General features: G+C 59.2%; 103 protein-coding genes and 4 tRNA genes (1 of these 107 only partly in view). 64 read left to right on the top strand and 43 right to left on the bottom strand.

Annotated features, from left to right (window positions below):
* Positions 1 to 136: 136 nt before the first annotated feature.
* The 5 genes from ABRP88_RS03610 to ABRP88_RS03630 all read right to left on the bottom strand — a co-directional run bounded on the left by ABRP88_RS03610 (position 137) and on the right by ABRP88_RS03630 (position 4839).
* A tRNA-Arg gene (locus ABRP88_RS03610) sits at positions 137 to 210 on the bottom strand.
* 53 nt (positions 211 to 263) lie between these two features.
* The gene (locus ABRP88_RS03615; protein ID WP_349836199.1) at positions 264 to 1820 is read right to left on the bottom strand and encodes an alpha/beta fold hydrolase; all 1557 of its coding nucleotides are present in this window, start codon (positions 1818 to 1820) and stop codon (positions 264 to 266) included.
* Between the two features lie 111 nt (positions 1821 to 1931).
* Entirely contained in the window at positions 1932 to 2552 is a 621-nt protein-coding gene (locus tag ABRP88_RS03620) for a LutC/YkgG family protein (protein WP_284769862.1), read from the bottom strand.
* Positions 2549 to 4054, bottom strand: coding sequence for a lactate utilization protein B (locus ABRP88_RS03625; protein WP_284784698.1), 1506 nt, complete (start codon positions 4052 to 4054; stop codon positions 2549 to 2551). Before ABRP88_RS03625 ends, ABRP88_RS03620 begins: the two co-directional genes overlap by 4 nt.
* Entirely contained in the window at positions 4054 to 4839 is a 786-nt protein-coding gene (locus tag ABRP88_RS03630) for a (Fe-S)-binding protein (protein WP_023026328.1), read from the bottom strand. The genes ABRP88_RS03625 and ABRP88_RS03630 overlap by 1 nt, the downstream gene beginning before the upstream one ends.
* Positions 4840 to 5063: 224 nt before the next feature.
* Between ABRP88_RS03630 and argS the strand changes: the two genes are divergently transcribed.
* The 4 genes from argS (at position 5064) to thrB (ending at position 10529) form a co-directional block, all read left to right on the top strand.
* Positions 5064 to 6716 (top strand): arginine--tRNA ligase, encoded by a 1653-nt coding sequence (gene argS, locus ABRP88_RS03635; RefSeq protein WP_284769860.1) that lies wholly within the window; start codon positions 5064 to 5066, stop codon positions 6714 to 6716.
* Positions 6717 to 8054 (top strand): diaminopimelate decarboxylase, encoded by a 1338-nt coding sequence (lysA, locus tag ABRP88_RS03640; protein WP_349836201.1) that lies wholly within the window; start codon positions 6717 to 6719, stop codon positions 8052 to 8054.
* Between the two features lie 178 nt (positions 8055 to 8232).
* Positions 8233 to 9576 carry a homoserine dehydrogenase gene (locus ABRP88_RS03645; RefSeq protein WP_284782551.1) on the top strand — a complete coding sequence of 448 codons (1344 nt, stop codon included), beginning with the start codon at positions 8233 to 8235 and terminating at the stop codon, positions 9574 to 9576.
* A gap of 23 nt (positions 9577 to 9599) precedes the next feature.
* Positions 9600 to 10529, top strand: a complete 930-nt coding sequence (gene thrB / locus ABRP88_RS03650; RefSeq protein WP_284852162.1) for a homoserine kinase — start codon at positions 9600 to 9602, stop codon at positions 10527 to 10529.
* Here thrB and ABRP88_RS03655 read toward each other — a convergent pair.
* From ABRP88_RS03655 to ABRP88_RS03670, 4 genes are all read right to left on the bottom strand, one after another.
* Positions 10516 to 11175 (bottom strand): helix-turn-helix transcriptional regulator, encoded by a 660-nt coding sequence (locus ABRP88_RS03655; protein ID WP_284796325.1) that lies wholly within the window; start codon positions 11173 to 11175, stop codon positions 10516 to 10518. The genes thrB and ABRP88_RS03655 overlap by 14 nt on opposite strands.
* A 4-nt stretch (positions 11176 to 11179) precedes the next feature.
* Complete coding sequence (locus tag ABRP88_RS03660; RefSeq protein ID WP_349836202.1) at positions 11180 to 13036, bottom strand: ATP-binding cassette domain-containing protein; 1857 nt, start codon at positions 13034 to 13036, stop codon at positions 11180 to 11182.
* Positions 13037 to 13039: 3 nt separating this feature from the next.
* On the bottom strand, positions 13040 to 13801 hold the full coding sequence (modA, locus tag ABRP88_RS03665; RefSeq protein WP_349836203.1) for a molybdate ABC transporter substrate-binding protein: 762 nt from the start codon (positions 13799 to 13801) through the stop codon (positions 13040 to 13042).
* Between the two features lie 84 nt (positions 13802 to 13885).
* The gene (locus ABRP88_RS03670) at positions 13886 to 14146 is read right to left on the bottom strand and encodes a DUF2249 domain-containing protein (RefSeq protein ID WP_349836204.1); all 261 of its coding nucleotides are present in this window, start codon (positions 14144 to 14146) and stop codon (positions 13886 to 13888) included.
* 69 nt (positions 14147 to 14215) lie between these two features.
* On the opposite strand from ABRP88_RS03670, the gene ABRP88_RS03675 reads away from it, so the two are divergent.
* The 3 genes from ABRP88_RS03675 to ABRP88_RS03685 are packed head-to-tail and all read left to right on the top strand — an operon-like array spanning position 14216 to position 17861.
* Positions 14216 to 15289, top strand: coding sequence for a DUF8744 domain-containing protein (locus tag ABRP88_RS03675; protein ID WP_349836205.1), 1074 nt, complete (start codon positions 14216 to 14218; stop codon positions 15287 to 15289).
* Positions 15279 to 16478: a beta-carotene 15,15'-monooxygenase gene (locus ABRP88_RS03680; RefSeq protein WP_349836207.1), complete on the top strand. Its 1200-nt coding sequence runs from the start codon at positions 15279 to 15281 to the stop codon at positions 16476 to 16478. The genes ABRP88_RS03675 and ABRP88_RS03680 overlap by 11 nt, the downstream gene beginning before the upstream one ends.
* Complete coding sequence (locus ABRP88_RS03685; protein WP_349836208.1) at positions 16479 to 17861, top strand: multicopper oxidase domain-containing protein; 1383 nt, start codon at positions 16479 to 16481, stop codon at positions 17859 to 17861. It abuts the gene before it with no gap.
* A gap of 289 nt (positions 17862 to 18150) precedes the next feature.
* Here ABRP88_RS03685 and narI read toward each other — a convergent pair whose 3' ends face one another.
* The 5 genes from narI to ABRP88_RS03710 are packed head-to-tail and all read right to left on the bottom strand — an operon-like array spanning position 18151 to position 26450.
* Positions 18151 to 18930, bottom strand: coding sequence for a respiratory nitrate reductase subunit gamma (gene narI / locus ABRP88_RS03690; RefSeq protein ID WP_005280178.1), 780 nt, complete (start codon positions 18928 to 18930; stop codon positions 18151 to 18153).
* 10 nt (positions 18931 to 18940) lie between these two features.
* A complete protein-coding gene (gene narJ / locus ABRP88_RS03695) occupies positions 18941 to 19768 on the bottom strand; it encodes a nitrate reductase molybdenum cofactor assembly chaperone (protein WP_349836209.1) in 828 nt (275 codons plus the stop codon).
* A gap of 8 nt (positions 19769 to 19776) precedes the next feature.
* Entirely contained in the window at positions 19777 to 21369 is a 1593-nt protein-coding gene (narH, locus tag ABRP88_RS03700; protein WP_349836210.1) for a nitrate reductase subunit beta, read from the bottom strand.
* A complete protein-coding gene (locus ABRP88_RS03705) occupies positions 21369 to 25106 on the bottom strand; it encodes a nitrate reductase subunit alpha (protein WP_349836211.1) in 3738 nt (1245 codons plus the stop codon). The genes narH and ABRP88_RS03705 overlap by 1 nt, the downstream gene beginning before the upstream one ends.
* An 18-nt stretch (positions 25107 to 25124) precedes the next feature.
* A complete protein-coding gene (locus ABRP88_RS03710) occupies positions 25125 to 26450 on the bottom strand; it encodes a nitrate/nitrite transporter (protein ID WP_284769848.1) in 1326 nt (441 codons plus the stop codon).
* Positions 26451 to 26678: 228 nt separating this feature from the next.
* On the opposite strand from ABRP88_RS03710, the gene ABRP88_RS03715 reads away from it, so the two are divergent.
* Positions 26679 to 27158 carry a molybdopterin-binding protein gene (locus ABRP88_RS03715; RefSeq protein ID WP_284850273.1) on the top strand — a complete coding sequence of 160 codons (480 nt, stop codon included), beginning with the start codon at positions 26679 to 26681 and terminating at the stop codon, positions 27156 to 27158.
* A gap of 53 nt (positions 27159 to 27211) precedes the next feature.
* On the opposite strand, the gene mobA is transcribed toward ABRP88_RS03715, so the two are convergent.
* From mobA to ABRP88_RS03740, 5 genes are all read right to left on the bottom strand, one after another.
* Positions 27212 to 27787, bottom strand: a complete 576-nt coding sequence (gene mobA / locus ABRP88_RS03720) for a molybdenum cofactor guanylyltransferase (RefSeq protein ID WP_349836214.1) — start codon at positions 27785 to 27787, stop codon at positions 27212 to 27214.
* Positions 27787 to 28266, bottom strand: coding sequence for a cyclic pyranopterin monophosphate synthase MoaC (gene moaC / locus ABRP88_RS03725; RefSeq protein ID WP_005280185.1), 480 nt, complete (start codon positions 28264 to 28266; stop codon positions 27787 to 27789). The genes mobA and moaC overlap by 1 nt, the downstream gene beginning before the upstream one ends.
* A 15-nt stretch (positions 28267 to 28281) precedes the next feature.
* Complete coding sequence (locus ABRP88_RS03730) at positions 28282 to 29481, bottom strand: molybdopterin molybdotransferase MoeA (protein WP_349836216.1); 1200 nt, start codon at positions 29479 to 29481, stop codon at positions 28282 to 28284.
* An 11-nt stretch (positions 29482 to 29492) separates the two neighbouring features.
* Positions 29493 to 30608 carry a GTP 3',8-cyclase MoaA gene (gene moaA / locus ABRP88_RS03735; protein WP_349836218.1) on the bottom strand — a complete coding sequence of 372 codons (1116 nt, stop codon included), beginning with the start codon at positions 30606 to 30608 and terminating at the stop codon, positions 29493 to 29495.
* A gap of 61 nt (positions 30609 to 30669) precedes the next feature.
* On the bottom strand, positions 30670 to 32457 hold the full coding sequence (locus ABRP88_RS03740) for a long-chain fatty-acid--CoA ligase (RefSeq protein WP_284769842.1): 1788 nt from the start codon (positions 32455 to 32457) through the stop codon (positions 30670 to 30672).
* Between the two features lie 375 nt (positions 32458 to 32832).
* On the opposite strand from ABRP88_RS03740, the gene rho reads away from it, so the two are divergent.
* The 25 genes from rho (at position 32833) to ABRP88_RS03865 (ending at position 55138) form a co-directional block, all read left to right on the top strand.
* Entirely contained in the window at positions 32833 to 34686 is a 1854-nt protein-coding gene (gene rho, locus ABRP88_RS03745; protein WP_349836219.1) for a transcription termination factor Rho, read from the top strand.
* Complete coding sequence (gene prfA, locus ABRP88_RS03750) at positions 34679 to 35755, top strand: peptide chain release factor 1 (RefSeq protein ID WP_284769840.1); 1077 nt, start codon at positions 34679 to 34681, stop codon at positions 35753 to 35755. Before rho ends, prfA begins: the two co-directional genes overlap by 8 nt.
* Positions 35756 to 35764: 9 nt before the next feature.
* Entirely contained in the window at positions 35765 to 36598 is an 834-nt protein-coding gene (gene prmC, locus ABRP88_RS03755; protein WP_349836222.1) for a peptide chain release factor N(5)-glutamine methyltransferase, read from the top strand.
* Between the two features lie 32 nt (positions 36599 to 36630).
* A complete protein-coding gene (locus ABRP88_RS03760; RefSeq protein ID WP_349836223.1) occupies positions 36631 to 37299 on the top strand; it encodes an L-threonylcarbamoyladenylate synthase in 669 nt (222 codons plus the stop codon).
* Between the two features lie 14 nt (positions 37300 to 37313).
* Positions 37314 to 38489, top strand: coding sequence for an MraY family glycosyltransferase (locus ABRP88_RS03765; protein WP_349836225.1), 1176 nt, complete (start codon positions 37314 to 37316; stop codon positions 38487 to 38489).
* A gap of 10 nt (positions 38490 to 38499) precedes the next feature.
* Complete coding sequence (locus ABRP88_RS03770; RefSeq protein ID WP_349836226.1) at positions 38500 to 38931, top strand: Cg1360 family ATP-synthase-associated protein; 432 nt, start codon at positions 38500 to 38502, stop codon at positions 38929 to 38931.
* Between the two features lie 445 nt (positions 38932 to 39376).
* The gene (gene atpB, locus ABRP88_RS03775; RefSeq protein ID WP_023026356.1) at positions 39377 to 40177 is read left to right on the top strand and encodes a F0F1 ATP synthase subunit A; all 801 of its coding nucleotides are present in this window, start codon (positions 39377 to 39379) and stop codon (positions 40175 to 40177) included.
* 105 nt (positions 40178 to 40282) lie between these two features.
* A complete protein-coding gene (locus ABRP88_RS03780; RefSeq protein ID WP_005280196.1) occupies positions 40283 to 40522 on the top strand; it encodes an ATP synthase F0 subunit C in 240 nt (79 codons plus the stop codon).
* A 43-nt stretch (positions 40523 to 40565) separates the two neighbouring features.
* Positions 40566 to 41135, top strand: a complete 570-nt coding sequence (locus ABRP88_RS03785; RefSeq protein ID WP_296089559.1) for a F0F1 ATP synthase subunit B — start codon at positions 40566 to 40568, stop codon at positions 41133 to 41135.
* 6 nt (positions 41136 to 41141) lie between these two features.
* Positions 41142 to 41957: a F0F1 ATP synthase subunit delta gene (locus ABRP88_RS03790; RefSeq protein ID WP_296089561.1), complete on the top strand. Its 816-nt coding sequence runs from the start codon at positions 41142 to 41144 to the stop codon at positions 41955 to 41957.
* Positions 41958 to 42017: 60 nt separating this feature from the next.
* Positions 42018 to 43658, top strand: a complete 1641-nt coding sequence (gene atpA / locus ABRP88_RS03795; RefSeq protein ID WP_284782613.1) for a F0F1 ATP synthase subunit alpha — start codon at positions 42018 to 42020, stop codon at positions 43656 to 43658.
* Between the two features lie 50 nt (positions 43659 to 43708).
* Positions 43709 to 44698 (top strand): F0F1 ATP synthase subunit gamma, encoded by a 990-nt coding sequence (locus ABRP88_RS03800; protein WP_284782567.1) that lies wholly within the window; start codon positions 43709 to 43711, stop codon positions 44696 to 44698.
* 3 nt (positions 44699 to 44701) lie between these two features.
* The gene (gene atpD / locus ABRP88_RS03805; protein WP_005280201.1) at positions 44702 to 46147 is read left to right on the top strand and encodes a F0F1 ATP synthase subunit beta; all 1446 of its coding nucleotides are present in this window, start codon (positions 44702 to 44704) and stop codon (positions 46145 to 46147) included.
* A 10-nt stretch (positions 46148 to 46157) separates the two neighbouring features.
* Positions 46158 to 46532, top strand: a complete 375-nt coding sequence (locus tag ABRP88_RS03810; RefSeq protein WP_023026361.1) for a F0F1 ATP synthase subunit epsilon — start codon at positions 46158 to 46160, stop codon at positions 46530 to 46532.
* Between the two features lie 183 nt (positions 46533 to 46715).
* Positions 46716 to 47195: a DUF2550 domain-containing protein gene (locus ABRP88_RS03815; RefSeq protein ID WP_284796330.1), complete on the top strand. Its 480-nt coding sequence runs from the start codon at positions 46716 to 46718 to the stop codon at positions 47193 to 47195.
* 21 nt (positions 47196 to 47216) lie between these two features.
* Positions 47217 to 47909 carry an endonuclease NucS gene (gene nucS / locus ABRP88_RS03820; RefSeq protein ID WP_284632021.1) on the top strand — a complete coding sequence of 231 codons (693 nt, stop codon included), beginning with the start codon at positions 47217 to 47219 and terminating at the stop codon, positions 47907 to 47909.
* Complete coding sequence (locus ABRP88_RS03825; RefSeq protein ID WP_284852151.1) at positions 47909 to 48193, top strand: Rv1322 family protein; 285 nt, start codon at positions 47909 to 47911, stop codon at positions 48191 to 48193. The genes nucS and ABRP88_RS03825 overlap by 1 nt, the downstream gene beginning before the upstream one ends.
* 10 nt (positions 48194 to 48203) lie before the next feature.
* Positions 48204 to 48512 carry a thiamine-binding protein gene (locus ABRP88_RS03830; RefSeq protein ID WP_284784719.1) on the top strand — a complete coding sequence of 103 codons (309 nt, stop codon included), beginning with the start codon at positions 48204 to 48206 and terminating at the stop codon, positions 48510 to 48512.
* Positions 48512 to 49438 carry a tetratricopeptide repeat protein gene (locus tag ABRP88_RS03835; RefSeq protein ID WP_349836231.1) on the top strand — a complete coding sequence of 309 codons (927 nt, stop codon included), beginning with the start codon at positions 48512 to 48514 and terminating at the stop codon, positions 49436 to 49438. Before ABRP88_RS03830 ends, ABRP88_RS03835 begins: the two co-directional genes overlap by 1 nt.
* A 50-nt stretch (positions 49439 to 49488) precedes the next feature.
* Complete coding sequence (locus tag ABRP88_RS03840) at positions 49489 to 50307, top strand: ABC transporter ATP-binding protein (RefSeq protein WP_349836232.1); 819 nt, start codon at positions 49489 to 49491, stop codon at positions 50305 to 50307.
* Positions 50307 to 51134: an NUDIX hydrolase gene (locus tag ABRP88_RS03845; RefSeq protein ID WP_284796332.1), complete on the top strand. Its 828-nt coding sequence runs from the start codon at positions 50307 to 50309 to the stop codon at positions 51132 to 51134. The genes ABRP88_RS03840 and ABRP88_RS03845 overlap by 1 nt, the downstream gene beginning before the upstream one ends.
* On the top strand, positions 51131 to 52264 hold the full coding sequence (locus tag ABRP88_RS03850) for a THUMP-like domain-containing protein (protein ID WP_349836234.1): 1134 nt from the start codon (positions 51131 to 51133) through the stop codon (positions 52262 to 52264). Before ABRP88_RS03845 ends, ABRP88_RS03850 begins: the two co-directional genes overlap by 4 nt.
* Positions 52265 to 52290: 26 nt before the next feature.
* Positions 52291 to 53073, top strand: a complete 783-nt coding sequence (locus ABRP88_RS03855; protein ID WP_284782573.1) for an electron transfer flavoprotein subunit beta/FixA family protein — start codon at positions 52291 to 52293, stop codon at positions 53071 to 53073.
* 8 nt (positions 53074 to 53081) lie between these two features.
* Positions 53082 to 54023 (top strand): electron transfer flavoprotein subunit alpha/FixB family protein, encoded by a 942-nt coding sequence (locus ABRP88_RS03860; protein ID WP_349836235.1) that lies wholly within the window; start codon positions 53082 to 53084, stop codon positions 54021 to 54023.
* Complete coding sequence (locus ABRP88_RS03865; RefSeq protein WP_349836237.1) at positions 54023 to 55138, top strand: cysteine desulfurase family protein; 1116 nt, start codon at positions 54023 to 54025, stop codon at positions 55136 to 55138. Before ABRP88_RS03860 ends, ABRP88_RS03865 begins: the two co-directional genes overlap by 1 nt.
* Here ABRP88_RS03865 and ABRP88_RS03870 read toward each other — a convergent pair.
* Positions 55135 to 56127: an HNH endonuclease signature motif containing protein gene (locus tag ABRP88_RS03870; RefSeq protein ID WP_349836239.1), complete on the bottom strand. Its 993-nt coding sequence runs from the start codon at positions 56125 to 56127 to the stop codon at positions 55135 to 55137. The two genes, ABRP88_RS03865 and ABRP88_RS03870, sit on opposite strands and share 4 nt — an antisense overlap.
* Positions 56128 to 56518: 391 nt before the next feature.
* Here ABRP88_RS03870 and ABRP88_RS03875 point away from each other — a divergent pair, with 391 nt between their 5' ends.
* Positions 56519 to 57682, top strand: a complete 1164-nt coding sequence (locus ABRP88_RS03875) for a glycoside hydrolase family 25 protein (protein WP_284769823.1) — start codon at positions 56519 to 56521, stop codon at positions 57680 to 57682.
* On the opposite strand, the gene ABRP88_RS03880 is transcribed toward ABRP88_RS03875, so the two are convergent.
* Positions 57663 to 58499 carry a spermidine synthase gene (locus ABRP88_RS03880; RefSeq protein ID WP_349836240.1) on the bottom strand — a complete coding sequence of 279 codons (837 nt, stop codon included), beginning with the start codon at positions 58497 to 58499 and terminating at the stop codon, positions 57663 to 57665. The two genes, ABRP88_RS03875 and ABRP88_RS03880, sit on opposite strands and share 20 nt — an antisense overlap.
* Before the next feature lie 96 nt (positions 58500 to 58595).
* Here ABRP88_RS03880 and mnmA point away from each other — a divergent pair, with 96 nt between their 5' ends.
* Both mnmA and ABRP88_RS03890 read left to right on the top strand, forming a co-directional pair.
* Positions 58596 to 59681, top strand: coding sequence for a tRNA 2-thiouridine(34) synthase MnmA (mnmA, locus tag ABRP88_RS03885; protein ID WP_349836241.1), 1086 nt, complete (start codon positions 58596 to 58598; stop codon positions 59679 to 59681).
* On the top strand, positions 59682 to 60602 hold the full coding sequence (locus tag ABRP88_RS03890; RefSeq protein WP_349836243.1) for a uroporphyrinogen decarboxylase/cobalamine-independent methonine synthase family protein: 921 nt from the start codon (positions 59682 to 59684) through the stop codon (positions 60600 to 60602).
* Here ABRP88_RS03890 and ABRP88_RS03895 read toward each other — a convergent pair.
* From ABRP88_RS03895 to ABRP88_RS03915, 5 genes are all read right to left on the bottom strand, one after another.
* Positions 60599 to 61729 carry a DUF8462 domain-containing protein gene (locus ABRP88_RS03895; RefSeq protein WP_349836246.1) on the bottom strand — a complete coding sequence of 377 codons (1131 nt, stop codon included), beginning with the start codon at positions 61727 to 61729 and terminating at the stop codon, positions 60599 to 60601. The genes ABRP88_RS03890 and ABRP88_RS03895 overlap by 4 nt on opposite strands.
* 104 nt (positions 61730 to 61833) lie before the next feature.
* Positions 61834 to 62094, bottom strand: coding sequence for a hypothetical protein (locus ABRP88_RS03900; protein WP_284853532.1), 261 nt, complete (start codon positions 62092 to 62094; stop codon positions 61834 to 61836).
* A gap of 9 nt (positions 62095 to 62103) precedes the next feature.
* The gene (locus ABRP88_RS03905; protein WP_349836248.1) at positions 62104 to 63093 is read right to left on the bottom strand and encodes a serine hydrolase domain-containing protein; all 990 of its coding nucleotides are present in this window, start codon (positions 63091 to 63093) and stop codon (positions 62104 to 62106) included.
* Complete coding sequence (locus ABRP88_RS03910) at positions 63093 to 63590, bottom strand: ArsR/SmtB family transcription factor (protein ID WP_349836250.1); 498 nt, start codon at positions 63588 to 63590, stop codon at positions 63093 to 63095. The genes ABRP88_RS03905 and ABRP88_RS03910 overlap by 1 nt, the downstream gene beginning before the upstream one ends.
* A gap of 46 nt (positions 63591 to 63636) precedes the next feature.
* Positions 63637 to 64308, bottom strand: a complete 672-nt coding sequence (locus ABRP88_RS03915) for a 3'-5' exonuclease (RefSeq protein WP_349836251.1) — start codon at positions 64306 to 64308, stop codon at positions 63637 to 63639.
* 45 nt (positions 64309 to 64353) lie between these two features.
* Here ABRP88_RS03915 and ligA point away from each other — a divergent pair, with 45 nt between their 5' ends.
* Positions 64354 to 66423, top strand: coding sequence for an NAD-dependent DNA ligase LigA (ligA, locus tag ABRP88_RS03920; protein WP_502879849.1), 2070 nt, complete (start codon positions 64354 to 64356; stop codon positions 66421 to 66423).
* 16 nt (positions 66424 to 66439) lie between these two features.
* Here the strand turns inward: ligA and ABRP88_RS03925 are convergent, their stop codons facing one another.
* The gene (locus ABRP88_RS03925) at positions 66440 to 67102 is read right to left on the bottom strand and encodes an ACT domain-containing protein (protein ID WP_284782592.1); all 663 of its coding nucleotides are present in this window, start codon (positions 67100 to 67102) and stop codon (positions 66440 to 66442) included.
* 199 nt (positions 67103 to 67301) lie between these two features.
* Here ABRP88_RS03925 and gatC point away from each other — a divergent pair, with 199 nt between their 5' ends.
* The 3 genes from gatC (at position 67302) to ABRP88_RS03940 (ending at position 69706) form a co-directional block, all read left to right on the top strand.
* Entirely contained in the window at positions 67302 to 67598 is a 297-nt protein-coding gene (gatC, locus tag ABRP88_RS03930; RefSeq protein ID WP_005280231.1) for an Asp-tRNA(Asn)/Glu-tRNA(Gln) amidotransferase subunit GatC, read from the top strand.
* Positions 67599 to 69086 (top strand): Asp-tRNA(Asn)/Glu-tRNA(Gln) amidotransferase subunit GatA, encoded by a 1488-nt coding sequence (gene gatA / locus ABRP88_RS03935; protein ID WP_284853538.1) that lies wholly within the window; start codon positions 67599 to 67601, stop codon positions 69084 to 69086. It abuts the gene before it with no gap.
* A 104-nt stretch (positions 69087 to 69190) separates the two neighbouring features.
* Positions 69191 to 69706, top strand: coding sequence for an META domain-containing protein (locus tag ABRP88_RS03940; protein WP_349836257.1), 516 nt, complete (start codon positions 69191 to 69193; stop codon positions 69704 to 69706).
* A 77-nt stretch (positions 69707 to 69783) separates the two neighbouring features.
* On the opposite strand, the gene ABRP88_RS03945 is transcribed toward ABRP88_RS03940, so the two are convergent.
* Positions 69784 to 70107, bottom strand: a complete 324-nt coding sequence (locus ABRP88_RS03945) for a membrane protein (RefSeq protein WP_005282483.1) — start codon at positions 70105 to 70107, stop codon at positions 69784 to 69786.
* Between the two features lie 47 nt (positions 70108 to 70154).
* Between ABRP88_RS03945 and ABRP88_RS03950 the strand changes: the two genes are divergently transcribed.
* The 3 genes from ABRP88_RS03950 (at position 70155) to ABRP88_RS03960 (ending at position 73624) form a co-directional block, all read left to right on the top strand.
* Positions 70155 to 71531 (top strand): DHA2 family efflux MFS transporter permease subunit, encoded by a 1377-nt coding sequence (locus ABRP88_RS03950; RefSeq protein WP_284796342.1) that lies wholly within the window; start codon positions 70155 to 70157, stop codon positions 71529 to 71531.
* Between the two features lie 24 nt (positions 71532 to 71555).
* Positions 71556 to 72587 (top strand): ATP-dependent 6-phosphofructokinase, encoded by a 1032-nt coding sequence (locus tag ABRP88_RS03955; RefSeq protein ID WP_284609250.1) that lies wholly within the window; start codon positions 71556 to 71558, stop codon positions 72585 to 72587.
* Between the two features lie 71 nt (positions 72588 to 72658).
* Entirely contained in the window at positions 72659 to 73624 is a 966-nt protein-coding gene (locus ABRP88_RS03960; RefSeq protein ID WP_349836260.1) for a bile acid:sodium symporter family protein, read from the top strand.
* Here ABRP88_RS03960 and ABRP88_RS03965 read toward each other — a convergent pair.
* Positions 73621 to 74406 carry a DUF4261 domain-containing protein gene (locus tag ABRP88_RS03965; protein ID WP_284771548.1) on the bottom strand — a complete coding sequence of 262 codons (786 nt, stop codon included), beginning with the start codon at positions 74404 to 74406 and terminating at the stop codon, positions 73621 to 73623. The genes ABRP88_RS03960 and ABRP88_RS03965 overlap by 4 nt on opposite strands.
* Before the next feature lie 57 nt (positions 74407 to 74463).
* Between ABRP88_RS03965 and gatB the strand changes: the two genes are divergently transcribed.
* The 3 genes from gatB (at position 74464) to ABRP88_RS03980 (ending at position 78785) form a co-directional block, all read left to right on the top strand.
* Positions 74464 to 75969: an Asp-tRNA(Asn)/Glu-tRNA(Gln) amidotransferase subunit GatB gene (gatB, locus tag ABRP88_RS03970; protein WP_284769809.1), complete on the top strand. Its 1506-nt coding sequence runs from the start codon at positions 74464 to 74466 to the stop codon at positions 75967 to 75969.
* A gap of 128 nt (positions 75970 to 76097) precedes the next feature.
* Positions 76098 to 77150 carry an NAD(P)-dependent alcohol dehydrogenase gene (locus ABRP88_RS03975; protein WP_349836262.1) on the top strand — a complete coding sequence of 351 codons (1053 nt, stop codon included), beginning with the start codon at positions 76098 to 76100 and terminating at the stop codon, positions 77148 to 77150.
* A gap of 204 nt (positions 77151 to 77354) precedes the next feature.
* Positions 77355 to 78785 carry a YkvI family membrane protein gene (locus tag ABRP88_RS03980; RefSeq protein WP_349836264.1) on the top strand — a complete coding sequence of 477 codons (1431 nt, stop codon included), beginning with the start codon at positions 77355 to 77357 and terminating at the stop codon, positions 78783 to 78785.
* 111 nt (positions 78786 to 78896) lie between these two features.
* Here ABRP88_RS03980 and ABRP88_RS03985 read toward each other — a convergent pair whose 3' ends face one another.
* The gene (locus ABRP88_RS03985) at positions 78897 to 79622 is read right to left on the bottom strand and encodes a LysE/ArgO family amino acid transporter (RefSeq protein WP_349836266.1); all 726 of its coding nucleotides are present in this window, start codon (positions 79620 to 79622) and stop codon (positions 78897 to 78899) included.
* Positions 79623 to 79691: 69 nt separating this feature from the next.
* Here ABRP88_RS03985 and ABRP88_RS03990 point away from each other — a divergent pair, with 69 nt between their 5' ends.
* A complete protein-coding gene (locus tag ABRP88_RS03990; RefSeq protein WP_284782918.1) occupies positions 79692 to 80564 on the top strand; it encodes an ArgP/LysG family DNA-binding transcriptional regulator in 873 nt (290 codons plus the stop codon).
* Here ABRP88_RS03990 and ABRP88_RS03995 read toward each other — a convergent pair.
* Complete coding sequence (locus ABRP88_RS03995; protein WP_284782920.1) at positions 80533 to 81630, bottom strand: glutathione S-transferase family protein; 1098 nt, start codon at positions 81628 to 81630, stop codon at positions 80533 to 80535. The two genes, ABRP88_RS03990 and ABRP88_RS03995, sit on opposite strands and share 32 nt — an antisense overlap.
* 193 nt (positions 81631 to 81823) lie before the next feature.
* Here ABRP88_RS03995 and ABRP88_RS04000 point away from each other — a divergent pair, with 193 nt between their 5' ends.
* From ABRP88_RS04000 to ABRP88_RS04010, 3 genes are all read left to right on the top strand, one after another.
* A complete protein-coding gene (locus ABRP88_RS04000) occupies positions 81824 to 82714 on the top strand; it encodes a DoxX family membrane protein (protein ID WP_296088463.1) in 891 nt (296 codons plus the stop codon).
* A 133-nt stretch (positions 82715 to 82847) separates the two neighbouring features.
* Entirely contained in the window at positions 82848 to 83318 is a 471-nt protein-coding gene (locus tag ABRP88_RS04005; RefSeq protein ID WP_349836268.1) for a cb-type cytochrome C oxidase subunit IV, read from the top strand.
* The gene (locus ABRP88_RS04010; RefSeq protein ID WP_284770550.1) at positions 83308 to 83619 is read left to right on the top strand and encodes a transcriptional regulator; all 312 of its coding nucleotides are present in this window, start codon (positions 83308 to 83310) and stop codon (positions 83617 to 83619) included. Before ABRP88_RS04005 ends, ABRP88_RS04010 begins: the two co-directional genes overlap by 11 nt.
* Here ABRP88_RS04010 and ilvD read toward each other — a convergent pair.
* On the bottom strand, positions 83616 to 85469 hold the full coding sequence (gene ilvD / locus ABRP88_RS04015; RefSeq protein WP_284770549.1) for a dihydroxy-acid dehydratase: 1854 nt from the start codon (positions 85467 to 85469) through the stop codon (positions 83616 to 83618). The genes ABRP88_RS04010 and ilvD overlap by 4 nt on opposite strands.
* A gap of 51 nt (positions 85470 to 85520) precedes the next feature.
* Entirely contained in the window at positions 85521 to 86063 is a 543-nt protein-coding gene (locus tag ABRP88_RS04020) for a PH domain-containing protein (protein ID WP_284770548.1), read from the bottom strand.
* 302 nt (positions 86064 to 86365) lie between these two features.
* On the opposite strand from ABRP88_RS04020, the gene ABRP88_RS04025 reads away from it, so the two are divergent.
* From ABRP88_RS04025 to ABRP88_RS04065, 9 genes are all read left to right on the top strand, one after another.
* Positions 86366 to 88216, top strand: a complete 1851-nt coding sequence (locus tag ABRP88_RS04025) for an acetolactate synthase large subunit (RefSeq protein ID WP_284782929.1) — start codon at positions 86366 to 86368, stop codon at positions 88214 to 88216.
* A 3-nt stretch (positions 88217 to 88219) separates the two neighbouring features.
* On the top strand, positions 88220 to 88735 hold the full coding sequence (gene ilvN, locus ABRP88_RS04030) for an acetolactate synthase small subunit (protein WP_284770546.1): 516 nt from the start codon (positions 88220 to 88222) through the stop codon (positions 88733 to 88735).
* Positions 88736 to 88837: 102 nt separating this feature from the next.
* Positions 88838 to 89851, top strand: a complete 1014-nt coding sequence (gene ilvC / locus ABRP88_RS04035; RefSeq protein ID WP_349836273.1) for a ketol-acid reductoisomerase — start codon at positions 88838 to 88840, stop codon at positions 89849 to 89851.
* 127 nt (positions 89852 to 89978) lie between these two features.
* Positions 89979 to 91769 carry a GmrSD restriction endonuclease domain-containing protein gene (locus ABRP88_RS04040; protein ID WP_349836275.1) on the top strand — a complete coding sequence of 597 codons (1791 nt, stop codon included), beginning with the start codon at positions 89979 to 89981 and terminating at the stop codon, positions 91767 to 91769.
* On the top strand, positions 91753 to 92664 hold the full coding sequence (locus ABRP88_RS04045) for a hypothetical protein (RefSeq protein WP_237801087.1): 912 nt from the start codon (positions 91753 to 91755) through the stop codon (positions 92662 to 92664). Before ABRP88_RS04040 ends, ABRP88_RS04045 begins: the two co-directional genes overlap by 17 nt.
* Positions 92665 to 92728: 64 nt before the next feature.
* Positions 92729 to 94315: a phosphoglycerate dehydrogenase gene (serA, locus tag ABRP88_RS04050; RefSeq protein ID WP_284782941.1), complete on the top strand. Its 1587-nt coding sequence runs from the start codon at positions 92729 to 92731 to the stop codon at positions 94313 to 94315.
* 135 nt (positions 94316 to 94450) lie between these two features.
* Positions 94451 to 95470: a 3-isopropylmalate dehydrogenase gene (locus ABRP88_RS04055; RefSeq protein WP_284770541.1), complete on the top strand. Its 1020-nt coding sequence runs from the start codon at positions 94451 to 94453 to the stop codon at positions 95468 to 95470.
* Positions 95471 to 95585: 115 nt separating this feature from the next.
* The gene (locus ABRP88_RS04060) at positions 95586 to 96398 is read left to right on the top strand and encodes a fumarylacetoacetate hydrolase family protein (protein ID WP_284784993.1); all 813 of its coding nucleotides are present in this window, start codon (positions 95586 to 95588) and stop codon (positions 96396 to 96398) included.
* A 106-nt stretch (positions 96399 to 96504) separates the two neighbouring features.
* On the top strand, positions 96505 to 97023 hold the full coding sequence (locus tag ABRP88_RS04065; RefSeq protein WP_410756180.1) for a class I SAM-dependent methyltransferase: 519 nt from the start codon (positions 96505 to 96507) through the stop codon (positions 97021 to 97023).
* A gap of 10 nt (positions 97024 to 97033) precedes the next feature.
* Here the strand turns inward: ABRP88_RS04065 and ABRP88_RS04070 are convergent, their stop codons facing one another.
* Positions 97034 to 98137: an isochorismate synthase gene (locus ABRP88_RS04070; RefSeq protein WP_284770538.1), complete on the bottom strand. Its 1104-nt coding sequence runs from the start codon at positions 98135 to 98137 to the stop codon at positions 97034 to 97036.
* Positions 98138 to 98246: 109 nt separating this feature from the next.
* On the opposite strand from ABRP88_RS04070, the gene ABRP88_RS04075 reads away from it, so the two are divergent.
* On the top strand, positions 98247 to 99353 hold the full coding sequence (locus ABRP88_RS04075) for a CE1 family esterase (RefSeq protein ID WP_349836279.1): 1107 nt from the start codon (positions 98247 to 98249) through the stop codon (positions 99351 to 99353).
* 24 nt (positions 99354 to 99377) lie between these two features.
* On the opposite strand, the gene ABRP88_RS04080 is transcribed toward ABRP88_RS04075, so the two are convergent.
* The 7 genes from ABRP88_RS04080 to ABRP88_RS04110 are packed head-to-tail and all read right to left on the bottom strand — an operon-like array spanning position 99378 to position 109014.
* Positions 99378 to 100925, bottom strand: coding sequence for a choice-of-anchor M domain-containing protein (locus ABRP88_RS04080; protein ID WP_349836280.1), 1548 nt, complete (start codon positions 100923 to 100925; stop codon positions 99378 to 99380).
* Complete coding sequence (locus ABRP88_RS04085; protein ID WP_349836283.1) at positions 100922 to 101842, bottom strand: anchored repeat-type ABC transporter permease subunit; 921 nt, start codon at positions 101840 to 101842, stop codon at positions 100922 to 100924. Before ABRP88_RS04085 ends, ABRP88_RS04080 begins: the two co-directional genes overlap by 4 nt.
* Positions 101839 to 102573 (bottom strand): anchored repeat-type ABC transporter ATP-binding subunit, encoded by a 735-nt coding sequence (locus ABRP88_RS04090; protein WP_349836285.1) that lies wholly within the window; start codon positions 102571 to 102573, stop codon positions 101839 to 101841. The genes ABRP88_RS04085 and ABRP88_RS04090 overlap by 4 nt, the downstream gene beginning before the upstream one ends.
* Positions 102560 to 103450 carry a choice-of-anchor M domain-containing protein gene (locus ABRP88_RS04095; RefSeq protein ID WP_349836288.1) on the bottom strand — a complete coding sequence of 297 codons (891 nt, stop codon included), beginning with the start codon at positions 103448 to 103450 and terminating at the stop codon, positions 102560 to 102562. The genes ABRP88_RS04090 and ABRP88_RS04095 overlap by 14 nt, the downstream gene beginning before the upstream one ends.
* Entirely contained in the window at positions 103443 to 104948 is a 1506-nt protein-coding gene (locus ABRP88_RS04100; RefSeq protein ID WP_349836290.1) for an anchored repeat ABC transporter, substrate-binding protein, read from the bottom strand. The genes ABRP88_RS04095 and ABRP88_RS04100 overlap by 8 nt, the downstream gene beginning before the upstream one ends.
* Positions 104948 to 106540 carry a choice-of-anchor M domain-containing protein gene (locus ABRP88_RS04105; protein ID WP_349836292.1) on the bottom strand — a complete coding sequence of 531 codons (1593 nt, stop codon included), beginning with the start codon at positions 106538 to 106540 and terminating at the stop codon, positions 104948 to 104950. The genes ABRP88_RS04100 and ABRP88_RS04105 overlap by 1 nt, the downstream gene beginning before the upstream one ends.
* A gap of 56 nt (positions 106541 to 106596) precedes the next feature.
* Positions 106597 to 109014, bottom strand: coding sequence for a choice-of-anchor M domain-containing protein (locus ABRP88_RS04110; RefSeq protein WP_349836293.1), 2418 nt, complete (start codon positions 109012 to 109014; stop codon positions 106597 to 106599).
* Positions 109015 to 109247: 233 nt separating this feature from the next.
* Between ABRP88_RS04110 and gltX the strand changes: the two genes are divergently transcribed.
* The 4 genes from gltX to ABRP88_RS04130 all read left to right on the top strand — a co-directional run bounded on the left by gltX (position 109248) and on the right by ABRP88_RS04130 (position 111450).
* A complete protein-coding gene (gene gltX, locus ABRP88_RS04115; RefSeq protein WP_349836294.1) occupies positions 109248 to 110741 on the top strand; it encodes a glutamate--tRNA ligase in 1494 nt (497 codons plus the stop codon).
* Between the two features lie 227 nt (positions 110742 to 110968).
* Positions 110969 to 111040, top strand: a tRNA-Gln gene (locus ABRP88_RS04120).
* Positions 111041 to 111078: 38 nt separating this feature from the next.
* Positions 111079 to 111151: transfer RNA gene (locus ABRP88_RS04125), tRNA-Glu, on the top strand.
* 226 nt (positions 111152 to 111377) lie between these two features.
* A tRNA-Glu gene (locus ABRP88_RS04130) sits at positions 111378 to 111450 on the top strand.
* Between the two features lie 327 nt (positions 111451 to 111777).
* On the opposite strand, the gene ABRP88_RS04135 is transcribed toward ABRP88_RS04130, so the two are convergent.
* Both ABRP88_RS04135 and ABRP88_RS04140 read right to left on the bottom strand, forming a co-directional pair.
* Positions 111778 to 113967 carry a YhgE/Pip domain-containing protein gene (locus ABRP88_RS04135; RefSeq protein ID WP_284782968.1) on the bottom strand — a complete coding sequence of 730 codons (2190 nt, stop codon included), beginning with the start codon at positions 113965 to 113967 and terminating at the stop codon, positions 111778 to 111780.
* Positions 113964 to 114423, bottom strand: partial view of a YhgE/Pip domain-containing protein gene (locus ABRP88_RS04140; protein ID WP_349836296.1) — the 3' portion only. Its footprint extends 2213 nt past the window's final position; 460 of the gene's 2673 nt are visible here — the last part of the coding sequence; its start codon lies beyond the right edge, outside the window; the stop codon is at positions 113964 to 113966. The genes ABRP88_RS04135 and ABRP88_RS04140 overlap by 4 nt, the downstream gene beginning before the upstream one ends.

The raw sequence follows: 114423 nt of genomic DNA on the forward strand, positions 1-114423 counted from the left end.
AGCCGAAAAAATGGCCGAACTGCTAAGCTATGCCACCGAAATCTAAAATCGTGTTTCCACGACCACTAGAATCCGCCAAAATGGCACGCATAGCGAAACCCCCTCGCTGGCAAAAGCGAGGGGGCTAAAAATATTGTGTCCCCGACAGGGATCGAACCTGCGACCTTCGGTACCGGAAACCGATGCTCTAATCCGCTGAGCTACGGAGACATCGCTGGGAAAATTCCCAACGATGTGATTCTAGCGCATCGCCCGCCTGGGAACTAAATCAGGCCCGGTGCGTCAGAGGTGGTTACCTCACCGGTGCGCAGATAGTGCACGCCAATCTCATCGACGGCCTTATTCCCCAGCGCAAAGTGCCCGTGGCCGGGGCCGTGGACGGTGACGACGCGCGATTGCATGGGCTGGGAGAGTGCCTCGTGGTACTGGTACGGGGTCTGCGGATCGCCCGTGCCTTGGATTTGCAGGGGCTTGGTGGCAAGGTGCGAGCCATCGAGTGGGGCACCGCCGGTAACGGGTCCGCGTCCGCCACACCCGGCGCCAGATCCGTACATGGAATTAACCAGGGAGAAAATATCGCCGGTGACAAAGTTCGACCACAGGTAGGTGGGGAAGAGCCACGGGTTACCAGCGACGGTGTTCTCGTTGCAGACGATGAGGTTTTGCATATTCATCATCTGGATAGTTTGCTGTTGCACCGCGCGGGCAAGCTCCGGATCATCGACGACCTCGAGAGGCTTACTGCCGTTTAAGTACTTGGCAAACTCATCCCAGTGCGCGGGCATGGGAACGACCTCGCGGGTCTTGCCTAAGGTCACAGAGGCGCGCTGATCTGCCTGTGGGGTAAGCGCCTTGTCGGCGAGGAACTCCGCCTGCACGCGCAGCTCACCCGTGGCGGTCATGATATCCGCGCCCGGCTGACCGGCGAACTCGATCCCGGGTGGAAGGTCACCGATTTTCGCATCCGGTGGCAAGACTGTGGGGCGGGCGCCGGCTTCCATGGCGACCTTCTGCGACCACTTTTCATAGACCTGGAGTGCAGTAGTGCCCAAATGGTAGGTGGCGTCATTATCCGCGATGAACTGGAAAAGATCGTGCAGCGCATTTTCATACCCTTGTTGCTGCGAGGTGAAGATGCCGTTCCATGCCAGCTGCGGGCTCATGCCGGAATCGAGCAGCACCTTGCCGGTGTGCTGCGGATACTGGGTGGCGTAGGCGGAGCCAAGATAGGTGCCGTAGGAAATGCCGGCGATGTCGATGACCTCCTCACCCAGCGCTTGGCGCACCTTCTCCCAGTCTTGGGCGGTATTTGAGGTGGTCAAAGAGTTGGTATAGCCAGGGGTATTCTGCTCGCAGGCATCGCGGGTGGCCTTGCCGATCTGCGTAGTGGCCTCGATGGGATTGAAATTCGGGGTGGCGGCGCAGTCTACCGGGGTGGAACCGGGCAGCCCGCGCGGTTGGACGCCGATCAGATCCCATTCGTTGCGAATTTCTTCGGGCCATTCGACGGCATCGTTGCCAGCCCAAGAATAGGCGTCACCGCCAGGGCCACCTGGGTTGGTAAAGAGCGCGCCACGGCGTGCGTCTGGTTGTGCCGCAGGTACGCGGACAAAACCAACGCTAATGGTTCCGGCCTCGGGGTTATCGTAGTAGGTAGGTACCTCTATCCGGCCGCACTCGGCGCCATCCAGATTGACCTGTGCGGGGCAATCCTCCCAGGTGATTTCTGGATCCGCCGCGGCGGCGGTGGGGGCTGCCACGCCCAGTGCGAGGGCGCTAGCGCAGACTACGGTAGAAATTTTTCGAGAAAAAGAAAGCATAAGCTAAAGCTCCGACTCCTATAACGTTCGTCAGAGTTAGCTTATGCTTCTTTCAGGTTCGTGGCAGTAATTGCCACGCGGCGGGTGCCCTAACTCGGCACCCTAGCCTCGTTACTTCACAATAATCACGATGAGATCGCGCGGGCCGTGCACACCCTCAACGCGCGAGAGCTCGATATCGGAGGTCGCGGAAGGGCCAGAAATCCACGTTGCGGGCTTATCTGGGTTCATCCGGGAAATGACCTCAGTGATGCCGTAGACAACCTCGTCGCGGCGGACGATACAGATGTGACGGTCCGGTACCAGCGTCAAGGCGCGGCGGCCGCAGCGGGAATCGGACTGCAATACGATGGTGCCGGTCTGCGCGGAAGACACAAGGGACTCGGTGACGACGGCATCGGCATCGTCAAGCTCGCGCGGATCCGCTTCCTCGTCGTCCGGGCGGGCCGGAAGGCCATCAAAAAGATCGGCATTCATGCCCGGGGCGTAGCGGATGTCCTTACAGTTGCGATCGTTGACGATGGAATCCAGCGTCTTTTTGAGATCGCTTTCCTCCGTGACGTGGACTTCCGCCTTGTAATCCTCGAGGCGATCGACCAGCATCTCGCGCAGTTCATCATCATTCAGCGTGCCTTCGCGCTGGTATTCGCGGGGCACATCGACGTGATCTGGCAGCCCAGCCTGCTTCTGTGCCGAGCGAATGCGGTTTAGGATGTCTTGCTTTGCGCTCACTTGGAGGCCTCCTTACGGGCATTGGACAGCAGCTCTTTGCCTTCTTCGGAGTCGAACCATTGGCGGAAGGATTTCTTTGGCGGAATCGCGGTATCGCGGCCATCGGACCAACCGGACATGAACAGCGGCAGCGACTCGATGGTGCCGTTGAATCCGCCCATCACGCGGCCAAGTGCCACGAGGTGGGTGACCTTATCCCACATCTTCGGGTTGTCCCAGAGCAGCTGCACCGTCTTGAACAGCTTTGGCTCGATCGGCGAGGCAGCATGGGTGACCTTCTGGTGGCGGTTTTCTAAGATGACATCAGAAAGCGGAATCTTCACCGGGCACACGTCGTCGCAGCGCCCGCACAGCGAGCAGGCGTACGGCAAGCTAGCCGATGGATCGTTGTGGTCCTTCATGCCAGTTAGCTGCGGGGTCAGGGAGATACCGATGGGGCCCGGGTACACGGAGCCGTAGGCGTGTCCGCCGGCGCGCTCGTACACGGGGCAGACATTGAGGCAGGCCGAGCAACGGATGCACTTCAGTGCTTGGTGGCCAACGGGCGAAGACAACGCTGCGGTGCGCCCATTATCCAGCAAGACGATGTGGAAGTTCTGCGGGCCATCGCCCTCTGTCACACCGGACCACATGGAGGTATACGGGTTCATGCGCTCCGCGGTGGAGGAACGGGGGAGCAGCTGCAGGAAGACTTCCAGGTCCTGGAAGGTAGGCACGAGCTTTTCGATGCCCATGACGGTAATCAGTGTTTCCGGCAATGTCAGGCACATGCGGCCATTGCCCTCGGATTCCACGACGTTGACGGTGCCGGTTTCTGCCACGCCGAAGTTGGCGCCGGAAATGGCGACCTTGGCCTTCATGAACTGTTGGCGCAGGAACTGTCGGGATGCCTCGGCCAACTCGGCGGGCTCGGCCTTCAGCGAGTCATCGGTATTGGGCATCTTATCGACAAAAATATCGCGAATTTCCGCGCGGTTGCGGTGAATTGCGGGCACCAGAATGTGCGATGGCATATCGTCACCAAGCTGGACGATGAGCTCTGCCAAGTCGGTTTCCTGGGCGTGGATTCCGGCCTCTTCGAGGTGCTCGTTTAAGCCGATTTCTTGGGTAGCCATGGATTTCACCTTGACCACGTCGGTTTCACCCGTTTCGCGGATGAGACCTTCAATGATCTCGTTGGCTTCCTTGGCATCGCGGGCCCAGTGGACGATGCCGCCGCGGTCAGACACTGCCTTTTCAAATTGCTCGAGCAATTCCGGCATGCGGGCGGTGACGTCCTCTTTGAGGGCAGACCCGGCGTTGCGGAGCTGCTGCCAGTCATCTACTTCCTGCACGGTGTTGGCGCGCTTTTGGCGGATGGTGGTGGTCGCGTGCTGCAGGTTGTGACGCTGGGTAGCGTTATTCAGCCCGACGTGCGCGAGCGGGACGAAGGCCTTGCTGCCACGCAGGTTGCCGTAGCCTTCAGGGGCGCGTGGTGGGGTGGTGTCGAGGAAAGAGGTCATTAGAGCATCGTCTCCTTGGAGTAAGCGGCGGAGTCTGGCTGCCACGGGTGTTCCTTCGTGGAGGCCAAAATCTCTGCCATGTGTAGGGCGCGAATGCCGGAGCGCTGGCGGTGCAGGGCGCCGCCGATATTCATCAGGCAGGAGGAGTCACCGGCGGTCACGTACTCAGCCTTGGTGTCTTTAATGTGGCGAGTCTTATCGGAGACCATGGCCTGGGAGACCTCCGCATTCTTCAGGGCGAATGTGCCGCCGAAGCCGCAGCACTCTTCGCTATTGGCTAGCGGTGCCAAGTCGATGCCCTCGACTTCTTGCAGAAGCTTGTAGGGGCGGTCTTCCAGCTTGAGGAAGCGCAGGCCGTGGCAAGCGGAGTGGTAGGTCACGCGGTGTGGGAAGAAAGCGCCGACGTTGGTCACGCCTTCAATATCGACCAAAAATTCGGTGAGATCGTAGGTCTTTTGTGCGGTCTTTTGCGCGCCATCGACATCGGCGGACGTGCCGAAGCGGTCAGCAATGCTTTCGTGGCGGTCGCGAACCGCTGCCACGCAGGAACCGGAGGCTGCCACGACGTAGTCAATGGAAGGATCTGCGAAGGCATCCGCATAAGAGCGGATCATCCCCAGCGTTTCCTTTTGGTAACCGGTGTTGATGTGCATCTGGCCGCAGCAGGTTTGCTCCTCCGGAAGGACAACTTCGTGACCTAACCGTGAGAGAACCAATGCCGTCGCCTTTTGGACGTCCGGGAAAAGGGTGTCACCAATGCAAGTAGAAAAAAGCGCAATGCGCATACGGTGCTCCTTATTAGTTTTTAAGTCATGGAGGTGTAACTAACCCTACACATTCATCACGTGAAATGTAGTGTGAATCACGTTCTACCAGCATATATTTTGTAATATATATCGCAATATAGGTTTGCCTAAGAGGTCTAGAAAATGAGTAAATTTTGCCCTCTGAAATGTTAGCCAGTGCTTCTTTTCGCACGTGTCGGGGCAGTGAACTAGACTCTTGCCACATGACTCCAGCTGATTTGGCCACCTTAGTTAAAGAATCCGCCACCGAGGTCATGGCAGAACATGACCTAGACGCGTCCGTATTGCCGGAATCTGTCACGGTAGAGCGACCCCGCAACCCAGAACACGGTGACTACGCCACCAACCTTGCACTGCAGGTGGCCAAGAAGGCCGGCGCGAATCCGCGCGAATTTGGTGGCTGGTTAGCACAAAAATTGGCCCAGCACGATGCTATCGCGGAGGCCGATATTGCCGGTCCTGGCTTTATTAATATCCGCTTGGCCGCCGCTGCCCAGGGCGAGATTGTTGCCCAGATTCTGCAGGCAGGCGCGGACTACGGTTCCAATGATTCCTTTGCGGGCAAGAAGATTAACCTGGAATTCGTATCTGCCAATCCCACCGGCCCGATTCACTTGGGCGGTACGCGCTGGGCCGCGGTCGGCGATTCGCTGGGTAGGGTGCTCACGGCTTCCGGTGCAGAGGTCACCCGCGAGTACTACTTCAACGACCACGGCGGCCAGATTGACCGCTTCTCCCGCTCCCTTGTTGCTGCCGCAAAGGGCGAGCCCACGCCGGAGGACGGCTACGGCGGAGATTATATCCACGACATCGCAAACGCGGTTGTGGAAAAGAATCCAAGCGCGCTCGAGGGCGATGCTGCGCAGGTACAAGAGGCCTTCCGCGCCGATGGCGTGGAGATGATGTTTGCGCAGATTAAGCAGTCCCTGCATGAATTCGGCGTGGATTTTGATGTCTACTTCCACGAAAATTCGCTTTTTGAATCTGGGGCGGTAGACAAGGCGCTTGAGACCCTGAAGTCTGAAGGCCACCTCTATGAGGCGGACAATGCGTGGTGGCTAAAGTCCACCGATTATGGCGATTCTAAGGATCGCGTCGTGGTGAAATCGGACGGTAATGCGGCCTATATCGCCGGTGATATCGCCTATGTGGCCGATAAATTCGACCGCGGTCACGATCTCAATATCTACATGCTGGGCGCTGACCACCACGGTTATGTCCCGCGCCTGAAGGCTGCGGCAGCCGCCTTGGGCTATGACGCCGATGGCGTCGAAGTGCTCATTGGCCAGATGGTCAACCTGCTGCGCGATGGCAAGCCGGTGCGCATGTCCAAGCGCGCGGGCACCGTGATCACCATCGAGGATTTGGTTGCCGCCATCGGTGTTGATGCATCGCGGTATTCGCTGGTGCGCTCGTCGGTGGATCAGTCCATCGATATCGACTTGGGCCTGTGGGAGTCGCAGTCCTCGGATAATCCTGTCTACTACGTGCAATACGGCCATGCGCGGCTGTGCTCGATCGGGCGCAAGGCGGCGGAGTTGGGGGTTAGCTCCGAGGGTGCAGACCTCTCCCTGCTGGAGCATGAGCGCGAAGGCGACCTCATCCGCACCCTGGGCGAGTTCCCCGCAGTGGTGGCAGATGCCGCGGAACTGCGCGAGCCGCACCGCGTGGCGCGCTATGCCGAAGAGTTGGCTGGCGTATTCCACCGTTTCTATGACACCTGCCAGGTTCTGCCCAAGGCAGGGGAGGAAGAGCAGCCCATTCACAGCGCACGCCTCGCATTGGCAGAAGCATCCCGCGTCGTCCTGTCCAATGCCTTGACCATGGTGGGCGTGAGCGCACCGGAGAAGATGTAAATGACTGATTTCAATGAGCTTCCCGCCCACGTGTGGCCGCGGAATGCGAGCCGCCAGGAAGACGGCGTAGTAACCGTAGCGGAAGTCCCCTTGCCGGATTTGGCAGAGGAATTCCAGACCCCGCTGTACGTCTTCGATGAAGATGACTTCCGCTCGCGCTGCCAAGACATGGCCCGCGCCTTCGGTGGACCCGATCACGTGCACTATGCCTCCAAGGCATTCATTTCCAAAAAGGTAGTGCAGTGGGTCAATGAAGAAGGCCTGTGCCTCGATGCTGCCGCGCTCAATGAGCTAAAGATTGCGCTCGCCGCAGAGTTCCCGGCAGCGCGCATTACGGCGCACGGGAATAATAAAGACAAGGAATACCTGCGCCTGTGCGTGGATGCGGGCGTGGGCCACGTGGTCATCGATAATGAGCAGGAGCTCGAAGAGCTCAACCGCATCGCCGGCGAGGCAGGCGTGGTGCAGCCGGTAATGATTCGCGTCAAGCCGGGTGTGGATGCGCATACCCACGAATTCATTGCTACCTCGCACGAGGACCAGAAATTCGGTATTTCCCTGGCCACGGGCGCGGCTTTCGCCGCCGTGAAGTGCTGCCTTGAGGTGGATAACCTCCACTTGAGCGGCTTGCACTGCCATGTAGGCTCCCAGGTTTTCAATGCCGAGGGTTTTAAACTCGCCGCCGAGCGCGTGCTGGAGCTCTACCGCCAAATCCACACCGAGCTGGGCGTTGACTTGGCCGAGCTGGACTTGGGCGGTGGCTTTGGTATTCCATATATGCCCTATGAGGAAGCGCTGAATATTGACCGCGTGGCGCAGGACATGCTGCGGGCCGTGGACCAGACCGCGGAAGAACTCGACATTAAAGCACCGTTCCTCCTCGTGGAGCCGGGGCGCTCCTTGGTGGCCGGGTCTGCCGTGACCGTCTACCGCGTGGGTACGGTCAAGGACGTGGAAACCGGCAAGGCCGATTTGCCGGTGCGCCGGTATATCTCTATCGATGGGGGAATGTCCGATAACATTCGCCCCGCGCTCTATGGTTCCGAATACGATGTGCGCCTGGTAAACCGCTTTAGCGATGGCGAGATGGTGCCCTCGCGCATCGTGGGCTTCCACTGCGAATCCGGCGATATTCTGCTGGAGGAAGGCGAATTGCCCAATGATATTCAGCCGGGAGACTTGCTCGCCTTCGCTGCTACCGGTGGGTATCAGTACATGATGTCGTCCCGGTACAACGGCGCGGTGCGCCCAGCCGTGGTTGCCACGCGCGTGGGAAATACCAAGCCCATGCTGCGGCGCGAAACCATCGAGGATCTTTTGTCCTTGGAAGTGGATTAAGCCAGTACTACCCCCGCAACGCACGGGCTGCAATAGGCCCGTGCGGCGGGGGTTTTCTGTAACTAAACGAATATTATCCCCCGCATGTCGCAATATAGACAGCTCGTTCTGTATAGTGACCTGTAGCCGCATACAGCGGGAGACATTTTCCACCACTAAATCGACATGGAGACGGACTATGGATGCTTCAAACAGTGAGCTACAGCTACATTCGCGTACCGGCAAGGGTGAAGGCGAAACCGTTGGCATCGCGCTGCTTGGATTCGGCACCGTGGGCGCGGAAGTTTTCCGCCTCTTAGATGAAAATGCGGATGCCTTTGCTCATCGCATCGGTGGGCCAGCAGAGATCCGTGGCATCGCCATCCAGAACAAGAATAAGCTGCGCCCGGGCGTGCCCAGCGAATTGTTGACCGATGATGCCAAGGCCCTGATCTCCCGCGATGATATCGACTTGGTGGTGGAGGTCATCGGCGGGATCGATTTCCCGCGCGAGCTGGTGTTGACCGCGCTTAATTCCGGCAAGTCCGTGGTGACGGCGAATAAGGCGCTCGTTGCCGCGCACGCTGATGAATTGGCCGAGGCCGCCGAACGCTCCGGCGTTGACCTGTACTTTGAGGCCGCCGTTGCCGCCGCCATCCCCGTCGTGGGTATGCTGCGTCGCTCCCTGGCAGGCGACCAGATCGAGCGCATCTCCGGCATCGTCAACGGCACGACCAACTACATCTTGGATGCCATGGAATCCACCGGCGCCACCTATGACGAGGCCCTGGCAGAAGCTACCCGCCTGGGCTATGCCGAGGCGGATCCCACCGCGGACGTGGAGGGGCATGACGCGGCGTCCAAGGCCGCCATCATGGCCTCCATCGGTTTCCACACCCGCGTGAAGTTCGAGGACGTGCACTGCGAGGGAATTACCGATATCACGGCAGACGATATTGCCGCGGCAAATGATGCCGGCTATTCCATCAAGCTGCTGGCCATTTGTGAGCGCCTGCGCCGCGAGGATGGATCCGAAGTGGTCAACGCGCGCGTGCACCCGACCTTGGTGGCCAAGGAGCACCCGCTGGCTACCGTCAGCGAGTCCTATAACGCCATCTTCGTCGAGGCTGAGGCAGCCGGATCGCTCATGTTCTACGGCAATGGTGCTGGCGGCAACCCCACTGCTTCGGCCGTGCTTGGCGATGTTGTCGGTGCCGCCCGCAATATCGTCCACGGCGGCCGCGCGCCTGGCGAGAATACCTACGCTAACTTGCCGATTGCGGACTTCGGCGAGGTTGATACCCGTTTCCACATCGATATGGAAGTCCAGGACCGCGCTGGCGTCTTGGAGGCTATTTCCGCGCTTTTCGCACAGCATGGGGTATCCCTGCGCACCGTGCGCCAGGAAGACGGCGAGGACACCGCGCGCCTTATCGTGGTCACCCACGCTGCCAAGGAAGCGACCCTGGAAAACATCGTCTCCGCCTTGGGCGAGCTCGATGAGGTCAAGGCCGTTCACTCGGTCATCCGCCTGGGCAGCTAAACCGGTTCGATATATTAGTCACCATGAGCATCGAAGTTGAAGTCGGCACCAAAGCGATAGTCACCGTCCCCGCCTCCACGGCGAACCTGGGGCCGGGCTATGACACCCTGGGCATGTCACTGAGCATGTATGACACCGCCGAGGTGGAGGTCATTCCCTCCGGCCTTGAGGTGGAGATTTTTGGCGAGGGGGCAGAAGACCTCCCGCGCGATGGCTCGCACCTGATGGTTAAGGCCATCCGGTCCGCCCTATCTGCGGCCGAAGCTACGGTGCCGGGGCTGCGCGTGGTTTCGCATAATACGATTCCCCAATCGCGCGGCCTGGGTTCTTCGGCGTCTACAGCGGTCGCCGGCGTGGCCGCGGGCAATGCCTTGGCGGGCAGCCCGCTGACCCAAGATCAGCTCGTGCAATTGTCCTCGGCGTTTGAGGGCCACCCGGATAATGCCGCCGCCTCGGTACTGGGCAGTGCCGTGGTCTCGTGGACGACGGTTCCTGTCGATGGCCGATCCTTACCGGAATACAAGGCCGCTACCATCAACGTGCATCCCGATATTCGGGCGACCGCGCTGGTGCCGGATTCCCACGCCTCCACCCAGGCGGTGCGTCGCGTTCTGCCTTCGCACGTGACGCATTCCGATGCCGCCTTTAACGTCTCCCGCACCGCCGTCCAGGTAGCCGCATTGCAGAACTACCCGGAGTTACTGTGGGAAGGCACCCGCGACCGCTTACACCAGCCGTATCGCGCCGACGTGCTTCCCGTGACCGCGGAGTGGGTGAACCGCCTGCGCAACCGCGGGTACGCCGCCTATCTTTCCGGAGCGGGGCCAACGGTGATGGTGCTGCACACGGAGGACATCGACGAGAGTATTCTCGATGATGCCCGCGAGCAGGGCCTGCGCGTCTTCGATCTCAAGGTCGCGGGCCCGGTTCGCGTGGAAGTTACACAGGCTTAATCTCGATCTGGCACACTTCGGGGCGCTGCATCGGCGTTAAGGCGATGTCCGCGTCCGTACCGCTGGCTTCCTGCAAAAAGCCAGCGTGTATGGCGCAGACAAAGGGGCTCGGGGTGGTTCCGGAGGAGACGAACGGGCAGGCATTCAACTCGATTTCGGAAGGATCTGCGCCCTGCGAAGGATCAAAACCCATATCGCGCAGGGTGGCAAAAAGGGTATCGAGCGCCCCGCTGTGAATGTCCGCGCCCGTGGCGCGCGCCCATTGGCGTCCCAGCTCCCGGGCCTGTGGGGAAGAGAAATCATCGAGCTCTTCTTTGCCCGCGAGCATCGAGGTCAGCACGCTAATGAGGCTGACGTATTCGTCTGCGATGGCGCGGTTATCTGGCACGCGCGCCTGGAAAATCAGGGACGGGCGTCCGCGACCGGTGCTGTGCTCTGGAACGGCGGTGACGGCACCGACATGAATGAGCTCATCGATATGCCCGCGCGCGGTATTGACGTGCATGCCTAAATCTTTTGCTACCTCCGCCGCACGGGCTCCTCGCGGGTAGTGCTGGAGCTGCGTGAGCACCTCGCGCTGCTTAGGGGAAAGCTTGAGTGCTTCTGGGAAGAGTTCGGTGCTGGGGCGGGGGAGCGAATTAGGCATGCGATTAACTTCGTATCTCTGAGTGCTGATGAGGGGCTTGATTAACAGAAATCTTATCTTTAGCCACGCTATAGGATACGGTATCGTCCGTATCAATACCTAAAGCTACCTGCCTACTCACCGGCACAGTGATGGTGTGCCCGTCCATATCTAGGCTTAATCGAGCATCAGCCATGCTGGCAGCTTCTACCGCGATGACCTTGGTGGACCAGTGATTGACCTCGGTAGAGGCTTCAGCCGTAAGGTGCACGTCGCTGGGCCGAAACGTGACCGCCACCTTATCGCCGGCGCGGAGATCGGCGGGCCCGCCAGTGATGGTGGCACTCCCGCAGGTAACGACGGTCTCGGTAGCAGTCGCCTCTGTGACGGTGCCTTCCACGCGGTTGAGCCCTGCGATATTAGCCACAAAGCCGGTGGGTGGGACATCGAGGAGGTCTGCGGCAGGCCCGTGGGCGGTGACGCGGCCGGAATTCATGACCACCATGTCATCGGCAAGCCCGGCAATATCCAACGCATTGTGGGTCACCAGCAAAGTGGTGCGGTCATGGCGGGTAGCGCGCAGGAAGCGGCGCCACTTGCTGGCGGATTCCACGTCGATGGCCGCCAAGGGCTCATCCAGAATCAGGATGGTGGGCCGTGCGGCAAGCGCGCGGACGAGGGCCACTTGGGCGGCCTGGCCGCCAGAAAGGGCGGGCACGGGGACATCGCTAAGCTCCCGTAATCCTGCTGCCTCCAGTAATTTCGTGGCGCGGTGCTTATCGCGGGTGACCATCGCAATGGCCTGGTTGGCGGTGGCCCGTGGGGGCAGGCCGGGGCGCTGGGTAAGCAGGACGATCTCATCTGGGTCGGCGGTAATATCCGCGCCGGTCAGCCGCCCGGCGATGCGCCCCATGAGTGTGGTCTTGCCCGAGCCATTGGAACCGACGATGGCCGTGATCGCGCGCGGGGTAAATTCCGTGGTTTCCCCGTCCGCCGTGACGTTTAGGGTGGGGGCCTTTTCTGGGGACGTCAGGGCGCTGAGCTTCTCGTAGTCCATGCTGTGCAGCTCGCGGGCCTGCGCTTGGTAGGAACGCTGGAGGAGAGAGGGAAGCCCGGCGAGGGCGAGGCAGAGGATGGCCATCGCAATGAGGATGGCGGAAAGCACATAGGCACCATCGGTATCGACCTCGCGCTCCAGGTAAATACCGAGCGGCATCGTGCGGGTCACGCCCGGCTGGGAGCCCGCAAAGGTCAGCGTGGTACCGAACTCGCCGAGGGACCGGGCAAAGGCAAGGCCGGCGCCGGTGGCCAAGGCGGGGGCGATGGAGGGGATGGTGATTTTGCGCAGTACCTCCCAGCGGGAAAGGCCTACGCTGGCGGCAGAGGCCAAAATCTCTTGATCCAATTGGCGCAGGGCGGAATCGACCGCCACCACGACGAAGGGCAAGGCGACGAAGCACTGCGCGGCGATGACGCCGGGAAAAGCAAAAGCAAAGTGGAAATCTATGGCGTCAAGAAACGGGGCCAAGTAGCCCCTGCGGCCAATGGCGGCGGTCAGCGCCAAACCGCCCACCACGGGCGGCATTGCCAAGGGTAAATAGACCAAGAGGCGGACCACGTCGCTGCCTCGGCCGAGTTGTTGGACCCATAAGGCAAGGCCGGTCCCCAGCACCATCGCCAGCAGCATTGATTGGAATGCCGCGGTAAGGGACAGCTTGAGCATGTCCCAAATCTCCGGTTTGGCGAGGTATTCGCCGATGCGGTTCCACGGTACGCGCAGCCCCAGGGAGGCTACGGGAACGAGGATGACAACGACCGCGATGAGGCCGATAAGGCCGATAACGAGGGGAGATTTAAGGCGGATGGGCTGGGGAGGGGTCATTGATTAATCTGCTGGGTTAAAGCCGTACTCTTCCCAGGTCTTATCAAAGTCATCGGCCAGCAGGTCAAGGACCTTCTGTGCCTCTTCTGGGTGTGCAGCCTCGGCGGAAACGGCGCCCAGGATCTGGTTGGCAAACTTTGCGGCATCCGGGATCTCGATGACCTCTACGTCATCGCCAGCGGCCGCAGCGTCGGTGGAGTAGACCCAGCCGGCATTGGCCTCACCGGAGACAACCTTGCCCAGCACGTCAGCGACCTGCTGCTCCTGGGAGGCGGGCTTTACGTCCAGGTTGTTTTCCTCGATGATCTGGGAAGAGATATCGCCACATGGAACCTGCGGGTCACAGAGGACGAAGCGGTCCTCGTTCTGCAGATCCTCGATGGAGTGAATATTGCCCGGGTTGCCCTTCGGCACAACCATCACCATGACGTTGGTGGCAAGGACCTTCGGGTCCTTCACGGTGCCATCGCTGATGGCCTTGTCCATGGTCTTCTTGGACGCGGTAACCAGCAGGTCAGCGGGGGCGCCCTCGCTCAACTTGTTGACCAGGTCGGAAGAGCCGCCATTTTGGAATTCGAGGTCAACCGGAGTGTCGAGCTCGGAGGCGCGCTTTTCCAGCTCATCGTTGATGACGCGGGTGGACGATGCAGCCAAGAGGTTCAAGCTGGTCTCCTCTGAATCGGAGTTGGTGGAGGTATCGGGAGAGCAGGCAGAAAGCGCCAAACCGGTCGCGGCCACGGCGGCTGCGGCAAATTTCTTATTCATAGTGAATGCTCCTTGTTATGTAGGCAACAATGTACGAGAGATGGAGTTATCAGCACATAGCCTATCGATTGGCACGGAAATATACTATGAAATTCGCGTAAATTTGATGTGATAGTCGTTTTCCTCTTCCTTAAGGTAAGACAGCTCAAATTCCTCCGCGCGCTCTTCTACTTCCTTGAGTAGGGGGAGTGGGTTGTGCGGGGCGATGAGGATCATGGCTTGGCCCACGTTCAGGGTGCCCAGGGCGCCGTGGATGGCGCCGTGGCGCACGGCATGGGGGATTTCGGAGGCGTTGAGGGTAGGGATGGAGTTCTGCTGGGAGGCATCAGTGATGGGAAGTTCCATGGGAAGGTTCATCCTTTCGGAGGTGGGGTGAGGTTTTACCTTGCCACCAATATTAGTACGATTAAAACCGTGATAAATAATAGGCTCGCGCACCGCTTCTTCCTTGCTTGCGCGGGGCTGTCCTTGCTGGTTGGGCTCGCCGCGGGGGCATCCCTGCTCGGTGTGGGATTCTCGCCGGCAGCGTCTCTAGCTGCGGATCATGGCCCCTTGATGGTCTTTGGTTTTGTCGGCGGCGCTATCGGGCTGGAGCGCGCCGTCGCCGTGCGCACGCGGTGGGCCTGGGCAGGACCCATCTTCCACGTAGCCGGCTTCGTTGGCATCGTGGTCGGTCTGCCGCGGCAGGTCCCGGCGTTGTGTTTTGCCGCCGGCTTCATCGTGCTGGGGTTTATCTACGCCACCATTCACCGGCGCCAGCCCGCCCTGTCCATCATTGTGCAGGCCACCGGCGTCATCGGCGGGGTAGCGGCGGCACTGCTGTGGGCCATCGAGCCAGCGTTTTCTACCGCGATGCCGCTGTGCGTGCTCTACGTGGTAGCGACGATCATCGGCGAGCGCATGGAGCTGGCCCGCATCACCATGGCTGGCACGCAGGCGGAAAAGCGGATTACGCTGTGGGTTTTGGGGTTGGCGGCGCTCAGCGTGGTCTATATCCTCTCTCCGGCAGTGGGCTTTCGCGCGATGGGCGCGGCGCTTATCGGCGTTGCGATTTTTACCATGCGCGTGGATGTGGCGAAGAACCTAGTGCGCTCGCGCGGGCTGCCGCGCTATTCCGCCGCGTGCATGCTCGCCGGGTATTTTTGGTTGGCCCTCGGCGGCTATTTCTGGCTGCTCTATGGCGAAAGCTCCGGCTTTGCCTACGACGCCTCGGTGCACGCCATCTTTTTGGGCTTTGTCATGTCCATGATTTTCGCCCATGCCCCCATCATTATTACCTCTGTCATCCGCCGCCACTTGCCCTACCATCCGGTGCTGTTCCTCCCCGTGGCGGTCCTGCATGGCGGGCTGGCGCTGCGCATTCTTGCCGATGTCGCCCGCCACACCGTCGCCTACCAAGTAGGCGGGCTGACCACCCTCGCCGCCGTCTTGGTTTTCCTCGCCTGCGGCATTACTTTGACGGTGAAGGAGGCCCACCTTGCACATTAATGACATTTCCCTGGCCGCCCGCAGTCGCTGGCACATCGTGACCGCAGCCCTTATCGGCGCGTGGGTGCTTATCGGCATCGGCATCAACGTGGCGGGTCACCTGGGCGCGCCCGTGGTGTGGTGGGACCTCATCCACCCGCTGACCATCGGCGCGCTGACCACCGCCATCATCGTATTTTCCACCCACTTCACCGAGGCGCTTACCCGCACCGCCAATAACGGTTACCGGGGCGTTGGCGCGCGCGTGGTTCTCATCCAGGTGGGCCTTATCCTGCTGATTATCGATCGCGCGGGGTATGACTGGGGCCTGCTTGCCGATGCCGCCTCTCTCCTCATCATCGCCGCCCTTGCCTGGCAGCTCGTCTTTACCTACACGCGCTTGCGCGGATCGCTTTCTGGTTCGTTTGCGGCGACGGTGCCGTTTTATGCGGCCGCATCCATCTTCATGATTGCCTCTGTAATCCTCGTGATTTTAAGCGGCAATGGCGTAGGCAACTATTCCTTCCTGGTGGCAGCGCACTCGCGCGGCATGGTCTGGGGGTTTGCGTGGCTGACCATTGTGGGCACCATCGTGACGCTGCTTCCCACCTTGTCCGGCACCGCGATTTCGCCTACCGCGCGGATGCGGTGCACACGCGGGCTCATCGTCCACTGCACCGGGCTAATACTGACCATGGTTTGTGGCGCGGTGGGGTGGACGCGCGCGGCGGGCATCGCCCAGCTGCTTGTCGTGCTGGCCGCCATCATGATCATCCAACCGGTACTGGCCACCGTGCTGGGGCGCAACCCCCGGCTTACTACCGCATCGGTATCCGTTATCGCAGGACTGCTGTGGATGGTGGCCCTGTGCGCCGGCGATGCCGTCGCCGCAGCGTTTGGTGCCTACCCGCGCGTCATCACGCTGTTTTTGGTTCCGGCCTTCATCGGCGGCGGCATTTTGCAGCTGGTCACCGGCGTCTTGCACCACCTCTTGCCCACGCTGGTGGGAGGCGGTCCTGCCAAGGTGCACCACGGCCGGGATACCGCGGACCGCGCCGGTTTTGCCCGACTCGTCCTCATCAACCTCGGCGCCCTGCTGAGCCTTGTCAACGCCCTTTCTGCTGGGCTTATCCTCATGGGGATGGGCTTAGCATTAAACGTGCTTGCCGTGGGCCGCGCCGTCTACCAACAACAGAATCTGGAGAATTAAATGCTTAGTGTTTCTTCCCCACAGCCACAGGATAAGCCGCCGGAGTCCGGTAACTCCCAATGGGCCTCGTGGTTACTTATCGGTATCGCGCTGGCCGCGGTAATCGCGCTCGCCCTAGTCAATACCACCTCTAAGGACTCCCAGCCATCAAGCTCTGTTGCCGAAGGTGAAACCCACACCATTGACGTAGAAGTCGATGGTATGGCCTTCGTCCCCAACCACGTTGATATCGATCCCGGCACCCACTTGGTGGTTAACTTCACCAATACCGGGGACCAAGTCCACGATCTAAAGATTGGCGATGCCGAAACCGGCCGCGTCGATCCCGGCGATACCGTGCAGCTCGATGCCGGCGTCATCGAATCCAGCACCGAAGGCTATTGCACCATCGCCGGCCACCGCCTGCAGGGCATGACCTTTAACGTCAACGTGGGCGATTCCGCGCCAAGTACCGGCGGGCACGATCACCACCACGCCGTGGCAGGGGCATCCAACCCGCACGTTGATGTTCCGAGCGCCGCCGAACTTGGCGCCTCCCGCGAAGGTTTTAGCGCCCATGACGCCTCCCTGGCGCCGGCGGCTAATACCACCACGCACGAAGAAACCTGGTCGATGACCGAGGAAATCGTTGAGGTAGCCCCCGGAGTTAAGCAGATGCAATGGCTTTTTAATGGCCAGGCGCCAGGGCCGACGCTGCGCGGCAAGGTGGGCGATAAGTTCAAGATCACCATCAGGAACGAGGGCAGCATGGCCCATTCCATCGACTTCCACGCCGGTGAGGTCAACCCGGATGAAAACATGAAGTCCATCCAGCCCGGGGAAGAACTAACCTACGAATTCACCGCGAATCGCTCCGGCATTTGGATGTATCACTGCTCAACCGCCCCGATGTCCCTGCACATCGCCAACGGCATGGCCGGTAACGTCATCATCGATCCACCAGATCTCAAGGACGTAGATGCCGAGTACAACTTCATCGCCAACGATGTATTCCTCGGTGAGGAAAAGACCGGCGCCGATGCCCAGCGCGTGGCCGATGGCGACTTCGACCTCATGGCCTTTAATTACTACCCCAGCCAGTACGACGTCGACCCCATCAAGGCCAAGGTGGGCGATACCGTCCGGTTGTGGATCCTGAACGTGGGCCCCGATCAGCCGCTTAGCTTCCACGTGGTGGGCGAGCAATTCGATACTGCCTATAAGGAAGGTGCTTACCTCATCAAGGACGAGGATAAGACCGGCTCGCAAGCCCTCGACCTGCTCCCCGCACAAGGCGGGTTCGTGGAAATGACCTTCAACGAGCCTGGAACGTATTCCTTTGTCAACCACATCATGACTAACGCGGAAAAGGGACAGCACGGCAAGTTCGTCGTCACCGAATAAAGCGTTACCAACCCCACCCCGCCCTTTGCGCTCACCAGGGCACTGCAGAGAGGTAGCTCCACCTCTCCCCGTGAGCGCGAAGGGCGGGGTTCTTTGATCAGCACCTCCCTTAGCGGTCACCGGGTAAAAGTATCTATGGCCGCACCGCTTTCCCGGTGAGCGCGAAGGGCGCGTGGGGCGCATGGTGGGCGCATGGGTAGCGCCCGAGTAGATGCAGACATAAGGAAACCGCCGCGGGCCATCCAAATACCGGACAGCGCGCGGCGGTGAAAAGGACCGAGGAAACTACCTAGGCACCGTGGCCCGGGGTTTCTCCCTCCAGTTGCTTCCGGTTGGAGCGGATGGGCTCCCAGGCGGTATTGGAACGCATCGGGGTGGTGCGCTCATCGCGAGAGCGGTAGACCACGTAAGGGCGGGTGACGTAGCCGACCGGTGCCGAGAACGCGTGGACGAGGCGGGTAAAGGGCCACACGGCGATGATGGTGAATCCGCAGAGGACGTGGACCTTAAATTGCCACGGGGCACTGGCCATGAGGTCTGGCTGGATGTTGAAGATCAACAGCTGGCGCAGCCACGGGGAAATGGTTTCGCGGTAGTCGTACCCGCCGGTGCCGGCGAGGTCAAAAAGCTGCAGGGTAAAGGTGGCAAAGGAACCCGATACCAGTGCGAGGCCGAGCAGCGCGTACATGACCTTATCCGAGGTGGAGGTGGACAAAAATACGGAGCGGTTCTTTAGCCTGCGATACAGCAATCCGGCAAAGCCCAGCAGGACCGCCAGAGCGGCGATGGAGCCGGGGATGGTGGCGAGGAGGTGGTAGGCGTGATCGCTGATGCCAACGGCCTGGGTCCAAGACTTGGGGAATGCCAAGCCCATCAGGTGGCCGATGACGACGAAGACCATGCCCCAGTGGAAGAGCGGCGAGGATAAACGCAGCAGCTTGGATTCATAGATTTGGGAGGAGTGGGTGGTCCAGCCGAATTGGTCGGAACGCCAACGCCAGAAGATGCCCACGAAGAATGCCGCGATGGCTAACCACGGGAAGGCACCCCAGAGGAAGTTATCAAACATGATGTGGCTCCTAGACGAGGTCTGGTTGGGTAGTGGGGAAGGGTAGGTCGGCAATGCCGACCATCTCGGCGGGTGGGCCGGTGCGGATAAGATCGACGTACTTTTGCGCGGTATCAGAATCGACTTCCGGAAGAGCTTTGCACAGCGCGACGATCAAGCTGACATACGGCGAACGCTCGCGGGCGAGGGCCGCGCGCAGCACCTCGATTCCTTCGCGGTAGCTGGCCACCAATTCAACGGCGCGTTCGTGCGTTTCCCCCTCGCTCATGGCGAGGGCTTCGAGGACCATGCAGAGGTGATCGGGCAGCTCTGCATCCGAAATCTCGAAGCCGAGCGCTTCCAATTGCTGGCGGAAGGACAAAATGGCCATTCCGCGCTGGCGGGTATCGCCGACGGCGAAGTAGGACAGGTACAGCGCGCAGCGTCGGCGCTGGTCAAAGGTCTCGACGTAGTGTTCTTCCAAGCCGCGGGGGCCGATGCTGCGGGCCCATTCGGCGAAGTTGATGAAGTCGGTGGCGATGGCCAGCGGTAGGTCATCTACTTGGTCTTCGACCGCGGAGAGGCGGTCAAAGATATCTTCGCCGGGGTAATTCAGCAGCACGGACACGGCCATGGCGACGATTCGCCGCTGGTCTTCGGTGACCTCGACCGGCGTGACAAATTCATTGGGGACTTGACCTGTGTGGGTGCGCAGCGTCTTTTCGACGTCCTTGGCACCGCCCATGGAACCGATGCCAGCGGGTGTTCCGAATCCAGCCACGGGGGCATCGCCACCCTGCGGGGCCGATTGCCGCTGCAGGGATTCCTGGCGCTTGCGGAGTTTATCGAAGATATTCACGGCTTAACCTACTTCCGCGGCGGGAACATGGCATCGGGCCGGTCACCGCTCCAGGAGAGTAGCGAGACCTTGCCCTGTGGTTCGGCGCCGTGGGTGCAGGCTTCGGGTGCGCCCATGCCCAGGTCGTGGAAGACGTCTTCGGAGGCCTTGGCCGGGTCCACATCGCCGAACGGGTCCAAGTCGGTAATGCCGCGCGGGGATTCGGGCGAGGCGGTTGGGATGACGTAGCGGTCATCGTATTTAGCGATGGACAATAGGCGGTACATGCCTTCCATGTCCCTGCCCGTCATGCCTACTGCCCGGGCGATTTCCTCCTGCGGTTCGTTGCCCAGGTTGATATCGCGCATATACGAGCGCATGGCGACGAGCCTGCGCAGCGACTTTTCTACCGGGACGGTATCGCCGGCGGTAAACAGGCCCGCCAAGTATTCCAGCGGAATGCGCATATTCGATAGCGCCGAGAAAAGGATCTTGTGGTCCTCACCGTCGTTGCCGGTAGCGGTCACCTTGTCAACGATGGGGGACAGCGGCGGGATGTACCAGACCATCGGCAGCGTGCGGTACTCCGGGTGCAGCGGCAGAGCGACGCCGTACTTGAAGATGAGGTCGTAGATCGGCGACTGCTGCGCGGCATCGATCCAGGAGTGCGGGATGCCCTCAGCCTGGGCCGCGCGGACAACTTCAGGATCGTGGGGGTCGAGCATGATCGACTTTTGGGCCTCGAAAAGGTCCTGCTCATTTTCGGTAGAGGCGGCCTCGGCCACGCGGTCGGCATCGTAGAGGATGACGCCCAAGTAGCGCAGGCGTCCCACGCAGGTCTCGGAGCACACGGTGGGCTGTCCCACTTCGAGGCGCGGGTAGCACAGCGTGCACTTTTCGGCCTTGCCGGTCTTGTGGTTGAAGTAGACCTTCTTATACGGGCAGCCGGATACGCACATGCGCCAGCCGCGGCAGCGGTCTTGGTCCACCAGGACGATGCCGTCTTCGGTGCGCTTATACATCGCGCCAGAGGGGCAGGAGGACACGCAGGTCGGGTTCATGCAGTGCTCGCAAATACGCGGCAGGTAGAACATGAACGAGTCCTCGATTTCCTTCTTGACCTCGAGGTTCATGTTGTGGAGCACGGGGTCATCGTCAAGCGTGGCAGTAGAGCCACCCAGGTTATCGTCCCAGTTGGAGGACCATTCGATCTTGCCGATGTCCCGGCCGTCGATCTGAGAGACCGGTTTGGCGGTGGGCTGGGTCTTCTGTCCCGCCTCGGCGCCCATGAGGTCCTCGTACTGGTAGGTCCAGGGCTCGTAGTAATCCTGGATGGTGGGCAGGTTGGGGTTGTGGAAGAGGGTGGCTAGCTTTTTGAGGCGCCCGCCGGCCTTGGGCTTGATCTTGCCAGACGCCGTGCGCTCCCAGCCGCCCTTCCACTTTTCCTGGTCCTCCCAGGTGCGCGGGTAGCCGAGGCCGGGGCGGGTTTCGACGTTATTGAACCAGATGTACTCGGTGCCTTCGCGGTTGGTCCATGCCTGCTTACAGGTAACTGAACACGTGTGGCAACCAATGCACTTGTCCAGGTTCATGATCATGGAGATTTGGGCCATGACTTTCATTAGTAGGATACCTCCTGGGAACGGCGGCGTACGCGGGTGACTTCATCGCGGTTATTGCCGGTAGGGCCGATGTAGTTGAAGTGGTAGGTCAGCTGGCCATAGCCGCCAGCGATGTGCACCGGTTTGATGGAAATGCGGGTCAGCGAGTTGTGCGTGCCGCCGCGGCGGCCGGTGTGCTCGTTGATCGGCGTGCCCACCGTGCGCTCCTGTGCGTGGTTGCACAGCATGGTTCCCTCCGGAATGCGGTGGGAGACAATGGCGCGGGCGGAGACGACGCCGTTGCGGTTATATACTTCGACCCAGTCATTGTCCGTGACGCCGATTTTCTCGGCGTCCTTATTGGACATCCAGACCACCTGGCCACCGCGCGAGATGGAGAGCACGTGCAGGTTGTCGAAGTACTGCGAGTGGATGGACCACTTATTGTGCGTGGTCAAGTAACGCAGGGTGACCTCGGCCTCGCCCCGGTCATTGGTCAATTCCGTGCCCGGCGCGAATTCACCGTGCATGTGGACGTGATCGAGCGGCGGGCGGAAAATCGGCAGCGATTCGCCGTAATCCATGAACCAGTCGTGGTCGATGTAGTACTGCATGCGGCCGGTCAGCGTGTGCCAGGGCTTATCGAACTCGACGTTGATGGAAAAGGCGGTGTAGCGGCGCTTATTACGCTTATCGGCGGTCCACTCGGGAGAGGTGATGACCTCCTTCGGGCGTTCCTTGATGTCATCCCAGGTGATGCGTACGTCTTCATCGGGAGTGCCCAGTGGCGTCAGATCCTTGCCGGTGCGTGAGGACAGGAACTCAAAACCTTGCTTGGCTAGCTCACCGTTGGAGACACCAGACAGGTGCAAGATGGCGTCGATGACCTTGGTGTCCTTGGACAGATCCACCAGCTCGCCCATCGAGGTCTCCGTGGTGCCACAGATGAGCTCGAGCTCCTTGACCTGCTTTTCCACGTTGAACTTGGTGCCGTGCACGCCGGTGCCGGCCTTGGCGGGAAGCGGGCCTAAGTGCGCCCACTTTTCGTAGACCTTGGTGTAATCGCGCTCGACAACGTGCAGCTTTGGCATCGTGACCCCAGGGATAAGGCCCTGTTCTTCGGGGTCGGGGACGATGCCGTTGGGCATGCCAAGCTCGTCCGGGCTGTCGTGGTGGCTCGGCTGGGTAATGACATCGCGTTGCACGCCCAGCCACTTGGTGGCTTTATCAGAGAGGGCTGCGGCCAAGTCCCGGAAGACCTCGTAGTCCGAGCGGGCCTCCCACGGCGGGTTAATCGCCGCGTTAAACGAGTGCAGGTACGGGTGCATGTCAGTAGAGGACATGTCGTGCTTTTCGTACCAGGTTGCGGCCGGGAAGATGAGGTCCGAAACCAGCGTGGTGGAGGTATTGCGGAAGTCCGTGGTCATCATCAGATCCAACTTGCCCTCCGGTGCCTTATCCACCCACTCGATGCTGCGCGGGCGGTCTTCAGGGGCGAGTTCTTCCGCGGTAGCGTCCGAGTCGATGCCCAGCAGGTGGCGCAGGAAGAACTCGGTGCCCTTGGCGGACGAGCCGAGCAGGTTGGTGCGCCAGTTGAGCAGGATGCGCGGCCAGTTCTCCTCGGCAGACGGGTTGTCATAGGAGAACTCTAGGCGGCCGCTTTCTAGCTCTTGGACCACGTAGTCATTGATGTCCATGCCGGCCTCATCGGCTTCATCGGCAAGGAAGAGGGAGTTGCGGTTGAACTGTGGGTAGGCCGGCATCCAGCCGCGGCGCATGGATTCTGCCATGGTATCGGAGACCATCTTGTCCCCGATGGAACCGTGGCTAGCCAGCGGCGAGCCCAAGTGGGACGCGCGCGAATTATCGTAGCGGTACTGCTCTGTGGCGAAGTAGTAGAAGCCGGTGGAAATCATGTGGCGCGGCGGGCGCTGCCAGTCGGCGGCCATGGCCCACTGGGTCCAGCCGTTGATGGGGCGCAGCTTTTCCTGGCCCACGTAGTGTGCCCAACCGCCGCCATTGACGCCCTGGGTGCCGCACATGGAGGTTAGCGCCAAGAAGGTGCGGTAGATATTATCGGCGTGGAAGTAGTGGTTGACGCCCGCGCCCATGATGATCTGCGAGCGGCCCTTGGAATCCGCGGCGTTTTGTGCAAATTCGCGGCCGATGCGGATAGCGGTATCGGCAGCCACGCCCGTGAGCTCTTCCTGCCAGGCGGGGGTGCCGACCTCGCTGGCATCGTGGAAGTCCTTCGGCCAGCTACCCGGCAGGTGGAGATCCTCGCGGTCGACGCCGTAGTGGGCGAGCATGATGTCAAAGACGGTGGTAACCAGCTTGCCGTCGACCTCGCGGACGGGGACGCCGCGGTGGACGATGCCCGCGCCAATGGGCTTGTCGGTCCCCACGTCCTCTGGGTCGGTATCCAGGTCAAAGCGGGGGAAGAGCACCTCGGCGGTGTCAAAGCTATTGGTTTCTGCAATGGACATGACCGGATCGGCGTTATCCAGCGCCAGGTTCCACTTGGCGCTCTCGTTATCCCAGCGGTCTGCCACGGTGCCGCCTGGGTCAACGATGCGCCCGTCTTCTTCCATCACCAGGCCACGGTGGGTGGCGTTGGGGGAGGAGTTCAAGGTGGCATCGGCAAGCTGCGAGGCGGTAAGGAACTTGCCTGGGGTGTAGGTGCCGTCGCCGTGGTCTTCCAGGGATACCAGGAAGGGCGAGTCGGTGTATTTGCGCATGTAGTTCAGGAAGTACGGTTCCTGGCGGTCCACGTGGAAGGTCTTCAAGATGACGTGGCCCATGGCAAAGGCGAGCGCGGCATCCGTGCCTGGCTCGATGCGGGCCCACTCATCGGCGAACTTGGTGTTATCCGCAAAGTCGGGCGAGACCACGACGACCTTGGTGCCCTTGTAGCGCGATTCCACCATGAAGTGGGCGTCCGGGGTGCGGGTGACCGGGATATTCGAGCCCCACATCATGAGGTAGGAAGAGTTGTACCAGTCGCCGGATTCCGGGACGTCGGTCTGGTCGCCGAAGGTCTGCGGGGATGCCGGCGGCAGGTCGGCGTACCAGTCATAGAAGGAGAGCGCGACGCCGCCGATGGTCTGCAGGAAGCGCATGCCCGCGCCATAGGAAATCTGGGACATGGCCGGGATCACGGTAAAGCCGTTGATGCGGTCAGGACCGTATTTGCGGATGGTGTAGACGTGCGCGGCCGAGGCGATGTCGATGGCCTCTTCATATGAGATGCGGATAAGCCCGCCCTTGCCGCGCTGGGAGATATACGCCTTGCGCTTTTCGGGGTCCTCTTGGATGGCGCGCCAGGCCAGGACGGAATCGCCGTGCTTAGCCTTTTCCTCGCGGAACATATCTACCAGCACGCCGCGGGCATACGGGTAGCGCACGCGGGTAGGAGAGTAGGTGTACCAGGAAAAGGAGGCTCCACGCGGGCAGCCGCGGGGCTCGTATTCTGGCATGTCATTGCCGGTGGTGGGGTAATCCACCGCCTGGGATTCCCAGGTGATGACGCCGTCTTTGACGTAGACCTTCCACGAGCACGAACCGGTGCAGTTCACGCCGTGGGTGGAGCGCACCATCTTGTCGAAGGCCCAGCGGTTGCGGTAAAAGACATCTGCCTGGCGGCCGCCCTTTAAGAAAAGTTGCTGACCAGAATCGGTAGCTTCGCCTTTGCGCAGGTAGGCACCGAACTTAAAGAGCGGATTTGAAGAGCCCTTTTCGGGCGCGAAGTATGCAGTCATGGGGTTGAAAGCTCCTAATTATCCGGGGAATGGTGCATTGGGGCGGGCGTAGTAGATCCACACCAGCACGGTGGTGATGGCAAAGTACACGGCGCAGCCCCAGAAGAACGTCGGTGCAGACATCATGGAGAGCAAGACACCTGCGACAAACGGGCCGAAGGCGCCGATGGCACCGGTCCAACCGATAACGCCGCCTGCTTGGCGCTTGGGCAAAATCATGGGCATTTGCTTAAACGTGCCGGCGTTGCCCAAGCCCGTGAAGAAGAAGAAAATGAGCATGGTGCCCAGGAACCACCAGACCTCATCCGGCTCGTCCGGGGTGAGGAAGAAGGTGGCCACGACGGTAAAGATGGTCATGCCCAGGCAGCCAATGAAGGTCCAGATGGCGCCGCCGAACTTATCGCACAGTGGGCCCCACAGGGCGCGGACGAGCGCACCGATAAGTGGTCCGAGGAAGGCGTAGCTCGCGCCGGCGGGCAGGTTCTCGTAGGTGCCGGCAAATTCGGAGCCTTCGCCGAAGATCTGGTTAATAAGCAGCGCGGTTTGCGCGGCGAAGCCTGAAAATGCGCCGAAGGTCATGAAGTAGACGACGGTAAGAATCCAGGTGTTCTTATTGCCAAAGATGTCCATCTGCTGGCGGAAATTCGCCTTCACGGGAACATCCTTGAGCAGGGTCCATGCCAGGAATGCGCCGACGATGGCCCACGGCACCAAGAAGATGGCGGGGTTGTGGACAAAGATTTCGCCGTCATCGGTGCGCTGCGGGGCAACAAAACCTACACCCAACAGGGTAAAGCCCATGAGCCATGGGGCAACCAGCTGGATGAAGGAGATACCGAAGTTACCGATGCCGGCCTGGATACCCAGCGCGGTACCGGACAGGCGCTTGGGGAAGAAGTAGCCGGTCGAGGGCATGAAGCCGGAGAACACGCCGCCGCCGATGCCGGAGAGGAAGGCGAGGGTCATCAGCCACCAGTAAGGGGTGGAGGAGTCCTGCACCGCGAAGAACCAGCCCAGCATGGGGATGATAAACAGCAGCGAGGAGCTGAAGACGAGCTTGCGCGTGCCGAGGATCGGCGGCAGGAACATGAAGATGAGACGGAAGATACCGCACGCCAATCCGGGGATGGCTGTTAGCCAGTAGAGCTGGCTGCGGGTTAAGTCGAAACCAATCTGGTTCAACTGCGGGGCAATTGCCGATACGAGGTACCAAGTGGCAAAGCCAATGATAAGAACAAATGTGGAGATCCACAGCGTGCGCCAGGCAATTTTGGAATCCCAGTGGTCGGAATCTTCTGGATCCCAACCTTGGATGACTTTGCCTGAGGTATCAAGAGCGGTCATGATTTCCTCACAGGTAGTAGGTCGTTCAACTCCTTAATCTACCGGCGGCTATGCTCGAAAAGGTAAATAAAAACGGTAAAACCCGTATCTAATTACGGCATACAAATGTTGCGTAATTCTTGATCGATTCCGATGCCGCAGGTTAGCCCTATGCCCCAAGTGCGTTGGTGTCGAAAACGGAATGATGTGATATTAACCACACTCCACAGTGAGGAAGGAATGAGACTCATGTCCCAAAGAAAGGCACAGATAATCGTCAGCTCGGACCGCATTTTGGCCGGAGAAAAACCGAACCGCGCCGGGGAGAAAGCGGCAGAAATCCTCCGCGCCCACGACATCGATGTCGCACCACCCAACATCGTGCCGGAGGGCCTTAAGCCAGTCGACGACGCGCTGCGGACCGCCGTGGATACCGGCACCGATATCGTCGTGGTAATCGGCGGCACCGGCATCGGGGCGACGAACCTGACCCCAGAGGTCACCGAGCGCTATATCAAGGCCCGCCTCTACGGCCTGGAGACCCAGGTGCTCCTGCGCGGGCTCGAGTCCTCGCCCAAGGCGGGTCTGTCCCGCGGGATCATCGGCATGACCGACCACGGCGGCGGCAGCCTCATCATCAATTGCGCCTCGTCTACCGGCGCCGTGGCAGATGCTCTTGGGGTTATTGCGCCGCTGCTTGCCGATGTCTTCCGCTCCCGCGGCGAATAATTCTCCTCCTCACCGTCCCTTCGCGCTCACGGGGAGAGGGGAGTGTGGGTAGATTAGCCGTGCCGGTGAGCGCGAAGGGAGGGGTGCGGCGGAATAGACTGCAATTCGGCCGGGGTATCATAATCGCGCTCGGCGCCGGTGCCGGCAACCTCGACGAAATCGGCGCCGCGGATAAGCCTGCGCACGGAGACATTGCGGGTGGACTCCAGCGCACCTAGGCGCCCAAAGAGCGCAGCGGTATGCCACAGCGAACACAGGGGTTGTAAGTACCCGTCCGCGGCGCGGGTAATCGCGGCGCCGGCGGTGGGCGCGGCATGCAACGCTCCGTTCAGGTGGGGGAGCAGTTGCGGGGAATCGGGAGCATCCACCGCGAAGAGTGCCAGGCGATCGCACTGCGACAAAGCGCGCGCACCTGCCTCGATGCCGGCGACGGGGCCACCAAAAAGCGGCGACTCGCATACCTGCGGCAGGCCGAGGTAATGCGGGGAAATAACGATAGACGGCATGCCATAGGGAAGCTGGCGCAGCAGGCGGTCCACCAGGCGCAGGCCAAAGGCGCGCACCTGTGCCTTATCCGCCCCGCCCATGCGGCGCGATTGCCCGCCGGCCAGAATGATCGCGCCGTCCATTAAGCCTCCGGGAGGGTCCTAGACCAATCGCCGGAGCGCCCGCCCGACTTCGCCACGATGCCGCACCGGCGAATATACGCGGAGCGATCGACGCCCTTGACCATGTCAATGAGCGCTAAGGCAGCAACGTTGACCGCGGTCAGTGCCTCCATCTCCACGCCGGTGCGGTCGGCGGTGCGCACGGTGGCGGTGATCTTCACGTGGGCATCGGCAAGCTCGAGATCCACCGCGCAGCCATGCACGCCAATGGTGTGCGCGAGCGGCAGGAGCTCTGGGACCTTCTTCGCCGCGGAAATGCCGGCAATGCGCGCGACCGCCAGCACGTCACCCTTGGGTACGGTGCCCTCGCGCAGCGCGGTCATGACCTCCGGGGAACAGGCGACCTCGCCCTCGGCGGTGGCGGTGCGCACGGTCGGCTGCTTCTCGGTCACATCGACCATGTAGGCGGTGCCGGCGGAATTGAGGTGGGTAAACTCCATGAAAAATTCTCCTCTTTAATACAGATAGACGGTGGTCTCTTCGCCCGCGGCGGGGGCAGGTCCATCAATGATGCAATACCCATTCGTACCGGCCAGCGAGACCACCCGGTGGCTGCCACGGCTTAACGCGCCAGTAATCCTGGGCTTTCCCGCAAAGCTTACGGTCACAGGGACGATGATGGGGCGTGCGCTTGCCGATGGCAGCGAAACCTCCACCTTCGCACTCAGCTGCACGGTCTCCCGCGGGTGCGGCTGGCCCGATAAGGCGGCGATAAGCGGGCGTGCATAGAGCTGGAAACCGACGAAAGCCGCCACCGGATTGCCCGGCAGCGCAAGCACCGGAACACCCCGCCACCTGCCGATGCCCTGCGGCGCACCGGGCCGCTGGTGAACGTGCCCGAACCACGAATTATCGCCCGTGCCCAGCACTACGTGCACCACATCGAAAGCGCCGGCCGATACCCCGCCGGAGGTAATGATGAGGTCGTGGGATGCGCTGAGCTCATCGAGCAATCTGGATAACTCCGCAGGATCGTCGCCCACGTGCGAGTAGGACTCCGTGTGGGCGAGGGAGGCGAGCATCGGACCATTGGAATCCGGCAGGCGCCCTGGGGCAAGTTCATCCGGATAGGTGGATAGCTCATTGCCGGAAGAAATCACCGCGATGCGCGGGCGCCGGTAGGCCCGCACGGAATAGATGCCGGTGGATATAAGCGCCGCGATAACGGCGGCATTGGCGGTAGTGCCGGCAGTAGCAACGACGGTGCCGGGTTGTATATCTTCTCCAGCGGGGCGGATATGGGTTTTTGCAGGCGCGGCGGTGATGGTGACCTCGCGCGGCAACTCCGTGGGACCAGACGGGACGGTGGTGTTTTCTACTGGGACGACGATTAAGCCAGTGGCATCGCCCACCGGGGCCCCGGTCATGATGCGCACCGCCTGACCGACGGGAACTGCCTGGGGCGTAGCCCCGGCGGGGACATCGCCTGCTACCGGCAGCGTCCACGGGCCCGCGCCCGAAATATCTGCGACACGGACGAGGAAGCCATCCATAGCGGAATTGGCAAACGGCGGGACGGGAAAGCGCGCGGTCGCATCCTCCGCTAATACCCGTCCGCACAGCGCGGGGCCAACGGGTACGGACTCTGCGCGCGGTGCCGGCGCCAGCGCCAAAACCGCGGAAAGGTGCTCAGAAATGGAACGCGATGCGGACATAAATAATTAGATTAGCCGCCTATGGCAGACATGGGACGATCCGGCTGCAAAAAGCCCTCATCATCAATGCCATGGCCCGGTTTCTTCGTCCACATTTCCCCGGCCCACGCCTCCATTAATTCCTCGTCGCTGGCGCCAGAGCGCATGAGATCCCGCAACTGGGTTTCGGAATTGCCAAACAGGCAGTTGCGCACGGCACCATCGGTGGTAAGCCGGGTGCGGTCGCAGTCGCCGCAGAAGGGATGGGTTACGGAGGCGATGATGCCGAGCTTGCCGGCGGTGCCATCGGGGGCGATAACATCCCATAAAGCGGCCGGGGCTGATCCGCGTGGCTCGCGCGCCGGGCGCATGGAAAAGTGGCTTTGTAGCCGGTGCAAGATGTCATCTGCGGTGACCATGTCTTCGCGGCGCCACTTTTCCCGCGGTCCGAGCGGCATCTGCTCAATAAAGCGCAGCTGGGCGCCCTGGTGCAGCGCATAGTCCGCCAGCGGGACGATATCTGCTTCATTGACGCCGGGCATGACCACGGCATTGATCTTGACGGGATTCAATCCGGCATCGGCTGCGGCGGCGATGGCTTCGAGCACGTGGGCTAGCCGATCGCGCCGGGTGAGCGCGGCATAGCGCTGTGGATCGATGGTATCTAGCGAGATATTAATGCGGTCGAGGCCTGCTGCGGCAAGCTTTGCGGCGCGCTTTTCCAAGCCCAACCCATTAGTAGTCAGCGCCGTCGACGGCGCAATGCCTTCATCCGTGGTGAGTTCCTTGGTAGCGGCGATGATTTTTTCCAAGGATTTGCGCAGCAGCGGCTCGCCGCCGGTAAAGCGCACCTGGCAGATGCCGAGCTTTTCCACGCCGAGGCGGATAAGCCGGATGGTCTCTTCATCGGACAGCGTTTGCTGCGTGGGCATCCACTCTAAGCCTTCGGCTGGCATGCAGTACGTGCAGCGCAGGTTGCAGCGGTCCGTGAGGGACACACGCAGGTCGCGTGCCCTGCGGCCGTAGCGATCAACCAAGGCGCGGGTGCCGTCGCTTGCCGCGGCAGGTAAATCCTCCGGCGGCTGCGTCCGGCCCACGGTGGGCAGGGGCAGGGACACCGCTGAAGAAGAAGGCGTTGGTGAAGTCATTGCTGCCAGTCTAAGAGTGGGAAACAAGGTACACCAAGCGACAACGCAACCTGGCCGATGATTATTCCTCGTTTTCCCGGTTAAAATCGCTTTCGTTGATTTCGTCAAGGCGCTGGGCTTCACCTGGGCCCTTGAGGCGGATGATATTGTAATCGCCTTCCGCCAAGTGGGTGCGCAGATCCTTCTTATCAAACTTGCCCACTGAGGTCTTATCGATCGACTTTACGAAGGCCCAGTACTCCGGCAGCATCCAGCTAGGCAATTCCTTGCGCAGGCTCTGGCGCAATTTTTCGGCCGTTTCGATGGTGGGAGAGGCTTGTTCATCCAAGACGGTCACGGCGAGGGGGCGTTCCACCCACTGCTTATCTGGGTAGCCAATTACCGCGGCTTCCACCACATCTGAATTGGCCATGATGAGGTTTTCCAACTGCACCGAATAGATCCACTCGCCACCCGAGCGGATGACATCGCGGGCGCGGTCTTCCACGGTGAGGAAGCCGTCCTTCGTTACGGAGCCGACATCGCCTGTGCGCAACCAGCCGTCTGCGGTGAACTTGGATTCCGCGGCCTCGACCGGCTTGCCGCGGAACTCGGAAGCCACTTCACCCGGCTCAGCGGTGGGGGAATGATAATAAGAACCGGTCACGAGGTTGCCACGCACCTGGAGCTCACCGGCATTGCGGTCGGTCTTCGATACCACTTGGCCGTCATTGACCACGCGGTATTGCAGCGAGGCGGCGATCTTTCCCTGGGAGATGCGATAAGCCCAGCGGGTATCGCCGGACGCTCCCTGCGGCGGGCGGGCGACGCTGCCGACCGTTGAGGTTTCCACCATGCCCCAGACGTGCACGACGTCGACGCCGTAATGCTCCTCCCACATCTTGATAAGCTGCGGCGGCACAGGGGAGCCGCCGGCGAAAATTTCCGTCAGCGTCATGCGCTCTGGCGGATTGTGCATGTAGTGCACGAAGAGCTGGATCCAGATGGTGGGCACGCCGTGGGCCACGCGCGGCGACGTGGCTGCAATGACCTTGGCGAGGGTGGGGGCGGAGACATCGGCATCGGGAAGCACGAGCGGGGTGCCCGTCATGAAACACGTAAAGGGAACGCCCCAGCTCAGCACGTGGTAGATGGGAATGCAGCACAGGAAGGTCTCGCCGTGGGTAATGCACAGCGAATCCGAGGAACGCAGCTGCATGGCCTCGAGGTAAAGCGAGCGATGGGAATATAAAACACCCTTCGGTGCGCCGGTGGTGCCGGTGGAATAACACAATGCGGCGGCGGTGCGCTCATCGAGCTCGGGCCAATCGTAGATGGTAGAGCGGCCATCCAGCAGCGCCTCGTAGGAATAAAACTCGATGCCGCGCGGAAAATGGTGGGCAAAGCGCTGCGGCGATTGGGAACCGGTAAAAATCACCGAATGCACAGATGGCGCGCCGTTTAAAACCGTGCCCAACTGCGGGGCGAGCCGGGGATCGCACACGATGACGGAGACCTCGGCGTGGCTGATGATGTGGCGAATCTGGTCATTCATTAGCTGCTTATTCAGCGGGGTGAAAACCGCGCCCTTGCAGGCAGAGCCAAACATGACCTCGAGGTGCTCAGCGCAATTCCACATGAAGCTACCCACGCGCTGATCGCCGGTGATGCCAAGGTCATCGTGTAAAACATGGGCAAAGGCTGCTGCGCGTGCAGCGATATCGCGGAAGGTAACCTTTTCTGCGGGGCCAAACTCGGACCCGGTTCCCTCGCCGTGCCAAGTGGTAACAGTGGTATTGCCGTGCACTGACGCGCCGTATTCCAAAATGCGGGTTAAAGACAGGGGAATATCCATCATCGTGGAAAGCATGCTTCCACTGTAGCGGTGTCCAAGTACTCACCGCGAAGCGAATGCGCTATAATTGCCTTCGACTGATAGGAAAGCGGGAAAATCTTCCCAATCCTATGCAATCGGGCCCAGTGACAGGTCCCATCGTTATACATTGCCCACAGTCGTTTCTTGAATTCTTCCGCCCCCGCGTACGAGCTACAAGGGGGATTTCCCTTAAGGTAACCGGAAGAGGCCTCATGCTTATTGCCCCGGCAAGGCGCGTTAGCGCCTTGGCACGAGGGCGAAAAGATAAGAAAAATACACATCGGCTTCCAGTGCACCCGCCCAAGCTTCCCTGAAGTGGGGGAGGGCGGATCCCAACTATGGACCTGGTCAAGCAACGAAAGGATATCCGTGAGCGATACGGACAACACCGCGGCACAGGATCTCGCATCCCTGAAGCTGCCGGAATTGCGCAAAATGGCCGCCGAGCGCGGTCTTCGCGGCGTTTCAGCCCTGCGCAAAGGGGATCTCATTACCGCCATTAAGACCGGTCAGGTTCCCGCAAAGGCGAAGGCAAAAATAGAGCAGGCAGAAAAGGCAGAAAAGGCCGAGAAACCCGCGAAGGATGCGGCGTCTGCCAAGCAGAAAGATAAGCCGTCCAAGAAGGATGATCGCGGCGAGAGCGATAACGGCAAGTCCGGCGAGCAGCAGGACAACCGCGGCAAAGACCGCAAGGACAACGGCGACGACCAGCGCTATGAGTCGCGGTCGCAGGCCCGCCGCGCGCGCCGCAATCGCGCCCGCCGCCAGGAGCGCCAAGAGCAGGGCGACAATAACCGGGGTGATGCGCAGGAGCAGAACCAGAATCGCCACCAGGACCGCCGCGAGGACTCCCAGGATGGCTCCGATAACCAGGGGGACAAGCAGGGCGAGAAGAACGGCGATAATAATCACCGCAATAATCGCAATGACGATAATAATTTTGACCGCGGTAACCGCCGCGGCCGTCGCAACCGCCGGAATCGCCGGGGTGGCCGGGGCAATAATGATAACCACGGCGGCGGCAATGACCTGCAGGTACGCGAGGGCGATGAGCTGCAGGCTGTCGGCGGCATCTTGGATGTCGTAGACAATAACGTCTCATTCCTGCGCACCACTGGGTACCGCGCGGGCGATGCGGATGTCTTTGTTAATAAGAACATCGTGCGCCGTTTGGGTCTGCGCTCTGGCGATGCCATTACCGGTCAGGTCAAGGTGGCTGGGCCTACCCACACGCACGGCAATGGCCGCAACCGCCGCAAGTACAACCAGTTGGTGCAGGTCGATACCGTCAATGGGATCGATCCCGAAGAGGCAAAGCAGCGCCCGCACTTTAATAAGCTCACGCCGCTGTATCCCAATCAGCGCCTGCGCTTGGAAACGGACCCGAAGATCCTGACCACCCGCGTCATCGACCTGATTATGCCGATTGGTAAGGGTCAACGCGCGCTCATCGTCTCGCCGCCGAAGGCCGGTAAGACCACAATCTTGCAAAACATCGCGAATGCGATTGCTACCAATAACCCCGAGTGCTACCTCATGGTGGTGCTGGTGGATGAGCGCCCTGAAGAGGTCACGGACATGCAGCGCTCCGTGAAGGGTGAGGTCATTTCTTCTACCTTTGATCGCCCGCCATCAGAGCACACCTCCGTCTCCGAGCTGGCCATCGAGCGCGCAAAGCGCCTGGTGGAGCAGGGCAAGGATGTCGTGGTGCTGCTGGATTCCATCACCCGCTTGGGCCGCGCGTACAACAACTCCTCCCCGGCATCGGGCCGCATCCTGTCTGGTGGTGTGGATTCCAATGCGCTCTACCCACCAAAGCGCTTCTTGGGCGCTGCCCGCAATATTGAAGAGGGCGGTTCGCTCACCATTATCGCCACCGCGATGGTGGAGACCGGTTCTACCGGCGATACCGTCATCTTCGAAGAATTCAAGGGGACGGGTAACGCAGAATTGAAGCTGGACCGCGGGATCTCGGAGCGCCGCGTATTCCCGGCTGTGGACGTCAACCCCTCCGGTACCCGTAAGGACGAGCTCCTGCTAGTGCCTGAAGAGGCGCGCATCATGACCAAACTGCGCCGCATCCTGTCGGCTCTGGATTCCCACCAGGCAATTGACCTGTTGATCAAGCAGCTTAAGAAGACCCGCTCGAATGGCGAGTTCCTCATGCAGGTAGCTTCTTCTGCACCGATGGCAGCGGATAAGGACGAGGAAGACTATGTCTAATCAAGTTTCCATGGTTGATGACATTGTGTCGGAATACCAGGGCATTGAAATGCAGATGGGCGACCCAGAAATCGCCGGCGATCAGCAGGCTTTTCGCAAGCTGTCCAAGCGGTACGCGGAGTTGCGCCCCATCATCATGGTCAACGATGAGCTGACCCAGGCGCGCGAGGACCTCGCGGACGCCAAGGAGATGGCTTATGAAGACCATGACTTCCAGGAAGAAGCGGACCGCCTAGCCGAGTCTGTGGAAGAGCTGGAAGAAAAGTTGGCTGACCTGCTCGCCCCGCGCGATGAGCAGGACTCGGAAGACATCATCATGGAGATCAAGGCGGGTGCCGGCGGCGAAGAGGCCGCGCTCTTTGCCGGCGACTTGGCCCGCATGTACGAGCGTTTTGCCGATAAGATCGACTTTAAGTGGGAGGTCTTGGGCCTTAACGAATCCGACTTGGGCGGCGTGAAGGACATGACTATCTCCTTCCGCGCTAAGTCTCCGACGCGCGATGGCGCATGGTCCGTCTTCAAATTCGAAGGCGGCGTGCACCGCGTGCAGCGCGTGCCGGTTACGGAGTCGCAGGGGCGCATTCAGACTTCTGCCGCCGGTGTGCTGGTGTACCCGGAGCCCGAAGAGGTCGAATCGGTCAATATCGATGACAAGGATATCCGCGTCGACGTGTACCGCTCCTCCGGTAAGGGCGGCCAGGGCGTGAACACCACCGACTCGGCGGTGCGCATTACCCACCTGCCCACGGGATTGATTGTTACCTGCCAAAAGGAACGCTCGCAGATCCAGAACAAGGCACGTGCCCTGCAGGTGCTGCAGGCTCGCCTGGACCAGATGGAACGCGATGCTCGCGAGGCCGAGGCTGGCGAGCAGCGCGCCTCCCAGGTGCGCACCATGGATCGCTCCGAGCGCGTGCGCACCTATAACTGGCCGGAAAACCGCATTACGGATCACCGCATTGGCTACAAGGCCAATAACCTGGATTCCGTATTGAACGGCGATATGCAGGATCTCATCAAGGCTCTGCAGGACCAGGAGCGCGCCGAGCGCCTTGAGGCCGAGGGATAATAGCGGTCGATGGATTCGTACGGTGAGGCGCTGCGCCAAGGGGTGCAGCGCCTTCGCGTTGCTGGAGTAGGAAGCCCCGAATGGGATGCGCGCATCCTCATCTCACACCTCATTCACTGCGGGCATTTGGATATTCCGCTGCATGAGCCACCCATGCCCGGCTTTGACGTGGCCTTTGAAGCGCTTTTGCGTAGACGGGAACAGCGCGAGCCGCTGCAATACGTGCTGGGCACGGCGTGGTTTGGGCCCCTAGACCTAAAGGTGGGGCCAGGCGTGTTCATTCCGCGCCCGGAAACGGAGGTGATGGCGGATTGGGCGGTCCACCACGCACCCGGCCCGCGCATGGTGGATTTGTGCTCGGGTTCGGGCGCGCTGGCGCTCTACCTGCAGCATTACGTACCGCAGGCGGAGGTGAGGGCGGTCGAGCTTTCCGATGCCGCCCTCGAGTTCACCCGCGCCAATACCAACGGCACCGGGGTAGAGGTGGTGCAGGCGGACGGGACCGACAGCCAGATTCTGGCGGACTGGAATGGCACGGTCGATCTCGTAGTGAGCAACCCGCCTTATGTACCGGAAGATCCGAACTTGCAACCGGAGGTGTATCACGATCCGCACGTGGCTGTCTTCGGTGGCGATGACGGCATGGGAGTAATCCGCGGGTTGATCCCAACCATCGCCAGGCTTTTGCGGCCTGGTGGGGTCATGGCGATTGAACACGACGATACGACTGGCGATGTCGTGCGCGATGCGGTGCGTGACCACGGTGGCTTTTCCCATATCGCGCCGCTTAGGGACTTAACAGGCACGCCGCGCTTTATTACCGCGCAGCGCGCGGTAAACTAAGGCATCACCGTCGGGCAAGAAGGGGATTATTGATGCAAGGAAAAATTTATAATTGCGCCGATGACACCGAGCGTGAGGAAGGCGTGAGCATCGCCACCAAGGCCGCCAAGTCTGGGCGGCTTGTGGTCATGCCCACCGATACGCTTTACGGTTTGGGCTGCGATGCCTTCGATAATGACGCGGTAGCCAATCTGCTTGCCACCAAGCAGCGTGGGCCGGATATGCCGGTTCCCGTGCTCGTCGGCTCTTGGAACACCGTTCGCGGCCTCGTCGCCTCGTACCCCGATTCCACCCGCGACCTCGTCGAAGCCTTTTGGCCAGGCGGACTATCCATCGTCGTGCCTCAGGCCCCGTCCCTGCCGTGGAACTTAGGTGATACCCGCGGTACCGTCATGCTGCGGATGCCCCTTCACCCGATTGCCATCGAGCTTTTGCGCGAGGTGGGGCCGATGGCGGTTTCTTCTGCCAATATTTCTGGCCACCAACCGCCGACGACCGCGCAAATGGCCAAGGCTCAATTGGGCAAGGCCGTCACTGTGTATTTGGACGGGGGAGAAACGGACATCGGCAAGCCCTCGACCATCATCGATCTCTCCGGTGGCCATCCATTCCTACTGCGCGAGGGTGCATTATCCGCGGAGGAAATTGGTGAGGTGCTCGGCGTCTCCGCTGACTCGTTGCGTACCCGGCCCCAAGGATAGAAGGAGCATTTCGCGTGAGCGGCACTGGCGTACCGCTGCGCGAGTTGGCCTTGGTCATCCTCGTAGCAGCGACATTTACCTACCTAACCACCGGAGTGGTGCGGTCCTTTTTGGTCCGCACGGGTCAGGTGGCAGAAATTCGCCTGCGCGATTCCCACTCGCAGCCGACGCCCCGCATGGGCGGGCTCGCCATGTTTACCGGCTTTGGGGCGGCGATATTCCTCGCAGCCCAGCTCCCAGCCTTGACTCGCGGGTTTATGCCCGTGACCCCAGAGATGAGTGCGGTGTTGTGGGCGGCACTGGCCATCGTGCTTTTGGGGATTGCCGATGACTACCTGGAACTCGGGGCCCTCATTAAACTTTTTGGGCAGCTTTTTGCCGCCGCCCTGATGAGTGGCTTGGGCCTAACCTGGACGCTGCTTTTCATTCCCTTCGGCGGCGGCACCACGGTAGTACTCGACCAGATTCAAAGCACCCTCCTTACCGCTTTTTTCACGGTCCTGCTCATCAACGCCATCAACTTCGTTGACGGCCTCGATGGCTTAGCTGCGGGCCTCGGGCTCATCGCGGGCGGCGCCATCTTGGTCTTCTCGCTGACCGTCCTGCATGACCAGGGCGGGGCGGTATCGGCGTATCCACCCGCAATTATTAGCGCGGCTTTGGTGGGGATGTGTGCAGGCTTTTTGCCCCATAACTTTGAGCCCTCCCGAATTTTTATGGGCGATTCCGGCTCCATGCTTATCGGCCTCTTGCTCGCCGCGGCCTCCACCTCCGCCTCCGGCAAGATTAACATGTCCCTCTACGGCACCGTGGACATCGTGGCGCTTATGTCACCTATCCTCGTGGTGATCGCTGCGGTGTTTATTCCAGTCTTAGACCTTGTCTGGGCGGTAATTCGCCGCCTATCCCAGGGGCGCTCGCCGTTTTCTGCGGATAAGGCACACATCCACCACCGCCTTTTGTCTCTGGGGCATACGCACCGACGCACCGTGCTCGTGTTGTACCTCTGGGTGTCCGCGGTAGCCTTTGGTGCGGTGTCGTTTTCCATCGTGCCAGCGCCAGTTGCAATCGGCCTGTCCATCATGGCGTTGTTGATTGCCTTTGGCGCGACGCTGATTCCACTGCGGCAGGGTAAGATTGGGCTCAGGTCGTCGGATGATTGCGTATTGCGTGACTCGCCGAGTGCGTGAGGTAGGGTGAATGTCCGTGAGTGACACAACGGAAAATCCTAATTTCGATGACCCGCGCCTGCCGCTGCAGCGCGCCGTAAAGAAGGGGTCTACGGCCCTCGGCATCTTTACCATCATTTCTCTCGCCGTCTGGGGCGGGGCACAAGGTGTCGCCGGGCTTTGGGGCGTTCTCGTCGGCGCTGCCCTCGGCGGCGGCTTTGTCCTGTTTACCGCGCTGTCGGTGCTCTTTACCGCCCACTCGACGCCCTCCACCACCATCGCGGTGGTATTGGGCGGTTGGCTTATCAAGTTGATCGTCCTCATCGGAGTTCTGGCCATTATCCGGGACATGGATTTCTATGACACGTGGGCGCTGTTTCTCACCGTCGTCGTAGCACTCATCGTTACCTTAGGCTCTGAGGTTTGGGCCGTGGTCACCGCCAGGATCACCTACGTGTCCTAATTCGTGCCCACATTAGGGCTTAGCCGTCGCGCACTGGGGTAGTGCGCGACGGCCTTTTTATGCCTGCATGCTGGCATTAATGGAAGTTGGTCACCCCCGAGGAGGTGTGTTGACCTGAGGGTGTGATCAAATGCACGTTTGTGAATTGGGCAGGAATAGCGCGGTTTTGTATGGCAAAAGGCGGAAATGGCGCTATCGGGTGTGGCTTATGGGGCCCCCACGTGCGAAAACTGTTGATCCAGCTGATACGATTTGCAACGGGTTACCGCGGGGTTAAGTGTTGCGCTTGAATCCTGCACGGTAAATCCCTGTCTTGTTCACGCTGATGTGCGACGGAGTCCGTGTTCAAGGCAGAGAGTTTGAGACGTCCATCGCACCACAGAGGCCAGCTATTGGCTGTGTGGCCCGAACACGGGAGAGAACGCTGAGCGTTACAACATTGGCTATGAAAGGGCACTTCCATACGCCCGATCTAGGTGAAGAATTCTTCCCGGGGCAAATTGATGCCGACCATCTGTTTTTCGGCGACTTCGCCGATGGATGGTTCGCGCTTGATCGCCTGATGCTGATTCGCATTTTGATGACGCTAATTGTGGTGATCCTTTTCTGGGCTGCCTTTAAGAACCCTAAGTTGGTTCCTTCTGGCATTCAGAATGTAGGCGAGAATGCGGTCGACTTCGTCCGCGTACATATCGCCGAGGACATTTTGGGTAAGAAGGAGGGAAAGCGATTCCTGCCAATTATCGCTAGCATCTTCTTCGCGGTTCTGTTTATGAACGTCGCGACCGTTATTCCGGGACTTAACGTCTCGCCCAACGGTCGTATTGGTATGCCAATTGTGTTGGCAGCCGTTTCGTACATCGTCATGATTTACGCCGGCGCCAAGCGCTACGGCTTGGGCAAGTTCATTCGCTCCTCCGTAGTGATTCCGAACTTGCCACCGGCACTGCACCTTTTGGTGGTACCGATTGAGTTCTTCTCTACGTTCATTCTGCGACCGGTTACCCTTGCAATTCGTCTCATGGCGAACTTCCTTGCTGGACACATCATCCTGGTTCTTCTCTTCTCTGCTACGAACTTCTTCTTCTGGCAGCTAAATGGTTGGACCGTCCTGTCTGGACTGACCGTGGTCTTGGGCTTGGCTATGAGCCTGTTCGAGATTCTGGTTATCTTCTTGCAGGCGTACATCTTCGCCTTGTTGACGGCGGTGTACATTGAGTTGTCCTTGCACGCTGATTCGCACTAAGGACGAGGTCGACGAGCGCGACCGAGTAATCCACCTAATTACACAACACTGACATTCGGTCCGATACGGACTGAAGATTTTTTACGAAAGGGAACGACTTTCACCATGAACGAAATCATTCTGGCACAGGATGCTGCTACGACGTTCGAAGGCTTCGGCACCATCGGCTACGGCCTGGCTGCTATCGGCCCTGGTATCGGTATCGGCATCGTCGCCGGCAAGACCGTTGAGGCTATGGCTCGCCAGCCGGAGATGGCCGGCCAGCTGCGTACCACCATGTTCCTGGGTATCGCCTTCACCGAGGCCCTGGCCCTTATCGGCCTCGTTGCCGGCTTCCTGTTCTAAAAGTACGAGTTTTCCAAACCGAAACTTTTAAGACGGGAGACCTATGAATAACGTCGTTTATTTCCTTGCAGCAGAGGGCGAGGAGAACCCAGGTTCGGGTAGCTTCTCCGTTCTTCTGCCCAAGAACTATGACATTTTCTGGTCTTTGCTGTGCTTCATCGTAATTCTCTGGTTGTTCTGGAAGTTCGTACTTCCTCGTTACACCAAGTTGCTCGAAGAGCGTGAAGACCGGATTGAGGGCGGCATGAAGCGCGCTGAGGCTCAACAGGCCGAGGCTAAAGCTGCTCTAGAAAAGTACAATGCTCAGCTGGCTGATGCCCGCGCAGAGGCAGCCGAGATCCGCGAGCAGGCGCGCGAGCGCGGCAAGCAGATCGAGGCTGACGCGAAGAGCCAAGCGGAAGAGGAATCCCGCCGCATCGTCGCCAATGGCGAAAAGCAGTTGGAAGCTTCTCGTGCGCAGGTTGTTACTGAGCTGCGTTCCGAAATGGGACAGAACTCCATTAACTTGGCAGAAAAGATTCTGGGCGGCGAGCTTTCTGACGCCTCCAAGAAGTCCTCTACCATCGATGGCTTTTTGTCCGAGCTCGACTCTGTGGCACCGGCCGGAAAGTAGGCAACTATGAAGGCAGCTAGCCGCGAAGCACTCGCGAACTCACAGTCCCGTGTGGATGAAATCCTCGCTGGCGATAAGAACGTCGCTAGTGCAGTCCAAGCGGGCCTAGACATTTTTGAGGTCGTCGACGTTTTGGATGGTGACCGCGAATTGCGCGTGTCCTTCATTGACGTCGCCGCCTCGGCTGAAGCGCGCAAGTCCTTGGCCGAGAATCTCTTTGGCTCCAAGGTTTCTGCCGGTGCCCTGAGCATCCTGCAGGAAGCTGCGGCGAACCAGTGGTCTTCGCCAAAGGACTTCGTCAACGGGCTTGTATCCTTGGGTCGCCGCGCATTGCTGCGCGCCGCCGAGGCGCAGGGCCAGTTGGGCCAGGTCGAAGACGAGCTTTTCCGCTTGGCGCAGATTCTGGACCGCGAGGGCGAGCTTACCCAGCTGCTTTCCGATCGAACTGCTGAATCCGCACGCAAGCGCGGATTGCTGGCAAATGTGCTCTACGGCAAGGTGACGATGTTTACTGAAGCGCTCGCGCTGCAGGCCATCAGCCGCCCAGAGCAGAACCCCATTGATGACGTTGCCGGATTGGCCGATACTGCAGCAGCGCTGCAGGGTCGCACCATCGCGCGCGTAGTCGCTGCGGGTGAATTGAATGAAGGCCAGCAGGCAGTACTCGCTGAGAAGCTGGGCAAAATTTATGGTCGTGCGATGTCCATTCACTCTGAGGTTGACACCAGCCTCCTCGGTGGCATGCGCATCCGCGTCGGCGATGAAATCATTGACGGCTCGACGGCAGGCAAGATTGCCCGCTTCCGTGCCCAGATGGTGTAGCCGAAACGACAGAAACGATTTAAGTAAGTGCTGGAAGATACTACCGAGAGCAGGAAGAACATGGCGGAGCTGACGATCTCCTCCGACGAGATCCGTAGTGCGATTGCGAACTACACCTCGAGCTACTCCGCGGAGGCCTCCCGTGAGGAGGTCGGCGTGGTCATTTCGGCAGCTGACGGTATTGCGCAGGTTTCTGGCCTGCCATCCGTTATGGCGAATGAGCTGCTCGAGTTCCCCGGCGGCGTTATTGGCGTCGCACAGAACCTTGACACTAACTCCATTGGTGTCGTGGTCTTGGGTAACTACGAGTCCCTCAAGGAGGGCGACGAGGTTAAGAGGACCGGCGAGGTCCTTTCCATTCCCGTGGGCGAGGACTTCCTCGGCCGCGTTATTAACCCACTGGGCCAGCCCATCGACGGCTTGGGCCCAATCGAAAGCGAAGAGGAGCGCGTCCTCGAGTTGCAGGCACCTTCCGTGCTGCAGCGCCAGCCGGTTGAAGAGCCAATGCAGACCGGCATCAAGGCTATCGATGCGATGACCCCGATCGGCCGTGGTCAGCGTCAGCTGATCATTGGTGACCGTAAGACCGGTAAGACCGCGGTGACCATCGATACGATTTTGAACCAGAAGGCGAACTGGGAGTCCGGCGACAAGGACAAGCAGGTCCGTTGTATTTACGTCGCCATCGGCCAGAAGGGCTCGACCATCGCCAGCGTGCGCCGCACCCTTGAGGAGCACGGCGCGCTGGATTACACCACCATCGTGGCGGCCCCAGCTTCTGATTCCGCCGGCTACAAGTGGCTGGCACCATTCTCCGGTGCTGCGTTGGGTCAGCAGTGGATGTACCAGGGCAACCACGTCTTGGTCATTTACGATGACTTGACTAAGCAGGCTGAGGCATACCGTGCAATTTCGCTGTTGCTGCGCCGCCCGCCGGGACGCGAGGCCTACCCAGGTGACGTCTTCTACCTGCACTCCCGCTTGCTGGAGCGCGCTGCCAAGCTTTCCGATGACATGGGTGCCGGTTCTATGACCGCACTACCCATCATCGAGACGAAGGCTAATGACGTCAGTGCCTTCATTCCAACCAACGTCATTTCCATTACTGACGGTCAGGTCTTCTTGGAGTCCGACCTCTTCAACCAGGGTGTGCGCCCGGCTATTAACGTCGGTGTGTCCGTCTCCCGTGTTGGTGGTGCGGCACAGACCAAGGGTATGAAGAAGGTTGCCGGTAACCTCCGTCTTGACCTGGCTGCATACCGTGACCTGCAGGCATTCGCTGCTTTCGCATCCGACCTTGACTCTGCGTCCAAGGCGCAGCTGGAGCGCGGTTCCCGCTTGGTTGAGCTGCTGAAGCAGTCCGAGTCGTCGCCACAGCCGGTGGAATACCAGATGGTATCCATTTACCTCGCCGAGGCAGGCATCTTCGACGTCGTTCCCGTCGAAGACGTTCGCCGCTTCGAGGCCGAGGTGCACGAGTACCTCAACGCCAATACTCCAGAGGTCTTTGAGCAGATCGCCGGCGGCAAGGCGCTTAGCGATGAGTCCAAGGAAGCACTCGAGGCTGCAGCCAAGGAGTTCGCTCCTACGTTCCGCACCTCCGAGGGCAACAACTTGGGCACCGAAGAGCCTGTAGATCCTTTGGACGAAAATGACGTGAAAAGCACCGAGCTCAACGTCTCCCGGAAGACGGCTAAGTAGAGTTCAGCTCTCGTAATTAACCGTCTATATGAAAGAAGGGAGGAGAAACGATGGCTAATCTTCGCGAATTACGCGACCGCATCCGGTCCGTGAACTCGACTAAGAAGATCACTAAAGCCCAGGAGCTCATTGCTACCTCGCGCATTACCAAAGCGCAGGCTCGGGTGGAAGCCTCTCAGCCGTACGCGATTGAGCTGACCAACGTCATGAACAGGTTGGCTGCAGCGTCGACGCTAGAGCACCCTATGCTGCGTGAGCGTGAAGACGGCAATGTCGCCGCGATTCTCGTAATCACCTCTGACCGAGGCATGTGCGGTGGCTACAACAACAACGTCTTCAAGAAGGCAGCCCAGCTCAAGGCCCTCCTCGAAAGCAAGGGCTACGAGGTAGTTCGCTACGTCGCCGGCAGCAAGGGCATCGGCCACTACAACTTCCGTGAGGAAGAGGTAGCGGGCAGCTGGGATGGTTTCTCTCAGGACCCAACCTGGGAGGGCACCCACGATGTGCGTCGCCACATGATCGATGGCTTCGTTGCTGGTTCTAAAGGCACTACCAAGGGCCGTGAGGGCCTGCACGCGGAAGGTGAAGGTGCAGGTGTTACCGGCTTTGACCAGGTGCATGTGGTCTACACCGAGTTTGAGTCCATGCTGACCCAAACCGCGCGTGCACAGCAGCTTTTGCCCGTTGAGCCGGTAGTGCAGGGCGAGGAGTACGAGATGGGTGACTCCGCACTGGAGGATCCGGAGCCAGTGGATAACATTTCCGCGGACTTCGAGTTCGAGCCGGACGCGGATACCCTGATGGACGCGCTGCTTCCGCAGTACGTCTCGCGTATCCTGTTTGCTATGTTCTTGGAGGCTTCGGCTTCCGAGTCCGCTGCACGCCGTACAGCTATGAAATCTGCTACTGACAACGCAACCGAGATGGTCAATGACCTGTCTCGTGTGGCCAACCAGGCCCGTCAGGCGCAGATTACCCAGGAAATTTCAGAGATCGTCGGTGGCGCTGGCGCGCTATCTGACAGCGCAGAAAGTGACTAGATTATGACTACAGCTCTGCAAGAGCAGAATGCACAGTCTTCGGCAGTCGCCGGTCGTGTCGTGCGCGTCATCGGTCCGGTGGTGGACGTGGAATTCCCACGCGAGGCACTTCCGGCCCTGTACAACGCACTCCACGTCGAGATTAAGCTCGAAGCTGTGGCAAAGACCGTCACCCTCGAGGTCGCTCAGCACCTCGGTGACAACCTCGTTCGTACCGTGTCCATGGCACCTACCGACGGCCTTGTCCGTGGCGCCGAGGTAGTCGACTCCGGAGAGCCTATCTCCGTTCCCGTCGGCGACGTCGTCAAGGGCCACGTCTTCAACGCCCTCGGTGACTGCCTCGATGAGCCGGGCCTCGGCCGCGATGGCGAGCAGTGGGGCATCCACCGCGAGCCACCAGCGTTCGACCAGCTCGAGGGCAAGACCGAGATCCTCGAAACCGGTATTAAGGTCATTGACCTGCTGACCCCTTACGTAAAGGGTGGCAAGATTGGCCTCTTCGGTGGTGCAGGTGTGGGTAAGACCGTCCTGATCCAGGAAATGATTACCCGTATTGCCCGCGAGTTCTCCGGTACGTCGGTTTTCGCTGGCGTCGGCGAGCGCACCCGTGAGGGCACCGACCTCTTCCTGGAAATGGAAGAGATGGGCGTTCTGCAAGATACTGCACTTGTCTTCGGCCAGATGGACGAGCCACCAGGAGTCCGTATGCGCGTGGCTCTGTCCGGCCTGACCATGGCGGAGTACTTCCGCGATGTGCAGAACCAGGACGTGCTGCTGTTCATTGACAACATCTTCCGTTTCACCCAGGCCGGCTCCGAGGTATCCACCCTGCTGGGTCGTATGCCTTCCGCCGTGGGTTACCAGCCAACCTTGGCTGATGAGATGGGTGTGTTGCAGGAGCGCATTACCTCCACCAAGGGTCGTTCCATTACCTCTCTGCAGGCCGTTTACGTGCCTGCCGATGACTACACTGACCCGGCCCCAGCTACGACCTTCGCCCACTTGGATGCGACGACCGAGCTGGACCGTGCCATTGCTTCCAAGGGTATTTACCCAGCAGTGAACCCGCTGACCTCTACCTCTCGTATCCTCGAGCCAGGCATTGTGGGCGAGAAGCACTATGAGGTAGCACAGCGCGTCATCGGTATTCTGCAGAAGAACAAGGAACTGCAGGACATCATCGCCATCCTTGGTATGGACGAGCTGTCTGAAGAAGACAAGGTGACCGTGCAGCGTGCCCGCCGTATTGAGCGCTTCTTGGGCCAGAACTTCTTCGTTGCGCAGAAGTTCACTGGCCTGGAGGGTTCTTACGTGCCGCTGCAGGACACCATCGATGCCTTCGAGCGCATCTGCAACGGTGAGTTTGACCACTACCCAGAGCAGGCCTTCAACGGCTTGGGTGGCTTGGACGACGTCGAAGCTGCATACAAGAAGTTGAACGAGAAGTAGGGAGAGGCACATGGCTGACATCACCGCCGAATTGGTTTCCGTCGAGCGCTCATTGTGGTCTGGTCAGGCCTCCATAGTGACGGCTGAGACCACCGAGGGTGAGATCGGCGTGCTTCCCGGTCACGAGCCTGTGATCGGTCAGTTGATCGACAATGGCGTAGTGACCATCCACCCAGTTGATGGCGCGCGGCGCGTTGCCGCCGTCCAGGGTGGCTTCCTCTCCGTTACCCAGGACAAGATTACCGTCCTCGCTGATTGGGCCATCTGGTCCGATGAGGTGGATGAGGCCAAGGCGGAAGAGGATTCCTCTTCGGCTCATGAGCTCACCAAGTCCCGCGGTGAGGCTGCATTGCGTGCACTTCGCCGCGCAGCAAAGGCTGAATAAACCTTGGATTGGTAGGAGAGGGCAGCAATAGCCGCCCTTCCTGCTCTCAGAAAAGCGCACTGGAATTTATCCGGTGCGCTTTTTCACGTTTTCTTTGCCTTTGCCTATTGGCGCAGAAGCGGAATCAGGCGCTACAATCCAAATAAATGTTCTTTCACTAACCAAGGATGGCGTGTGGAGCCCATGAATTCGACGGTTATCTCGGTGGTCCTGTGGGCCTTAGCGTTGGTGGTATTGCTAGTAGTTCTGCTGGCGGCCCTGCGATTTTTTACTCTGCGCTCGCGCGGAACCGCGGTGTTGCTGCGCTCAATGCCGGCGAAGGATAGCTTTTCTTGGCGCCATGGCGTGCTGCGCTATACCGGCGAAGTCGTGGAATATTTCAAGCTGCGCTCTGTATTTCCGCGCTATAACCTGTGGTTTAACCGCCTCGACATCACCATTTTGAACTCCCGTTCTTTGGATGATGACGAGGCTTCTTTCATGTCTGATGCCACCGAAGTGGTGCACTTTAGCACCGGGGATGCGGAATACGAGCTGGCTTCCGATTCCCGCGGGATTATGGCTTTCGAAGCTTGGGTCGAGGCGGCGCCGTCCAAGCGGCAACAGCGCTTTGATTACCAGCAGTTGCGAGAGCGAGCCACCCGGCAGTCCAAGCGCCAATAGCAACAGGCTAGGGTAGTAGCCATGCGCTTAGTAATCGCCCGTTGTTCAGTTGATTACGTGGGACGGCTCGACGCCCACCTGCCCTTGGCGGACCGCCTGCTCATTGTCAAGGCAGACGGCTCGGTATCGGTGCATGCCGATGACCGCGCGTACAAGCCCCTGAATTGGATGACGCCGCCGTGTACGGTGCAGGAATCCGTCATTGAGGACGTGGATGGCAATGACACGGGTGAGGTCTTGTGGCTAGTGGAAAACCCTAAGGGTGAACAATTGCGCATTACGATTGCGGAAATCCACGAGGACATCTCCTATGACATGGGCGAAGATCCAGGCCTAGTAAAAGACGGTGTGGAGGCGCACCTGCAGGAGCTATTGGCCGAAAAGATCGACACGCTGGGCTCCAATTTCACCCTCGTGCGCCGCGAGTATCCCACGGCCATTGGCCCAGTAGACATCATGGCTAAAGATGCCGATAACCGGAATGTCGCCGTGGAGGTCAAACGCCGCGGTGGGATTGACGGGGTCGAGCAATTAACCCGCTATCTGGAACTGCTCAACCGCGATGAGTTAATCGCCCCGGTATCTGGTATCTTTGCGGCGCAAGAAATTAAGCCGCAGGCCCGAACGCTGGCTGAAGACCGCGGGATCCGGTGCGTGGTTCTGGACTATCAGGAGCTGCGCGGACTCGAGTCGAAAGAATTGCGGTTGTTTTAATGCCCCGGCGAAATAGGCGAAAACCACAGGAATTCCGGCCACTGCCCAAGGACGGCTCCATCTTCTTTGGTTCGCAGACGGTCGAGGGGCCGAGCTGGACCCACGGGGAGCCTTATATAATGCGGCATATTGGCTCCGCGCGGGCGCAAAAATTCTATATTTGCCCGGGGTGTAATCAAAATATTCCGCCTGGGGTTGCCCACATCGTCGCCTGGCCGCGCGATACCGGCAGGCAGGGCGATGACCGCCGTCATTGGCACCGGCACTGCTGGGAGCGAAGGTAGACTTGCGGGCATGATTGTTGCATTTTCAGTAGCACCCGCAGTGGTGGATAATGATTCCGGCGAGATGGCCGATGCCGTGGCGGAGGCGGTCCGCGTGGTGCGGGAATCAGGTCTGCCTAATGAAACCAACGCCATGTTCACCCTTTTAGAAGGCGAGTGGGACGAGGTTTTCGGCACGATTAAAAAGGCCACCGAAGCGGTGCGTGCGGTATCGCCGCGTACCTCATTGGTTATTAAGGCTGATATCCGCGAAGGCGTGAAGAATCAACTGACAGATAAAGTAGACGCCGTGAATCGGCGTTTAGCTAAGGAGGATTAATGACTTCTGCGAATAATGCTTATGTTGGCGGCGCCCTCGATCTCAGCCAGGTCAAGGCGCGTGCGGAAGCTCGCCAGCAGGCACAAGAGCAGCCGGCGGCTGGGCAGTCTAGTGGAGTCCAGCCATTTTTTACCGTCACCGAGGCGAATTTTGAGACCGAGGTGGTGCGCCGCTCCACTGAGGTACCGGTCGTCGTCCTCATCGGCACCTCGCGCTCTACGCAGTCCGACCAGCTGAAGCAGGACCTGCAGGAACTAGCTACGGCTGGCAACCTTAGCTTCCTCGTAGGCTACGTGGATGCGGATGCTACTCCACAGGTGGCGCAGGCTTTCGGCGTGAAGAACCTACCTACCGTGGTTGCCATTGGCGCCGGTCAACCGCTGACCAATTTCGAGGGAGCCCAGCCAAAGGATGCTCTCAAGCAGTGGCTGGATAGCTTGGTAGAAAACGTCGGACCGCAGCTCAAGGGACTTGAGTCTGCACCGGTCGCAGCGGAAGAGGAAGAAGAGGACGACCCTCGCCTGCAGGAGGCAGAATCTTTCCTGAACTCCGGCGATTTCGATGGTGCGATTAAGGTTTATGAATCCATCTTGGAAGCGGAACCGGATAATACGCAGATTAAGCAGGCCCGAGACACCACCAAGCTTCTTAAGCGGTTGGATCCAGCAAACCAAACCGAGGACCCGATTGCTGCTGCAGATGGGGATAAGGGGGACATCGATAAGCAAATGCGCGCCGCTGACGCAGAAGTGGTGGCAGGTGCCCCAGAAACGGCCTTTGACCGCCTCATTGAGACCATGAAGGTCACTGCCGGCGATGAGAAGGCGCAGCTCAGGGAACGCCTGCTCGAGCTCTTCGGCCTTTTTGCCGGCAATGATCCGCGCGTTCTTGAAGCGCGCACGAAGCTGGCAAGCGCGCTGTATTAAAGTCGGCGGAGTTGTGTCAATTACTGCGGGCGGTGAATAGATCAGTCACAATGGAAGGCGTGAACGACGTAACCCCAACTGATCAAGACTGGCTCATCGACTTCCGCGGCGTGGAGCTTCGCCGCGGTGGCAAGAACTTGGTAGGGCCCGTGGACTGGCAGGTCGAGCTCGATGAACGCTGGGTCATCATCGGGCCGAATGGTGCCGGAAAGACCTCCCTGGTACGCATGGCGGCCGCGGAGGAATTTCCTTCCAACGGCACGGCCTTTTTGATGGGCGAGCAAATTGGCAGGACCGATATGCGTGACCTGCGCGCACTGATTGGTCTGTCCTCTGCCGCCGTGCAATCGCGCATTCCCGCGGATGAGCGGGTCTACGACCTCGTTATTTCCGCCGGTTATGCGGTTTTGGGTCGGTGGCGCGAAGAGTACCAAGACATGGACTTTTCCCGCGCCGATGACATCTTGGCCCAAGTCGGTGCCAGCCACTTGAAGGATCGCACGTGGGCCACGCTTTCGGAAGGCGAGAAGAAGCGCGTCATCCTCGCCCGCGCTTTGATGTCCAATCCGGAGCTGCTGATCCTGGATGAGCCTTCTGCCGGCATGGACCTCGGCGGGCGCGAGGACCTCGTGGGGTACTTGGGCGATCTCGCGATGGATCCGGATGCCCCAGCCATCGTCATGATTACCCACCACGTGGAAGAAATACCGTATGGCTTTACCCACGCGATGCTTCTGGATGAAGGCAAAGTGGTAGCAAAGGGTCTCATTAACTCCGTGCTGACCTCGGAGAACCTGTCCCAGGCCTTCCACCAACCCATCCAAGTGGATCGCATTGGGCAGCGATACTTTGCCCGCCGGACATCTTAATGACCAACGAGATTCATGACCAGCTCGATGCGATCGACGCCAGCGATACCACCGGGTTTAACGGTGGGCGCATGGCGGCTACTGTGCTCTTGCTTCGCGATGGCCCCGGAGGGCTCGAGGTCTGGGTGCAAGAACGCGTAAGCACCATGCGGAACTACCCGGGCCATGCCGTATTTCCTGGCGGTGGGGTAGACCCGCGCGATTTCCCGCCGCGTTCGTGGGATTCCGGAGAGTTGTGGGCCGGAAAATCTGTCGTGTCTATGGCGCGGCGGATGGGCGTGACCAAGTACAAGGCCCACGCCTTGGTCTTTGCCGCGGCCCGCGAGCTCTTTGAGGAATCCGGTACGCTGTTTGCGATCCGGGATGACGGCACGATTTCTAATGCGCGCCGCTATCACCGCGAACGTAGGCTCTTAGAAGACCACACCATTTCTTTTACCGAGTTTCTTAGCAATAACGGGATGCGCGTCGATGCCGACATGCTCCTTCCATGGGCCCGGTGGGTGGGGCAAAGCAAAAACCATTGGTTCGATACTTTTTTCTTCGTCGGTCTGCTACCGAGCGGGCAGGAGCCTGACGGGGACACGCATGAGGCCGATGACGCTGGCTGGTTTTCGCCGCAGCTTATCTTGGAGGGCTGGCGTGCCGGACTCGTCCGTCTCGTAGTTCCCACGTGGGCGCAAATGCAACGGTTATGCAAGTACTCCACCGTCCAAGAGGTGCTTGATGATGCCTCTTCGTCCGACCTTCGCCCCGTTATCGGCGACCTCCGCGACGATCCGCAATACGCGGAATATTTCGCGACCACCCCTACAGAGCGAATATGAGCTTTAACATTGATGAAGTCCGTTTCTTAAGCGAGCATAACGCCGAACTTTCCAGCTGGGACTTGGAGCTGAGCAAGGCTTCGCAGCTGAAGGATCTGGAAAAGCTGAAAGCGGCCTACGGCGATTATGCGCGCTGCGCCATGGAGCTACTTACTGCCCGGCGGGGCGGAAAGCTGCCTGAGACCTGGCTTATGGATGCCGATTCTGCCCAGCAAGCCACCCCGCTGCCAGTTGCGCGCTTTCGCTCAGAATTCCTGCAGCAGAAAGGGATGCGCACCGTCCACGATGTCACGTGTTCCATCGGCACTGAAGGCTACGGATCGAGCCTTGACTATTTCGGCTCCGATATCGACGCCTCGCGCATTGCCATGGCCCGGCATAATTTGGATTCTGACTCGTTTTTTCAAGCAGATGCGCTCACTACGACCACTACGGCTGATGTCATTATCGCCGATCCCGCCCGCAGGAAGGCAGGGCGGCGGATTTCCCGCCCGGAGGATTTGCTGCCACCGCTGCCGGACCTAATCGCTGCGCACAGGGACGCACACCTGGCCATCAAGTGCGCACCCGGTCTCGATTTCAGTGACTGGGACGGATTGGTCACCGTAAGCAGCGTCAATGGAGCAGTTAAGGAGGCGTGCCTCTACACACCTGGCCTCGGCACGGGCAGGCACGCGGTGATGATTCAGGGCGAGTCAGTTGACGTCCTCACGGATGAAGAGCACAACCTGCCAGAGGCGGGCGAGATCGGTACGTATCTCATTGACCCCGATGGGGCAGTGGTGCGCGCGGGCCTCGTGCAGCATTATGCGGCGCGCGAAGGATTGTGGCAGATCGATCCGCGGATTGCGTACCTAACAGGGGATCGCATCCCGCAGGGAATGTCGGGATTTCCATTCATAGAAAAGGTCCCCCTAAAGCGCCTAAAATCGGTACTAAAATCTTATGATGCAGGCAGCCTAGAAATCCTTGTGCGCGGCGTAGACGTGGACCCTGATCAGCTAAGAAAGCAGATGAAGTTGAAGGGATCGCGGCCATTCGCGGTCATCATTACGCGAATTGGCTCACAGGGTATCGCGTTGCTTTGCCAACCCCGAGTATTATCGTCCGAAGAGAATTACGCAACATAAATCTATCGGAAAGGTGAGTGCCCCCAATGCCAACGATTGTGGCTCTGGTCAAGCATGTACCGGATACGTGGTCCACCAAATCTCTGGAGGATGACCACACCCTGGATCGCACCTCCGTGGACAACATCATTGATGAGATTAATGAATACTCCGTGGAACAGGCGCTACGCCTGCGCGATGATAATCCGGATGAAAACTACCGTGTTGTCGCTTTAACGATGGGCCCCGCACAAGCAGACGAGGCCCTCCGCAAGGCCCTTGCGATGGGTGCAGATGACGCGGTCCTCGTATCTGACGACGCACTGGCCGGCGCCGATGCACTGTCTACCGCGTGGACCCTGAACGCAGCGATTAACACGCTAGAGGATGTCCAACTGATCACCTTGGGCAATGAGGCTTCCGATGCCTCGACCGGAACGCTGGCTGGATTGCTCGCTGAATACCGCCAACTGCCCGCCTTGACCGAGCTGCACCAGGTAGAACTTTCGGGCAGCGCGGTAAAAGGCAGCCGCGAAGACGCCCGCGGAACCTGGGAGCTCGAGGCCGCCCTTCCTGCGATTGTGTCCGTCACCGATAAGGCTGATAAACCGCGCTTCCCAAACTTCAAGGGGCTTATGGCCGCTAAGAAGGCAGAAATCACCACATTGAGCGTGGCCGACCTAGGCATTGATGCCATTGCACCAACCACGACGGTCACTTCTTCTTCTAAGCGCCCACCGCGCACGGCCGGCGAGGTTATCTCGGAGCCACAGCCGCAGGATGCTGCGAAGAAGATTGCTGACTTCCTTGCCGCAAAGAACTTGATTTAGGAGTAGAAATGTCTCACGTTTACGTACTTGTTGAACACGATGCAGACAGCATTCTCCCCGTTACCGGTGAGCTCATTACCGCCGCACGCGAATTGGGGACGGTGTCTGCGGTGGTCGTCGGAAAGCAGGCAGATTCCTTCGATGCCGAGCTAGCCGCCCTCGGCGCCGCCCAGGTGGTGCAGGCAACGGCGGAGGATTATGACCAGCGCCTGGTGACCCCCGAGGTTGATGCTTTGCACGCCCTGGGCGCAGCCAATCCGGCGCCCATCGTTCTGGCCGCCAGCCCGACGAATAACGAGATTGCGGGCCGCTTGTCCGCCCGCCTTGCTTCCGGTGCGCTCGTCAATGTGGATTCCATTGAGGCGGATGGGTCTGCAACGATGACCATTTTCGGCGGCACCTACGAGACCACTTCGCAGGCCACTGGCAGCTGCCCGATTTATACCCTGCAGCCGGGTTCCGTTGCGGCGGAGCCCCAGCAGGTGGAAACTCAGGCGGCCCCAATGCCACTGCCTGCGGCAACCGAGAAGGATGTCAAGGTTAATTCCTTTACTCCGGCCGAGAAGTCCGCCCGTCCCGAGCTCACCGCAGCCAAGGTTGTGGTTTCTGGCGGCCGCGGCGTCGGCGATAAGTTCGGCGAGATCGTAGAGCCGCTTGCCGATGCCCTCGGTGGCGCCGTCGGTGCCACCCGCGACGCCGTCGATGAAGGCTTCTACGACGCTACCCACCAGGTGGGCCAGACAGGCGTGACCGTGTCGCCAGATCTCTACATTGGTTTGGGCATTTCCGGTGCCATTCAGCACACCTCGGGCATGCAGACCTCCGGCACCATCGTGGTGATTAACCAGGACCAAGATGAACCGTTCTTCCAAATCGCCGATCTCGGCGTCGTCGGAGACCTGCACGAAATCGCCCCAGCTTTGACCGAGGAATTGAAGGTGCGCCAGTAATGCCGCACTATTTCGACTACGCAGCAACCCAGCCGATGCGCCAATCCGCCATCGACGCATGGGTTGCCGCCTCCGGATCGCTCAACTCCAGCGCGCAGTACGCCTCTGGCCGTAGGGCCCGCTCCGTGCTTGACGATGCCCGCGAGAAAGTCGCCTCCCTCCTTGGGTGCGAACCCATCGAGGTCATTTTTACCTCCTCTGGGACCGAGGCGGATAATATCGCTATCCAGGGGCTTTTTGCGGCGGGAAATACCAACCGCATCATCTCGACGGATATTGAGCACCCAGCGGTGCGCGATACCGTGAGCAAGCTTGCCCAGGGTGGCGCCACCGTGGATCTGCTCCCTGTGGACCGCAACGGGCATATCAGCGATGGGGGCGCCTTCGCGGAACCTGCCGACCTTGCCACCTGCATGTGGGCCAATAACGAAACCGGTGCGATTCAGCCCATCGAGGATCTCGCATCCCTCGCGCAACAATCCGGTATTCCCATGCACGTGGATGCGGTGCAGGTAGCGGGCAAGCTGCCCATCAATTTTGCGGAATTGGGCATCACAACGCTTGCCGCCAGCGCCCACAAATTTGGTGGCCCGCGCGGTATTGGCGTGCTTTTGGCCAAGCGCACCCCTGCGCCGCAGCCGATTTCCTACGGAGGCGGGCAAGAACGCGGACTTCGCCCTGGCACGGTAGACGTAGCTAGCGCCTCCGCGCTCGCCGCTGCGTTGGAGGAGTCGATCGCGGAAAGCGCTGCCGAGGGCGAGCGCATCGCTGTCCTCAGGAATAAGCTGCGGGATGGGATCCTCTCATCCATCGACAACGTTGTAGTGAATTCCACCGAGCCATGCTTGCCGTCGCACCTACACGTTTCTTTCCCCGGCACCGATGGCGATAGCCTCATCATGTTGCTGGATTCGCTGCAGATTGAGGCATCGACTGGCAGTGCCTGCAGCGCAGGCGTCAACCGCATGTCCCATGTGCTTTCTGCAATGGGTGTCAGCGAGGAAGAAGGAATTGGGTCCCTCCGGTTCACTCTGGGACGCCTTACTTCCGAAGACGATGTGGATTACGTGCTCGCGCATTTACCAGAGGTCGTCGCCCGAGCCCGCACGGTTTAAGTATCAGCCCTTTCTTTGGCAGCATTCCGCCGGGCGGCGATTGCCTGGGCAACGGTCAGTGCCCAGTTCCTATTCTTCGTCGCTAGCGGACCCTGCGGTTCATCGTATTCCCACCGTCCGTCTTGGAAGAGCCAGATGATATCCCCGCTGTGCGGATCCATGATGTAAAAGGCGCTTTTATCCGTCTTTACGTTGTGGTGGTGCTGGCACAGCGAGGCTAAATTTCCAGCCGTCGTCTTTCCTCCCTCTGAGAAATCGATCCGGTGGTCTTTTTGGCACCTGTAGGCTGGGCGGTTGCACCCAGGCCAGCGGCACACACCATCGCGGCCTTCCACATAGGCACCGATGAGCGGCGGCGTGGAGTAGGCCGGGCTTACCCTTGTTGCCGCTTGGTCCATGTCCCGGGTAGTGGTCGGTGTTAGACGGTCAGCGGTATCTGGGTGAACCCACCCGTAGCCCTGGATAAATCCTGGAGCCGCTTTTACGTCGCTGGCGCGGTACATATAAAGGTGTACCTGAGATTTATCTTCGATGGTTCCGAGGATCAGCTGGGCCAGTGCATCGGCCTTACTGAGTCCGTGCCCTTCCGAAGTACGCTGAACAACCTCGTCAATGAGGATGAGTGTATCTTCATCGAACTCTACGTTTAACCCTGCTCGTCCGCCCGCGGTGGGGTAGATGAAATAGGAGTCATTTCGCCCGTCTTCTTCCTCGGATTCCTTATCACCTGTGGTGTCTGGGGATTCCATGGTGATAAGCCCATTGAGTTTTCGGCGAAGGGCAGCATTTGATGGAAAGTTTTGACCCGGCTTTGTGGGAGTCAGGTATTTTTCCAATTCGGCGTCTATGCGTTGAAGGACGCCGCTGTCTACTTCGCCAAGTTTGCTTAAGACCGCATCAATGGTGATAAGCCGAGAGAAGTCGAGGAAGTAGTAGGTTTCCTGCAGCAGTTTTGTGCGTGGCAATTCCTCTAAGCGGTATAGCGCCATGGTGATATCCCTCGTGCGCCGTTCGCTTAAGCCGGTGCGACCTGCCAGCGTATGACACGCAATATTGAGATCATCTTCTAAACTTGGTCGAATTTCCTTCCAGAGTAGGTAGTCGGATTTTCTATTACACGTGGCACTAACTGCTATGTCATCGTGTGGATCAGTGATGAGGTAGTAGGGTTCCATGGCGATTATCCCCCGAGTTTCGCACTAAGTTTCTAATGTTCATAGGTTTACCATAAGTTACCCGTTTGACTCCCGCAAGCCGAAAAGCGAATATGTGTTCTAAATGGTACATTTCCGAAAAACTGGATAGGGGAGTGAAAAATTCCCATGCATGGTACGCGTGTTGCAAATGTGGTTAGTGTGAATGATTGTTAGACTCTCCCGCATGACAACTATGAGGGCACTCCGCAAGAGCATCATCGCGGTTATCGCTGCAGTTGCAGTCACGGTGAGCGGGACCGCTGCCGCGCAGGCAGCATTGGGAAACAGCGCACCGAAAGGCATCGATATTGCTGCCCACCAGCACCCCGGTGGCATGCCTATTGACTGGAATAAGGTGAAATCTGACGGCCAGTCCTTCGCCTTTGTTAAGGCCACCGAGGGTGGGGACTGGATTAACCCGCACTACGTTAAAGACATCCAAGCGGCCAATGCGCACGGCCTGAAGACTGGCGCATACCACTATGCGCGCCCAGCTGGCGATGCGAAGACGCAGGCGGCTAACTTTGCGGCGCAGATTGCGTTGGCGCCGAATCAGACGTTGCCGCCGGTGCTTGATATCGAGGTCTCCGAGGGCAAGTCGGCCTCCCAGTTGGAGAGCTGGATCGAGGAATTTACCTCCGAGCTCAAGCGCCTGACCAACCGCACCCCAATGATTTATACCTACAAGTACTTCTGGATGGGCGAGATGAATAACTCCCAGAAGTTCTCCAATATGCCACTGTGGTTGGCGGCATACCAGGATGAAGCCCCGGATCCAGTGGGTGGGTGGAAGAACCTGTCCTTCTGGCAGCGCTCTGGATCGGGCAAGGTCGCTGGTATTCCTACCGATGTGGACTTGAACCTCTTTAATGGCTCGAAGCAGCAGCTAGAGTCTTTTAGCGGCGGCAATTACGTCGATATCGGCGGCGCGCTCGATAGCCTCGTCCTCGACGATGGTGTGGACCTTAGCTCCGATAGCACGCCGGTGATTGGTGCAATCTTCGCCCTTGCGGCTGGCCTCATTGCAATGCCCCAGCTTGCCGATGCCGCCAAAGACGCCGGCCTCGATGCCCAGGCTGCTGAGGGCTTGGCGGCCTTTGTGAAGGCCTTGGAAGACGAGGACGCTCTACCTCTGAAGCAACTTGGCAAGATGGCGGTCGGTGATTTCACCGTCGGCGACTTGGCACTACTGCTTGACAACGCGGGCCATGTCAATGGCGTCGACAAGGGCGAAGTTTCCGGCAACCAAGTCGAAGAAGCTAAGGATGCGGCGAAGAAGGCCGGTGCTGACGTGCCGGACTTCGATGCCGATCAAGTAGCTGACTTGCTCAATCGCGTGCTGAAGTAGCTCCCGCAAAGAATTTACGGGTCCAGCTTTCATCCTTAAAGTGTGCGGGAACGGCCCCGCCTAAGAGTGCCTTTGCCAGTTGAGCAGCTTGTACCGAGCCCTCAGCTGGCAGTTGTGTATCTGAAGCCAGTAAGATGATGTTTCCATATCGGCGCCCCTTGAGCATGGGCGGGTCAGCGATTACAGCGAGGTGATCGAAGACCTCAGAAAGCCCGGCCAATTCTTTCTTCGCCAATTGGAGGTCCGAGTGATCGCCGCAGTTGGCCACATAAAGGCCGCCGGCAGACAGGGACAATTTGGCCGCTTGGAAAAACTCCGCCGTCGTTAGATTTTTCGGGGTGGTGTCCCCAGAGAAGACATCGCGGATAATGATATCGCGGCTGGCGGGCAGAAAACCTTCGGTTTCCTTTCGGGCATCGCCGGCACGGATCTTGACGGTGGGAGAACGGGGGACATCGAAAAGCTCGCGGACTAATTCGCCCAGCTTGGCATCAAGCTCGACTACCGTATGGCGGCTGTCCGGCCAAAGGTCGGCGAAGTAGCGCGGGAGTGAGCAGCCGGCCCCGCCGAGGTGGGTAACGCGCAGCTTATTAGGGGAGACCGTATTAAGCTGTTCTACCGCCGCTGCGATCCAGCGCATATATTCAAAGTCGAGTTCCTGCGGCTCGCCCAGCACGATATGGCTGCTAGGAACGCCATTGACGTTAAGGATATAAGCTCCGTCGCTGAATTCATCCGGTACGACCTCGGCGGTGCCGGTGGATATCTCGTAGGTCCCGGTGATGCCTGACCTGTTCGCAGCTCGCTTTCTACCCATGGGATTCAAGCTTAGGGAATGGAATCGATTTAAGCTGCGTTGGGGCAAGGGAGTACACTTTCGGGCCTGTAGTCGAGGTATTTAAAGGGGAATGCAATGCGAGTATTGGTAGCAATGTCTGGCGGCGTGGACTCATCTGTCGCCGCCGCCCGTGCGGTGGAGGCTGGCCACGATGTCGTCGGCGTGCACCTGGCCCTGCATAAGGACGCGCAGCAAACGCGCGAAAAGGCCCGCGGCTGCTGTTCGTTGGAGGATTCCGCCGATGCCCGCCGCATTTGCGATAAGTTGGGCATTCCGTTTTATGTGTGGGACTTTTCGGAGGAATTCAAGGAAGAGGTCATCACGGACTTCGTGGATTCCTATGCCCGCGGTGAAACCCCGAATCCCTGCCTGCGCTGCAATGAGAAGATTAAGTTCCGCGCGCTGCTGCAAAAGGGCATGGCTCTAGGCTTTGATGCCGTTGCGACCGGCCACTACGCCACCCTTGATGATGATGGCTACATGCGCCGCTCCAAGGATGAGAATAAAGACCAGTCTTATGTGCTCGGCGTTATTTCCGCTGAGGAGCTGGAGCACTGCTTTTTCCCCATCGGTGATACCCCCAAGCCGCAAATCCGCGAAGAGGCTGCGGCACACGGTTTTTCCACAGCGAAGAAGCCGGATTCTTATGACATCTGCTTCATTCCAGACGGAAATACCCAGCAGTTCCTTGGATCACGGATCGGCCTTCGCCCCGGCATGATCGTGGACCAAGAGGGAACGGAGCTTAAGGAACATGATGGCGCGTGGAACTACACCATCGGCCAGCGCAAGGGCTTGGACATCAAGGCCCCGGCCGCTGATGGCCGCCCGCGCTACGTCACCGATATCGATGCTGCAACGGGCACGGTGACCGTCGGCGCGCGCGAGGACCTGGCGGTCACCGCCATTCGCGCCGATCGCCTGAAGTACCTGCACCCTGGCATGGATGGCGACTTCGAGTGCGAGGTGCAGGTCCGCGCGCACGGTTCCGTCGTGCCGTGTATCGCGCATGTGGACCGCGCCGCAGATTCGATGCGCTTGGAACTCCAGGAACCGCTGTCTGGGGTGGCGCGCGGTCAGGCTGCGGTGCTGTACTTGCCTTCCCCAGATGATCTGGGCGATATCGTCATCGGTTCCGGCACTATTTGCGAGACCGTGTAAATGACCGGCTTTGCACTTGGGCCCATGCCCGGTACCTCCATGGTGGAGGCCGCCGACATCATCATGGGAGAGACCGAGCTCCCCGCGCTCCCGCAGCTCCCGCAGCGTGGCCTTGGCTCCGATGCGGTGGGGCGAACCGCCAGCATGCTTGAGGCCATTTCCCTTGACCGCGGCCCGCGTTCGTGGCGCATGACGGCGCGGCCGCAGCTGTTGACCCGTCGCACGTGGGATCGCCTCGAGCGTGACCTCGACGAGGTACAGCAGGTCTGGGGAGAGACCGTGCCTCGCATCAAGGTGCAGGCGCTCGGCCCGTGGTCGCTGGCGGCCAGCATTGAGCTTGCCGATGGCCACCGCGTTCTTAGTGACCGCGGTGCCTTCGCCGAGCTTTCTGAAGCCCTTCTTCATGGGCTGCGCGCGCATGCAGACGATGTGGCACGCCGCTTCCACGGCGAGGTTGTGGTGCAGCTTGATGAACCTTTGCTTGCGGATATCGTGGCTGGACGTATCCCAGGCACCACGGATTTTGATTCTATCCCCGCTGTGGCTGACGAGGTAGCGCTAGAAACTCTGCTCGGCTTTGACGCGGACTACCTGCATTCCCCGCCGCTGTGGTCCATTGCTGGTGCCGCAACGACCTTCCTCGTCGATTTCCATAGCCCTCGTTATCGCCTCGATACCCCTGAGCATTTCGATGGCTTGGGAGAGCACTTGAGCGAAGGCCATCGCATTGGTGTGGGGATTTCCGGATCGGATGCCCGTGCCGAGGCTATCGCGCTGGCCAAGCATCTCGACCGCATCGGCATGCCACGCGAACTTTTGGTTGATCGCTTTGATGTGTATCCCGTGCAGGCCTCTGCCCGAACCCTGCGTTCGGTGACGGAGACCTCGTCCATCCTTGTCCGGGACGCCGGTGACCTTTAATCCACTCGACCCAAGCTATCGGTGGCTGTGAAATAGGCCTCCATGTAGGGAATGACGAATCTAAGCTGGCCGTGACCGGTGGGTTCGATGAGATCGGCATCGATAAGCCGCTGGCGCGTGGCCGATAGGGACCGCACCGTGCGGTCGTGGTGTGCGGCGATAGCTTGAATTTCTGCAGTGTCGTTGTCCATGACAGCACTCATGGCTTCAAGGAAGCGGCGCTGTGCGGGTGGGAGCGTGAGGGTGGCGGGCTGGTGCACTTGTGTGCCTAGGACGGATATCGCCTCGGCCGAGATGGCTTGGACAGTGTTTTCTTCTATGTGGGTCGTGCCAGAGCGCTGTGCGTGGGCCCACGCCAGTGATCCGACGAGCTGAACCAGGTAGGGATAGCCTCGAGATAGCTCCACGGCGGCGGAGACTGCGTCTGCACTGAAGTCGAGGCCCGAGTGTGCGGCGGTTTCCTTAAATGCAACGGTAGCGTTGGCGGGTGACAGCGGGCCCAGCACAAACTTTTGCGCGCGGCGCAGAAAGGTTACTCCGGGCAGCTCCAGCAGCCGGTTAATGCCCTGTGGCAGGCCGGCTACGACGATGGCGACATCGAGTTCATCGCGCACTAAGTCTTGGTAAGTAACGGCCAAGGAGGCCAATTCTTGGGCATCGGCATCTTGGACTTCATCGATGGTAAGGAGCACACCTGCACCCTTGAGTTGGGCTAGTAATTCGCGTAGCCGGGTATTTAAGGTGGGCTTATAGGCTTCATCCGTGTTGTGTTCGATTCCTATGGAACCAAGGCCGCCGATTCCAATGCGGTTGACTTTGTGCTTATCTGCCGGCGCAAGCGTGTCCATGATGCGGGGGATGGTGGTCTCGACGAGTTCTTCCACCATGGCGCTGCGGCCGGAGGCGCGCAGCGTAATCCATCCGCGGGCGGCGGCGATGTCCTCCAACTCGTTGAGGAGGACCGTCTTGCCAATACCACGGGCGCCGCTAATGACGAGTGAGCGACCGGGGTGTCCAGGTTGGGCATCAAGCGCTGCGCGAAGAGTATCGAGGACCGCGGTGCGGCCGACCCAAAACAGCGGTGGGACGCCAAATGTGGGGCGGAAGGGGTTCTCGTGAAAGGACATAGTCTCCATCGTAGTCCAGCCGGAGATTTGGGAGACTTTTTAGCAACCGGAGATTTGGGAGACTTTTCGCTCTTGTGTGGGCGCCTTGCTTGTTGCCTGCAAGGTTAGGTGCGTCTTGCAGCAGGGCTGGTGGCACCCCACGTCATGGCTCCCACATGGAGGGCGAAGGAGCCGACCAGTGCATACCACCAGTAAAAATGCACGGAGGTGTACCAGGGTAAGGCGTGGCCTAAGAAGATGATGATGACGGCGGTCAGGACCGCCCCAAAGACGCGGGATGCCGTCGAGCCGGGTTTCTTTAAAGCTTTCCATGCGGCCCAGAGTTCGGAGGCGATGAAAACGGCGAGGATAATGGTGCTAGGCATGGTGTTTCCTTAAAGCTCAGCGAAGAGTGTGTGGCCAAGTTCTTCGGTACCGGCGAGCGAATCGTTGTTTGCAAATGCAGCTCGCTTTGTCTTTGGGTCGATGATGAGCATGGTGGAATAGCCGTAGGTTCCGCCGTTATGCCAAAAGCCGGTGCCGTCATCGTTCTTCTGCCATCCGTATGCGGGATCGCCGTGTGCCATAAACCACTCTGCGAACTTAGCCATATCGCTCGCGGTTGAGCGGATCGCCCCTGCAGGCGCCGAACCATCCATCTCCCAAGGCTGGGCCTGCCGCCCAGTGGCGGTGCGGCCGCGCGGGGCATCGGCAGGCACGGCGCCGGGGGTCATAAGGTAGGTCTCCGTTAATCCGGCTGGCTCGAATATTCGCTGTTTCAGTAATTTCTCATAAGGCGTGTTCGCCGCGGTTTCTATTACGTGCCCGAGCAGGGCGTATCCGAGGTTGGAATAAGATTCCTCCCCGCGGTTGCTGAGCTCTGCTGCGACGGCGGCATCGACAATGTCTTGAGTGCTTTCGCCCTCATATGGGTTTGTACCTGCCACTGCGGACCACAGGAAACCGAAGAAATTCCCGTCTGCTGTGGGAGGTAGGCCAGAGGTGTGATCGAGTAGTTCCTTAATCGTTACATCCGCTATGGGCGCGTTGTCTACGTCTAGAAACTCGCCCACGGTGCTATCGAGTCGCAGTGTGCCTTCTTCTACAAGCTGGTGGGTGAGTTCGCCGGTGAACATTTTGGTGACAGAACCAATCTCGACTTCTGTGTGCTCGTTGCTGCCTATACCCGCAAAGGTGGCGTTACCGTCGCGGAGTGTAAAAGCGGTGAGGTGATGAAAACCCGGCTCCGCGTTTTCTCGCAGTGTGGAGGCAAGGGCTGCATCTCCTGTATCTGTTGGGGAGAGCGTGAGGCGCCGAAGACCAGCCAGTAGGAGCACGGAAGCGATAGCGATGGCGGTAACGATACTGAGGGCGAGCCTGCGCATTAGTGGTCCTCGCTAGCGGTGATAATGGCGAGCAAAGGGATAACGCGGGCGGGGCGAATAGAGTACTCGCCACTTGTCTTCGTGGTCCAACCTGCACTGGTTAGAGCGCTGAGGTGGTGATAGGCCGTGCCGGTGGAAGAGACGATATCCTCGTCCACTAGCTCCGCGGCGGTGGCAGGGGCCGCCAGGAGGCGTCGAAGAATTTCGCCACGTACGGGATGGTCAAGTGCGGCGAGGCGTTCGATGTTTTCTGACCAGTCCTGGTCAGTTATTGCCGTGGTGGGACGCTGCCACTGATAGGCGTAGGTACGCTTGCCGAGAGCAATGTTGCCGCCGAAAATTACCGATCCATCGGGTAACTGAGTGGAGGGAGTTAGGGCATCGACAAGCCAGTAGGTCGACTCCTCCGAGGGGGCCTGCGGTGGGATGCTTGATTTGCCTTCGAGCCTGGCGACGCGTTCCTCGAGATCATGAAGGCGTGATTCAACGATGTTCACATTTCTAGAATTCCAGAATTCTAGAAATGTGGCAAGGGGAAGAGGGCTAGGAAATCATGGGCCATGCGGTGGAGACATCGGAGGCATCGCGACCCTTGCCCTCCAGATACTTCTTAAACGCGACGCGGTCCTCGTACCACTTGACCGCCTGGAACTCCATGAGCTCGTTTTCGTCCATCTGCGCGAGGTTGGGGTAATGCTGGCGAACCTGCTTCCAGGCCACGCGGGCGGCAGCGAGGGCATCGGCAGTGGCCTCATGCGCATTGCCCAATTCCACGCCGTAGTGCTCGCACACCGCGCCAAGGGTGCGCTTGCCCTTGCGCCACTTATCGCTCACGCGGTCAATGACGTACGGGTCAAAGACCGGGCCGGTGACCGTGAAATCGCCGGTAAGGCTGCGCAGGACGGTAAGGTCGAAGGCCGCGTTATACACAATGAGCGTCAGGCCGTCCTCCCACGCGGACTTGATGGCATTAACCGTGTCTTTGAGGACCTCCTCGTGCGGGCGGCCTTCATCCTGAGCCTTTTCCGTTGTGATTCCATGCACGTCTGTTGCGGCTTGGGGGATCTCGACGCCGGGATCCGCAAGGTGCTCTACCTTCTGGACATCGCGTCCGTCAATTCGGACTAGGGCTGAGGTAACGATACGAGCGTCTTTGGGGTTGGCGGAGGTGGTCTCAAGGTCGAAGGCGAGCATGCGGGAGGCGTCGAAGTTCATGGTCCATACCTTAGTAGCTAGCCCGGACATGGGGGATCGCTAGACTTGGATACCGTGACTAATCCAGCTGATGTGCAACGTGAATGGAACGACCTGGCGCAGGAAGTACGCCGCCACCGCAACCTGTATTACAACGGTGAACCCGCGATTCCCGATGCCGATTTTGATGCGCTTTTCCAGCGCCTGGTGGACCTAGAAAAGCAGCACCCGGAGCTGGCGGTTCCGGATTCGCCTACCCAGCAGGTAGGCGCCGCGCCGAACGCCGGTGAGGATATTGAGCACCTCGAGCGCATGATGAGCCTAGACAATGTCTTTAGCGCCGGTGAGATGCAGGACTGGTTGGATAGGACGCCCGCCAAGACCTACCTAACGGAGCTGAAGATCGATGGCCTCTCTATCGACTTGGTTTACCGCAATGGGCGTTTGGATACCGCTGCCACCCGTGGTGATGGCACCGTGGGCGAGGAGATTACCGCCAATGCGCGGGTAATTTCTGATATCCCGCACGAGCTTACGGGCACCGAAGAGTACCCAGTTCCGGAACTCATTGAAATCCGCGGTGAAGTCTATATGCGCCCCGAAGATTTCGAAGAAATCAATGAGGAGCGCGCGGCGGACGGCAAGGCTCGGTTTGCCAATCCCCGCAACGCTGCGGCCGGCGGACTGCGCATGAAGGATCCCGCCGAGGTGAAAAAGCGCCGCCTGCGCATGGTTTGCCATGGCCTAGGCGCGCGCGAGGGATTTTCCCCCTCCTCCCAGCATGATGCCTATAAGGCGATCGCCGCATGGGGGCTGCCCGTATCTCCCTATACCAAGCAGGTGCACTCCGCCGCCGAAGTACAAGAGGAAGTATCTTACTGGGCCGAACACCGCCACGATGCGATTTTTGAAATGGATGGGCTCGTGGTCAAGGTCGACGATTTGGGCTCACAGCGCCAGCTCGGGGCGACCTCCCGCGCACCGCGCTGGGCCATTGCCTATAAGTACCCGCCGGAAGAGGTCACGACGAAGCTGAAAAACATCGAGGTCGGCGTCGGGCGTACGGGGCGCGTTACCCCCTTTGCCATCATGGAACCGGTCTTTGTCTCCGGCTCCACGGTATCCATGGCCACCCTGCACAACCAGTCCGAGGTCAAGCGCAAGGGCGTGCTCATCGGAGATACCATTATTATTCGCAAGGCCGGCGAAATCATTCCAGAGGTACTAGGCCCCGCGCGCGAACAGCGCGATGGCAGCGAATATGAATGGAGCTTCCCCACGCAGTGCCCAGCCTGCGGCACGACGCTCGCCCCGCAAAAGGATGGCGATGCTGATTGGCGATGCCCCAATACTCAATCTTGTCCAGCCCAGCTCTCCGCGCGACTGGAATACCTCGCCTCCCGCAAGGGCCTCGATATCGAGGCACTGGGAGAGAAGGGGGCCATGGACCTCATCGAAAACGGTATCCTCACCGATGAATCCGAGCTCTTTGAGCTAACGGAAGAAAAGCTGCTTGCTTCCGATGTCTATACGGCCAAGCGCGATACGAAGGATAAGCGCAGCAAAAAAGAGGGCAACGCCAAGGTCAATACCGCGGGCAAGAACCTGCTCCAGAACTTAGAAGAGGTTAAAGACCGCGACTTCTGGCGGGTGCTGGTCTCACTTTCTATTCGCCACGTCGGCCCTATTGCCGCCCGCGCCTTGGCAGCGCGCTACGGCTCCATGGAGAAGCTGCGTGCCGCTAAGACCGAGGACCTTGCAGAGGTAGACGGCGTGGGCGCAGTCATCGCTGAGTCCTTCCACGCCTGGTTCGAGGTGGACTGGCACCGCACTATCGTCGAAAAATGGGCGAAGGCCGGGCTAGCCATGGAGGTAGCCGCCGAGGACAGGCAGGAACAGACCCTAGAAAACCTGACCATCGTTGTCACCGGCAGCCTCGAAGACTTCACGCGCGATTCCGCCAAGGAAGCCATCATCAGCCGCGGCGGAAAGGCTACCGGTTCCGTATCGAAGAAAACCTCCTACCTCGTCGCCGGGGCCAATGCCGGCTCCAAGGAGGACAAGGCTCGCGACCTCGGGGTGCCTATCTTGAACGAAGAGCAATTCCACACGCTCTTAAACACCGGGGAGGTATAGCCGCGCCGGGCTGGGCTTATTTGAGGAAGGCGCCCAGAATCGTGCCGATGTGGCCGAGGTGCTCGACCTCGGAGGCCAAGTATTCTGGCCCGCCGGTACGCCCCATGGCGATGACCATCCCGGTATCTCCCAGGGGAGCGGCCGCCAGGGCGGAATCGAGCAGCGCCCAGCTTTCTGGCACCCACTCGTCCTTATCGGGGTGCAAGGTGCGTGCGCTGTCGATGTTGAGGTCGACCGGAATCGTATCGTCATCGGCAGGGGCCGCGTTTGAGGAGGCGACGCGGTGAATGGGCTCATTATTGTCAATGACAATGGCCCACGTGGAGGTCGCTGCCTTTGGAATGGCCGCGACGACTTCCTCCATTGCTGCTGTGACGTTCGAGGCATTGGCGGCAACGCGCGCTAATAACTCGATCTGCCCGCGCCGGTCCACGCGGCCACTGAAGGGCCGAATCGAATCTATTTCCACGCCATGGACGGAGGCGGCGGCGGTGATGAGTGCATCAGCCATCGCGTCTGCGGGAAGCTCAATGACAATGTCATCCATGACGGTGCCATCTGGGAAGGCTTCTACGATGTCAACGGATTGGATATTGCCGTCAACCAGCCCGAAGGCCTCCGAAAGCTGGCCCAAACTACCAGGGGTATCGGGAAGTAGGACACGGATTAGGTAAGACATTAAGTCGCACGCTTTCAGTAGCTTATAGTCCTGTTTACGATACCTGGGTCACAGTGCGGCGTTCAAGGGGCAATAATTCGGGGTGACTCGGCAACTGCGCGGGTTGGTGCAGTATTATGGAGCCTTAGCAATTTACATAGTACGCGCGGGAAAATAATTTTCACCTGCGCGTCGATGATGGAAAAAGGATGGAGTTCGCGTGTCTGAGATTTCGCGTGATGAGGTAGCCCACCTTGCCAAGCTTTCCCGCCTGGCATTAAGCGATGAAGAGCTAGCCCAATTCGCAAGCCAGATTGATGAAATTGTTGATTCCGTTTCCGCAGTAAGGAACGTGGACACTGAAGGCGTGGAACCGATGAGCCACCCGCACTCCGTGGATGCACCGATGCGCGAAGACGTCATCGTGCGCACCCTTACCGCTGAGCAGGCCTTGGATCAGGCGCCGGCCGTGGAAGATGAGCGATTCGTCGTGCCGCAGATTTTGGGAGGAGAGTAAATGACCAACGTTGTCGTACCTGCGGAGGGACTGACCTCTTTGACCGCCGCCGAGCTGGCGGAAAAGATTCACTCGCGCGAGGTGACCTCCCGCGAGGTTACCCAGGCCTTTTTGGATCGCATTGCGGAAACCAATCCCGAACTTAACTCTTTCCTGCACGTGGGGCAGGAGGAAGCACTGGCGGCTGCCGATGCCGTGGATAAGGCCCTCGACGCCGGCGAAAAGCCTGCATCGGCATTGGCCGGTGTGCCGCTGGCCTTGAAAGACCTGCTGGTTACTACCGATGCCCCCACCACCGCCGCATCCAAGATGCTCGAAGGTTACATGTCTCCCTACGACGCCACGGTGACCAAGCGTCTGCGCGAGGCCGGTATCCCGATCTTGGGTAAGACGAACCTGGACGAGTTTGCCATGGGTTCGTCCAATGAGAATTCTGCCTTTGGCCCAGTACACAACCCGTATGACACCGATCGCACCCCGGGTGGCTCCGGCGGCGGCACGGCAGCAGCACTTGCTTCGGGGCAGGCTCCTTTAGGTATTGGTACCGATACCGGCGGTTCCATCCGCCAGCCGGCGGCGCTGACCAATACCGTGGGCGTAAAGCCCACCTACGGAACGGTGTCTCGCTACGGCCTAATCGCGGCCGCCTCCTCGCTGGACCAGGCAGGTCCGTGTGGTCGTACGGTGCTCGATACCGCACTTTTGCACGAGGTTATTGCCGGCCACGATGCCTTCGACGCCACGTCTGTGGATAAACCGGTTGCCCCCGTGGTGGAGGCAGCCCGCGAAGGCGCGAATGGCGATCTGAGCGGCGTCAAGGTTGGACTCATCAAGCAATTCGAGCGCGATGGCTGGCAGGACGGCGTGATGGAGAACTACCACGCCGCCGTGGAACAGCTGCGCGAGCAGGGCGCGGAAATCGTCGAGGTGGACTGCCCGCACTTCGATGAGGCATTGGCCGCCTACTACCTGATCATGCCGTGTGAGGTCTCGTCCAACCTGGCCCGCTTTGATGGCATGCGCTACGGTCTGCGCGCTGGCGATGACGGATCCCACTCCGCGGAGCAGGTCATGTCCCAGTCCCGCGCAGAGGGATTCGGACCCGAGGTCAAGCGCCGCATCATGCTGGGCACGTATGCGCTGTCCGTGGGCTATTACGATGCCTACTACCTGCAGGCGCAGCGCGTGCGCACCCTGGTTGCCCAAGACTTTGCCCGCGCCTTTGAGCAGGCTGACGTGCTGGTTTCGCCAACCACCCCGACCACGGCGTTCAAGCTGGGGGAGAAGGCCGAAGACCCCATGGCTATGTACAACTTCGACTTGTGCACCTTGCCGCTGAACCTGGCCGGCCTGTGTGGCATGTCCGTGCCTTCCGGTATGGCTGCAGATACCAACCTGCCTACCGGTTTGCAGATCATGGCACCGGCTTTCCAGGATGACCGCCTGTACAAAGTTGGCGCAGCCTATGAAGCCAAGCGCCAAAAATAGCCACGCTTTCTAAAATCGTTGTCACTGTGAAATGGCTGCGGATTAGATAACGATTCGTTTACACCCCTGTTGGATGTCCATCCAGCAGGGGTAAATTATTGGGTATGACTTTGAAAAAGATTGCAACCGCGACGATGTCCGTCTCCGCAGCTGCGCTCATGACCATGGGCGTCGCAAACGCTGAGGAACCCGCAGCAAACCCCGCACCGGCTGAGCCCGGTACCGAGGTAGCAGACACCACCGTCAAGAGCGAGTTGGTGGAATCCCTGCCGGAAGACGCTGACAAGCTGGTGCCGAACATCGAGGGCCAGACCATCACTGGTGAGCTGCACTCCGTCAAGGAAGACGGCAAGTTCACCGTGCAGTTCGACAAGGATCAGTCCTTGGTTCTCAATGATGGCTGCAATACCTACACCACCTCCTACGATGTAGACAAGGATGGCACCATCCACGTCGGCGACTTCGCCTCCACGAAGGCGGCGTGCGATGACCACACGCAGGCGCTTTCTGATTCCCTGCGGGACGTCCTTGAATCCGACCCCGCCTTCTATGCCCTGCCTGACGGCCAGGCCGCACTGGGCACTGAGGACAACGCCGTTGTCTTCAACGTCGTAGAGTAAATACTCACAAGATCACTCAGCACCATGATCCTCCTTGGCGGGGGACCATGGTGCTGTTGTGTATGTGGTGGGGTGGACTACTTGGCATCGGAAAGCGCGTAGGCAGCCCCAGCAGAGGCTGCTGTCACGGCGAGGACTGCTGGCCAGGAGCCGATCTTCTTTGCCAATGGGTGGGAAGCGCCGAACGCGCCAACATACAGGGCGGACAGGCCGGCGGTGGTGGCTGGGTTGGTCTTCTTGGCCCAGGAACGCCCGGCCCACAGGCCCGCCGCGCCGAGGATGACGCCGCCGAGCGGGCGGATACCGGTCTCGCGGGCGGTGACCCAACCACCGATCAGGCCGAGGGTAACGGTGGTGGCGGTGGATACGTCTTGTGGCTTTTTGATATCAATCATGGACATGGTGGCCAGTCTAGGCCTGATTTGTGTGCCCCGCTAGAATTCCTGCCATGACTGTGGAGACTAACCTGCCATCGGAGCGCCAGGCATGGCTCGCCATGTTCGCCCTATCCCTCGGTTTCTTTGTATCCCTGTTGGACCAGTCGATGGTGGCCATCGCCTTGCCGGATATTCAGACGGATTTGGGCGCCACGGTCAATGAAATCATGTGGGTCTCGGCCGCCTTTTTGCTTGCCGTGGTGGTGCCGCTACTTTTTACGGGGCGGCTTGGTGATGTCCTAGGCCAGCGCGCCCTGTTTTGTATCGGGGTGGCGCTATTTGGGATCGGCGCAGCAGCGTGTGCGCTGGCGCCGTCGATAGAAGTGCTCATCGTGGCACGCATCGTGCAGGGCCTGGGCGCATCCTTGGAGATGCCACAGACGATGTCCGTTATTAACCGGGTATTCGCCCGCGAGCGGCGCGGGCGTGCGCTCGGGGTGTGGGGGATTATCGGCTCGGTGGCGTCATTGGCCGGGCCGCTAGTCGGCGGGTTCCTCGTGGCTTCTTTTGGCTGGCAGGCGGCCTTTTGGGTGCATATTCCATTTGTTATCGCCGCCATTGTGCTGGCCCTGCTGTGGATACCGAAGCTGCCGACGACGGCCCAGGACATCGATAAACCTTCGGCCATAGTCTCGCTCATCGCGCTTGGCTCGATTGTCTTTGGCATCCAACAAGGCCCAGAGCTGGACTGGGATTGGCGGGTGCTGGTGGTGCTTGCCATCGGCATAGTTGCAAGCATCGCGTTCGTGCGCCTGCAGGCTAGTGCGCAGGATCGCGGCTCCACGCCGCTCTTTCCGGTGGAGCTCTTCCACAACCGCAACTATGCGGCCGGCTCCGTAGGTATTTTGACCATGGGCTTTATGGCGGCTTCGGTCATGTTGCCGGTGATGTTGTGGCTGCAATCGGTCAAGGGGCTATCTGCCGGTGAGGCCGGCATCATCGTGGCTCCCATGGCGCTGGTCTCGATGCTGATGTCACCCATCGCGGGCATCCTTACGGACGCGGTGAATCCGCGCTTGATGGGGCTGGTGGGATTTAGTCTCATGATCGCCTCGCTGTGTTTGGCCTGGTGGGTCATGCATGCCGATGCCAATCCGTGGTGGCTGGCATTGCCCATCGCCGCCCTAGGAATTGGCCAGTCCTTTATCTGGGGCTCCAATGCGGCAACGACGCTGCGCGATATTTCACCTCATCACATGGGCGCAGCGTCGGGGGCGTATAATACCTCCCGCCAGGTGGGATCTGTGGTAGGCGTGGCTTTAGTCTCCGCCGTCATGCAAACGGGTAATCCGACCACAGCGATCATCAATTCGATTCTCGTGATTGTTATCGCGCTGGTGGTGGGGCTTATCTCCTCGTTGCGCTACGTGGACACGCTGCATGGATAAAAATCCTGCGCTAAATTGGGGATCATGCGTCTAGCTGTACTGACTTCCGGTGGCGATTGCCCCGGCCTGAATGCTGTAATCCGTGCGGTTGTGCGAACCGCATCCAACGAATTTGGCGATACCGTCGTGGGCTACGAAGACGGGTGGGTTGGCCTTTTAGAAGACCGTCGGCGCGATCTCTACGACGATGCCAGCATCGACCGGATTCTTCTGCGCGGCGGTACCATCTTGGGCACCGGCCGGTTGCACCCCGATAAATTCAAGGCCGGCTTGGAACAGATCAAGACGAATATGCGCGAGGCCGAAGTCGATGCCCTCGTTGCCATCGGCGGCGAAGGCACGCTCAAGGGCGCTAAGTGGCTTAACGATAATGGCATCCCCGTCGTGGGCGTGCCGAAGACCATTGACAATGACGTCAACGCCACGGACTATACCTTCGGCTTTGATACCGCGGTATCGGTGGCAACGGATGCGATCGACCGCCTGCACACGACGGCGGAGTCCCACAATCGCATCCTCATCGTGGAGGTCATGGGCCGCCACGTAGGCTGGATTGCTCTGCATGCCGGCATGGCCGGCGGCGCACACTACACCGTGATCCCAGAAGAGCCCTTCGATATCGCGGAAATTACCAAGGCGATGGAACGCCGCTTCCAGATGGGCGAGAAGTACGGCATCATTTGCGTGGCCGAAGGCGCCCTGCCGAAGGAGGGCACCATGGAGTTTGAAGCCGGCGGCGTCGACCAATTTGGCCACCAAACCTTCAACGGAATTGGCCAGGTCATTGGCGATGAAATCAATAAGCGCACCGGATACGACGTGCGCACCACCGTCTTGGGGCACATTCAGCGCGGCGGCACACCCACCGCGTATGACCGCGTCCTAGCGACCCGCTACGGCGTGCACGCTGCCCGCGCGGCGCACAACGGGGATTCAGGAATGTGTGTTGCCCTGCACGGCGAAGATATCGAACTGGTGCCTTTGGAAGAGGCCGTGGGCACGTTGAAGACGGTGCCCGATGCCCGCTACCGCAATGCGCAGGCGCTCTTCGGCTAAAGCCTTTTTAGCCCCGCCGTCTCGAATATTAAGATCGCCCTCTCACATGGTGGGAGGGTACTCTTTTGTATATGAGTACCGATAGCGCTACAGAAAAACAGGAAGAACGGCAAGCGCTCATCGCGGCGCTGGGTTTTCCCATACTCGTAATCATCGGCGGCATTATTGGCTATATCGCCCCTGACACCGCGGCATCCTTTGCCCCGCAGGTAACGCCGTTGCTGGGCATCGTCATGTTCGGCATGGGGCTTACCCTCAAGCCCGTAGATTTTGCACTCGTGGCGCGACGGCCGCTCCCGGTGGTGCTCGGCGTGGTGGCGCAGTTCGTCATTATGCCGCTTATCGCGCTCGCCGTGGTGGCAGTAATGGATCTGCCAGAGGCGGTTGCGGCCGGCGTGATTTTGGTCGGCTGCGCCCCGGGTGGCACGAGCTCTAACGTGGTGTCCTACTTAGCGCGCGGCGATCTCGCGCTTTCAGTGACCATGACCTCTATCTCTACGCTTTTGGCGCCCATCCTCACCCCGCTATTGACCTTGTGGTTGGCGGGCGAATACATGCCGGTCTCCGCGGCATCGATGGCGTGGTCCATCGTGAAGGTGGTCCTCGTTCCGGTCATCGCGGGCATCGTCATCGGCATGCTGCTTCCCCGGCTCGTGGTAAAGATTCAGGCGGCTTTGCCGTGGATTTCCGTTACCGCGATTGCCTTGATCGTGTGCATCGTGGTCGGCGGCGCGCATGACAATATCGCCACCGCCGGTGCGCTGGTCTTTGCCGCCGTGGTTATTCACAATGCGTGCGGCTATGGGCTGGGCTATCTCGCGGGCCTTTTTACCCGCCAGCCGGTTCCGGTGCGCCGCACCATGGCCGTGGAGGTGGGAATGCAAAATTCCGGGCTAGCTACCAGCCTTGCCTCTTCCTACATGAGCCCACTGGCCGCCTTGCCCGGCGCCGTCTTTTCCGTGTGGCACAACTTGTCCGGCGCGATTTTGGCAGCGCTGTGCCGCTTTAGCGATGCCCGCAAGGGCACAGTCAGCTAAAAATTAATGGTGACAGCGGGGAAGTCTTGGTCTACGAACCAGGGCTCTTCCGTAATGGTGAGCCGGGGTTGGCCTTCCTCGAAGGCTAAGGTATCGCCGCCTTTGACGGTGGCGCCTTGCAGGATGTGGTCAGCGATATTTGCCAGCTTGTAATAGAGGTTCGTCGGATCCATCGAGCTGGTGCGCGCCTGAATTTCCGGGTGGCCTGCTTGGACCAGACCCATGGAATAGCCGCGGAGCTCGCCGCCAGATTGGGTAATCCACACCGGTGCAATGTGCATGGGTGCGAGGTTATTGCGCACGGCGTCATTAAACATCGCCGGGGAGATGGAGACGTTCCCGCGCGGGTTGTGGATGATGAGGCAATTGGGGTGCTGGGCTACGGCGGACGTCGCCTGGGACAGCAGCTCGAGGTGCTCGCGGCGCGGCTCGCGAAATTGATGGGAGAGGTCGTGTTCCTTGTTATCAGGAAGGACCGAGACGAGCACCTGGGCTCCCGCAGTGTTGAGGTCGCCGGCATCGGCGCTCAAAATGGGGTGGAGGCCGTAACTATCTGGGGTGGGTGCAGAATCAATGGTCTGGTAATGCAAGAGAAACGCGCCATCGATAGGAACTACAAGGCTGCCTGGGTTCTTGCCGGGAGTGATTTCGCCGACGCGCGCAGAAAAGATGCCGCTGACGGCGTCTTTGATCTCATCGGTAGTAGGGGCGGTGGAAAAGACCGCGATGTTAATCAGTGGGGCATCGACAAGCGAATTGTCTACGGTATGTGGAGTCGTCATGACAGTCACCCTAGGGGCTAGCGCGCGAGAGTGCACGGACGTATTAAGATGGCACGCATGACTGCTGCGATGTATGACCTGATGGACTTTGACGAGGTCCTCGACAAGTATGAACCGGTAATGGGCATGGAAGTCCACGTGGAGCTTGATACGGAAACCAAGATGTTTTCTACCTCCGCCACGAACTTCAGCGCAGCCCCTAACTCCAATACCGATCCGGTATCGCTGGGCCTTCCCGGGGCACTTCCCGTGGTTAACTCCAAGGGCGTGGAGGGTGCAATCAAGATTGGCCTGGCGCTTAATTGCTCCATCGCGGAATCCTCGCGCTTTGCCCGCAAGAATTACTTCTACCCGGACCAGCCAAAGAACTACCAGATTTCCCAGTACGATGAGCCGATTGCCTATGACGGCTACCTCGACGTTGTGCTGGAAGACGGCACGGAATGGCGTGTGGAGATTGAGCGCGCCCACATGGAAGAAGACACCGGCAAGCTGACCCACCTGGGTGGCGCCGATGGTCGCATTCATGGCGCCACCGCATCCTTGGTGGACTGCAACCGCGCGGGTATTCCGCTCATTGAGATCGTCACCAAGCCCATCATCGGTGCTGGCGAGCGCGCCCCCGAAGTGGCTAAGGCCTATGTCTCGGCGCTGCGCGAGCTCGTCGCCGCCTTGGGTGTGTCCGATGCCCGCATGGATCAAGGTTCCATGCGCGTGGACTCCAATCTGTCCTTGCGCCCTATCGGCCAAGAAGAATTCGGTACCCGTACCGAGACGAAAAACATCAACTCCATGCGCTCGGTCGAACAGGCGGTGCGCTTTGAGATGCAGCGCCAGGCGCAGGTCTTGGACGATGGCGGCAGCATCGAGCAGGAGACCCGCCACTACCAAGAAACCGATGGCTCTACCTCCAAGGGGCGCCCGAAGGAGACCGCGGAGGACTACCGCTACTTCAATGACCCGGATTTGCCGCCGGTTATCGCCCCGCGCGAGTGGGTTGAAGAGCTGCGCGCAACCCTTCCGGAGCTGCCGTGGATCCGCCGCGCGCGCATCCAGGAGGAGTGGGGCATTAAGGACGAGGAGATGCGCGACCTCGTCAACGCGGGCGCGTTGGATCTCATCGTGGAAACGGTTGAAGCCGGCGCGAAGCCGGATGAGGCTCGTTCCTGGTGGGTGTCTTACCTGGCAGGTAAGGCCAATGAGCAGGACAAAACCCTGGCCGAGCTGGATATCACCCCGGCCCACATCGCCCGTGTCATCGCCCTGGTCAAGGAGGGTAAGCTCACCACCAAGCTGGCGCGCCAAGCCGTCGATGGCGTGTTGGCAGGGGAGGGCGACGTTGATGAGGTCGTCGCCAAGCGCGGCCTCGAGGTCGTACGCGATGACGGCGCCATCGAAAAAGCTGTGGATGATGCATTGGCCGCAAACCCGGACATCGTGGAGAAGTACCGCGCCGGCAATAAGAAGGTCACCGGTGCGATTGTCGGCGCCGTAATGAAGGCGACGCAGGGCAAGGCGGATCCGGGTCAGGTTAATAAGCTGATCGCGGAAAAGTTGAGCTAAAACGCCTACTAGTCCAGCCAGTCTTCGGCCCTGCATCCGGCGGGGTTGGAGGCTGGCTTTCGTGGTTTTTAAATTGACCATAATTTTCATTTGGGCAGGTCAGGCAGGTAAAGCGTAGACTACGTGACATGCCAATTAAATCTAAAGTTCTGCAAAAAACGAACCCAGATGCACCATTTCGCACCGTAGAAATCGAGCGCCGCGACCCGCGCGAAGATGACGTTGTCATTGACATCAAGGCGGCGGGCATTTGCCACTCGGATATCCACACCATTCGCAATGAGTGGGGAGAAGCCCACTTCCAGCTGACGGTGGGCCACGAGATTGCCGGCGTGGTGGAAGCCGTGGGGGACAAGGTCACCAAATTTAAGGTGGGTGACCGCGTGGGAGTGGGCTGCTTGGTCAATTCCTGCGGGGTGTGCGAGCAGTGCCGCAATGGGCAAGAGCAAAACTGCCTAAACGGCTCGGTGGGAACCTATAACTCTGAAGATGTTGATGGAACCATTACCCAGGGCGGCTATGCGCAAAAAGTTGTAGTCAATGAGAATTTCGTGTTGACGATTCCAGAAGGCCTCGACTTTGACGTTGCTGCTCCGTTGTTGTGTGCCGGAATTACCACCTACTCGCCCTTGGCTCGGTGGCAGGTCAAGGAAGGCGATAAGGTGGCCGTCGTTGGCCTCGGCGGTTTGGGCCACATGGGTGTGCAGATTGCCGCCGCAAAGGGCGCTGAGGTTACCGTCATCTCTCGCTCCCTGCGCAAGGAACAAGAAGCCTACGAGCTCGGCGCGAAGCGGGTACTGGCAACGGGCGAGGACCCCGATTTCTTTGCCAACCACAAAGGCGAGTTTGACCTGATTTTGTCAACCATTTCCGCCTCCTATTCCCTCAATGATTATCTGCAGCTGTTGAAGCCGCGCGGAATCATGTCCGTGGTCGGCCTGCCGCCGGAGGAGCTGGGAATCACGATGGGCAACCTCGTTGGTGGCGGTAAAGTGTTGACCGGAAACAATATCGGTGGCATCGCAGAAACCCAAGAGATGCTGGACTTTTGTGCAGAACACGGCATTGGAGCGGTCATCGAAAAGGTGGGCGTTGAGGACGTTGATGCAGCCTATGAGCGGGTTGTCGCCGGCGATGTGAAGTTCCGTTTCGTCATCGATACGGAAACTTTCGCGAATTAAGTATGTAAGCTACTTCATCGATGAGCGATGATGTATTGTATTTCACGCACGTGCAAGTAGGATTTCGTTATTAGCTTACGTACCATGTGCACAGGAGCACACTCCTGCGCCGCGCCTCCCCCACACGCGTCGGGGGATAAAGAGGGGGACTGGGACGCGCGCACTGGTGTGTGAAAATTATCCGCTACAAAAAGTTAGGCAACTGTGTCTTATAAAAATATTCTCGCCATGGCCATGTCCTTCGTGGGACTGCTGGTAGGTGCAGGCTTTGCTACGGGCCAAGAGGTCGTGCAATATTTCACCGCCTTCGGCACCTGGGGCATTCCCGGCATTGTGGTAGCAGCGGCCATTATGACGCTGGCGGGCACCGTGTTCTTGCAACTAGGCAGCTATTTCCATGCGACGGAGCACAACACGGTTTTCCGCAAAGTCACCCACCCTATCGTGTCCAAGCTATTGGACGTCGCCGTTATCATCACGCTTTTTGCCATCGGCTTCGTGATGCTGGCCGGCGCCGGTTCCAATATGGAGCAGCAATTTGGCTGGCAGGCTTGGATCGGCTCCACGCTGATGCTGGGGCTTGTGATTGCCGTCGGCATGATGGACGTCAATAAGGTGTCCAAGGTCATCGGTATGCTCACGCCGTCCATCATCATCGCCGTCATTGGTGTGGCCATTTACACCATGCTCCATATGCCGGACGATATTGGCGCGGCAATGGAAGCATCCAGCCAGATCGATACTCCGATTGGTAACTGGTTGGTCTCCGCGCTGAACTACAACGGTCTGGCTTTGATGCTGGCGGTTTCGATGTCCTTGGTTATCGGCGGCGATAACATTAGCCCCCGTGAGGCCGGTTGGGGCGGCATCGTAGGTGGCATTGTTTACTCCATCATGATGGGACTGGCAGGCTTCGCGCTGCTGATGAACGCCGAAGAGATCGAGGGCTCCGATATCCCGATGCTGTCCTTGGTCGATAGCGTCAACCCTGTCTTGGGTGCAATTATGGCCATCGTTATTTACCTGATGATTTTCAATACCGCCATTGGTATGTTCTACGCATTGGGTAAGCGCCTCTCCGCAGGTAACGAGGCCAAGTTCCGCGTTATCTTTATCGCAGGCTGTCTTGCAGGCTTCGGCGTTTCCTTCTTCGGCTTCAAGACTTTGATGCAGTACGTCTACCCAGTCATCGGCTACATGGGCATTGCAATGGTGGCCGTCTTGGTCTTCGCATGGTTCCGCAGCCAGTCCAAGATTCAGGATGAGGCGCTGCGCCGCGAGCGCGTGCGTTCGCTGATGCACCTCAAGCTGAATCCGAATAAGGACTACGACGCAGAGCGCTATGACGATGAGATTGGCCAGCACCTCGAGGATTCCAACATGGATAGCGAGGCCCTCTATGAAGAGCTCGTGACCGAGGTGACGGAGAAGCTCGACGGTGATGACGATGTGGACTTTGATAAGGAAGAATTTGAGAAGGAAAACCAGGACGATCACACCTACTACGTCGAGCGCGATGGCGTAGAGCACGACCGCTCGCCGGAAGAGATTGAACAGTGGATCGAAGAAACCGGTGCTATCGGTGACCCAGAGGAAGACAACGAGTCTTCCGAAGTGGAAAGTTCCCAGAAGTAATCTTTCCTTCAGACAATAAATTTCCCTCCCCAGGAATTCCCGGGGAGGGATTTTCTATGCCTTGTGCTTGCCGCTGCCCCCTATGCCCGCTGGAACAATCTGGGCTGGGGGTTAAAGCAGGAGGAGTTTGAGGGTCAGGCCAATCATGATGACGCCGATGCCAACGTTAATCCACCGCCATACCTCGGGGCGGGAGAGGACGTGGGAGAAGCGGGCTGCTCCAAAGCCAATGACGGGGAACCACGTAAAGCTGGCGGCAATCGCACCGCCGGCGAAAAGCCACCGGCCGGGGTCTCCATACTGGTTGGCGATGCCGCCGAGCATGACCAAAACGTCGACATAGGCGCCAGGATTGAGCCAGGTCAGTGCCAGCGCGGTAAGCAGCGGCTTGACCCAGGAGGGCGAGCGCTTGATCTCTTGGCGTTGGGTGGTGGTAGCGGTGGCTACAGAGCCATGCTCGGTGCCGGCTCCACCCGAGGAGTCGCTGTCGCCGTCGAAGGTCGCGACTTCCTCGGTGGAATTGCGGGAAGTGGATTCCACGTCGATGGCCTCGCCTTTGGTTTTAAAGGCATCGCGGAAGCAGGTGAAGGTGAAAAAGGCGAGGTAGGCTGCGCCGATGTACTTGAGCGCCTCAAGTGCAGTGGGAAAGCGCTCCACCAGGTAGCCGACACCGGCGGTGCCGGAGGTAATAAGGATGACATCGGAAAGCGCGCACACCACGATGATGAGCCCGATGTGATCGCGGCGGATACCGTATTTCAACAGCATCGCATTTTGGGGGCCGACGGCCACAATGAGCGATAAACCAAGCACAAAACCAGCTAGCACGATGGACATGCCTCTAGTGTGAATCCAAGCCGTAAATAAGTCCAGTTAATCTATCTTCATATGGTTTAGAATAGCTTCATGAACCCCGTACATTTGGAAACCTTGCTGGCCATCGTGGAAGAAGGAAGCTTTGAGGTTGCCGCTTCGGTCCTGGGAATTTCTCCGTCTGCGGTGAGCCAACGCATCAAGGCCTTGGAGGCGAGTACCGGTCGCGTGCTGGTGCGGCGGGCGAACCCGGTGGGGGCGACGGAGGCCGGGGAGATCTTGGTGCAAGCGGCCCGGCGTATGGCGTTGGTGCAGGCAGAAACCGATGCGCGGTTAGGCCAGCGCCTAGCGCGCGTGCCCCTGTCGGTGGCCATCAACTCCGATTCGCTGGCCACGTGGTTTACGCAGGTATTAAGCGATACCGCGCAGCGGGGTGACGTTGCACTGCGCATCCGCATTGAGGATGAGGCACGCACCCTGGCGATGTTGCGGCGCGGCGATGTTCTAGGCGCCGTGACGAGGGAACATTCGCCGGTATCCGGGTGCGATTCCACGTTTTTGGGGATCATGCGCTATTTCGCCGTCGCCGCCCCGCACATCGCGGAGCGCTTCCACGCGGGCCAACTGACCTGGGAGACGATGCCGCTGGTGGGCTATGGCCCCAATGACCAGGTGCTTGATGATGCTATGCGGGATCGCTTTATTGATTCCCATGTTGTGCGCGCCCGGGTTTCGCAAATTCCCTCTTCGGAAGGCTACCTGGAGGCCGTGCGCGTGGGCCTGGGGTGGGGGCTATTGCCGCAGGCCCAGGCCCAGCCGCTGGTGGAATCGCAAGAGCTGTTGCTTCTCGATGACCACCAGCTCGACATCGACCTCTACTGGCAGCGCTGGCGCCTAGAATCCGAGGTCTTAAGCGATCTGACGCGGTCGGTGATTAACGCGGCTGCGGCGCTGGGAAGAGCTTAAGTTGGAAGTCTTCTGGGTTCTTTACTTCCTCGCCGGAGGGGATGGGACCTGGCAGTTGCACGCCAGGAGCGAAGGGCTGGCCGCCAAAACGGTCGCGGTCGTGCGGCTCTGCTAACCAGGACATATCCGGCCCCACCGGAACGATGCGGGTGGGGTTGATCTCGGAATGAGTGGCAAAGTAGTGCTGCTTGATTTCGGTGAAATCGGTGGTATCACCAAAACCTGGCAACTGGAAAAGTTCTTGCAGGTAGCCGCGCAGGTTGGGCAGTTCTTGAATCTTGTGGCGCGAGCATTTGAAGTGCGAGTAATACACGGGGTCGAAGCGTATAAGAGTGGCAAATAGGCGGATATCGGTCTCGGTAATGTGATCGCCGACCATATAACGCTGGGTGCCTAGGCGCTTCTCGGCCCAATCGAGTGCATCCCACAGCTGGTCATAGGCCTCTTCGTAGGCTTCTTGCGAACCGGCAAAACCGCAGCGGTACACGCCATTATTGATGCCGTGGAAAATGTACTCATTGAGCTCTTCCATCTCCTCGCGGTGCTGCTCTGGGAAGAGATCCGGGGCGCCTTCTGCTTGGAAGTCCGTCCACTGCTCAATAAAATCGCGCACCATAGAGGGGTAATCATTGGTGACCACGCGGCCCGTTGATTCTTCTACCAGGGCGGGTACGGTAATACCGCGGGGATAGTCCGGGAAGCGCTCGAAGTAGGCTTCCTGCAGGCGTTTGTAGCCCAAAACCGGGTCTACCTCGCCCTCATCTAAGTCGAATGTCCAGGACCGCGCGTCGTGTACGGGCCCGGCGAGGGCTAGGGAAATGGAATCTTCTAAACCTAATAAGCGGCGGGCGATGACCGCGCGGTGTGCCCACGGGCACGCGCGGGCGGCAACCAAGCGGTAGCGGCCAGCCTCCATCGGCCAATGAAAGGTGTCATCATCTTGTGCGGTTACCTCGGATACCGCAGGTGAAATGCGATCCTCGATATAGGTGGTATCGCGAATAAACTCGCCGTCTGGTGAAGCATTGCGGGCATCTCCTGCCCAATCGGAGTCGTGTGAAGTCATCGATTCACTCCCAATTCTGGTGGATTGATAAGGCGGGGAAGTGTCCCGCCGGCAATTAATGTTTATATGTCAACTACATGACATTGTTGATGTTACAACAAGTTGCGGGCCAGGGGAAGGGAGGTGGGGGAACAATTGCGGCGCGCCGTTAACGGTACCGCAAAACTGCAGGCAAGTGTCTTAAATTGGTCATATGAGCGATAAGCAGCAACCGGATAAAGCCAACCCCTTAGATGAGGATCTCAACGTCCCAGCCTACGATTCTGTGCAGCGGGATAACCCCGATGTCTTCGCGCGCGCAGGGCGCGCCGAACCGCAAGAGATTCGGCCACAGAAGCAGGAGGCGGCGGAGACGGAAGTTATGCCCAATCCTGCCGCTAATGAGGCTGGACAGGAAGGGGGCAATCAATCTACCGGTGAGGATACCCAGGTATTAGATCCCTCGGCGGCGGCGCAGACCGAAGGTTTCGCGGCTGAAGGTGCTGCCCTGACCCCAGAGGAGCAGGCGGAACAAGAGCGCAAGCTACAGCAGGAGCAAGAGGACAAAGAGGGCTATAAGCACTATGGGCGCCGCGGCACCATTGACTTTGGTCTCTTCTTCGTCCGATTGGCTATGAGTGCTTACCTCATTATTGCCGGAGTATCCACCTTCTTCTCGCTGGGCGATGGCGCGGGTGTCTCCGGGCTAGAAGGCGACTACTCTGAGTACGCTTGGGCCAATTCGTTTGCCCTTGCGGTGCCGACCGTGCAGCTGATTGCCGGCGCGTTTCTCCTGTTGGGTCTGATTAGCCCGCTGGCAGCAATGCTTGGCTTGGTCGTTACCGGTTTCGCCGCCTTGCACGAGCTGGCGGATTCAGGCGCCGGTCTCCAAGTCTTTGACTGGCCGGACTCGGTATGGCTGTCCCTGGTACTTTTCGTTATCGCGATTGGCCTGCAATTTACCGGTCCTGGTTTCATTTCCTTGGACTTTGGCCGCTCTTGGGCGCGGCGCCCGCTGGGCACGTCGTGGGTCTTTGTGGTGGTTGGCATCGCCATCCTGGTCGCCGTGTGGTTCTTCGGCGCGGCCGTAAACCCCATTGCTTAGCCTGTTATTCGCTACCGCGTGAGTGGATCCCCGCCGCAGTCAATGCGGTAGGGATTTTCTTTGTACCCTTGCTTTCCACTATGGAAAGTGAAAGGATTGCCATAAAGGAAAGTAAGCAAAGCTGGATTTTGAGATGGTGGCAGAAAAGATGGAAGATGAGCTAAAGAAGTCGCTCGAGTTTAATGACAGCCTGCAGGATCAAGGGGCTGAGCGTAAGCGGCTGGTGCAAAATATCCTCCTAGTGATTGCATTGGCAGTGTTCTATGTGGGAATGACCGTATTCGCGGAGGTGATGCACCCCGTCGCGTTTCTCATTTTCTACTTTGTTCTTATAGGACTCTTGGTGTGGGCGCTGCTTCATTACCAAAATAAGGTGCGGACCAGCTATCGCCAGGATCCGTATACCCAGCCCAAGGTTGATAAGAAATACTACGCGGGGATGGCAGTAATACTTGTCCCGATGTTTGTTACGAACATGCTGCGTGAGCACACGTGGGCATTGGTTATCTTCGTGGTCTTGTGGGCAGCGGCAATGGTCTGGGTGCTGCAATCTCGTGCCTTGGACGTTGCAGCGCGACAAGGAGAGGGCCGCAGTGCTCAGTGACATTGACCCGGTTATCTATCCGCTCAATCGCTTCAAAATCTGCGCAGTTTTGAACGCGCGGGGTGCGGTGGAGGGACAGGTGCGCCGCGAGATGCGCTTCGCGGCGCTGCGGGAAGAAGTAGACCAATCGGCCGCCACCTTATCCAAACAATTAACCGCCCTAGAAAAGGAAGGCTATATCAGCCGGTTTCGCGAGTACGGGTCTTCCCGCGATAAGGACACCGTGTGGGTCATGCTGACTGCTACTGGCAAGTCAGCATTCGATGCCCACCTCGCGGCCATTCAAGAGATGGCGCGTTAGTTCACGTAGCCGTCTACCACGCGCACCGCGCCGCGGTCTGCGGAGGTCGCCATTGCGGCATAGGCGCGCAGCGCCTTGGTAATGGGGCGGTTGCGGTCCACCGGGGTCCATGGCTTTTCGCGTTGTTCTTGCGCGGCACGGCGGCGCTCCAGAACATCATCGTCCACGTCGAGCGTGAGCTCGCGCTCGTGGATATTGATGGAAATGGTATCGCCGTTCTCAATGAGCCCGATGAGCCCCTGGTGGGCGGCCTCAGGAGAAATGTGGCCAATGGAAAGCCCGGAGGTGCCGCCGGAGAAGCGGCCATCGGTAATCAAGGCGCAGGCCTTGCCCAAGCCGGCACCCTTGAGGAAGGACGTCGGGTGCAGCATTTCCTGCATGCCGGGGCCACCGGACGGACCCTCGTAGCGAATGACGACGACATCGCCGGGCTGGACCTCTTTATTCAAGATGATGGATACGGCCTGCTCTTGGGACTCCACCACGCGGGCTGGGCCAGAGAAGGTCCACAGCTCTTCTTCCACGCCGGCCGCCTTGACGATGGCCCCGTCCGGCGCCAAGTTGCCGCGCAGGACCACCAGTCCACCGTCGGAAGAAAAGGCGTGGTCAGCATCGTGAATGCAGCCATTGACCGCGTCCGTATCCAGTTCATCCCACCGGTTGGACTGGGAGAACGGCTCCGTGGTGCGTACACCGCCTGGAGCGGCGTAGTAGAGCTCGCGGGCCTGATCGGTTACGCGAGGATTGCGGATATCCCAATCATCGAGCCACTGCTCCGCATTGTCATAGAGCGCGGTGTGCACCTTGAGGTTGAGGTGGCCCGCGCGGCGCAGCTCGCCCAAGATAGCCGGAATGCCGCCGGCGCGGTGTACATCCTCGATGTGGTAGGTGCCGTTGGGCGCGACCTTGGACAAGCAGGGGACGCGGTAGGAGATGTCATTAATATCATCCAGCGTGAAGTCCACTTCACCCTCTTGCGCTGCGGCAAGGGTGTGCAGGATGGTGTTAGTGGATCCGCCCATGGCCATATCGAGGGCCATGGCATTGCTAAAGGCTTCCTTGGTCGCGATATTGCGCGGCAGGACGGACTCGTCTTCCTCGCCGTAGTAGCGGCGGCACATATCGACGATGGTGGAACCGGCCTTTTCAAAGAGATCGCGGCGAGCACTGTGGGTGGCCAACGTGGTGCCATTGCCAGGAAGCGCCAAACCGAGCGCCTCGGTCAAGCAGTTCATGGAGTTAGCGGTAAACATGCCGGAGCAGGAACCGCAGGTGGGGCAGGCGGATTCTTCCACCTGGGCCAAGCCAGCATCGGAAACGCTATCATTCGCGGATGCGGTGATAGCGGTAATCAGGTCAGTCGGCGCATGGGCAACGCCATCGACCACGACGGCCTTGCCGGCCTCCATAGGTCCGCCCGAGACAAAGATCGTGGGGATATTCAACCGCATTGCGGCATTGAGCATGCCCGGGGTGATCTTATCGCAGTTAGAGATGCAGACGAGGGCATCGGCAGTATGCGCATTGGCCATGTACTCGATGGAATCGGAGATGATTTCGCGCGAGGGCAAGGAGTACAGCATGCCGCTGTGGCCCATGGCAATGCCGTCATCCACGGCAATGGTATTGAACTCCTTGGGTACGCCACCGGCTTCGCGGACGGCATCGGCGACGATATCCCCAACGTTTTTTAGGTGCACGTGGCCGGGGACGAACTGCGTATAAGAGTTGGCGATAGCGACGATGGGCTTGCCAAAGTCGTTTTCCTTGGTGCCAGTAGCGCGCCACAAGGCACGCGCACCGGAGGCTTGGCGTCCGACGGTAGTTACTTTAGAGCGCAGTGGGAACATGGATTAAGTCACTATTCCTTATGGATTGGTCAAATGGGGGAGAAAGTAGATTTAGTTTTCTGCCGAATCTTTAAGTTCGGGGTGCTTTTCTAGGTATGCAGCATATTCCTCTTTGCTTAAGAGGATCTGCTGCCCGTCGCGGTGCACGATGACGACCTTGTCGTCGGCTGCCTCGCGGCCCTGGGTGAGGGCATCGGGAATGCGCCCGCGGGATGCTTGTGCCAAGCGGGGCAGTGAGTTGAAGGTTACGCCAGGCAGGTTGTGTTTCGCACCATTTTTAGTCTGCGCGAAGGCCCGGGCGCGCTGGAAGCCAATCCCGGCGAAATCATCCCATGCGATGGAAACGTTTTTCCGGAACGCATAAGAAATGGAAATGCCTTTCTCAGAGATCCGCGTGCGGGCCTTGATGACCCACCAGAGGCCGATTACGGGGATAATCAGCAGCCACCCCAGGTATTTGGGCGCCCAGCCAATGCTTAATAAGGCGATCGTGGACAAAATTAAGATGCCCAAGATGTGGTCGCGGGAAGGGGTGAAGACCTCTGCCTGGGTGGTGGACTGACGAGGTTGTTTGTCCTGTGCTGGTGGGGTCATAGTCAGCCAGCCTAATTGACCATGTGGTGGGGAAGCGAACCATTTTTTCGCCGCGTTTCATCATATGAGAAACTTTTCCCAAAAGGGGGTAACGGCTTCCAGATATAATTCTATCGGTATATAGTTGGAAATATGATCATGATTCGACTTCAGGTGGTACGAGCGCGGCGGTGACCGCGACGTTTCCTGAACGTCGACGCTTTCGCCCCCGCAGACCACCGGCCCGCGGGGGCTTTAGTTGTAACTAGGGCGTTTTCGATGATCAGTTTCCATGACAGACCAACCCAAGGAGCACATACACCGTGGTAACGACATCCTCGCCCACGCCTGCTTCCGCGGCCGCTGCAAAGACAGCTGCGTCAGCGGAGCGAATGAGTGGGGCTCATGCAATTGTCCGCACGCTGGAAGATCTGGGCACCGATCTCGTATTCGGTATTCCAGGCGGTGCCGTGCTTCCGCTCTACGATGCACTGCATGGTTCAACCAAGCTTCGCCACGTGCTAACCCGCCATGAACAAGGCGCCGGCCACGCCGCCGAGGGCTATGCGCAGGCATCCGGAAAGGTGGGTGTGTGCATCGCTACCTCCGGTCCCGGTGCGACCAACTTGGTTACGGCGCTTGCCGATGCCAACTTGGACTCCGTTCCCATCGTCGCCATCACCGGCCAGGTGGGCAGTAACCTTTTGGGTACCGATGCCTTCCAAGAGGCCGATATCCGCGGTGTCACCATGCCGATTACCAAGCACAATTACATTGTGACGGATCCCTCAGAGATCCCTTCTGCTATTTCGGCTGCCTTCCACTTGGCCTCCACTGGCCGCCCCGGTCCGGTGCTCGTGGATATCCCTAAGGACGTGCAAAACGGCTTTTTGGATTATCGCTTTCCGGAAACGCTTGACCTGCAAGGATATAAGCCAGTCACCAAGCCACACCACCGGCAGGTAGCTCAGGCCGTGGAATTGATGTCGCATGCGGAAAAGCCCGTGCTCTATGTCGGCGGCGGAGTCGTTAAAGCTAATGCCTCCCAAGAGCTGCTGGAGTTTGCGGAGCTCACGAATATCCCGGTGGTTACCACCCTGATGGCGCTGGGCACCTTTCCGGACTCTCACCCGCTGCACATGGGGATGCCGGGCATGCACGGCACAGTTCCGGCCGTCGCGGCGATGCAGCGTGCTGACCTCATCATTGCCATCGGCGCCCGCTTCGATGACCGCGTGACCGGCGATACCTCAACATTCGCGCCAAATGCGAAGGTCATCCACGCCGATATTGACCCAGCTGAGATTGGCAAGATCCGGGAAGTTACAGTTCCCATCGTCGGCGATGCCAAGAAGTGCTTGACCGCGCTTAGCAAGGAGTACCGCAAGAAGGATGTGCAGCCAGCCACCGAGGTGAAACAGTGGCACGATTACCTGCGCGGCATGCAAGAGCGTTTCCCACGCGGTTATGAGCCCACCGATGATGGCCTGCTGAATCCACAATTCGTCTTGGAAAAGCTCAGTGAAACCGTGGGGCCGGAAGCTATCTACTGTGCGGGCGTGGGCCAGCACCAGATGTGGTCCGCGCAGTTCTTGGACTTTGAACACCCGCGTTCCTGGATCAACTCCGGTGGCGCTGGAACCATGGGTTATGCCGTTCCCGCTGCCTTGGGTGCAAAGGCAGCGCGTCCAGATAAGGAAGTCTGGGCCATCGATGGTGATGGCTGCTTCCAAATGACCAACCAGGAACTTACCACTGCAGCCTTGGAAGGCTTCCCGTTTAAGGTTGCCGTCATTAATAACGGCAACCTTGGAATGGTCCGGCAGTGGCAGACGCTGTTTTATGATCAGCACTATTCGCACACCAAGCTGCGCGAAGAAAACGCCTTCACCCCGGACTTCGTCCGTTTGGCCGAAGCGCTCGGTTGTGAAGCCATCCGGGTCACGAGCGAAGAAGAAGTCGTTCCGGCCATTAAGCGCGCGCAGGCAATTAACGATAAGCCAGTCGTCATTGACTTCATCGTCGGCCAAGATGCGCAGGTGTGGCCGATGATCGGTGGCGGTGCCTCCAATGAGGAAATCCAGTACGCCCGCGGCCTGCGCCCGCTTTTTGATGAAGCTGAATCCGCCGCGGAGACCCCGGCTGAGATCGACGAAACCATTCAGGAGGCATAAACCATGACGCAAAACGAGGTAACTCGGCATACCTTATCGGTATTAGTTGAGGATGTAGAAAGCATCATCGCCCGCGTGGTGGGAATGTTCAGTCGCCGTGGCTACAGCTTGGTGTCCCTGGTCTCCGCGCACACGGAAACCCCGGGAATTAACCGGCTGACCATCGTTGTGGATGCCTCTGAAGTGATCATTGAGCAGGTAACGAAGCAGCTCAATAAGCTCATTCCGGTCATCAAGGTCGTGGAACTCAAGGAAGATTCCACGGTTGCTCGCGCCATCATGCTGGTGAAGGTAGCGGCCGATAATTCCAACCGCGCACAGGTGGTGGATGCGGTGAATATCTTCCGCGCCCGCGTGGTCGACGTGGCAAAGGAATCGGTTGTCGTGGAAGCTACCGGTACGCCGGGCAAGCTCGCGGCGCTGCTTGAAGTCCTCGAGCCCTTCGGTATTCGCGAACTCGTGCAATCGGGCCACGTAGCCTTGGGGCGCGGCCCGAAGGCTACGGCTCCCAAAAAGTAAATAAAATCTCACGATGTGAACACATTGTCCCGCGCAGTGGTATATACTCTGCGTTAGGACGCTTCATTACAGCTTTTCCTACCAAAGAATTGAGGATTTGAAATGGCTATTGATACCTACTACGACGACGATGCTGACCTGTCGATCATCCAGGGCCGCAAGGTAGCGGTCATCGGCTACGGCTCCCAGGGTCACGCCCACTCCCAGAACCTGCGCGATTCCGGCGTTGAGGTTGTTATCGGTCTGCGCGAGGGCTCTAAGTCCGCAGCCAAGGCAGAGGAGGCTGGCTTCGAGGTCAAGTCCGTCGCGGAGGCATCCAAGTGGGCCGACGTCGTTATGCTGCTGGCGCCGGATACCTCCCAGAAGGAGATCTTCGAAGAGCACATCGCCCCGAACCTGGAAGACGGCAATGCACTGCTGTTCGGTCACGGCCTGAATATCCACTTCAAGCTGATTGAGCCGGCTGCGTCCGTCACCGTCGGCATGGTTGCGCCTAAGGGCCCTGGCCACCTGGTCCGCCGCCAGTTCGTAGACGGCAAGGGTGTTCCTTGCTTGATCGCGACCGAGCAGGATCCGAAGAACGAGGGTCATGACCTGACCCTGTCCTATGCCGCTGCCATCGGTGGCGCCCGCGCCGGCGTTATCCCCACCACCTTCGAGGCAGAGACGGTCACCGACCTCTTTGGTGAGCAGGCCGTCCTGTGCGGTGGTGTCGAGTTCCTCATCCGCAACGGCTTCGAGGTCCTCACCGAAGCCGGCTACGAGCCAGAGATGGCTTATTTCGAGGTCCTGCACGAGATGAAGCTCATCGTGGACCTGTTGTTCGAGGGCGGCATTGCCAACATGAACTACTCGGTCTCTGATACCGCTGAGTTTGGTGGCTACATCTCCGGCCCACGCATCATCAACGCTGATACCAAGCAGCGCATGAAGGACGTTCTGTCCGATATCCAGGATGGCACCTTCACCAAGCGCCTGCTCGCCAACGTTGAGGGCGGCAACAAGGAGCTGGAAGAAATGCGCGAAGAATTTGCGCAGCACGAGATCGAAAAGACCGGCACCAAGCTGCGCGATCTCATGAGCTGGGTCAAGAACCCATTGGACGCTACTGCCTAGTCACTAGCTGAAGTCACTGCGGCCCGCGGGAAACTCCCCGTGGGCCGCTTTTGTGCCTTTGCTGAGCATTGTCGCAGCACCTAAGTCTGTGAGGTGCCGCGGAGGTGTTGCGGGTAGTATTGGCCCTATGGGTTTTACGACGCCAAGCTATGATCTCAGGGATCTTTTTTCGCGGATTGACCGGGGCGATATCCAGCTTCCGGATTTCCAGCGCAGCTACGCCTGGGATGAAGACCGCATCCGCTCACTTATCGTTACGGTCCTGCGTGGATACCCCATCGGCGCGCTGATGGCCCTAGATACCCGCAATGAAAAGATGCGTTTCCGCCCCAGGGTGCTGGCGGGTGCGCCCGAGGTTGGTGTCGAGCCCGGGTTGCTGCTCTTGGACGGCCAACAGCGCCTTACCTCCCTGTACCACTGCTTTAATGGCGAGGGTTTTGTCAAGACCACTGACTTCCGGAAAAAGAAGGTCCACCGCCGCTTTTTCATCGACGTCCGCGCCGCGGTAAGCGGGGACTTGCTTGCCGATGACGCCATTTTCGCCGTCGACCAAAACGGCGAGATCTGCTCGCACTTCGGCCCCGACGTTGATGGGGCTATTACCTGCCGCCAGGATGGGCTGGACAATATGTGCATCCCCGTGGCCTCGCTACTCAGCGAGGAAGGCACCAGCATGCTTTTCGAGCTCGCCGCCACACACGAGCAATGCAGCGCCGAGCTTGCCGCGTTCAATAACCGCATCGTGCGCCCCTTGGCGGGCTATGACATCCCGATGATCCGGCTATCCCGCGAAACGGAGCGCTCCGGAATCGGTTCCATCTTTGCCCAGGCAAATTCCGCAGGCTTACAGATGGATGTCTTCGATCTCTTAACCGCCGTCTTTGCCTCCGAAGATCCGACCTTCCACCTTGCCAACGATTGGCAGCAGGTGGAAAAGGATCTGCGGGATTCTCCTGCGCTCGATGGCATCGGACGTAATGAATTCCTCTCCGCAGTATCCCTCTTGGTCACAGGGGAGAAGGGCAATGCCGGCGGCCAGCGCGAAGACATTTTGAAGTTGTCCCTGTCCGAGTACAAGGCGGCCGCGCACGACCTGCGCATCACCTTCCACGAGGTTGCCGAATTCTTGGCGCAGCGCCGCATTTTAAGCTTGGATCAGGTGCCGTATACGGAACAGATCGTGCCGCTGGCGGTCATCATCGCTCGGCTGGCCAAGCGGCCTGGGGCCCTTTCCGGCCAGCAGGCATGGGATCGCATTGACCAGTGGTTCTGGTGTGGCGTCTTTGGCGAGCTCTACGGTTCTTCCGCGGTGCCGCTGCGCGCTGCCCGCGATGTGGATGAGGTGACCGAGTGGGTTGCCGGGGCCACCGATGATGTTCCCAAGACGGTCGCGGATGCAGGATTTCGGGAATCCCGCCTGCTCTCGGTCGATGAAAACGATGGGGTATGGCACGGAATCTATGCCCTGCTTATGGCCCGCGGCGCGAAGGATTGGCGGACGGGCAGTGAATTTACTCGCCACACCTTTGAAGAGTTGAAGCCCGGGTTTTTCCCGGTATTCCCACTGAATTGGTGCCAGCGCCACGGGGTGGATTCGGTCTTGGCCCATTCGGTCATGAACTACACCCCGATGGGCAAGCGCACAGAGGTCGTCCTCGATGGGTTCGCGCCGAACCGCTACCTGCCTCGCGTGCAGTCCAAGTCCATCATGGAAGACGAGGAATTTGATGCCGTCCTGGCATCGCACGACCTCGATGTCGCTAACCTAAGGGAGTCAAAGATTCAGGAATTCTTGGCTGATCGTCGCCATCGCTTCGTGGATCTAGTGGAAGAAACCTTAGGCATTCCCGTCATTCGAGATGTCGATGAAGCAAACCTGGCCGGCGGTGAAGAGGGGCCACATGCGTTTGGCCGCTAAGAGGTATCGGGCGGCTGCAGTGGTTATCGCAGCCTCCCTCGTACTTGTTGGCTGCGGTGATGCCTTGCAGGAACCCAAACTGGTCAAGCGAGGTCTGTCGGATCTCTCCGAGTCCGATGTCGAGCTCGAGCGCGCCAAGTCAGAGAATCAAAACCGCCTTATCGATCCCAAATTCGCCGGCAAACTGGACATCATCGACGATCCGAGTGGCATCGAGGCCGCGCGGACTTTCTTCGATGATTCAGATTCCATGGTGCTCTTTGCGCCCGATGATAAATCCGTGTTGCGCGCGGCAACGTTGGCGATTAACCAGCACTTGCCGGCCGTGGAATATGATCGCTCGCGCCGCGGTGACATCCTCAACTTGGTCGGAGACTTGGAGGTAAAACGACTCGTCATCGTGGGCGATATCCCGTGGACGCAATCCAGCGGTGATTTCACTGTCATCAAGGATCCGGGAACGCATGAAGCGCTGGGGGATTTTACGGCCTTCCAGTACGAGTCCAAGGTGGTTGCCTCGCCGAACCAGGTGGTCAAGGACATCGCGCGGCTGGATAAAACACCCTACGTTGAGTTGCGTCCTGCCTGGATTCCTTATGAGGGCGAACCTGACGATGATGGCAAAAAGCTGCCGGCCGTCCCGGCACAGTCGCGGCGCGATGGCCAGATGGCCCCCAATATCGTGGCCACAGCGGATAGTCCGGTAGCCAATGTCATTACTGCCGCGGCCTATGGTGGCTCGGTTTTGGTGATGCCGACGGCGGATCCGCTGGAAGATAAGCGGAGTATGGCCATGGTGGCAGGGCTCGATGAGGGCTCGCTTATCGCTTTGGGCCCGGAATTCGGTCACGTGAAAGAATTTAAGGAAAAAATACGGCAGGGCACCCCAAACTGAACTACACTTCCTTCACACGCGGTTATTGTCGCGTAATGCACAACGAAGTGAAACGAAGGATGATATGTCGAAGCCGGTAGTTCTTATCGCCGATAAATTGGCCCAATCCACAGTGACGGCGTTGGGGGATTCCGTCGAGGTGCGCTGGGTAGATGGCCCGAACCGCGAGGAATTGCTTGCGGCGGTTCCAGAAGCAGATGCGCTGCTCGTTCGCTCTGCCACCACGGTCGACGCTGAAGTTCTAGAAGCAGCGCCCAAGCTCAAGATTGTGGGCCGCGCGGGCGTGGGACTGGATAACGTGGATATTGACACCGCCACCAATAAGGGTGTCATGGTGGTCAACGCTCCCACCTCCAATATCCACTCTGCGTGCGAGCAGGCGATTGCCCTGCTTTTGGCCACTGCCCGCCAGATTCCTGCGGCGGATCAGTCCCTGCGCGAGGGCGAGTGGAAGCGCTCTTCCTTCAAGGGCGTCGAGGTCTACGGCAAGACTATTGGCATCGTTGGCTTCGGCCACATCGGTCAGCTTTTTGCCCAGCGGTTAAGCGCCTTTGAAACGAAGATTATTGCCCACGATCCTTATGCCAATCCGGCGCGTGCGGCAGCGCTTGGCGTGGAATTGGTCGAGCTGGAAGAGCTGATGGCGCAGGCAGATTTTGTCACCATTCACCTGCCTAAGACTCCAGAGACCGCCGGAATGTTTAACGCGGAGCTTCTGGCCAAGGCAAAGGAAGGCCAGATTCTTATCAACGCCGCCCGCGGCGGCCTCGTAGACGAGCAGGCCTTGGCGGATTCCATTACCTCCGGCCACCACCGCGGTGCGGGCTTTGACGTCTACTCCACGGAGCCGTGCACGGATTCCCCGTTGTTTAAGCTGCCGCAGGTCACGGTCTCGCCGCACTTGGGCGCGTCCACCGTGGAGGCACAGGACCGCGCGGGTACCGATGTCGCCGCATCTGTGCTCAAGGCTCTGGCCGGCGAGTTCGTTCCCGATGCGGTCAACGTCTCCGGCGGCACGGTGGGAGAAGAGGTTGCCGGCTGGCTCGACCTCGCCCGCAAGCTGGGCCTTACGGCCGGACGCCTGTTGGACCAGGCTCCCGTCGCCGTGGAGATCGAGGCCTGCGGCGAGCTGTCCACTGAGGATGTGGACGTGCTGGGCCTTTCGGCCGTACGCGGTCTGTTTAGCGGTGTGACTTCGGAGCCGGTTACCTTTGTCAACGCGATGCAGATTGCTGAGAGCCGTGGGGTCGAAGTTTCGGTCTCCACAAACCCAGAATCCAAGGGGCACCGTTCTTCTTTGCAGGTCAAGGTCATTAGCGCGGAGGGCGTGACCTCCTCGCTTACCGGTGCGCTTATCGGTATTGACGGGACCGAAAAGTTTGTCCGTATTAACGGTCGTGGCGTGGATATGCGGGCCGAGGGCCGCAACCTGTTCTTCCGCTATGCCGATGCCCCAGGCGCGCTGGGTACCGTGGGTACCAAGCTGGGTGCTGCGGGCATCAACATCATCGCCGCAGCCTTGACGCAGGGCAAGCAGGAATCCGATGCCGTGCTGATCTTGCGCGTGGAGTCCGAGGTGCCAGATTCTCTCATCGAGGAGATCAACTCCGCCCTTGGCGCTACGTGCCAGCAATTCGACATGGATGAATAATCTCAGCGCAGGTTAGGACGGATTGGCCTAACCGCGTACTCGTGCCCGCCCATCGCGCAGAATTATGCTGCGATGGGCGGGTTTCCTTTGGTAGACTAATCCCTAATCCACTATGTGAGAAAGGAATCCTATCTAATGAAATTAGCGGTTATTGGCGGCGACGGCATTGGGCCGGAAGTAACGGCGGAAGCCCTGAAGGTGCTGCGCACCGTGCGCAGCGATATTGAAACCACCGATTATGACTTGGGCGCGCGGCGCTACCTGCGTAATGGCGAGCTTTTAACGGATGCAGACTTGGCCAGCTTGCGCGAGCACGATGCCATTTTGCTGGGTGCCATTGGTGCGCCAGGTGAGGTTCCACCGGGCGTCTTGGAACGCGGCCTGTTATTGAAGATGCGGTTTGCACTCGATCACCACGTGAACCTGCGCCCTTCTATCTTGTATCCCACGGCCCACTCGCCGCTGGCTAACCCGGGCGAGATCGACTTCGTCGTGGTGCGTGAAGGCACCGAGGGCCTGTACTGCGGCAATGGTGGCACGCTGCGGGAAGGAACGCCGCACGAGGTCGCCAGCGAGGTTTCGCAAAATACCCGCTTCGGGGTAGAGCGCGTGGTGCGCGATGCCTTTGAGCGGGCATCGCAGCGCCGCAACCACCTGACCCTGGTGCACAAGACCAATGTCCTCGTCAACGCCGGCGACTTGTGGCACCGCACGGTGGAAGAAGTTGCGGCGGAATATCCGCAGGTGGAGGTGGACTATAACCACATCGATGCCGCGACCATCTACATGGTGACGGATCCTTCCCGTTACGATGTCGTTGTGACCGATAACCTCTTTGGAGACATCTTAACGGACTTAGCAGGCGCTATTACTGGCGGAATTGGGTTGGCTGCTTCGGGCAATATCGATGCCTCGGGCGAGAACCCCTCCATGTTTGAGCCAGTGCACGGTTCGGCACCTGATATTGCCGGACAAGGCATCGCGGATCCCACCGCGGCTATCTTGTCGGCGGCGATGCTTTTGCGGCAGCTGGGTGATGAAGACAATGCGCAGAAGATTGAAAAGGCGGTGGCGGAGGACATCGCCAAGCGGGGCGATGCCCCAATCAAGACCGTCGAGGTAGGGGATCGGATCGCAGCGAGCCTGCAAGCTTAAGCGCAAGAAGTCCTTTGTACGAATGCGGTGTTGGCAAGGAACTAAATAATCTTTGCATATTAACACCGCAAACTTTGCACACATGTAAAGGCTCCCTTTTAGTAGGATGGCCGTTATGCGTTTAGGACGAATTGCACACCCAGAAGGAATTTGCTTTGCCATCATCGACGGGCCACAAGACGCCCCGATGGAGGAGCTTGTAGCTAAAGAAATCTCCGGCACTCCATTTACCCCGCCGGAGCCCACCGGCCGGGAATGGAAGCTGGGCGAGGTGCGCCTCTTGGCGCCGACCTTGCCCACCAAGGTGGTGGCGCTCGGGCGCAACTATGCCGACCACGTGGCCGAGGTATTTAAGAAGTCCTCCGATAAGCTGCCGCCCACCATCTTCCTGAAGCCCTCGACTGCGGTTATCGGCCCGAATGAGGCCATCAAGATTCCCGATTATGCCACCAACGTGGAATTTGAGGGCGAACTCGCCGTAGTTATTTCCAAGCCATCGAAGAATATCAAGGCTGAGAACTGGAAAGACCACGTGCTGGGCTATACCATCTGCAACGACGTTTCCTCCCGTGACCTCCAGTTCAAGGATGGTCAGTGGGCGCGCGCCAAGGGCATTGATACCTTCTGCCCGCTGGGCCCGTGGATTGAAACGGACCTGGATAGCTTGGATCTTGATGATCAGAAGATCAATGCGTACCTGACCCATGATGGTTCCCGTGAGCAGAAGCAGGATTCCAATACGGATCAGATGATCGTCAAGATGGGCGGCATCTTGGAAGAGATTTCTGCCGCATATACTTTGCTGCCTGGTGATGTCATCACTACCGGCTCGCCCGCGGGAACCGCTCCGATGGTGCCGGGCGATACCATCGAAATTGAGATCCCAGGGGTTGGTACTCTGCGCAATATCATCTCTAGGGCGCAGTAGATTCATCCCACAGCAGCTGCCGCTGGTGAGGTTTTGCTAGAAGGAGAACGGCGTGCCGGAACATTCGCATCAAGGCCACCGCGGGTCTGCGCCCAGCGCGCAGGAAATGGAGGAGCGCTATCGCTCCGCTGTGCAGGTGTGGTCGGGGAGTCCGAATGCCACGCTGGTGGACTATGTTAGTGACCTTCCAGGCGGTACCGCGCTCGATATCGGCTGCGGGGAAGGCGCCGATGCCCAGTGGCTGCACGAGCACGGCTGGCAGGTACTCGGCATCGATTTTGCTCCGACTGCCGTGGCACGGACTAGGGCGCGAGGAGTAGCCGCGGAGGTTGCCACCTTTGATGAGTTCAGCCACGCCCCATTTGATTTGGTCACCGTGCATTACGGCAGTGTCCGTGCCAACTCACGGGAAGTAGCACTGTTAGAAAAGCTCGTCGCCACGGACGGAACCTTGCTCTATGTTCACCATGATATGGAGTCAGAAGAGATCGCCATGCCGGAATGGCTGGCGGAAAACCTGACCGAATTGACGGTGCAGACCTTGCGGCGATCGCCGCGCCATGTAACTAGCGGCGCAGGCGCTCACCACACCAGCGACGTGGTTCTCGTGGCAAAGCGGTACTAATCCGCACCGTTTAAAGGCTCAGCGCCCGTAAGATCGTCTGGAGCTTGGCGGTGGTTTCTTCCAGCTCCGCCTGGGCATTGGAGGCACCGACCACGCCGCCGCCGGCCCAGGCGCGGGCGGAGAGGCCATCGCCAGCAACCTCTGCGCAACGGATAGCTACCATGTATTCACCGTCACCGGAGCTATCACACCAGCCGACGGTGCCGGCATAGAAGCCGCGGTCGGTCTCGGCGGTCTCAATAAGCGCCTGCGCAGCTTCCGTCGGCGTGCCACAGATTGCGGGGGTGGGGTGGACTACTTCTGCCAATTCCAGGGCGGTGAGGTCTTTATCCCGCAGGGTACCGGTAACTGGCGTGCCCAAGTGCCACATCTCATTGGTGTGTATGAGCTGCGGGGTATCGGGGATATTGAGGCTGCTACACAGCGGCTCTAGCACCCTGCGCAGGTGCTCTACCACAAAGGAGTGCTCGAGCAGATCCTTTGCGGAGTGCAAGAGGTCTTGGCTGGCAATGTGGTCTGCCGCTTTATTGGCTCGGCGCGGGGTGGAGCCGGCGAGCGGGAATGCAGACACGGTCGAGCCTTGGCGCTTGATCAGCACCTCTGGCGAAGAACCGACCAGCATGGCCCCTGGGCGGCCTGCAGGGGAGAGATCCGCAATGAAGCCATCGCGGTTGACGGAGAGATCGATTAGGCGCGCGGCCACCAGCCGGGGATCGATGGGGGAAGCAAATTCGATATCGACCGCGCGGGCTAAAACCACCTTTTCTAGCTTCGAGGTTTCGATGGTGCCGATGGCCGCTTCAACGCGGCGCAGGTGTTCTTCTGGCTCTGGGTCAAAGCCCACGACGCGGGAATTGAGGGTCTGATTGCGGTAGAACGCATGTGGTTCTAGCGGGCCGTCTTCTCGGATGATTGATTCTGGAACGGTCAGCGCGGCGGGAGTATCGGAATCAAAGGGGATGGCACCTACGACCATCTCGGCCCCGCCTCGGCGCAAGGCGTCAACCGCTGCCTCGGCACTGGTAAAGGTGTCCCGCGCACCTTGGGTACGGACAGACCCCGTTGCTCGGGAGAGCAAGAAATCGGGGGCGGTGCTTGGTCTGTCTTCGTGCATGGGGATCTAGCTTAGTGCCTCGTTAAAAGTTGGTAGAAATTACCCTCTGCCAAGCGTGTGGGCACCTGCTGGCACAACCGATATAACTATTGTTACAAAAGTGGCTATTGTGACTAAAGTTTTTCTTCGATTCACCTATCTCTTGACCTCACTGCTAGTGATAGGCGCAGCTTTAAGCGTGCCGGCAATGGCGCAGGAACAAGAAGGTGCCGGATCACCGGTAGAACCGACGCACCCGGCGCCTGTGCCAGAACAAGACCACCACTCCGGCGAGCCCGTGATTCCAGAACCAGACGGCTCGCATTTGCTCCCTGAAGGTGTCACTGAATCGACGCCTCGCGATGCTGAGGCGCACCCGTCTACTGACGGTGAGCCACCAGTTTCGGGTAATCCCGAGCCGACTCCACCTGTGCCTTCTGTTGATCCCAGCATTAATCCTGATCCGGCCATTGCACCGGGAACTATGGAATCGCTCGAGATGGAACACGAAGGAAAACAGCGCCGCTACCTCGTGCGTATCCCCGATAATTACTCGCCCGAAAAACCATCCCCGGTGCTTTTTGGATTTGGCGGTTGGGGAGATTCCCCGGAAAATTTCTCTAGTTACGCACGGATGGGCAATACGTCAGCCACCGATGAGGCCATCATCATTTACCCGGAGGGCTACGAACGCGCCTGGGAAGCAGCTCCATATGCCAAAACCCATGACGGCGAAGATATCCGCTTCATCAAGCGCATCTTGGATGCGGTGGATGCGGACTATCACGTGGATCGCAACCGCGTCTACGCCATGGGAATGTCCAATGGTGGAGGTTTTACCTCGGTATTAGGCTGTCACGCTCAAGATACATTTGCTGCGGTTGCCATGGTCTCTGGAGCTTTTTATACCCCCGTTGAAACCAATTGCGGCGATGCGCCAATGCATACACTCATCATGCACGGCACCCACGATCAGATGATGACCTATGAAGGCGGCGACCGGCACGAAGCTGGTTATCTTCCCGTGCGCACCGTCTTGGGAGGGTATCTCAACCGCAATCGCTGCGATATGACCTTCCAAACCCAAGCGGATATTGGAGGGGCCGAGCGCCTGAACTTCAACGGTTGCCAGAAGGACGTGGAATTGATCAAGGTGCCTGCTGAACACACGTGGTTTTGGCAGCCGGATACCCCGAATGTTGTGTGGGACTTCCTTTCCACCAAGACACGCGTGTAGTCCTAGACGGTACTTTTCAGGCTTCTAGTCGATGCGCGGGATCTGCGTCGTGGCATCATCGGCCTGCGGCGGCACTGGCTGTTCTGGCTGCTCAGGTTGTTCGCCGGCTAGCTTCTTTTTGCGGAAGAATTGGACATAGACCAAAAGACCAATTCCTAGCACCAGCGCGAATGCGCCGAGCCCCGCCAAGATGCCCGCCCAAAAGCTGCTCTTGGTCAGTGAGGCGGTGTAGGCGGCACCGGCAAGCGCCTCATTGTTGTGGTCCTTGCCACCCGCAGATGCGTTGGGCACCGGCGCCGTGCTTCGGTTCTCAGACTTAGAGCCCTTAGATTTGCTGTCCTTAGCCTTGCTGCTCTTGGACTTCGGGGTGGATTTGCCCGCGGATTTCTGGCCAGAACTACCGCCGGATTTGGATTGTGCAGCCTTAGAACCGCTGCGAGAGCCGCTGCTTGCCGATGCTCCCTTCGACGAGCCCCCACCCGATTTGCGCGACGCAGCACCAGAGCCGGCCCCAGAACCGTGGGCTTGGTTAGTCTTGCTCTGGCCAGAACCGCGAGCAGAGCCCTTGGTGGAGCCGGACTTCGACCCAGACTTGGAGCCTTGGTTGGACCCCTGCTTCGAACCAGAATTCTTGACTTCTTTCGAGCCTCCGGACTGGCCCTGCTTAGTTGGCTTATCGCCGGATTTATCCTTGGCGCCTTTGTCTTTCTTTTTATCGCCCTCGAGGAATTTTTGGCCTTCCTTCAGGGTATTTTCCAGCTCCTTATCCAGGCCCGCGATGGCCTTATCTACGCCTTTAATATCCTTGGCTAGCTGATTTGGGCGGGAGGTTCCGCCCGTAGGGACGCTGGCCTCAGCATCGTCGGATTCTTCGTAGTCGACACCGCACAGCTCCGCTGCATCCGCGTCATCGCCGACGAGGAATCCGGCATGCAAGTGGTGGCGGGAGCCATCGGGAAGCTCAAAAGTAAAGCTCACGGCGTAGGTGCCTGGCTTGGTAAAAGCGAAGGCAGGGTGGGCGTGGGACTTGCCGGGATAATCCCAGGCGGTGCCGTCCTCGGTATCCATCCGCACCTTGAGCTCGCCGATGCCCTCATTCTGGAAAGCTACAATGCGGCCATCCTCGGGGCCAGATGCGATGGCCATGCTGAGCGTCGCTGTCTGCTTGGACCCGAGGTAGTCCTCGGAGAGTTCCTGAGTATTAAAACCTAGCCACGGAACATCCTCAATCTGGGTTTGCGGCAGCACCCATCCTTCCTCGGGCAGGGAAGGGATGTTGAGAGCTGAAATTGGCTGCTTGTTCTTCTCCGCTACCTCGACCACGAATTCTTCCGATTGGTATTCCTTTTCTTTTTGGTCGTCTTTGACCACAAAGCTGATATCCCCGTTTTCATCCTTGAGCGCCATGTCTTGGTGGCCTTCGGTGATGCGGATAAAGTCCTCGGCGCTGCAGGTCTCTGCGGCATGCGCGGTGGCCATAACGGAAGAGGGTAGGCCCACACCGGTGAGGGTTCCCACGCTGAGGAATCCGGCGGTGCCTAGGGCAAGAGCGGTACGGCACAAGGGTTTCATGATTCGATGGTTTCCTTTCGTGGGGAGTTTTCGGAAGCGTCGGCTGGCACGCGAGGAGAAGAGTGGCCGGGTGTGCGGCGGGAGCGCAAGAAGGGATGCAGGGCCCAGACAATGAGGAAGAGGACGGTGAGCGTGAGCACGATGGTCGCGCCCGCGGGAAGATCTATGGCCCATGCCAAATAGATGCCGAAGAAGCTGCAGACGGCGCCGATGATGGCAGAGAGAAACATCATTGTGGTGAGGTTGGCCGTGAGCAGGCGCGCCGTAGCAGCCGGGGTAATCAGCAGGGCGAGGACCAAAATATTGCCGATCGTGCTTACGGAAATGACCACCGCGGCAGTCACGCACAGGTAGAGGATGATATCCAGGGCAAAGACCGGCAGGCCCATGGCCCGGGCGGTCTCCCGATCCAAGCAGGTGGCGTTTAGCTGCGGACCAAAGGCTACGACCACGGCCAGAACCACCAGACAGACGCTTGCGGCGACGCTGATATCTGTGCGCGAAACGCCGGTGAGCGATCCGAAGAGGAAGCTGTTGAGCGAGGCGCTATAGCCATCCGTGCGCGAAATAATCACCATGCCCAAGGCAAAGGCGGCGGCGAAAAAGATGCCGATGATGGAATCCGCGCGCACGTGGTTGCGTTGTGAAAACGCGGCGATGAGCACCGCGACGACCGCACCGGCAACCGCCCCGCCCAGCAAGACCGAGGTCTGCAGAGCAAAGGCGACGGCCAGGCCTGGGAACACGGCGTGCGAGACGGCATCGCCAATAAAGGCCATGCCACGCAGCACCACATAACAGCCGATGACCCCGCACACGATGGCGGCGATGAGCGAAATGCCCACCGCCCTGGCGAGGAAATCGAGGTGGGGATTGGTCAAATCCCGCAAGAAATCGATAAATGAGATATCAATCATGCAGCCACTCCAATCGCAGCGAGCAACGGGGAAGAGGCACTGACGCCAAATGCACGGGTCCACGGATCCTTGTCTGCCAAAAGCTCATCGGCGGGGCCATCCGCAATAACCGTGCGATTAAATAGCACCAGGCGCTTGCACGTGTGCGCTGCCTCCGACAGATTGTGGGTAGACATCACGATGGATTTCCCTTGCGCCGCAAGCTCGGCGAAAAGCTCTAGTAGGGCCTCGGTATTTGGGGCGTCGAGCCCGGTAAAAGGTTCATCGAGTAGTAAGACCTCCGGCTGAATGGCCAGGGCGCGGGCGATCAATACGCGCTGGCGCTGGCCGCCGGAAAGCTCCTCGATGGGTCTGGAGGCAAATTCCTCCATATGTACCAAGCGCAGCGCCTCCGCGGCGGCCGCATGGTCCTTTTTCCCAGGGCGCTTAAACCACCCGATGAGCCCGGTGCGCCCGCTGAGCACGGTGCGGTACACGTTAATGGGAAAGCCCCATTCCACCTCGTGGCGCTGCGGAACATAGCCCACGGAGCCAGTGACGGTACACGTGCCAGAGGAAGGAATAAGCCCCAAAATGGCGCGCATCAGCGTGGTTTTGCCCGCACCATTGGGGCCTAAGAGCCCAATGAATTCACCGGTGCCTACCTCGAGATTGGCATCTTCAATAACGGTGCGGCCAGATAGTGCTACCTGCAATCCGCGCACCTGAATGCACGGCTTAGGCATGGCCATCGCCCCGCTTGCGGGATTTCACGAGCACGGCAACACCGGCGATCAGCACGATGATTCCGCCGCCGACCAAAACATAAACCCATACCGGGAGGGAAGAATCCTCGGTCGTGGCCTCTGCTGGGCTCCACTCCGCATCCTGGGCTGCCTGGATATCTGCGCCGTCGCCCACAGCGAAAGTCAGCACGCCGTCGGTACTAAACTCCTCGCCGTCTGTGGTTTCACCCTTAACCCGGATGGCCACCTGGTGGGTGCCCGGCTCCGTGAAAGTCCAGTTGGCGTGAGTGTGCGTATTGAGATCTACCCAGAACTCAGACTCGCTTTTTTCTGCCGTAGACCACAGCAGCTGGGGTGCCTCAAAGCCACCGTTTTGCAAAAAGAGGGAAAAATCCCCTGGGCCGGAGTGTCCGAGGAATTCCATAGTAACGCCGCGATCGGCGTTATCGACAAGCGAAGGCGCCTGGGTATTCCACCCCAGCCACGGGACGCCGACCTGCTCAGTCTGCGGGACCACCCAGACATCCTCGCCGGATTGGGCACCGACGAAACTGAAATCTTCGGTATCCGGCAGCGTCTGCTGGGCCGCATCGCTGACCGAAAATACGAGGTCATCGAGGTGGCGCCACACCGGGGAGTCGCCCGCATCATCGCGGGCCAAAAGCTCGACATCGGAGCCGTCTAACAGCGTGCCGATATCAACGTGGCCGGCATCGATGACCTTTTCTTCGCCCTCTGGCGCAACGGTTTCATCCGCGCCAACCACTTGCGCGAGGTCGCCGGCCCAGGCGGGCGTTGCGGATAGGGCGAGGCCCGCAGTGACAATGCAGGCTGCCGTGCGAGTGGCCGCGCGGGTAACGGTACGAGAGGCAAGGTTAAGCATGGTTATCTCCATTCGAAGGATGTAGGCAACGCTGCAGCGAGTCAGCATTGAATTTCATGAGATCGATATAAGTAGGCACGGCATCATCAAGCGTGTCGCCGTAAATGGGGCACAGCTCCACGTTTTGCTGCGCGGCGGCTTCCTTCAGCGTGCTGGCGCTGGCTTGCTCCACCGGCTCCACAAAGACCGCAGGAAGGTGCAGGTTCTCCAGCGTCCGGCGCAGGGCAATGACCTCGCGTGGCGAAGGCTCAATGGCGGGATTAGGGGTAACAAACCCGGCCACCGAAAGGCTGTAGCCTTGCTCTAAGTAGGCATAGCCGTGGTGGGTGGTGACCAAGTGCCGATTACTCTGCGGGATAGACGAAATCGCGCGGTCTACGTACTCGTCCAGCTCGCGCAATTCCGCGATATAGGATTCAGCACGGGCGCGGTAATCGGCGCCGTGGGACGGATCCGCATTCGCCATTTCTTCAGCAATGACATCGACATAGGCAATGGCATTGTCCACGTTGTGCCACAAGTGTGGGTCCACCTCGCCGTGGATATGCTTACCCAAGACTGCCTGGGGGAGTAGGTACGTATCCGCGCCGGGGGTGCCCAAGAAGCGATAAGCGGGATCCGGCGGAATGGGCTGCAGGACCGAGGAGGGGACTGCCACCGCGGTATGCGCGGGATCAAAATGCTGGTCTTGATCGCGTAAATCAATAGATCCCGCTGCCACATCAGCGGCAATATCCACGTGGCCGGAATCAATGACATCCATATCCTCCGGCGGGTTCACGCCTACCGCGACGGTGAGGTGCTCTACCTCTGTGCCATCGGCCTGAAAGCCAAGCTTATAGATGCCCGGCTCAGAAAAACCCCAGGAGACGTGCGTGTGCGCATTAGCCGGGAGGGTGACCGAATCATCGCCCGCGTCGATGCCATCGGCGCTATTAAATAGCACCTCCGGCGTGCCGAAGGTCGAGACCACGTAGGCGGCGACATCGCCTGGCCCCTCGGCAGAGACCATGCGGAAATCAACGCCAGAGTTGCGCTGCTCGGCACCGCTAATGCGCAGGCCCAACCAGATGGCATCCAGGGAGACATCTTCTACCAGCGGCACGAGGGTCGCACCGCGGGTGGAGGCCGAGTCTGCGACCTCTACCACGGGCGCATCTGTGGACTCGTGCAGCGTATCTATCAGCGATTGCGGTTCCAAGAGGTATCCATTGCTCAAGGCAAGATCCGCATTGGCCACATTGCGTACCGTGCGCAGTGTGGGCTCGAAGGTGTGCGGGTCCTTTCCACTGGGGATAAGCCCGGTGACCGATGCATCCTCGCCTGCGACGTGGCGGGCGATATCCGCCAGAATGGGCGTCGTCGCCACCACGCTGAAGCGATCGGAGGTATCCACCGCTGCCGAGGTCGTGCAGCCTGCCGCAAGGAGGGAGACGCTAAAGAGCGCCCCGACGGCCTGCAGCCCGCGCGGTACGAAACGGTAGTGGGGCACTGGCATTAATTCTTTGCCCTCGCGACAGCGAGCCTTGCGATGCCCAGGCCAAGGAACAGCATGCCCAGGCCGAGCACACCGATGCCAAGCGGCATAGTGGGGGTGCCAGTATTGGCAAGAGCCGCATTGCCACCCTTACCGGATGCGTTCGCACCGGAACCGCTGGCTCCATCCTGGCCAGCGCCGGAGCCATTAGAGCCCGCGCCGGCTGCGGCGCCAACACCACAGTCGCCGCCATCTGGGGTTACTTCCGCGCCCAGGTCAAAGTGACCATTATCGAAGGCACCATCTGGCTTGCCGCCGCCCACGACAAAGTGCAGCGTTGCCTGTCCAGCTACTTGCTTGCCAGCAGAGGTCTGGGCCACCTGGCGGATGGTGACGTCGTAAGTGCCCTGCTTTTCGAAGACCCAGTTGGGGTGCACGTGGGTATTGGGCGCGATATTGTAGCTGCCTTCGACGGCGCCGTTTGCGCCGCGGAACCATTCATCGCCGACGATCTTGCCCAGGCCACCCTGGCTGTAGACCATCATGGCGCCAGGGCCCTTCATATCAACGAGCTCCCAAGTAACTTCACCTGGAATGTGCTCGCGCATGGAGGGGCTCTGGGTATTCGCGCCGAGCCATGGCACGCCATCGACCTGCGTAGAACCGATCATCCACGCTTGTCCGGCCGATACGGGTCCAACATCTTCTGGAAGCTCGACGCCGGAATTATCGGAGAGGTAGAAAGTCGCGCCATCGGCATCGCGCCACTGCGGTGGCGAGACCGTATCGTCTTTGATCTTCGGGATGATACCCGGCCGGCATTCTGGATCCGTGGACTGTCCACTACTTGCAGCGTTGCCACCTTGGCCACCCTCGGATTTGCTGTGTCCGGCGTCATTGCCGGAGTTGTCTGCATCGCCAGCACCGCCCGCAGAACGGTGAGTGGTGACGGCATCGCCGCCTTCGCCCACCTGCCAGGTATAGGTCACCGCGTTACTGGTTTGGCCGTTGGAGGAGGCTTGGACGGTCATCTCGTACGTACCAGCCTCACTGAAAGCCCAGTTGACGTGGCGGTGTGCAGGACTCGGCTGGTTAATAACCTCGCCGCTGGTGAGCTCCATCGAACCGGAATTGGTCACGGCACCGACGTTGCCGAACCCAGAGGTTTCAAAGACATAGACCGAGCCCGGCCCAGAGATATTGGTGAACTCGAAGTCAACACTGGTAAAGCCACCATCGCGTGCCGGCTGCGTATCCCAGCCCGGCCAGATGATATTTGGGTCCTGGGTTTGGGGCAGGAAGTAGGTCGATTCGCCAATCTCGGGAACGCCCTCGGTGGCATCGGACCATGCGGATTCCACTACTTGGAGCAGTACGTCATCGCCGGGGCCCTGGACGTGCGAGCCGGTGACATCTTCCTGCATAGATAGGTGCAGCTGGCCATCCGGTGCCGTGACGTAGAACGCGTCGATATGGCCAGAATCAAAGACCTCATCGAAGGCCAAGGCCGGTGTAACCGGAACGAAAAACGCGATGAGGGCGGTAATCACCGCCGCGATGATGCGGCTGCCAGGCCGGTGGGCTCTGGTGCGCGAAATGGTGTTGGTATCCATGGTTGAATTTCCTTTAAAGCGCCTGGGGTGGGGTCCCCTGAGCAGTGGATTATTAGTTAGATGCGCCAGCCAAAGCGCTCACGAATGAGATCTTGGTTGTCGCGGAAGAAGTTGTAGAAGGCCTTGAAGGTGATGCCAAGAACCGCAGGCAAGACCAGGGTCCAAGGATTAAACGATGACCCTCCGGGAGCTGACGGCTCGGACGGCTTAGACGGTTTCGAGGGCTTGGACGGCTTCTCGGAAGGTTTTTCCGATGAGGAATCGGATGGCGCAGCCGTAGAACAGGACTTCACCGCGTCATCACCAATGGCAAAGGTCAACGTCTGCGGCTCCGACGCAAGTTCTTTGCCGTCGGTGGTAGTTGCCGTATAGGTTGCCTCGAACGTGTAGATGCCCGGCTTGGTAAAAGCCCAGTGGGTATGCCTGTGCGATGCGAAGGTGGTCTCGATCGTGTGGTCGTTTTCGGCAGAATTGGCAAGGACGTCGTAACCGACACCCCTGGCCTTATCTATATATGCGCCCCACTCAGCGCCCTCTGGCGTGTGCGTGGGCTTAACGTTCAAATTGACTTTGCCATCTTTCATCTTGGAGTAATCCAATTCTTCGGTGTTATACCCCGGCCAGATGATGGCTTGGTTCTGCGTCTGCGGCAGGTGGTAGAAACGGTCACCGATATTGCCAAGGAAATCGAATTTCTTATCACCCAGCTGCTTGGAGCGGGGAGTGAGCGCGTTTTTGTGTACGCCAAGCACGACGTCATCCAACGAGCGGTCTACCGAGTTCTTATCAATTTGTCCTGTGTCATCGCGCAGGACGGTGCGGAAACCATCGTCCGTAGGAAGTGCCTTGATATCGACGTGCCCGCGGTCAAGTACCTGCTTTTCGCTGCACCGCTGAGCCTCCTCGTCCTTTGGCGGTTGAAATGGTGCCGGCGTATCGCCGGGCGCGGGTGAACCGCCGGACCCAGGCTTTCCGCCTGGGGTAGCGGTGTTATCCTCCGCGCTGGTAGAAAGCTCCTCTTTTACTTCGTAGTTTTCATCGAGTTTGTAGGACTCGGTCAGCACCGTGCTTCCGTGGCCGGCCTGGACCGTGGAGTGCGGGAAGACGTTGATTTTGGCAGTGTAGTTTTCGGAGTACCTACCGTAGGTAAAAGTGGCTTCTCCGTGGCCCTTGGTAATCGCTGCTTCCACCGAAGTAGAAGATTCCTCGTCGTTCTTGTTTTCGTAGAGACCACCAGTCATCACGCCGCTGAAGTTTTTATCATCCATGTCGATGATAATTTTGGTTCCTTCTTCACCTTGTTTGCGCATCCGCACCGTATAGCCGGTTTCTTGCAGCGTTACCTCTTCGGTAGGGGCCAGCTGGCGCGGATTCTCGGTTTCTTCCCACTTGTCTTCGGTAGTGGAAGAATCGGTTTGGGAGGGAGAGCCCGGGGTAAATTCCACCTGCTGCGAAATCCAGCGTGGCGCATCGCCTTCTGGGGTAAAGACGGCCTGGATATTAGAGGATTCTGGGCCCATGTACTCATCCCACTCGGCGTGGCCGTCGGTGACGGGCAGATCGGTGAGGAAGTAACCATCGATAAGCAGCGTAAGCGTGCCGGATGCCTTGTTCTTTGCATCGAAGGAAATGGTGGTGAGCTTATCGTCACCGTCTTTTTCCGGGTTCTGCTTTTTGTCCAGGCTCAGACTGTAGCCAGCAGCGGCGGCATCACCGGAGGAGGAGCTATCAAAGCGCTCTTTGAGGCTTGGGGTCTTTTCATCCTTTGGCTTTTGTCCGCCCACTTGGTAGCTGGTGGTCTGCGGCTCACTAGCCACGAGTTGGCCATCCGCCGTGCGCGCGGTGGTGCGAAAGGTCAAGCGATAACGGCCGGGCTTGGTAAAGAGCGTGTAGTTGTGAGTGTGGCTACCACGTTCGAGAAAAGCAGAGTGTGGTGAGTCCTCGAACGAACCCAGCATGCGATTGAGATTAGTGCCGTCTTTATCGTCCTTATTGGTAAAAAGCTCCACGTCGCCTGGGCCATCCACGCTTAAAAGGTCGAGGAAGGCGATGTTATCGCGGAAATCTTTCACGGGAAGCCCAGTGTCTGCGCCGAAACCGATCCAGATGGGTTCTTGGTTGGCGGAGGCCTGGTACGGGGCAGTGTAGTACGTGGTGCCTGGGGCGCCGATGTAATCCTGCGTACCGTTTTGCGGCAGGGAATACATAAAGTTCTGGTGGCGCTTACCGTTCTCGTCTTCGCGGGTATAGCCTTTGCCAATCCAGGCAACGGTGTCATCGATGAGCGGCGGCGTTTGGCCGGGAAATTCGGATCGCAGCAGGAAGTTGTCGTTTTCCCAAAAACTCTTGGGAGAATCGACGTGGGTTTGGGTCGCGATGTGTTTGCCATCGTCTGGACCGGCGTAGGCGGTAGCCGGGGCAATCAGCGCGATCGTGCTGAATGCGGCGATGAAGCGGATACGAGGAGAAGCCACCAGCGCGTTACCTTTCTGCAGTTGTCAGTAGTTCACCTCGAAACTATAGAAAACGATTCCCAATACTGGATAATCTTTTGAAAACCGTTCCCTTTTACCAGTGTGTTTATAATGGAACTCGTTATCATCTACCCCTTTTTGCGTGTAATAAAGTAAATGGGGACGCACTTTTGGGTGGTAGAGTCAGGCGCTGGTTTGGGCTGGTGCGGACTGTGTCCTGTGGCTCCACTACGATGGTGGCCATGACTGAAGTTCGCGTTAGATTTTGCCCTTCTCCCACTGGTACCCCGCACGTTGGCATGGTGCGCACGGCCCTGTTTAACTGGGCCTATGCCCGCCACACCGGCGGAAAATTGATTTTCCGCATCGAAGATACCGATGCTGCCCGTGACTCGGAAGAGTCCTATCAGGCCATCATTGATTCCTTGACCTGGCTCGGATTGGGCTGGGACGAGGGCGTCAATGTGGGTGGCCCGCATGAACCGTACCGGCAGTCCCAGCGCATGGACATTTATAAAGATGTGCTCAATAAGCTTATCGATGCCGGACATGTCTACCCTGCCTACTCCACCGCGGAAGAGGTAGAAGAACGGCACAAGGCAGCCGGGCGCGATCCCAAGTTGGGCTATGACAACTACGACCGCGACCTGACGCAAGAACAGATCGATGCCTTTGAGGCTGAAGGTCGCAAGCCTGTCTGGCGCCTGCGCATGCCAGACAAGGACTGGGCCTGGACCGACCTTGTGCGCGGCGAGATGTCCTTCAAATCTGAAACTCAGCCTGATTACGTGGTGGCGCGCTCCAACGGAGCTCCGCTGTACACCCTGGTTAACCCGGTAGATGACGCGCTGATGCGCATTACCCACGTACTGCGCGGCGAGGATCTTCTCTCATCCACCCCGCGCCAGCTGGCCATGTATGACGTGCTGAAGGAAATTGGCATCGCGGAATTTACCCCGGAGTTTGGTCACCTTCCCTTCGTGATGGGCGAGGGGAAGAAGAAGCTGTCCAAACGTGACCCGCAGTCTAACCTCTTCAATCACCGCGATAACGGCATCATCCCAGAAGGCATGCTCAACTACTTGTCGCTGTTGGGTTGGTCCCTGTCGGCGGATAAGGACATCTTCAGCATGGATGAGCTGATTGAGGACTTCGATGTCAATGATGTTCTGGGTAACCCCGCCCGCTTTGACCAGAAGAAGCTCGAGGCCATCAACGCCGATCATATTCGACTGCTCGAGCCCGAGGAGTTTGCCTTCCGCCTGCGCAATTACCTGACGGAGTACACGGACTTCCCAGCCGATTATGACGGTGAGAAATTCGCCTTCGCTGCGGACTTGGTGCAAACGCGCATTAAGACGCTTGCCGATGCCTATGGGCTACTCAGCTTCCTCATCACGCCCGATGCTGAGCTCACCCTGGATGAAAAAGCGGCCAAGAAGAACCTGAAGGACGATGCCGTCCAACCCCTCGAGGTGGGCATTGACACCCTTGAGGCGGTAGAGGAGTGGAAGACTGACGCTATTGAAACCGCGCTATCCAAGGCGCTCATTGAGGACCTAGAGCTAAAGCCACGCAAGGCCTACGGCGCGCTGCGTGTAGCTATTTCCGGCGCACAGGTTTCGCCACCGCTCTTTGAGTCCATGGAACTTCTGGGCAAAGAGTCCACCTTGGCGCGCCTGCGTGCTGCCCGTGAGGTAACTCCGTACACTCCTGCGGCCGAGTAATGCCGGAACCATCAGAAGCCTGACGGGGAAAGCCCGTTAAAGCGGCGGATGAACATCGAACTACACAGATGTCATCCGCCGCTTTATTTTAGCTCAAGAAAAGCGCCTAAAAATGCGAGTTGCGCTGGCGATTTGGTGCATTGGGCAACGATCATTATAGTTATAACACGTTGCAGCAAGCAAGGGAACGCAGCCGATAAGGATGCGATTCCGAGCGAGTGAGCAAATGGCCTATGGTGTAATTGGCAACACAGCGGTTTCTGGTACCGCCATTCTAGGTTCGAGTCCTGGTAGGCCAGCAGTGAAAATGCTTTTAAAGCAGGCTCACTAGTTCTATGCCCCGTTCGTCTAGAGGCCTAGGACGCCGGCCTCTCACGCCGGTAACACGGGTTCGAATCCCGTACGGGGTACAAATAAAAAGATTCCTCCAGCCACTGCGGTTGGAGGAATTTTCCGTATGTGCGCTTGCGGCTTAATCGGGACCAAAGTGGGTCTTAACTGGGGGATTTACCGGCACGAATCCCCGTACTATCTGCTGATTTGTATTGTGTTTACCCATCGTTTACTGTTTAACGAGTCCGCAGCAAGCAAGCTTTAAGCAGCACAGCTTTTGAATTGCATGCTACGTGCGAACGAGCCCCGTTCGTCTAGCGGCCTAGGACGCCGGCCTCTCACGCCGGTAACACGGGTTCAAATCCCGTACGGGGTACATATTTATGGCTGCGAGCTTTAACGCTCGCAGCCTTTTCTTTTGCCATTTTCTTTCTGCGCTTCCCAGGGCTAGAGAATTAGATTAAGCGGCGTTTAAACGGCTCTCGCTGCGCCGCATTGGGAAAAGTGCGGCGCAGCGAGGGAGGCATCGGAAAGCGCCTGCTGTAGCTGCAGCCCGCCCTTTGCGCTCACGGGGTCAGCGGGAATGGGGCTGGGTTGTGCTCCCCGTGAGCGCCAAGGGAAGGGGGGATGGGCCTGTCACTACAAAAAGAACGCCCAGAGAGCCTCTCAGGCTGCACTGGGCGTTGTTTGAAGGTGGGGAAGGCTATGCCATGACCTTTGTCTTCTTAATCGCCTTCTGGAGGCGCTTGTGGTAGTTATCCATGGCGGGGCGCAAGAACAGGCCGAGGATAAGCGCCGGGATAGCGAAGAGAAGGAGCATGCCGAGCTCGCGGAGGATATCGGCCTCGTAAATGCCGGCGATGGCGCTGCGGAACGCGTCGATGCCGTAGGTGGCTGGCAGCCACGGGCTGACATTTTGGAACCACTCCGGAAGCAGCGGCAGAGGATAGGCGCCGCCGGAACCGGAGACTTGGATAACCAAGAGCAGCACCGCGAGGGCCTTGCCCGCGCTATCGAATGTGATAACCAGTGAATATATTATCAACATAAACACCAGTGAGATTATCCACGAGGCAAAGAGCATCATGAATGGGTGCTCGGGCTCGATCTCCACGAAGAAAATCAGGCTGAGGACGGCGAAGGTGGCTTGGGCGATGCCGATGAGACCAAAGGTAAGGAAGCGGCCCAAGAAGACTTGGTTCCTGGTGAAGTGATCCTTCTTGTCGAGGTCTTCGTTCTTCTTCAAGTACTTGCGCTCGGCGTTGGTGTGCACCAGCACGCAGGCGAGCAGGGCGCCTACCCACAGCGAAAGCGTGAGGTAGAACGGCGTCATACCAACACCGAAAGAAGCAACATCGTAGATGGGCTGGCGGTCCACATTGACCGGCGAAGCGATCCGAGAGGCCAGAAGCTCGGGGTCATCGCCAATGAGATCGGCGAGCTGACTTAGGTCCCCGCCGTCGCGGATCTCATCGATCTTTTGGCTGAGTTCGCCAAAGCGACCCGCCTGATGCTGCAAGGTACCGGATAGACTTGCCGTTAGATCGCGCGCCCGCACGAGGGCATCGTTGTCATTAGAGATGGTATTGCGGATGCCTGCGATATCGCGCTTGACCGCATCAACATCGTTGGCAACCGTGCCCACGCTATCTCCCAGAGCCGCTAGCTGTGGCTTCAGATTGGAGTTATAGGAGTTGCGGGCGTTTTCGACTGCCTGCTTGGCGCTGGCAATCGCAGCTTGCGTTTGTTGCTTGGACTCCTGGGAATTCCCGCCGTTTTCGATGTTATCGGCCGTAGAAGTCAAAGAATCGTGCAACGCATTGCTCTGGGCGATGCTGGCATCCAGCTGCCCCATCACGGCCGCATAACCTGCCGCTACAGGGCCTGGAAGATCGACCTTATCGGCTTCCTTCTGGATACTGTCCTTTACGCCCTGGAAGGCTGCGGTCTGCTGTCCCACGCGGTCTGCGGCAGTGCGGAAGGTTTGGGCGGTCTGCGCGGAGGTGGCGCTAGCATTGTTCAGCAATTCCTCGATTTGTGAGGATAGGACCTCGTAGCTCTGCGTCGTCGCGGCGAGGGACGCATCCAAGGAACCAGTGGACTCATCCAGCGTGGACTTTAAGATATCAATGGGCGACTCGCCGTTGTCATTGGTGGTACTGGAAGCCTGGTTTCCCGCTTCATTCAGGATATTATTGGCTGCCTGGGTGAGCGGAATGGTGGAATCTACCAGGTTACTCAGCGCCATGACCGTGCCAGAGGCTGCATCGAGGCGCGACTGTACGGTATTGACTCGGTTGTGAACGTTATTCAGCGCGGCCTGGGTATCGCCCTCATCAAGGTACTGGTCCAGCGAGGAAATGACGCCAAGGCCCACATTGGACACAACGCGGGTAAAGGACTCGTCGATCTTCTCAATCACACCGGTAGCGCTGCGTTGGGTAATCGTGGTCGACAGCGCGTTCTTCTTCTCATTGGTATAGAGATTAAGTTTGCTTGGCTCGGTGCCTTCCACGTAGAAGGTGAGGAGGTTGGAGCTGAAATCCTTGGGCAAGACGATGCCAGCGTAGTACTCACCGGACTTGGTGCCCTCTACGGCATCATCGCTATTGGTAAGAACCCAGTTGATTTCGTCGTTGCGGCTGAGCTGGGATAAAACTTCATCGCCTAAATTGAGCTTGAGCGAAGCAAGGTCGCTTTGGTGGCCCTCATCCTCACTGGCGACGGCGATTTTGAGTTGTTTGGTATTGGCAAACGGGTCCCAGCTGGCGAGCACGTTAAAGGTGGTAAATAGCAGCGGGATAATGGCGAGGCCGAAAATGATGACGGCGGTCATTACGTTGCCACGGATGGCCTTGAGGTCATCGCGGAGAATGGTCAGGATATTGTTCATGACTTATCTCCCTTTCCGGATTCTTCGCCGTCGCCGGCGGGCTTATTAGTAGTATCGGCCTGCGATTGTGGGGTAGAAGATATTTCCGCGTGCTTATCTGACTGGACATCTTCTAGCCGATACTGATTGGGGTTTTGGCGTTGATGCTCTAGGTGCTGCTGGATTTCTTCATCGCTGAGATCCGCCAGGCGGTTATCGTGCGCAATACTTTGTTTTACGTATTCCAGCGAACAAATGACCGCGACCGCAATCAGCGCAACGAGGCACGCAATGCCGAAAAGGATCGCCTTCTGGTCCGGCATGAATCGGGAGCAAATCACGAGCGCGAGCACCAAGGCTACCCCGATGGCGATCGTGAGCTTCATCAACTGAGAATAATTCTTCCGAGCGGTCAACCACTTGGTATCCAAGCTCTTTTGGTATCCCTCGCGGTCCGCGGAGGCATACAGAAGATCG

Origin of the sequence: Corynebacterium sp. KPL2734 (genome assembly GCF_040225595.1) — a bacterium.
Taxonomy (GTDB): domain Bacteria; phylum Actinomycetota; class Actinomycetes; order Mycobacteriales; family Mycobacteriaceae; genus Corynebacterium; species Corynebacterium rhinophilum.

Excerpts from the sequence above, each read along its gene's own strand:
- ABRP88_RS03615 (WP_349836199.1), bottom strand. The coding sequence starts at position 1,820 with ATGCTTTCTTTTTCTCGAAAAATTTCTACCGTAGTCTGCGCTAGCGCC.
- ABRP88_RS03625 (WP_284784698.1), bottom strand. The coding sequence starts at position 4,054 with ATGACCTCTTTCCTCGACACCACCCCACCACGCGCCCCTGAAGGCTAC.
- ABRP88_RS03630 (WP_023026328.1), bottom strand. The coding sequence starts at position 4,839 with ATGCGCATTGCGCTTTTTTCTACTTGCATTGGTGACACCCTTTTCCCG.
- argS (WP_284769860.1), top strand. The coding sequence starts at position 5,064 with ATGACTCCAGCTGATTTGGCCACCTTAGTTAAAGAATCCGCCACCGAG.
- lysA (WP_349836201.1), top strand. The coding sequence starts at position 6,717 with ATGACTGATTTCAATGAGCTTCCCGCCCACGTGTGGCCGCGGAATGCG.
- ABRP88_RS03645 (WP_284782551.1), top strand. The coding sequence starts at position 8,233 with ATGGATGCTTCAAACAGTGAGCTACAGCTACATTCGCGTACCGGCAAG.
- thrB (WP_284852162.1), top strand. The coding sequence starts at position 9,600 with ATGAGCATCGAAGTTGAAGTCGGCACCAAAGCGATAGTCACCGTCCCC.
- ABRP88_RS03655 (WP_284796325.1), bottom strand. The coding sequence starts at position 11,175 with ATGCCTAATTCGCTCCCCCGCCCCAGCACCGAACTCTTCCCAGAAGCA.
- ABRP88_RS03660 (WP_349836202.1), bottom strand. The coding sequence starts at position 13,036 with ATGACCCCTCCCCAGCCCATCCGCCTTAAATCTCCCCTCGTTATCGGC.
- modA (WP_349836203.1), bottom strand. The coding sequence starts at position 13,801 with ATGAATAAGAAATTTGCCGCAGCCGCCGTGGCCGCGACCGGTTTGGCG.
- ABRP88_RS03670 (WP_349836204.1), bottom strand. The coding sequence starts at position 14,146 with ATGGAACTTCCCATCACTGATGCCTCCCAGCAGAACTCCATCCCTACC.
- ABRP88_RS03685 (WP_349836208.1), top strand. The coding sequence starts at position 16,479 with ATGCTTAGTGTTTCTTCCCCACAGCCACAGGATAAGCCGCCGGAGTCC.
- narI (WP_005280178.1), bottom strand. The coding sequence starts at position 18,930 with ATGTTTGATAACTTCCTCTGGGGTGCCTTCCCGTGGTTAGCCATCGCG.
- narH (WP_349836210.1), bottom strand. The coding sequence starts at position 21,369 with ATGAAAGTCATGGCCCAAATCTCCATGATCATGAACCTGGACAAGTGC.
- ABRP88_RS03705 (WP_349836211.1), bottom strand. The coding sequence starts at position 25,106 with ATGACTGCATACTTCGCGCCCGAAAAGGGCTCTTCAAATCCGCTCTTT.
- ABRP88_RS03710 (WP_284769848.1), bottom strand. The coding sequence starts at position 26,450 with ATGACCGCTCTTGATACCTCAGGCAAAGTCATCCAAGGTTGGGATCCA.
- ABRP88_RS03715 (WP_284850273.1), top strand. The coding sequence starts at position 26,679 with ATGTCCCAAAGAAAGGCACAGATAATCGTCAGCTCGGACCGCATTTTG.
- mobA (WP_349836214.1), bottom strand. The coding sequence starts at position 27,787 with ATGGACGGCGCGATCATTCTGGCCGGCGGGCAATCGCGCCGCATGGGC.
- moaC (WP_005280185.1), bottom strand. The coding sequence starts at position 28,266 with ATGGAGTTTACCCACCTCAATTCCGCCGGCACCGCCTACATGGTCGAT.
- ABRP88_RS03730 (WP_349836216.1), bottom strand. The coding sequence starts at position 29,481 with ATGTCCGCATCGCGTTCCATTTCTGAGCACCTTTCCGCGGTTTTGGCG.
- moaA (WP_349836218.1), bottom strand. The coding sequence starts at position 30,608 with ATGACTTCACCAACGCCTTCTTCTTCAGCGGTGTCCCTGCCCCTGCCC.
- ABRP88_RS03740 (WP_284769842.1), bottom strand. The coding sequence starts at position 32,457 with ATGCTTTCCACGATGATGGATATTCCCCTGTCTTTAACCCGCATTTTG.
- prfA (WP_284769840.1), top strand. The coding sequence starts at position 34,679 with ATGTCTAATCAAGTTTCCATGGTTGATGACATTGTGTCGGAATACCAG.
- prmC (WP_349836222.1), top strand. The coding sequence starts at position 35,765 with ATGGATTCGTACGGTGAGGCGCTGCGCCAAGGGGTGCAGCGCCTTCGC.
- ABRP88_RS03760 (WP_349836223.1), top strand. The coding sequence starts at position 36,631 with ATGCAAGGAAAAATTTATAATTGCGCCGATGACACCGAGCGTGAGGAA.
- ABRP88_RS03770 (WP_349836226.1), top strand. The coding sequence starts at position 38,500 with ATGTCCGTGAGTGACACAACGGAAAATCCTAATTTCGATGACCCGCGC.
- atpB (WP_023026356.1), top strand. The coding sequence starts at position 39,377 with ATGAAAGGGCACTTCCATACGCCCGATCTAGGTGAAGAATTCTTCCCG.
- ABRP88_RS03780 (WP_005280196.1), top strand. The coding sequence starts at position 40,283 with ATGAACGAAATCATTCTGGCACAGGATGCTGCTACGACGTTCGAAGGC.
- ABRP88_RS03785 (WP_296089559.1), top strand. The coding sequence starts at position 40,566 with ATGAATAACGTCGTTTATTTCCTTGCAGCAGAGGGCGAGGAGAACCCA.
- ABRP88_RS03790 (WP_296089561.1), top strand. The coding sequence starts at position 41,142 with ATGAAGGCAGCTAGCCGCGAAGCACTCGCGAACTCACAGTCCCGTGTG.
- atpA (WP_284782613.1), top strand. The coding sequence starts at position 42,018 with ATGGCGGAGCTGACGATCTCCTCCGACGAGATCCGTAGTGCGATTGCG.
- ABRP88_RS03800 (WP_284782567.1), top strand. The coding sequence starts at position 43,709 with ATGGCTAATCTTCGCGAATTACGCGACCGCATCCGGTCCGTGAACTCG.
- atpD (WP_005280201.1), top strand. The coding sequence starts at position 44,702 with ATGACTACAGCTCTGCAAGAGCAGAATGCACAGTCTTCGGCAGTCGCC.
- ABRP88_RS03810 (WP_023026361.1), top strand. The coding sequence starts at position 46,158 with ATGGCTGACATCACCGCCGAATTGGTTTCCGTCGAGCGCTCATTGTGG.
- ABRP88_RS03815 (WP_284796330.1), top strand. The coding sequence starts at position 46,716 with ATGAATTCGACGGTTATCTCGGTGGTCCTGTGGGCCTTAGCGTTGGTG.
- nucS (WP_284632021.1), top strand. The coding sequence starts at position 47,217 with ATGCGCTTAGTAATCGCCCGTTGTTCAGTTGATTACGTGGGACGGCTC.
- ABRP88_RS03825 (WP_284852151.1), top strand. The coding sequence starts at position 47,909 with ATGCCCCGGCGAAATAGGCGAAAACCACAGGAATTCCGGCCACTGCCC.
- ABRP88_RS03830 (WP_284784719.1), top strand. The coding sequence starts at position 48,204 with ATGATTGTTGCATTTTCAGTAGCACCCGCAGTGGTGGATAATGATTCC.
- ABRP88_RS03835 (WP_349836231.1), top strand. The coding sequence starts at position 48,512 with ATGACTTCTGCGAATAATGCTTATGTTGGCGGCGCCCTCGATCTCAGC.
- ABRP88_RS03840 (WP_349836232.1), top strand. The coding sequence starts at position 49,489 with ATGGAAGGCGTGAACGACGTAACCCCAACTGATCAAGACTGGCTCATC.
- ABRP88_RS03845 (WP_284796332.1), top strand. The coding sequence starts at position 50,307 with ATGACCAACGAGATTCATGACCAGCTCGATGCGATCGACGCCAGCGAT.
- ABRP88_RS03850 (WP_349836234.1), top strand. The coding sequence starts at position 51,131 with ATGAGCTTTAACATTGATGAAGTCCGTTTCTTAAGCGAGCATAACGCC.
- ABRP88_RS03855 (WP_284782573.1), top strand. The coding sequence starts at position 52,291 with ATGCCAACGATTGTGGCTCTGGTCAAGCATGTACCGGATACGTGGTCC.
- ABRP88_RS03860 (WP_349836235.1), top strand. The coding sequence starts at position 53,082 with ATGTCTCACGTTTACGTACTTGTTGAACACGATGCAGACAGCATTCTC.
- ABRP88_RS03865 (WP_349836237.1), top strand. The coding sequence starts at position 54,023 with ATGCCGCACTATTTCGACTACGCAGCAACCCAGCCGATGCGCCAATCC.
- ABRP88_RS03870 (WP_349836239.1), bottom strand. The coding sequence starts at position 56,127 with ATGGCGCTATACCGCTTAGAGGAATTGCCACGCACAAAACTGCTGCAG.
- ABRP88_RS03875 (WP_284769823.1), top strand. The coding sequence starts at position 56,519 with ATGACAACTATGAGGGCACTCCGCAAGAGCATCATCGCGGTTATCGCT.
- ABRP88_RS03880 (WP_349836240.1), bottom strand. The coding sequence starts at position 58,499 with ATGGGTAGAAAGCGAGCTGCGAACAGGTCAGGCATCACCGGGACCTAC.
- mnmA (WP_349836241.1), top strand. The coding sequence starts at position 58,596 with ATGCGAGTATTGGTAGCAATGTCTGGCGGCGTGGACTCATCTGTCGCC.
- ABRP88_RS03890 (WP_349836243.1), top strand. The coding sequence starts at position 59,682 with ATGACCGGCTTTGCACTTGGGCCCATGCCCGGTACCTCCATGGTGGAG.
- ABRP88_RS03895 (WP_349836246.1), bottom strand. The coding sequence starts at position 61,729 with ATGTCCTTTCACGAGAACCCCTTCCGCCCCACATTTGGCGTCCCACCG.
- ABRP88_RS03900 (WP_284853532.1), bottom strand. The coding sequence starts at position 62,094 with ATGCCTAGCACCATTATCCTCGCCGTTTTCATCGCCTCCGAACTCTGG.
- ABRP88_RS03905 (WP_349836248.1), bottom strand. The coding sequence starts at position 63,093 with ATGCGCAGGCTCGCCCTCAGTATCGTTACCGCCATCGCTATCGCTTCC.
- ABRP88_RS03915 (WP_349836251.1), bottom strand. The coding sequence starts at position 64,308 with ATGAACTTCGACGCCTCCCGCATGCTCGCCTTCGACCTTGAGACCACC.
- ABRP88_RS03925 (WP_284782592.1), bottom strand. The coding sequence starts at position 67,102 with ATGTCTTACCTAATCCGTGTCCTACTTCCCGATACCCCTGGTAGTTTG.
- gatA (WP_284853538.1), top strand. The coding sequence starts at position 67,599 with ATGACCAACGTTGTCGTACCTGCGGAGGGACTGACCTCTTTGACCGCC.
- ABRP88_RS03940 (WP_349836257.1), top strand. The coding sequence starts at position 69,191 with ATGACTTTGAAAAAGATTGCAACCGCGACGATGTCCGTCTCCGCAGCT.
- ABRP88_RS03945 (WP_005282483.1), bottom strand. The coding sequence starts at position 70,107 with ATGTCCATGATTGATATCAAAAAGCCACAAGACGTATCCACCGCCACC.
- ABRP88_RS03950 (WP_284796342.1), top strand. The coding sequence starts at position 70,155 with ATGACTGTGGAGACTAACCTGCCATCGGAGCGCCAGGCATGGCTCGCC.
- ABRP88_RS03955 (WP_284609250.1), top strand. The coding sequence starts at position 71,556 with ATGCGTCTAGCTGTACTGACTTCCGGTGGCGATTGCCCCGGCCTGAAT.
- ABRP88_RS03960 (WP_349836260.1), top strand. The coding sequence starts at position 72,659 with ATGAGTACCGATAGCGCTACAGAAAAACAGGAAGAACGGCAAGCGCTC.
- ABRP88_RS03965 (WP_284771548.1), bottom strand. The coding sequence starts at position 74,406 with ATGACGACTCCACATACCGTAGACAATTCGCTTGTCGATGCCCCACTG.
- gatB (WP_284769809.1), top strand. The coding sequence starts at position 74,464 with ATGACTGCTGCGATGTATGACCTGATGGACTTTGACGAGGTCCTCGAC.
- ABRP88_RS03975 (WP_349836262.1), top strand. The coding sequence starts at position 76,098 with ATGCCAATTAAATCTAAAGTTCTGCAAAAAACGAACCCAGATGCACCA.
- ABRP88_RS03985 (WP_349836266.1), bottom strand. The coding sequence starts at position 79,622 with ATGTCCATCGTGCTAGCTGGTTTTGTGCTTGGTTTATCGCTCATTGTG.
- ABRP88_RS03990 (WP_284782918.1), top strand. The coding sequence starts at position 79,692 with ATGAACCCCGTACATTTGGAAACCTTGCTGGCCATCGTGGAAGAAGGA.
- ABRP88_RS03995 (WP_284782920.1), bottom strand. The coding sequence starts at position 81,630 with ATGACTTCACACGACTCCGATTGGGCAGGAGATGCCCGCAATGCTTCA.
- ABRP88_RS04000 (WP_296088463.1), top strand. The coding sequence starts at position 81,824 with ATGAGCGATAAGCAGCAACCGGATAAAGCCAACCCCTTAGATGAGGAT.
- ABRP88_RS04005 (WP_349836268.1), top strand. The coding sequence starts at position 82,848 with ATGGTGGCAGAAAAGATGGAAGATGAGCTAAAGAAGTCGCTCGAGTTT.
- ilvD (WP_284770549.1), bottom strand. The coding sequence starts at position 85,469 with ATGTTCCCACTGCGCTCTAAAGTAACTACCGTCGGACGCCAAGCCTCC.
- ABRP88_RS04020 (WP_284770548.1), bottom strand. The coding sequence starts at position 86,063 with ATGACCCCACCAGCACAGGACAAACAACCTCGTCAGTCCACCACCCAG.
- ilvN (WP_284770546.1), top strand. The coding sequence starts at position 88,220 with ATGACGCAAAACGAGGTAACTCGGCATACCTTATCGGTATTAGTTGAG.
- ilvC (WP_349836273.1), top strand. The coding sequence starts at position 88,838 with ATGGCTATTGATACCTACTACGACGACGATGCTGACCTGTCGATCATC.
- ABRP88_RS04040 (WP_349836275.1), top strand. The coding sequence starts at position 89,979 with ATGGGTTTTACGACGCCAAGCTATGATCTCAGGGATCTTTTTTCGCGG.
- ABRP88_RS04045 (WP_237801087.1), top strand. The coding sequence starts at position 91,753 with ATGCGTTTGGCCGCTAAGAGGTATCGGGCGGCTGCAGTGGTTATCGCA.
- serA (WP_284782941.1), top strand. The coding sequence starts at position 92,729 with ATGTCGAAGCCGGTAGTTCTTATCGCCGATAAATTGGCCCAATCCACA.
- ABRP88_RS04055 (WP_284770541.1), top strand. The coding sequence starts at position 94,451 with ATGAAATTAGCGGTTATTGGCGGCGACGGCATTGGGCCGGAAGTAACG.
- ABRP88_RS04060 (WP_284784993.1), top strand. The coding sequence starts at position 95,586 with ATGCGTTTAGGACGAATTGCACACCCAGAAGGAATTTGCTTTGCCATC.
- ABRP88_RS04065 (WP_410756180.1), top strand. The coding sequence starts at position 96,505 with ATGGAGGAGCGCTATCGCTCCGCTGTGCAGGTGTGGTCGGGGAGTCCG.
- ABRP88_RS04070 (WP_284770538.1), bottom strand. The coding sequence starts at position 98,137 with ATGCACGAAGACAGACCAAGCACCGCCCCCGATTTCTTGCTCTCCCGA.
- ABRP88_RS04080 (WP_349836280.1), bottom strand. The coding sequence starts at position 100,925 with ATGAAACCCTTGTGCCGTACCGCTCTTGCCCTAGGCACCGCCGGATTC.
- ABRP88_RS04085 (WP_349836283.1), bottom strand. The coding sequence starts at position 101,842 with ATGATTGATATCTCATTTATCGATTTCTTGCGGGATTTGACCAATCCC.
- ABRP88_RS04090 (WP_349836285.1), bottom strand. The coding sequence starts at position 102,573 with ATGGCCATGCCTAAGCCGTGCATTCAGGTGCGCGGATTGCAGGTAGCA.
- ABRP88_RS04095 (WP_349836288.1), bottom strand. The coding sequence starts at position 103,450 with ATGCTTAACCTTGCCTCTCGTACCGTTACCCGCGCGGCCACTCGCACG.
- ABRP88_RS04100 (WP_349836290.1), bottom strand. The coding sequence starts at position 104,948 with ATGCCAGTGCCCCACTACCGTTTCGTACCGCGCGGGCTGCAGGCCGTC.
- ABRP88_RS04105 (WP_349836292.1), bottom strand. The coding sequence starts at position 106,540 with ATGGATACCAACACCATTTCGCGCACCAGAGCCCACCGGCCTGGCAGC.
- gltX (WP_349836294.1), top strand. The coding sequence starts at position 109,248 with ATGGTGGCCATGACTGAAGTTCGCGTTAGATTTTGCCCTTCTCCCACT.
- ABRP88_RS04135 (WP_284782968.1), bottom strand. The coding sequence starts at position 113,967 with ATGAACAATATCCTGACCATTCTCCGCGATGACCTCAAGGCCATCCGT.